Below are 115,343 nucleotides of genomic sequence, written 5' to 3' on the forward strand. Positions count from 1 at the left end.
ACTTTGTCTACAAACTACCGCGAGTGAGCATATTGTTGAAATCCCTTTTGTCGGAAAATATCATGTACAAAATACGATAGCAGCCTTAATGGCAGTATGGCGTATAGGGGGCCCTATGGAAGATATTGTAGAGCATATGTGGTCTTTAAAGCTACCAGAAGGAAGGCTTGAGAAAATTGATAATCCGTTAGGTATTGAGGTATATGTAGATTATGCCCATACTGCTGAAGCCTTACAAGCTGTATTACAAACCTTTGATCGTTCCAAAACCATTTACCTAGTCTTTAGTTGTGGAGGAAATCGCGATAAGGCGAAACGATTTGCTATGGGTGCAGTGGCGAGTAAATATGCTGATGTAATCTATTTAACAACAGATAACCCACGTGATGAAGATCCAATTGTTATTAATGAAAGTATAATTGCTGGTTTTACAGAGCAACAATACTACGAAATTTATCTAGATCGAAAACTTGCTATTCATCAAGCTTTAGCAAAGGCGAAAAAGGGCGATATTGTCCTTGTTGCCGGAAAAGGGCATGAACAAACACAGCAAATTAAAAATCAAAAATTCCCTTTTTCCGACCAACAATGTATCAAAGACTATTTTTCAAATCTAATTACAGACGACGCTGAATAACAAAGAAAGAGCCCGTAGCTATGGCAAGCTTGCGCCCCGTCTCATCCTCTATATCACATTCCATGACAAGCGTTTGACGTCCTTTATGGACAAAACGACCACGTGCAATCAATTCTTTGTTCTTCGTTGTGGCGATATAGGAGACATTCATATTTGTAGTGACTACATTATATCCCTCTGGTACAGAGCGTGAAGCAAGTCCACCCATAGCTGCATCTGCAATCGTTGCAATAATGCCGCCGTGTGGTACCTTAATCGTATTATGGATGACAGGAGTAATAGGGATACGGACCTCGCTCACTTCAGGCTCAAATTTTCCTACCATATGTAGAGCAGCATTAATATAACGACGATGAATGCCTTGTTGTTTATCACGTAATCCATTTAAAAGATGAAATAAAACTTCCTCATCTTCCTCAGTACTTTCTTGTAAAATTGCGCCAAGTAATTGTTCAATTTGTCCTTTAGCTGTTGACATCAATTGGAAAACCTCTTTCATTAAAAATATCATTAATGTAAAATTACCATAAAATCTGTTATGATGGGAAAGAGATTGGGGGAATTAAAAATGATGATGACCTCTGACTGGGTAATCATTTTAGATGAGGCCGAAGAGCTTTGTAAGATGATTCTTTCCTCAGAACCAGCGATCGCGCTACAACAAGCGTATGATGCAGTATATAGTGATACGCAAATTGTAGAGGCTATTTATGCATTTAATCGCATGAAAGAGCAGTACGAAGATGTACAACGTTTCGGAAAATATCATCCGGACTACCATACAATCATGAAGTCAATTCGCCAACAAAAGAGGGCACTTGACTTAAATGAGAAAGTTTCAGCCTTAAAAATTGCTGAAAACGATTTTCAGGATTTACTGGATGAGATTAGCCTTTTAATAGGAAAAACAGTCTCTGAAGCGGTAAAAGTTCCTGTAAGTAATCCATTCTTTGCCTCTGGTTCATCTTGCGGAGGAGGATGTGGCTCGGGTGGTTCTTGCTCTTGCTCAGCGTAATGTAAGATGTGTATAAAACACATCTCTTCTAGACTGTAAACAACTCGAAGGTACTTGCAGAGTTGTTTACAGTTTTTTTTCATTATGTAGTGAAAGTAATTTCGGGAGCTTTCAAAAATAAAGGGAAGGACTTGCTAATGTCCTTCCCTTTCTATTGTTTATATCAAGCTTGCTTTTGTAATAACTCTACAGCAATATCAGGGCGATCAGTAATAATGCCTTGTGCTCCATTATTGATCAATTTGTTCATTGTGTCTATGTCATTGATCGTCCAATAGTGAACAGGTATATTCAGGTTATTTAAAAACTGAATAAATTTAGGCGAATCTAAGGCAATAACCCCTGATTTAGGTGGGATTTGAAATACATCTACTTTTGGATGATATAAATGTCCAAATTGACTTGAGAAGGAAGCGAATGCTTTTCTTACATCCGATTCACCTGCACCAAGTGCTACCTGATTTTGAGCATATAAATTGAAGCGATCTATTTGTTCACCGTAAAAACTTGTTACCACGACACGATGTTCAGCGCCAAGTTCTTCAATTAAACGCCAAAGTTTTGAAGGCATTAGACTTCCTTCATACGTATCAGGAGCATCTTTTATATCGATATTGATTAGCATGTTTGGATAACTTTCTAATAGCTCTCGTAACGTTACTACATTTAATTTATCCTCTCTATATGGAAAAGCTCCATCTAGATCTTCAAACTGGTAGCCATGGTTTAAGGCGTTAAGTTCTGCCAATGTCATATCAGCAACGAGACCATAACCATCTGTAGTACGTTCAACTGTTTCATCGTGGAAAACAATAATTTCCTCATCTTTCGTTAGGCGGATATCGATTTCAAAGCCATCAACACCTAGCTGCGCAGCTTTTTCAAAAGCCATCATTGTATGTTCGGGTGCTAAATGAGCTCCGCCACGATGTGCAAGTATTACAGGGCGATCAAATTGTAATGCTTGTTTGCTTTCTCGTTGCTGCGGTTTAGAAATCGCTTTACTACCTGCCCACGCCGCTGCACTTGCTGCTGCAATGGCAAGCGCAATTTTTGTTTTCTTACCCATATTCGTCCTCCTTAACAATTATCGTCATATAAAAAGTATAGTGATTTCATTTTTCATTGATTGTAAGTGCTCAACGTTGGAGAGCTACCAAAACTAGAAACTAGTATAAGTGAATAAGGTGATTTTTTCATGCTGATTTTTGCCGTCATCATATAAAATAATTGTTATGGAGATTAAATGTTAAAACGTTCCATTATCGAGGCGTTAGCAGCATTTATTATTCCTTTTAATGTAGCAACCATTGATTCATCAAAAACACCTGATTCATAATTCTGCCAAGTTCAATGTTTATGCTTTTCCATTATAACGGAAAATTGAGCGTTCTGTCAGCTAAACTCTGTTGCTATCATTTTCTGGTCTATGGTATTCTTTTAGGTAAGAAATGAGGGAATCCAATATGAACGAACGACAAGGGCTAATCGTTTACGTCCATCAATTAAAACATGCGAAGTCTCTTCGGAAATATGGTCATGTTCTTTATATTTCTAGAAGGCAAAAGTACGTAGTGCTTTACTGTGATCGTGAGGATATTGACATGATGACAACAAAACTACAACGCCTCCCATTTGTGAAAGACGTTGTAGAGTCTTATCGTCCATTTGTGAAAACTGAATATGAAAATGCAAAACCAGATAAAGCAAAGGAATACGACTATAAAGTAGGCCTATAATATTAAGTTAATGCAGGTATATAGTTATTTAGTCTTAATATGCCAATTAAGTATTGATAAAATAGTTTTGATTCCGAAAATATAGATGAGTGCTTTATTTCTACAACAACTGCTTTTCGATCGAGTTGTTCTATTTGTGCTTCAAACATTTTTTGTCGCTTTGTTGGTTGTTCCTCATTATATGGGATGCCTTCTCGACAAATATATATAGGCATGAATTTACTTTCACCGACTGGTTTGAGGGCGACAGCTAAAGAAATTACCTTCTTATCTTCTTTTGTAGAAGTTAGTATAAAGGCTTGATGAAAACGTTCCTGATTGGTTTTAATAATTTCGAGTAGCTCGTAAACATCACCATAGCCTTCACCTAATTCTATAAATTGTTGTGGCATAATAATTGCACATCCTTTCCATTATCATAGTATCATGCTGCGGGAGGTCAAGCACATGAAATTTGCATTAAGCTTTTTTTCTATTTTAGCACTAATTATTACAGGAACGTTATTTTTCCAATATCATGCTTATTCTTCTGATCTAGAAACTGGCATAGGTGATTTTCATTACTCACAGGAAATAGAAATTGTTTATCGTGAAAATAGCTTGGATATTCGTCACCATTTTAAAAATCTGCCGAATCAAAAGGTGAAGATTAAATGGCCAGAAAAAGCAACGAATGCTAGTTGCTTTATCGAAAATGAAAAAAGCTGTGAACGTTTATCAGATGAAGTTTCTTATTTTGCAAAAGGAGAAACAAAATCACAATCTGTGTCATACATAATTCCCATTGAGGGTGGCTTAAAAAATAAGATGCTCCTTCAAAATGTTTTTGCTACACTAATGAATGGTGAAGCATCTTATTCAATTGTATCTATTTCGACGGACAGTAAAGTGAATGGACAATGGATTACAGGTCTACCATTAGTTGGTCAACAACAATTAGTTCATGTCAATTATACAATGTTTAGAGGAGATGGAACGGTTCAAGATCTTTATTGGCAAGCAGGTAAGCTTAAAGTACAAGAGCAATCCCCTGTATTATCGATCTATGCCCAGCAGGCCATTCCGAATGATTTCCTAAAATCATTCGAAAATTTACAGTTTTTAAATGATGAACATATTGCCATTATTCAAGAAAAAAGTCCAGTAGTAGCTCATGATGAGAGATTGTTATTTTTACCAACGCTTACTGCACAAGCTGTTGAACAGGAAGTGATTTTGTCACAAATTAAATCTCAATTTAAATTTGTGGATTCTCCAGAATGGTTACCTGAAGTTGTGGCATCCTACTTATTAAACGACCAAATTGGCGGAGAAAGAACGAAGAAAATTATCACGAACTTAAATGAATATATGACGGATAATCAACAACAAGCTTGGCAGGAAACGCTGAAAAAACTAGGGGATGAATCGATTTCACCGGATACATTGGACAAGTATTTATCGCAAGTATTAGATGCTAAGACATCCTATTTTACATTAAACGCGCAGCAAAAAAATGGAATATATCCACTTTTATTTGAGGATGCACGAGATGTGTATGTCAATGATGTGTTGAAGGAAGACGTACGTGTTATTCGCTATGAAGGGCAAACGTTGTATACTGCAGATACATTATTACCTGAGCTTGGTTACTCAGCTGAGGAAGGGCAGAATGGTTATTATGTAAATAGTGAGCATCGTACATTCCGCTTCCCTAAAGAGCCAGGATTCTATGTCTTCAATCAACGAAGATATTCGACTATTTCTGAACCAATTATTAAGATTGCTGATCATTATTATGTAGAAGAGGCTTGGTTACAACGTTTATTCTTGGTAGAATTACAAAAGAAAGATGAGCGAATTCAAGTATTAGCACAAGAACAATAATAACTTTTGCAGCGGAGGGCCACTCTTTCGCTGCAAAAATACTTTATATGGATGAAAGTACGGTGATATGCTGTTATGAGAGTTGTAGCAGGAGAACGCAAAGGAATGCCGTTAAAAGCAATAGCTGGAAATACGACAAGACCTACAACAGACAAAGTAAAGGAATCGATTTTTAATATTATCGGTCCGTTTTTTGACGGAGGGATTGCACTTGATTTGTTTGCCGGAAGTGGAGGCTTGGGTATTGAATCATTAAGCCGAGGGGCGGAGCGTGCTATTTTTATTGAAAAAGACGCCAAAGCATTCCAGGTGCTACAAGAAAATATAAAAAAATGTCGCTATGAAGAGGATACAGAGCTCTTTCGAATTGATGCAAAGCGTGCTGTGAAAGCGCTATTAAAACGTGATATTACCTTTAAATTAGTCTTTTTAGATCCTCCTTATCATCAACAGGAATATTATGATTTAGTACAGGTTCTTGTTGACAACGATAAAGTTCAACGAAATGGTATTATTTTATGTGAACATGCAAAAGAGGTACCATTACCTCAGCATTTTGGGGAGTTTGTTTTAACAAGACAAGAAACATATGGCGGAACTATCATTTCGGTTTATCGCTGTAAAGAGGAAGAGGGAGAATAAGTTGTCTGAGAAAATTGCTGTAGTTCCTGGGAGTTTTGACCCTGTCACATTCGGCCATCTAGATATTATCAAGCGTGCGGCAGATGTGTTTGACATTGTATATGTAGCAGTATTAAACAATTCAGCGAAGAATCCGTTGTTTTCCGTAGAGGAACGTATGGCTTTAATGGCTGAAGTTACAAAAACATTACCAAATGTTCGTATAGAAAGTTCTTCGGGCCTTCTTATTGACTATGCCAAGGAAAAAAAGGCGAAAGCAATTGTTCGTGGTTTACGAGCAGTTTCAGATTTTGAATATGAAATGCAAATTACTTCTATGAACCGTTTCCTAGATGAAACCATTGAAACATTTTTTATTATGACGAAGAATCAATATTCCTTCCTAAGTTCTAGTATAGTAAAAGAAGTTGCGAAATACGGTAGTGATGTTAGTGAACTAGTTCCAACATGTGTCGTACAAGCTTTAAAAGAAAAGTATAATTTTGATAAGTAATATTGAGAGGATGTCAAAAAAATGACATCCTCTTTTTTCTTTAGTGAAAGCTATCGTTATTTCAGAAAAAATAGAGCATAAATAGTTGGCACAATGATTATGCTAAGGAGGCGGAATTTTATATAAGGTCTTACAGATAGTTTTGCTGATTTTGCGATAACAAAGATTTGTAAGTGAATACTGATACTTTGCATGGTTAATAAAATCACCACTAATAAAGTGATATACGGAAAGTCTGGAAAGGCAGTAACCGTCATTTTAAGGCCATTTGTCACCTCGAGGATAGCTGCAATAGAAAGTTCGACCGTATAAGGTAGTTTTGGTATTAGCTGATCTAAGCCCTCCTGTACGATGGTCTGAATCGTTGTAAAAAAGATGATGGTTGTACCAACTAACAGTATTGTTGGAGCGGTTTCTTTAATACTTTCTGAAAAAGGAGCACTATAGAGTGGTGTGTTGTGTACGGATATACTAGGTGGATCCGTTTTGCGAAATAAGTAATAGCCTGTTACTAAGCAACAAATATTAAAAGTATGTAGTAAACATAAAAACAACCATCCAAACGTATTACTGTTTAGTAAATCAAGGCTTACAAAACCTAGAACGAACAATGGACTTGGTGCATGACAAACAGCAAGTAAAAAATTTGCTTCTTTTGTGTGTAATTGACCACTATTTTTTAAATATACAATGGTTGTCGCGCCTGTTGGATAGCCACCAAGTGCACTAATAATGTAGGCTTGTACGTATAAAGAGGCTCTTTTTGTTTTTGTTCGCATAGGAGCCGTTAAACGCAGAAGCCATTGTGTTAACACGAGATATGGCAGTAAATATGGAAAAAGTGCTTCCATGAAAAGATTTAAGCCTAAATCAGTACCACTATGAGCGGTTTGTGGGAATAACAAGAGTAAGAGAATGAGAATTACGCAGAGCGCTATTTGAATTGTAGCAAACATGTTATCAACTCGTTTCAACTTTTTGTCATTCACATAGGCAAATGCTAAAATCAATATATGTGAGAATGGCAAAAACATGAACGTATGGTTTTGCAAGCGTCCTAGGAGGTGTTTAGTAGTGAAGAAAAAAATTGGAATTTATGCAGTGTTGTTAGTCGTGATTTGTTTTTTGATGTTATACCGACTAGACGCGTATATTATGAAACCCGGAAGTGCCTATGATGTCAGTAAATTTGTAACTGTCGATAGCAAAGAGGCAGATAGTTTGGGATCATTAAGTTTAATGACTGTCGCGATGCAGCAAGCCACACCGTTTTCGTATTTATGGGCAAAAGTTCAAAAATATCAAAAACTAATGGATATGGAGCAAGTACGAAACCCTTTAGAAGATGATGAGGAATATAATATTCGACAGTTAAAATTAATGTCTGATTCTCAGTTTAATGCGAAATATGTAGCTTTCCAAAGGGCTGGGTTAGAGACAAAGGTGCATTTTAATGGCGTATTTATATTAAATGTGTTAGATGGCGGAGCATCGGACGGTATTTTAAAAGCTGGGGATGAAATTATCGAGGTTGACGGTCAAAAAATAACGAGCCAGCAAATGCTTGTTGACCTTTTAAAGCCTAAGCAGCTTGGAGATAAGGTAACAATTCAATTTAAACGTAATGAAGAACGCAAACAGGAGACCATTACGTTGCAGGAAATCCCTAATACGCAAGAACATAGAGCAGGTTTAGGGATATCTTATACAGAAAGCAAATCTATCGAAACAATTCCGAAAGTAACGATGAAAACGGAGGATATCGGAGGGCCTTCAGCTGGTTTGATGTTTACGCTTGAAATATTGGATCAGCTTCTTGATGAAGATTTAACGAAAGGCTACGCAATTGCTGGTACTGGTGAAATGCTAATAGACGGTTCTGTAGGTAGAATTGGCGGAATTGATTATAAGGTTATTGCAGCTGATCGAGATGGCATGGAAATCTTCTTTGCGCCAGATGATGAAATTTCTAAAGAAATGAAGGCGAAATATCCAGAGCTAGAATCTAATTATGCAACTGCTGTAAAAACGGCAAAAGAAATCAAAACCAAAATGAAAATCGTTCCTGTGAAAACGGTAGATGATGCCATCGACTATTTAAAGCAGCTACAGCCAAAATAAAATCTAAACCCGAACTATTTCGAAACGAAAGCTTCACAGAATAGTTCGGGTGTTTTTTTGATGTAAAAATCTTTTGGAATAGTTAACAACGGATAGGCGGGGTTTGATAGTCCTTAGGTAGGGGGCGATCCTTTGTTCCTTGTTCGATACTTAAATTGTATAGCTCTGCAGCATGAATATCGATAGCTAACATCGCATCATTGGTAGCTGCTACTCGGCTAATTAAAGGTAACTCAATATCCTTTTTGTGCTTACCTATATAAGCTTGTCCTTTAGAACTCATGCCTAGTAATCGAATAAAGGTTGGCTGTTCAAAACTTTGAAGCTGTTCTTTTGTAAAGCCAGTATAAATATGTGTGATCATACGTTGAAGACGAGTCCATGTATAACGTTTGGATTTTACTTTTTCCATAAAGCTATTGAAAGAATTGCTGGTCTTGGCTGCCTTCACTATGGCATTTTCAATACCTTCTGTTACTTCTGCATAACGAGTGAGTTCTGAAGGTGTATGTCTTATTATAGTGAACTGCAATAATGGCCAAAATCTTTCCCAGCTTGCAAAATGGTTATATTTATTATACCAATCAGCTAAAAAGTCAAAAGTGGACTCTGGGACAACATTTTGTACACTCTGTAAAGAACTTGTGGACGCAAGAGCTTTACGTATACCCGTTGCACTGGCGATCGATGAATCTTCCTTTAAAACATCATGATAGCCTGCTGCGATGCGAGGAATTGTTAGTGGTTTAATATGGCTCCCAAGTGACTTGGCTGCTTCAAGATAATGAAAGCCCAGAATATTATTTGGTTGAGCAAGATCGATGTATGGAGCAGGGAACTTCTGAGAAAGCTGTTCATAGGCATAATGTAGACTTTTAGGATAGCTTGCACCTGTTTTAAGGCTTTCTTTAATAAGTATGTCATATTCTGAACGGTTGTGGTCAATCAGCTCAAAAGTGTTCAAAAACGGTTGAATAGAACCATTCTCACTACCAAAGGCAAACGACTCACAGCCAACAGCGCTTAATAAAGAAATAGCGCCTTTTGCAAAATCGGAGGCAGGTGCTGTACTATAGACATAAGGAAGCTCGATCACTATATCCACACCGCCAGCAAGGGCCATTTTAGTACGTGTCCATTTATCAACCATGGCAGGTTCTCCACGTTGTAAAAATGTTCCGCTCATCACTGCAATGACGATATCCGCCTGTGCTACTTTTTTAGCCTGTTTTAAATGATAAGCATGTCCATTGTGAAAAGGATTATATTCAACAACAATTCCAACCGCTTGCATGCTTTTCCCCCTTATAATTTGTGTCTTTATTTAAAACTGTAGGAGCAAATACACTTCTCATAGTATATAATTATAGGTGGGTTTTAAAGTGGTGACAAGAAATTATCTTGACATCTATTTTTACACATTATATAATCAACAGTGTTGTCTCGAGGTGATTAAACGAATGAAATGGTCAATTCATCAATTATCTAAATACCGCCAAAACGGGATGCCAATCGATGCCTTTGTCCAGCTGGATGAAGTGATGGAGCGAAACCAGGATATTCGAGCAATTTCGCCCGTTCATGTAAAAGGGCTATGTACTTTTGGTGCATCGCAAATGACATGTCAGTTAACAGTGACAGCGACGTTAACACTTCCATGTGCTCGCACGTGGGAGGATGTTGAGTTTCCTATCGAAGTTGAGACAGTTGAAATTTTTAGCTGGATTGACGAAGATAAGCGAGGAGACGATGACGGAGACATTCACTATATTGACGGTGAAGTCATCGACATGAAACCAGTTCTTGAGGAATTAATTTTACTTGAGGTACCAATGCAAGTGTTCAAAGAAAATTCTGAAGGACAAATGCATGGTGGTAAAAATTGGTCTTATGCAACAGATGAAGACGTAGAGCTACACAAAAAAGCTGATGAACAAAAAGTGGATCCAAGACTAGCTGCTTTAGCTAAGTATTTTGATCAAACAGACGAATAGACGATCTGTAAGGAGGTGCCATCAATGGCTGTACCATTTAGAAGAACTTCTAAAACTGCAAAAAGAAAGCGTCGTACGCATTTCAAATTATCTGTACCTGGTATGGTAACTTGCCCTAACTGTGGTGAGGCTAAATTATCACACCGTGTTTGCAAAGCTTGCGGACAATACAAAGGTAAAGAAGTAGTTAGCAAATAATACAGTGTTTGCTCACTTAAAAGGCTAGTAGAGAGACCATGGCTCTTTACTAGCCTTTTTGTTGGCTTAAAAAGACGGAATATTTTGTTGATTATGAAGTTCTTTACAATAGTAAAATAATTGTATGATACAATTTATTCATTGAAACAGAGGGGGTAACAATATGTCTTATAAAATTGATAATGCTGAGGGCATTATGACGTTTACAATTAATCGTGAAGAGAAGCGGAATGCGGTTAATGATGAGGTTATGGATGGTCTTCAAGAAGTCATTACATATATTCGTCAGCATGAAGATGTCCGATTTTTAGTAGTGACAGGTGCTGGTGATAAATCATTTTGTTCTGGTGGGGATTTATCAGAGTTTCATTCGTTAGAAACAGAAGATGAGGCATTTGGTATGTTAAGTAAGATGGGGAAAATATTATATGAACTTGCAACACTGCCGGTGCCGACTATTGCTCTTATAAATGGTACTGCTGTTGGAGGTGGTTGTGAGATTGCTACAGCCTGTGATTTTCGTCTAGTGGCAAGTCATGCGAAGTGTGGCTTTATTCAAGGGACCTTAGCGATTACAAGTGGTTGGGGTGGTGGTACATACTTATTTGAGCGGGGATTACGCCATGATCGTGCGATGAAGATGCTTGTAGATGCAAAGCCATATCCCGCACAGCTATTATATGAGATAGGGTGGGCTATGCGTGTTTTTGAAGGCTCGAAAGAAGAAGCGTTGGATGATTTTATTGAACATATGCGTAAAATCCATCCTTCTGTTCATAAGGCGTATAAAGAAATTGAACTTCGGAAGTGGCGTGAACGCAATATGTATGAGCGTGTAATGGAGGAAGTTCGGACATGTGCAAAGTTGTGGGAAAGTGACGCGCACCACCAAGCAGTTAATAATTTCTTGACAAAGAATAATAATAAGTAATGTATAGAGGCAGTGATAAGAGGAAATCAAGATCACTGTCTTTTTTCATGCAATGATTCTATTTTGCTCGTTACTGCATATAGTAGTAAAAAATGCGAGGGTGATAGATTATGGAATTGAAAAAAAGAAAAGATCAATGGACAAAGGAAGACGATGAAAGACTAGCAGAGATTGTCTTGCATAATGTGCAAAATGGTAAAACGCAGCTAGAAGCCTTTGAAATGGCGGCTGCAGAACTAGGTCGTACAAAACAAGCATGTGGTTTCCGCTGGAATAAAACATTACGTGGTCAATATAGTCAGTCGCTATTAGCTGTGCGAAATCAGCCGCAACAATCTATGCGAAGTCACTTGAAATTGGCATTGACAAGTTTTGACGAATTAACTGAGGCTTATCAAACGCTTGAAATGAAGCATCGTGAATTGCAAAATGAGCATGAGAAATTGGTGAAATGGCTACAGCAAGGCTATTCATTGATGAAAGATTAAAGTGACAGGTGTGAGGCATTTTTAAACAATGAAATTCATTGCTTTTCTGGAGGTAAAACCCTTTCTGTATATCGTCAACAATCAAACAATCCTGTATAATAAAAGAACCAATGTTTAAGGTGCCTTAGATCTAATCTAGGGCACCTTATTCTTATCGTTTTATTTTGGCTTTGGAAATTTCTTTTGTCCGAAAGAGGAGCACTTGTAGCGTTCAATCACCATGTCCTGAGTGGATGACGATGCCTGATTTAATGGTTCTGAAATCTCAGGGTAGTGAAAGACATAGTTTAGTTAACCGTTATCATAAGAAGTGACTCAGAGGACAGTACACATTGAGATAGAAAGGGTGAAAAAAATGAAAGTGGCCATAATAGGTGCCGGAGCAGTTGGTCAATTAACAGCAAGTTTTTTAGCTGAGTCGGGTACATCGGTATCATTGGTTGTGAGAAGACAGGAGCAGGTTAATGAGCTAAATACTAAAAAGTTGACACGTATCAACGTGGACGGAACTAAAACTGTGCAAAATATTGTTTCTACAACAAATTTGACTTCTCTTCCAATGCAAGATTTACTAGTGATTGCTGTTAAATATAGTCATTTGCAACAGCTCTATAAACAATTAGCTTTATTACCAAGTGATATACCGTTATTATTTATGCAAAATGGATTAGCGCATTTTGAGGAAGTGTTAAACTTACCACAAAAAAACATTGCCTTTTGCTCTGTGTCCTTTGGTGCTCAAAGGGTAGATCAAACCACGGTTCGTCATAGAGGAGTAGGACTGTGTAAAATTGCTGTAGAACGAGGGAAACAACACACCTTTGAGAAGTTACTTCAATTACATTGTTCTTTGTTTCCTGTTGAAATGGTTAGTAATGCGGAGCAAATGCTTTTTGACAAAGCCATACTTAATAGTTTGATTAATCCTTTAACTGCTGTACTACAATTAAACAACGGGGAGTTAGTAACAAATAAACAAGCGTTTTTACTGATGGAAAATATTTATCAAGAGCTTACTGAAGCGTTTGAAAACATGGAACACTCCATATCTTTTGGTGATGTGGTAGACTTATGTAGGAAAACAGCCGAAAATACATCATCTATGCTGGCGGATCGCCTGCAGGGTAGAAAAAGTGAAATTGAAACAATAGTTGGCGTCATTTTAAACAAAGCATTGGCAAAGGGTCATCATTTGCCAACTTTGCGTACTTTATATCACCAAGTACTTGCACTAGAGGAGAGCGGTGAAAGAAGTTGAAAGACCTTTTACATATCGTGATTAGTATCATTATTTTTTGTCCAATAGTTCTTTTTGTTATTGTTTATCTCGTAGGTAGAAAAATTAAAATTCGTGGCACACATGCTTTTGGAGCAGCCTCTGATGTTACGACATTGTGTTTGTTTTTTTCGGTCCCCTTAGCTATTGGGGTGTTGTGGCGTGTGAATGTAGGAGCACTTTTAGTGATTCTTGCACTAATGATGGCTATGATTTTTACATATATTGATTGGCGAACGAAAAAGGAACTAGAAGTGAGGCCGTTATTAAAGAAGATTTGGCGTTTTTTGTTTTTAATACTTAGTACAGCATACGTAGTCATTTGTATCGTAGGCGTTATTCAATCCATTATAGAATATTTACATGTAGTCTAAGCATTTTCTTTTCATGTTGAAGCTATAAGCGTTAAAATAGTAGCATTGAAAATAGTTATTAAAAAATCATTTTGTATGAATGGGAATATTCATTGCATTTATACACCTTAGTGCTAGAAGCATAGTATTGGGTGAAAACATTAAATTTAATTTTTTTGTATGTTTTTGTACCGAATGAACAGGAATGGGTACCCTTCTTAGAGGGAGCTTTTAAGATACTCGTTCTCTGGCATAAGGTGTATCCACATTATGTTGCCTAAAGTATTTTTCGAGCAAGTTCGGAAAAACCGAATTGGGATTATGTGCATAGTATGAATGGAATAATTTCTCGTTCCAAGTAAGAATGATTTAGTGAGTAGAGGAGTTTATGATAAATGAAACTGGAGTCTATCCAAGTACCTATAAAAAATCATGTGCTAGCAGATTACTGGTCGCCAAATACTGCTATTCATCAGTTTTTTGAATATGATTATAATGATCAAGCTTTTGAGGATCGAGCGAAGCATTTAGCCCAACATGCCCGTGATCAAAAAGAATTAACAGCTATCATCCGACAATTTATGGAGCCGTTTGGGCTATCCCAAAAAGCGAACGAACACTTAGAACAACTAGAGCAAGGAGCTATGGTAGTAGTTGGTGGACAACAAGCAGGTATCTTAACTGGCCCTCTTTACTCCGTTCATAAAGCTATTTCAGTGATAGCATTAGCCAAAGAGCAAAGTGTAAAGCTGCAACAGCCTGTTATCCCTGTTTTTTGGATAGCCGGAGAAGATCATGATTTAGAAGAAATTAATCACACGTATACAGTTCATGGAGAACTTCTGAAAAAGCGTGCATACAGTGAGCGATCTAGACGTAAGACGATGGCGTCTGCAACAACGTTAAACAAAGAAGCGATGACACAATTGATTAACACAATTGTTCGAGATATTGGTGAAACGGAGTTTACGGAAGCGCTAATTAAACAATTGGTGGACGCATTAAATGATAGTGAAACATTTACGGATTTCTTTGTTTGTTTAATGAATCAACTGTTCAAAGAAGAAGGCTTGTTGTTAATTGATGCTGCTGACTTCCATTTCCGCCAATTTGAAAGTAAATATTTTGCACAAATTATTCAAAACAATGAAGAAATTGCTAGAGTAGTAACCGAAAAGGAAGAAGAGCTTGAGCAAGCAGGTTACGGGAAGCCTATTTTGGCAACAGTTGAAGCAGCCAATTTATTCTATGTGGAAGATGGAGAACGTCATCTTTTAGAACGGAAAAATGAGCTGTTTGTTAATTTAGCAGCGAACATCAAGTTTTCACAAAAAGAGCTACTAGATATTGCAGAAAAGCACCCTGAACGTTTAAGTAATAACGTAGTGACTCGTCCTTTGATGCAGGAGATGGCACTGCCTGTCCTAGCGTTTGTTGGAGGACCTGGTGAATTGGCCTATTGGGCTACACTGAAAAATGCATTCAAGGTATTAGATCTACAAATGCCAATTTTTGCACCACGTCTTCATATCACAATTGTTACAAGACATGTAGAACAGTTGTTACGTGAGCATCAACTAACGGTTTCAGACGTTTGGGAAGGAAAGGCATTGCAATTGAAAGAACGCTTTATTGCAGATGTTCAGGATAGTGAAGCGAAGCGTCAAATTCATGACATGCAGCAATTATTAACTGAAAAGTATGAGGAGTTAGCATCCTACTTAGAGAAACAACAATTGCATTTAGATAAAATCCTTGAGAAAAATCAAGAAAATCATGCGAAGCAATTTGATTACCTACAGCAAAAAATTGAACAAACTGTACTAAGTAAGCATGAAACGACTATTCGTAAATTCACGACATTGCAAAATGAGTTGTACCCAAATGATGGTTTCCAAGAGAGAACCTATAATCCATACCAATATTTCAATGAGTTTGGACCTATGTTAATAACTGAAATGCTAAAGCAAAATTATAGCATCGGTAAACACCACTATTTACTTTATTTATAAACGTAATATCAGGTGCTTTTTACCTAAGTGATTATTTGATATCATGTGGATATGATGAATGATGTCTGAAAAAGTAGTATTTAAAGAGCTATCCTACTATGGGTAGCTCTTTTTTTATGTCCTTTAGCATATGTCGTATATTTCCCTAAAGGTCTAATTGCATATTAAGCGATAAAATGTCAAGTTTTTTTTAAAAAAAGTGGAGGAAAGTGGGGGGATGTGGTACATTATTTAATAAAGTGGGGTGAGTAGTATGTTCATGGGAGAATATCAACACTCCGTTGATGCGAAAGGGCGATTAATCGTACCGGCAAAATTTCGTGACGCTTTAGGCGAAACGTTTGTTGTTACAAGAGGTCTCGATAACTGTCTATTTGGCTATCCTATGAATGAATGGCGAAAACTCGAAGAAAAATTAAAAGGTTTACCAATGACCAAAAAAGATACACGTGCATTTGCAAGGTTTTTCTTTTCTGGAGCAACAGAGGTAGAAATAGACAAGCAGGGGCGCATCAATATCCCAACAACACTTATGCAACATGCACATCTTGTCAAGGAGTGTGTGGTGTTAGGCGTTTCAAATCGAATTGAGATTTGGGCTAAAGATGCTTGGGAAGTTTACTTTAGTGAGTCTGAACAATCTTTTAATGAAATTGCAGAAAATATGATTGGCTTTGATTTTTAACTTTGATAGGTATTACAACGCAAATGTTGTATGAGGTTAAGGCCTGAAAGGAGCGTGTGGTATGTTCGATCATACAACCGTGTTATTAAAAGAAACTGTTGATGGGTTGAACATCGATCCTGATGGTGTATATGTGGACTGTACGCTAGGCGGTGCAGGACACAGTGAATATTTAGTACAACAATTATCAGATAATGGCCGTTTAATTTGCTTTGACCAGGATATGACGGCTATTGAAAATGCGAAGGTTCGATTAGCGCCCTATATTGAGCGTGTGACATTTATTCATTCGAATTTCCGTTATTTAAAAGAGGAGCTATTGGCTCATGGTATCGATCAAGTTGACGGTATTTTATATGACTTAGGCGTATCTTCTCCACAATTAGATACACCTGAGCGAGGCTTTAGCTATCACCATGATGCACCACTCGATATGCGTATGGACCAAACGGCAACACTTACAGCATTTGATGTTGTCAATCAATGGGCATACGAAGATCTCGTACGGATATTTTTCCGATATGGGGAAGAAAAATTTTCGAAGCAAGTGGCTCGTAAAATTGAGGAGGCCCGTAAACTAGCACCGATTGAAACTACTGGTCAACTAGTCGAGCTGATTAAAGAGGGTATTCCAGCAGCGGCACGCCGAAAAGGTGGACATCCAGCAAAGCGCATTTTCCAAGCAATACGAATTGCTGTAAATGATGAGCTAGGCGCAGCAGAGGATTCATTAGTCGATGCGATTGATATGATTAACGTAGGGGGGCGCATTAGTGTCATTACGTTCCATTCATTGGAGGACCGCCTATGTAAGACAATCTTTAAGGAAGCGTCATCATTACCGGAATTACCACCAAATTTACCTGTAATTCCTGATGACATGAAACCTACTTTAAAGCTTATTACACGAAAGCCAATCATTCCTTCAGAAGAGGAATTGGCAGTAAATAATCGTGCGCGTTCAGCGAAGCTTAGAGTGGTGGAAAAAATTAACGACAAAGGGCGTGAGTAAATGGCAGCAGTTCGTGTAAGGCAACAGCACCAACATCAACAAGTGCAACAACCGATAACACCACCTAGTCCACAACCCACTATCATACGTCGTAAAAAAACGAACCAGAAGTTTGAAAAAACAATGCTACTAGTTTTAGTTGGCATTATCGCTGTATTAGGAGTGCTAGTATTAAATAACCAAGCAGCTATTCAAACAACAAGTATGGACATTCAAAAGATCGAATCAGAAGCAGAAGAGATTGCGAAACAGAATGTTGACTTAACGGTTCGTGTAAGTGAACTTTCTACATACGAAAATATCTGGAAAAAAGCAAAAGAACTCGGTTTAACTCAAAATGAGAAAAATGTAAAGGTAGTGCCGGGAGAATGAAAAAAAAGAGATTTCGATTCCAATGGGGAGCCTTTCTATTATTAATTTTTTATGGAGGGCTCTTTTTTGTATTATTCACAAGAATGGTAACAATTCAAGCGACAGGAGAAGTAGAAGGACAAGAGCTTGCAGCGAGAGCGGCAGCAAAGTATGGTAAGGAAAGTGTTATTACAGCAAATCGTGGGAAGATTTATGATCAAAGTGGTCAAGTAATTGCGGAAGATACGTTAAGCTATCGCTTGGTTGCTATCGTAAATGAAGCGGCAACCACAGACCCAAAGAAACCAAGACATGTTGTTGATGCTGAAAAAACAGCAAAGGTTTTAGCTAAATATATTCCAGCAATGAAAGAGGAAGAGGTTGTTAAGAAACTAAACAATCGCTATCGAAGTGATGGAAAACCTTTATATCAAGTGGAGTTTGGAAGCGCAGGCCGCGGCATTAGTCACGAGGTTATGAGTAAAATAAAGAAAGAAAAACTACCGGGAATTCTATTTGTTAGTGACCTAAAACGTTATTATCCAAATGGAGTGTTTGCCTCACATTTAATAGGCTATGCACTGAAAAAGGATAATAAAGATGGCACGGTGACAACAAAGGGAGAAATGGGACTAGAATATACGTACGATAAAGAACTAACTGGCGTTAATGGCAAGGTTGAATATGAGACGGATGCTTTCCGTTACTTACTACCAAATAGCGAGAAAATGATTACGCCAGCTAAAAATGGGGACGACATCTATTTAACACTCGATAAAACGATCCAAAGCTTTTTAGAGGAGGCGATGACGAAGGTTGAACAGGAGTATAATCCTGAGTCCATGACCGCGGTAGTAGCAGATCCTAAAACTGGGAAAATTTTAGCGATGTCACAGCGTCCCACATTTAACCCAGAAACACGTGAAAGTCAAAATATGAAGTGGCTAAATGAGGTAATTGAAGAAACGATTGAGCCAGGTTCCACGATGAAAACATTCACGCTCGCCTCAGCTATTGATACAAATACATGGGCACCGAATGCTCCCTACCAATCAGGTTCATATACTATACTCGACCGTACTATTCGTGACCATAATCAAGTTGGGTGGGGGACAATTTCTTATTTAGAGGGATTCCAGCGTTCATCGAATACGGCCATGGCCAATTTATTAAAATTAATTGGCGATGAAGTTTTCATTGAATATTTAGATCGCTTTGGCTTCGGTCATAAAACAGGCATTGATTTGCCAAACGAAGCAACGGGGACAATTTTATCTAAATATCCAATTCAACGCGTAACAACAACGTACGGACAAGGTTCAACAGTCACGCCAATTCAGCTTATTCAAGCAATGACGGCTATTGCGAATGATGGTAAGATGATGCAGCCGTATGTTATCGACCGTATCGTAGATTCTTCAACAGGAAAGGTTATTCAAAATCATGAACCTGTTGAAAAAGGACAACCAATTAAAGCTGATACGGCAAAACAAGTACGAGAAATTCTTGCCTCCACATTAACATCAAAATATGGGACAGCAAAGGATTTTATACTAGAGGATTACGAAGTTGCTGGGAAGACAGGGACAGCGCAAATTCCTCGAGCAGATGGCTCTTATTCATGGGGTGCTAACCAATTCCTATATTCATTTTTAGGAATGGCTCCTGTTGATGATCCACAGTTAATCATGTATGTTTCAGTGAAAAAACCTAAGTTAAACAATGAGCTTGGCTCAGTACCAGTGTCTAAAGTCTTTAATCCAGTTATGTTAAATAGCTTAAAGCACCTTAACATCAATCCAGATGATATTCAGCATGTGGATAAAGTTGGTATCCAAGATTATACTGGCCAAAGTGCTGAAGCACTTGAAGTAGAGTTAGCGAATGATGGATTACAACCAATCGTTGTGGGTGATGGTGGTAAAGTTATAGATCAATATCCAAAAGATACAAAGAAACTTGTAAAAGGTAGTTTTGTATTTTTAAAGACGGATGGTGATATAACATTGCCAGACTTCACGAATTGGTCCTTACGAAATTTACTTGTTTTTAAATCCATGACAGGGCTAGAGATGGAGATTTTCGGTGAAGGTTTTGTAGCAAGTCAAAGCGTATCAGCTGGAACTGTCATCACAGATAGTTCGCCGATCGTTGTGAAGCTTAAAACACCTGCAGAAAGCTTCGTTCAAGACGTTGAAGCTGCCTCCGAGGGTGAAGTTGAAGAAGTAGATGATGAATAACATTGAATAGAAGTCCACTTTATTTCATACGTTGTAAAAAACAAGGTGTGATGTCGAATGAAGTGGATTTCTATCCATTCTAAAAAGCGTTTACGTGTTTTATATGTGTTGTTTATGTGTGTAGCAGTGGCGATTGTGATTAGGTTGTTCTTTTTGCAAGTTTTAGATCAAAAAGAACTGACAACCAAGGCAGAGGAGAATTGGGATCGAGAAATTCCATTTGCAAATGAACGAGGACACATTACAGACCGAGATGGCGAAAGTATTGTAACGAATAAGTTAGCGCCAACATTATATTTCATGCCTTCACAAAGTAAAGATATTGAAGGAGCTGCCGAAAAAATTGCGCAAGTTTTAGAAGTAGATAAAGAGAAGTTATTAGAAAAAATGCAGAAAAAAGCGTACTTAGTGAAGTTAGCGCCTGAAGGTAAAAATATACCATATGAAAAAGCGGTAGAATTACAGGGGATGCAGATAGAAGGATTGTATAGTGGTGTTGACTATTCTAGGGATTATCCTTATGGTACACTATTATCTCGATTTTTAGGCTTTACTGGCTATGATGCACAAGGCTTAGCAGGAATTGAATATGAATATGATAAGTTTTTGCAGGCAAATTCTTCTGCTATCCGTCTATTTACAGATGCAAAAGGGAATAATTTACCGAATGTTTCAAGTGCCTGGAAAGCAGGCGAGGATGGCGCAACAATTGAGTTAACAATTGATGTCGATGTCCAACAGGTCGTTGAGCGTGAATTGTCACAAGCTATGAAGCGCTATGAAGCTGACCAAGCATTAGCTATTGCTATGAATCCAAATAATGGTGAAATTTTGGCATTAGCCTCCTATCCAACTTTTCATCCAGCCGAATATCAATTAGTAGAGCCAGCCATTTATAATCGGAATTTACCTGTATGGATGACATACGAACCAGGTTCAACGTTTAAAATTATTACCCTTAGTGCTGCATTGGAAGAAAATCTAGTTGATTTAGAGAATGAAACTTTTTATGATCCAGGTTATACGATGGTGGCTGGAGCAAGGCTTCGATGCTGGAAACGTGAAGGGCATGGGCATGAAACGTTTTTAGAGGTCGTTGAAAACTCCTGTAACCCCGGCTTTATAGAATTAGGACAGCGCCTAGGTAATGAGCGGTTGTTGCAGTATATTAAAGATTTTGGCTTTGGTCAAAAGACAGGTTCTAATATTGCAGGTGAAGCATCAGGTATTTTATTTTCGAAGGAAGCCTTTGGACCTGTTGAGCAAGCCACAACCTCATTTGGCCAAGGGGTAGCCGTAACACCTATCCAACAGGTTCAAGCGGTAGCCGCGGCGATAAATGGAGGCAAGCTCTTTACGCCATATGTTGTAAAGAAGGTATTTAATCCGAATTCAGGGGAAGTTATTCAAGAGACGGAACCAGTTGTAAAAAAACAAGTAATCCGTGAGGAAACCTCTGCCAAAGTTCGAGGTGCTTTAGAATCGGTAGTCGCGAACGGCTCAGGTCGACAAGCCTTTCGAGATGGATTACGAATTGGCGGTAAAACAGGAACGGCACAAAAGGTTGAAAACGGCCGTTATAAAAGTGGAGAATATATCGTATCTTTTATTGGTTTTGCACCAGCGGACAATCCGCAAATTGTTGTCTATGTGGCTGTTGATAATCCGAAAAAGACGACACAGTTTGGTGGGGTTGTAGCAGCACCTATTGTTGGGCAAATTATTGAGGATGTTGCACCATTTGTAGGTATTGAAAAATCGAAGGAACAGCTTGAAAAAGATTATCGTTATGGTGATCCAATTACTGTGAAGGTACCGAATTTTATCGGTCAAACAAAGGATGATATTGCCAAGCAATTTTATCCATTCCGTATAGAATGGCATGGCGAAGGGACTAAAATTGGTAACCAATTACCTGAGGTGGATAGTGTTATCAAACAAGACGGTACCATCCATTTATATTTGGAGAACTAATATAACTTTACCTTTAAAAAATGGGAAAGAACCACTATTATTATGAAGGGTAGTAATAAATAAATGAAAGTTTATGCTTTTTTCTTAAAGAAGAAAGTGAAACAAGATTTAAAGGAGATTTTTCAATGAAACTCGCAACAACACTTACCATTTTAGCTCTTGCTTTTATAGTAACAGTTATCCTGGCACCAATTAGTATTCCACTTCTTCGTCGTCTCAAGTTTGGGCAAAGTATTCGTGAAGAGGGACCAAAATCACATATGAAAAAAGCTGGTACACCAACAATGGGTGGAATTATTTTCTTACTTTCTATCCTCCTAACAACTGTTGGTGTAGGTAGCTTTTTAGATTTATTAACAACACAAACCGTAGTACTATTATTAGTCTTAGCAGGGTTTGGCTTAATAGGTTTATTGGATGATGGTTTAAAGGTTGTCTTTAAAAGAAATTTAGGGTTAACCTCTCTACAAAAGTTAATTGGTCAAATTATCATTGCTATTCTAGCTTATTTCCTACTCCATGTAGGATCGTTTGATACTACGCTTGCCATTCCATTTACAGAGTGGACAATTGATCTTGGTGTATTCTATGTGGCCTTTTTAATATTCTGGTTAGTAGGCTTCTCCAATGCGGTGAATTTAACAGATGGATTAGACGGATTAGTGGCAGGTACTGCTTCAATTGCCTTTGCGGCGTTTGGTGTAATTGCACTATTCCAAAGCCAAGCAGATATCGCTCTCTTTACATTTGCTGTAACAGGTGCTTTATTAGGGTTTTTACTATTTAACGCGAATCCAGCAAAGGTATTTATGGGGGATACAGGGTCATTAGCATTAGGTGGGGCCTTAGCTATGGTATCTGTATTAGTAAAAGAAGAGTTCTTACTTTTGCTTGTCGGCTTAGTGTTTGTAATCGAAACATTATCCGTTATTTTACAGGTAGGTAGCTTTAAACTTCGTAAAAAGCGTATTTTTAAAATGAGCCCTATCCATCATCATTTTGAATTATCAGGTTGGTCAGAATGGAAAGTAGTGCTTGTTTTCTGGTCAACTGCCCTAGCAGTAGCATTGATTGCAGTCTTATCGGAGGCGTTCTAATGAAAAACTATACAGATTTACAACATAAAAAAGTACTTGTGTTAGGTCTAGCAAAAAGTGGTGTGGCCGCTGCTGAAATTTTACATGAGCTTGGCGCCTTTGTAACAGTCAATGATTCCAAACCCTTTGATGAAAGTCCAGATGCACAAGGATTACTACAAAAGGGAATAACAGTGATTTGTGGTCGCCATCCTGAAGATTTACTTGATGAAGGCTTTGAATTAGTAGTCAAAAATCCAGGGATTCCTTATAGCAATCGCATTGTGGCAGATGCTATAAGTCGTGACATTCCTGTTTGGACTGAGATTGAGCTTGCCTATTTAATTAGTGAGGCACCATTCATTGGTATTACAGGCTCAAATGGCAAAACAACGACGACAACTTTAATATTCGACATGTTAAATAACGGCAACAAAAACCCATTGATTGCTGGAAATATCGGGACAGTTGCTTGTGGTGTTGCTAAAGAGGCTAATGAAGATGACATTATTGTAACGGAATTGTCTTCTTTCCAATTGATGGGGACAAAAACATTTAAGCCTAAAGTTGCTATTTTAACGAATCTTTATGATGCACATTTAGATTATCATGGAACATTTGACAAATATGCAGAAGCGAAGTTTGGTGTTACACGAAATCAAGATGATAGTGATTATTTTATTTATAATGCGGATCAACCGGTTGTCGTTGGATATGCTGCTCAATCAAATGCACAAAAAGTTCCATTCAGCTCAAAAGGACGTACGGCAGACGGCATCAGTGCAGATGAGACAACAATTTATTGGCAAGGTGAACCCTATATGGAGCGAGCAAACATCGCCTTGCCTGGTAAGCATAATTTAGAAAATATACTTGCCGCCGTTGCAGCTTGTATTCTGGTAGGCTGTGATAAAGAGAAGATGGAAGAAGTCTTAGCTACTTTTGGTGGGGTTAGACACCGGACACAATTCGTGCGTGAATGGAATGGTCGAAAGATTTACAATGACTCGAAGGCAACCAATTGTCTAGCAACAAAGAGTGCATTAGATGCTTTCCAAGCACCTATCATTTTACTTGCAGGTGGTTTAGATCGTGGACATTCCTTTGAAGAACTTCGACCTAGTATGAATCATGTAAAAGGTGTTGTTGCATTTGGAGAAACAGGCTTACGATTTGTAGAATTTGCAAAATCGTGTGGTGTTGAACATACAGTCATTGCTCAAAATGTAGAAGACGCTGTACATTATGCAGCTCCGATGTCAGCAGAAGGGGATATTATTTTATTATCTCCAGCTTGTGCAAGTTGGGATCAATATGACAGCTTTGAAATACGCGGAGATGTTTTTATTGATGCTGTAATGAAGCTGTAATGAGCCTGTAACTATTTTAGAATATACTTGACTTGGAAGGATGGCATTACTGAGAGGGAAAGAAAGCTACTTATTGCTCGTCACAACTTTGATGCTATCAATAATCGGCATTATTTTCGTCTATTCTGCAGGTACCTATTGGAGTGCTGTTCATTATAGTGGAAAAATGCCGTTTTATATGAAGCAAAGCGTATACTTTGTGGTAGCCATTGCAGTATTTTTAATCACGATTCGATTAAATATTTTGAGAGAGCAGTCCTTTTGGAAAATGGCCTATATATTTTCGTTAATTTTACTTGTTCTCGTGCTAATCCCAGGAATTGGACTAGTACGAAATGGATCACAGAGCTGGATTGGGATAGGTCCTTTAACTATCCAACCAGCGGAACTAGCGAAAATAACTGTCATTGTGTACTTAAGTCATATACTAGCGCAACATAAAACAGGTACAATGATTGTGAATTGGCGCCACGGGTTCATCTTGCTATTACCTGTCATTCTTATCATGTTACAACCAGATTTTGGGTCTGTTTTTATTCTTGTTGTATCGGTGTTTTTATTATTTTTTGTCGCTGGGTATCCGTTAAAGCTGTACGCTATGATTATGTTAGCTGGAGTTGCTGGATTAGTAGGGCTAATCGCAACAGCACCATATCGTCTAAAGCGAATAGAAGCATTTCTTGATCCATGGGCTGATCCTTTAGTGAGTGGATTCCAAGTAGTGCAATCCTTAATGGCAATAGGGCCAGCGGGGATTTTTGGCCATGGTTTTGGACAAAGCCGTCAAAAGTTTCTGTACTTACCAGAACCTCAAAATGATTTTATTTACGCTATTATTTTAGAAGAAGTCGGATTGATTGGTGGCCTTGTTATTTTAATGCTTTTTGTACTGACAATCTATGCAGGTTATAAATTTGCTGTCCAGGCTAAAAATCGAACATCCTATTACGCCATTATTGGGCTTGTTACGATGCTAATGGTGCAAGCGTTTTTGAATATAGCTGTTGTGATTGGTTTAGTACCAGTAACGGGTGTTACTTTGCCTTTTATTAGCTACGGAGGAACATCTTTAGTAACAATGTGGTTAATAATAGGTATTATTTATCAATTAGCGAAATAAATATAAAGGAGGAGTACTTTTTGGAGAAAGTAATCGATATAGAAGATCGCATACCTACGCTAAAAAAGCGACGAAAAAAGCGTACAAATCGGAAATTTATAGTGCTAATATTACTTTTCTTTATTGTGTTAGCAGTACTCCTTTATTTTCAATCTCCATACAGTAACATCAAAAAGATAACCGTCAATGGTGCTAAGCTTGCGAATGAGGAATATTATGTGAAGGCGAGTACACTTACGCCTGGTAAATCAATGTGGGGTTTCAAAGTGGAAGATATTGAGAGGATTTTATTAAAGGATAAGTGGGTAAAAGAAGTACATGTTAAACGTAACTGGCTTCAAGGCGTAACGATTGACCTGAAGGAATGGAAAAAAGTTGCGTATTTAGCTGGGGACGGTACTTATTATCCTTTGCTAGAAAACGGCAAACGCTTTGAACAAACGGGAAATGATACGCCCATTGATGCACCAGTTTTTATCGGTATAACCGGTGAAAAAACAATTAATAAACTTGTTGAGCAACTAGCGCAATTAAAGCCAGAAGTTTTAGCTTTAATTTCCCAAGTTAACACGAATAGTAATGATGCAAATCCGAATGCAGTCAAACTTTATATGAATGATGGCTATGAAGTACGTGCTGTTATTCAAACGCTAGCGGAGAAGCTAAATTATTACCCTTCTATAGTAGCGCAAATTGCCAACTTAGAAAAAGGCGTGATTGATTTAGAGGTCGGTTCCTACTATCGTCCTTTTAACGAAGAGTACAACAAGATAGACATTGATATGGAAGCGAATGCAGATGGGGAATTGGTTAACCAGGAAGTGACGGAAGATGAACAACAAGAAGAATAGCAAAGGGAATTTTTTTACTAGAAAACAATTTGAATTACTAATTGTTTGTGTGACAACAGGATTTATTATCGGCTATTCCTACAACCAGGCAAAAGATAACCGGGAAGCAGGAGCGATTGATTCAGAGCTTTTTGAGCAAGAAGATTCCTATCGCGAGGAGTTAATAACACAACAAGAACGCAATAAAGAACTCACTGAAGAATTAAATACTTTACAAGAACAAATTAGAAAGTATGAAAAATCATTTGCTTCAAACGAAAAGGACTATAAAAAGCTTGTTGAGCAAGCAGAAGATTTACGGTTATTACTTGGCGAGTTAAAAAGTGAAGGGAAGGGAATCCGAATAACCCTTCAAGATGGTGACTATGATCCGAAATCTTTTAATCCAAATGACTATATTGTCCATGAAAGCCATGTTTTTAAGTTGATGAATGAACTGAAAATTTCAGGAGCCCAAGCTATTGCTATCAATGGACAACGTGTTATGGCCAATTCCTATATTCGCTGTAATGGTCCAGTTATAACAATTGATGGTACACAACATCCAGCTCCCTTTGTGATAGAAGCAGTAGGTGATTCAGAAACATTAATGGCCTCTTTAAATTTAAGTGGAGGGGTAGTGGATCAGTTATTAAATGACAATATTGTGGTGTCATTAGAGGAAAATCAAAAGCTTACAATGCCTAAAGTAAAAGTTGAAAGTTAGGGACAAGTCCTATATTCATGTTTAAAGTCTAATTTAGCCTCCAGGTATTTGTCGATTGTAGGTTGTATTGACAATTTAACATTCGTATTCTGAGAGGCATAATACGATACGTCTAGGAGGGGCTATTTTGCAAAGAAATATGTACACCCGAATAACGTTCGTGCTATTTATTATCGGTTTGATGATAGCGGTACAATACAATACCATACAAAAACCAGCAGAGCGAGATACACGAGATATTTGGGCAATAAGAGAGGAATTAGCACTAGAAAAGCAAAGACATTCCGCATTACTGGCAGAAATTCGCTCACTTCATGAAGTAGTGGATCGCTATGAGCAATCTGAAAAAGTAAATCAGCAGGCAGCCTTAAATGAAACATTAAATCGTTTAAAGCTACAAGCTGGATTAACAGAAATTATGGGGCCCGGAGTCAGATTACGTGTAGAGCCGGCACCTGAATTAATTGAAATGGGTTATGAAATTAAAGAAATATCACCTGATTTGTTAACTCAATTATTAAATGCACTTTTTAAAAACGATGCTACTAGTGTCTCAATTGATGGCAATCGTGTTGTACAGACAACAGCCATTCGGGATATAAATGGTAAAACAACAGTGAACAGTATACCCCTGTCTTCACCGTCCTTTAAAATAGAAGTTGGGACAAGCGATTTTAAAGCAGCGCAAAAATTGTATAATTCACTACAAGCCTCAACGTTTATAGACTCGTTTTATTTAGATAATTTTAACTTAGTAATTGAAGATCCAACTGAACAGTTACAAATTCCAGCATTTGATCAGCCGTTGACAAATGATTATTTAACAGAGGTAAAAAAAGGAGATTAATATATGTGGCTACCGTTTTTAGGTTTGATATTTGGACTTGCCCTTGGCTTGTTAACAAATATACAAATCCCCTCTATGTATGAAAATTATCTGTCAATAGCTGTTTTAGCAGCTTTAGATACATTATTTGGTGGTATCCGTGCTCAATTACAGCAAGTTTACGACGATAAAGTCTTTGTATCAGGATTCTTTTTTAATATAGTTCTAGCAGCAGGTTTAGCCTTCATTGGTGTGAATTTGGGGATAGATTTGTATTTAGCAGCCATTTTCGCTTTTGGAGTACGATTATTCCAAAATATTGCAATAATTAGGCGTATTCTACTAACTCGTATAGATGAGAAACGTCACAAACGAAAAAAAACTTCCATAGAATGAGAGAAAAATTGATCAAAATACTCGATTTGCTTAGACATTATGGGAAATTTACAATAGAATGAAAATAAGAGCATTTTTCAAGGAGGTGCAGCGAATTGAATCAGCAAGATTTATACATTTCACTTGATATTGGGTCCTCCTCTATCAAGGTATTAATAGGTGAAATGAGTGACGGACAATTACATGTAATTGGCGTCGGAAATGTAAAATCGAATGGAGTTCGAAAAGGTGCAATTGTTGACATTGACGCAACAGTACAATCTATTCGAAAAGCAGTAGAACAAGCCGAACGAATGACAGGTTATCAAATTCATGAAGTCGTTTTAGGCGTTCCAGCTAACCAGACGATGTTACAGCTAGTTAAAGGTGTTGTCGCTGTAAATAGTGAAAACAGAGAAATTACAGATGATGATTTAGACAGAGTGGTAGAATCTGCACAAGTCATGTCAATACCTCCTGAACGTGAATTAGTTAACATCATTCCAAGACAGTTTATTGTGGACAACCTTGATGAAATTAAAGATCCTCGTGGTATGATTGGCATCCGTCTAGAAATGGATGCAACAATGATAACGACATCCAAAACGCTTCTACACAATGTTCTTCGCTGTGTTGAGCGCGCTGGGTTAAGTATACGAGAAATATATTTACAACCATTAGCATCAGGCTATTTTGCATTAACTGAAGATGAAAAAAACCAAGGAACTGCCTTTATAGACTTAGGAGGCGGATCTACAACAATTGCAGTATTTGAAGAAGGTTTGTTAACCCATACAGGTGTCCTACCTGTCGGTGGTGATCATATAACGAAAGATATTTCAATCGTTTTAAAAACACCAACAGAACAAGCCGAACAAATCAAACACCAGTATGGACATGCCTTTTATGATGATGCATCTGATGACGAACTCTTTGAAGTGCCTATTGTTGGCACAGATTCTACAGATCAGTACAGTCAGCGCTATATATCGGAAATTATTGGCGCTCGTTTAGAAGAATTATTGGAGTTAGTTATTGATGAATTAGCGCGTTTAGGTGTACGAGATTTACCGGGTGGCGTTGTTATAACAGGTGGTGTTGCAAAGCTTGAGGGGATAGCCCAATTGGCACGTCAAATTCTACAAACGCGTGTAAGAATCTATACACCCGATTATATTGGCGTTAGAGAGCCTTCATTTGCGACGGCAGTTGGACTTATACGTTACGCCTATTTAGAAGATGATTTTTACGGTAAAAGTTCGAATACGCAACCTATTGAATATGCAGTTGTAGGGGCTCAGCCAACTATAAGTAAAAAGCAAGAGTATTCTGCACCTTCAGAACCAAAAGAAAGCGTAATCGGGAGAGCAAAAAAATTATTTGATAAGTTTTTTGATTAACTAGAATGCGTAATGAATGATACAGAGTCGAGTTACCGTGGGAGGAAAAAAGAGATGTTAGAATTTGATACAAGTGTTGATGAACTTGCAGTAATAAAGGTCATAGGTGTTGGTGGTGGCGGTAACAACGCTGTCAATCGAATGATAGAACATGGTGTGCAAGGTGTTGACTTTATCGCTGTTAACACGGATGCTCAAGCATTAAATTTATCTAAAGCGGAAGTAAAGCTACAAATTGGTGCTAAGTTAACACGTGGATTAGGCGCAGGTGCAAATCCAGAAGTAGGAAAAAAAGCTGCTGAAGAGAGTAGAGAACAACTAGAAGAGGTTCTACGTGGTGCAGATATGGTATTCGTTACTGCTGGTATGGGTGGTGGAACGGGTACTGGTGCAGCACCAGTCATTGCACAGATCGCACGTGAATTGGGAGCCCTTACAGTCGGGGTTGTAACACGTCCATTTACATTTGAGGGTCGTAAACGCCAAACACAGGCAATCGGTGGTATTGGTGGTATGAAAGAATCTGTGGATACACTGATTGTCATCCCGAACGATAAGCTATTACAAATTGTCGATAAATCAACGCCGATGTTAGAAGCCTTCAGAGAAGCTGATAATGTTCTACGTCAAGGTGTACAAGGTATTTCAGATTTGATTGCCACACCTGGTCTTATTAACTTAGACTTTGCAGACGTGAAAACAATTATGTCTAACAAAGGTTCAGCATTGATGGGGATTGGTATTGCTACAGGCGAAAACAGAGCTTCTGAAGCAGCAAAGAAAGCTATTTCAAGTCCATTGCTTGAATCATCAATCGATGGTGCTAAAGGCGTCCTAATGAACATCACTGGTGGTTCAAATCTTAGCTTATTTGAAGTGCAAGAGGCAGCAGATATCGTAGCCTCTGCGTCAGATGAAGAAGTAAACATGATTTTCGGTTCAGTTATTAATGAAAACCTTAAAGATGAAATTATTGTTACAGTCATTGCTACTGGCTTCTCAGAGGAAGCTTTACAGCAACAACGTAATACAACGAAGCCGTCACTTAACATAAACAGACAATCTGCTCCACAGCAACAAGCACCAATTCGTGAACAACGACAAGAAATGCATGTTCAACAAGAGCAGCCACGTCAAAATCAGCAACATTATGCACAGGATGACATGCTTGAAGTCCCAGCATTTTTACGTAACCGCAAAAATCGAGGCTAAATCTATGACGTCTCGGCATCATTGGTTCCAGACTTTCGAGTTGGGGAATAGAACTTTTCTTTGTCCTTTGAAAAAGTCTACCTGATGCTTCTCTTTCGGTACAATTGCTGAAAATAAGATAAAACAAATAACTTCTAAAAAGCTCGTATTTTACATATGTAGAATACGAGCTTTTTATTTTGGCTGGCATGATGTTCAAATGTGTAAGGAAACCATGTTTTTTGTCAAAACATTTTTAGGAAATGATGCGATTGTTTGACAATATTTGTGGGAGTAACATGCTAACTTTGTATATAGGAGGCGGCTGTTATGTATGGAGAATGGCTGGTGCTCATTAATACGCTTTTTAATCTAGCGATACTCACGTTTACAGCAAGAGTCACAGGAGTCTTAGTGAAAAATTCAAGATTATTAATGAGTTCAATTTGTAGTAGTTTTGTAGCTGTCATTGGCGGTCAAATGCTGTGGACGACGATTCTTAGTTTTATATTGTTAATTGGTATAGCATTTCGCTTCAAGATTCGTAGCTTTCAAAAGCAAGGACCTATTGTGTTAACAGCAACGATCGTGATTGGTGGATTGTTAACAGCACTACAACCTTTTTTGAAAAATCTTTCTGTTACTCATTTTATTATGATTTGCTTTTTATTGGCAGTTTTAAATCTTATTGCATTTTATAAGCAATGGGGATTTGTCAAGTTAGAGCGCTTAAGTGGTCAGTTTGTATTTGATACAACTTTAAAAATTTTTGGAGCAACAATCCCGCTTTCCGCTTTTGTTGATACAGGCAATCAAGCGATTGAGCCATTATCAGGAAAGCCAGTTCATTTTGTCTCTTATACAGCATTGCGACCACACTTACCTTCAGCGTTTCGAAAATCATTAATAGAATGGCAAGAAACAGACCCATACGATGTATCTATGTTTTCTGAAGATTATCAGCGTTATATACGATTTATTCATGTCAATACGGTACAACAGCAATCAGTTGTCCTTGGTTTTCGCTTTGATGAATGGCATATAAAGGGGGAGCCTTCCCAAGTGAAAACGAATGAATACATCGTTTTAACCAAAAAAGCAAAAAATTTTCCACATAGCACAGCAGCAATTTTACATTTTTCAGCGCTTTCAAATAACTCATAGAGGGGGAGAACTATTGCTTCTTAGGCTACTTGCTAGCTTGAAAAAATTATGGAGTAAGTTTCGGAGTCGTGAAACGTACTATATAGGGGGAAATGATTCATTGCCAGTGCCATTAAGTCGAGAAGAAGAAGTTACAGTCATTGCATCCTTTATGAACGGTGATTTACGAGCTAGAGACACACTAATTGAACGTAATTTACGTCTTGTTGTTTATATAGCTAGACGTTTTGATAATACGGGAACGCCAATTGAAGATTTAATTAGCATTGGTTCCATTGGTTTAATAAAGGCGATCGAGACGTTCAATACAGATAAGAATATCAAACTTGCAACATACGCATCACGCTGCATTGAAAATGAAATTTTAATGCACTTACGAAAAACGAGTCGTATGAAGGGTGAAGTTTCACTAGATGAACCACTAAACTCTGATGCTGATGGAAATGAATTATTACTGTCCGATATTTTAGGAACAGAAGAGCATATTATTCTTGATAATGTAGAGAAGAAAATAGAGCGACAGCATATGTTCCATGCCATTAATTTATTGGGTGCGCGAGAGCGTTATATTATGGAGTGTCGTTTTGGTCTCAATGGAAAAGTTGAAATGACACAAAAAGAAGTTGCCGATCATTTAGGCATATCGCAATCATATATTTCCCGTTTAGAAAAGAAAATTATTCAAGATTTACGTGAAAATTTAAATCAACCAATTTCGTAGAGAGGGAAATTTAACCTACCTAAAATTGGTCGCAGCTTTTGTGCATATTCTTGTTTCTCTCGGACAAACTGATGTCACGGTTTAGTCAGAGAATAACATCCGGAGGAATCGAATATGCGAACAAAAGTAGATCTTTGCGGCTTAGATACATCGACTTTGCCAATTTTAAAGCACGAGGAAATGAAGGAACTCTTCATCCGCTTACAAGCTGGAGAAACTGAGATTAGGGAAGAGCTTGTAATGTGCAATTTAAGGTTAGTGCTAAGTATTGTCGGTAGATTTGCCTATCGGGGTGAACAGGCAGATGATTTATTTCAAGTAGGCTGTATTGGCCTCATGAAAGCCATTGATCATTTTGATTTAAAGCATAATGTACGATTTTCGACATATGCTGTACCGATGATCATTGGAGAAATTCGTCGCCATCTGCGTGATCATCATGCATTACGTGTATCTCGCTCTCTAAGAGATATAGCTTATAAGGCAATGCAGGCAAAAGAGCAGTGGATAACCGATAATTTGCGAGAACCAACGATTGAAGAAATTGCTGAGATGATTGACATGAAAAAAGAAGATGTGTTATTTGCTTTAGATGCTATTCAAGATCCTGTTTCCTTGCAAGAGCCTATTTACTCAGACGGTGGAGACGCTGTTTATATGATGGATCAATTACGTGATGATGATGTATCAGAGGATCAATGGGTTGCCTACGTGTCGGTAAAGGAAAGCTTGCAAAAGCTAGATGAACGTCAGCAAATGATCGTTGCAAAACGTTTTTATTATGGGGAGACTCAAACAGAAATTGCTAAGGAACTAGGGATTTCTCAAGCACAAATTTCGCGTCTTGAAAAAAATGCGATTGAAACAATGCAAAAGGATTACAAATAAAAAAATGCGCATCGAATTATTCGGTGCGCATTTTATCTTCATTCAATGAACAAATGATACATAAAATAAGTGACAGCAAAGTTTGATGAAGGACATGAATGGAACGTTCAAAAGTAATTGATAGAGGAGGTATGTCATTGCGTTTTTCGATGTTACAGCAAAAAGAAGTCATTGAAGCAGGAAATGGACGATTTATAGGCTTTGTAATAGATGCCGAAGTATCAAAAGAAACGGGCTATGTGACAGCATTTTTAATTGCAGAGCCTCGTAAATATCTTGGTTTTTTTAAAGGGGAAGAGTCTGTTAGAAAAGTGTATATGAAAGATGTGCTTGTTGTTGGCAAGGACGTTATTTTAGTAAAAGCACTTTCCTAAGACATCTGTTTATAAAATTGAGATCATGTACGCTGACATAGGTCAGGCTATTCATTGATAAATCAAGCATTGCTTGTTACAATAAAAGAAACTATTGTTGTAAAGTTGGGAAAAACAGTGACAAAAATCTTAACAAATTTAAACAAACTACAGGATTTAATAGCAGCAGCAGAAAAAAAAGGCAATCGTCAGAGCAATCATGTTCAAATAATTGCGGTGACAAAAGAAGTTTCTGTTGAAAGAACGCAAGAAGCAATTGATGCCGGTCTCACTCATTTAGGAGAAAATAGACCCGAAGGCTTACATCGTAAAATTACCGAGATTCAAGCTGATGTGTACTGGCATTATATCGGGTCACTTCAAACACGTAAAGTAAAACAAGTAATTAACAGCATTGATTTTTTACATTCATTAGATCGTTTGAGCTTGGCGGAAGAAATTGAAAAAAGAGCAGAAAAACCTGTTAAATGCTTTGTACAAGTAAATGTTTCAGGAGAAGAATCTAAACATGGTTTAACCATCGAAGAAGTTTTACCTTTTGTAGAATCATTGAAAGAATTTACAAAGATTCAAGTTGTAGGTTTAATGACAATGGCACCAAATACGGAAGACGAAGAGCTAATTCGCTCCGTTTTTAAGCAATTAAAACAATGTCAACAGCAAATAGCCGAGCAAGGATTCGCACACGCACCTTGTACCGAGTTATCAATGGGCATGTCTAATGACTTTGAAATTGCGGTAGAGGAAGGGGCTACTTTTGTTCGAGTCGGAACGGCTCTTGTTGGAAATGAAAGAGGGGAACAGGATGAGCATGAAAAATAAAATTAAAAACTTCTTTTACCTTGAGGAAGAATTAGAAGAAGAAATCACGCAAGCTCCTATTCAGCAGCAACAACCCATACAACAACAGCAACCGATTCATTCAATAAAGCCTAAAAAAACAATTAAAGAACGGAAGGCATCTATTCATGAAATTGTGCCACAAAGTTCAGCAGCAACTCCTAACAACATTGTCAGTTTACAAGCAGCTATGAGCTCTAAGGGCGCAAAAGTAGTGTTAATAGAGCCTAGAGTTTATGCAGAAGCACAAGATATTGCAGAACATTTAAAAAATAAACGTGCAACAATCGTCAATTTACAACGTATTGAGCGGGAGCAAGGAAAACGCATTATTGATTTTTTAAGTGGAACAGTCTACGCCCTTGCTGGAGATATCCAGCGTATTGGTAAAGATATTTTCCTATGCACGCCAGATAATGTAGAAGTGACTGGTGAAATTACAAACTTTATTTTAGACGATAATTAATAGCGAGGATTGTAGTTTATATGACTTTTTTTATAATACTTGGTTATGTATCGTTAGCATTTAGGATTTATTCATTTATGCTAATTGCCTATATTTTAATGTCTTGGGTGCCTGCCGCTCAAAATTCAGCCATTGGTCGCATGCTTGAAAGAGTGTGTGAACCATATTTAGGGATATTCAGAAAGTTTATTCCGCCACTTGGAATGATAGATATTTCACCAATTGTGGCTATCTTTATGCTGAATTTTATTGAAAGAGGGCTTGTTATAGTCATTCAGAAAATATTTCTTATGTTCGTTTAGAAGTAAATCCTCACGTTTAGGTGGGGATTTTTTATTTATGGGGAATACTAGTTTTACTACGTTCATCCAACAAAGCAAATAGGAACTAGTGAAAGAGGAGACAACAAGATGGAACACTTAATCCAGCATTTTCGAAAAGATGAGCAGCCTTTTATTGAACAAGTGCTAAGCTGGCAGCGTGAGGTAGAGGATCGCTATGCACCCAAGTTGACCGATTTTCTTGACCCAAGGCAACGTTTTATTGTGTCATCGGTTATTGGACAGGACGACACTCTAAAGACAGCTTGTTCAGGGCTATTTGATGGAGCAGAGAGGCAGCGTATGCTCATTTTTCCTGCGTACTATGAAGCTACAGATGAAGACTTTCAACTGACAGCCTTTACCATCCAGTATCCGACTAAATTTATTCAACTGCGTCATCCAGATGTTTTAGGGGCATTGTTATCATTAGGCTTAAACCGTAGTAAATTCGGTGATATTCGTGTCAATGAGCAGCAGGTGCAATTCGTTGTCGCACAGGAGGTAGCGGATTATGTCCGTTTACATTTAACGGGTATTGGTAAAGTAAAGGTACATGTAGAATCACTAAAGGAAGACGCCCCACTGCTTATCAATGAGGAAGAGTGGTTTGAGGAAGCACATACAGTTTCTTCGATGCGTTTAGATGTGATCATTGCGACGATTTTAAATGTGTCACGCCAAAAGGCACAAGCATTAATTACTGGAAAAAAAGTGCGTGTCAATTGGACGGAGCGGGATACTGTCGCTTTTGAATTACAAGAGGGTGATGTTTTATCGATACGTGGAAGCGGTCGTGTCAAAATTATTATGACAGAAGGCCGTACAAAAAAGGATAAAATCCGTCTACAAATCGGTCGATTGGCCCAAAAAAGCTGAAAGTGAAGTAAATTTCATTAATTTTTACTGCTAAGTTGTCGGAACAATTGTATAATAGAAACTACGAATGTACTTGTAAAGGAGAGAAGGATTGTATGCCATTATCACCTATTGATATACATAATAAGGAGTTTACAAAAGCCTTCAGAGGTTATGCTGAAGATGAAGTAAATGAATTTTTAGATCAGATTATTAAAGACTACGAAATTTTGCTTAGGGAAAAAAAGGAAGTCGATAAGCAATTAGAAATGGCATTAGAACAAGCGAGGCATTTTAACTCCTTAGAAGAAACTTTGCAGAAATCTATTGTAGTAGCGCAAGAAGCTGCAGATGAAGTGCGAAGAAATTCACAAAAAGAGGCTAAACTCATTTTGAAAGAAGCAGAGAAAAATGCTGATCGAATTGTCAATGAAGCTTTAACGAAGGCTCGTAAGGTAACGATTGAAATTGATGAGCTAAAAAAACAATCTAAGGTTTTCCGTAATCGTTTTAAGATGCTTGTAGAGGCACAGCTTGACTTACTGAATGCAGATGACTGGGATCATTTGCTACAATACGATATTGATTTAACTGAAATTCAGGCGTCTGTTGAGGAAGCACAGGAGTCCGAAGATATGTAACTTTTCTTTTACAATTGAAACTTGACGCGATTGTATGAATTTCATATACTTTGTAATAGTAATTATTTTGAACAGATACGCATAGAGGCAGAGACGAAGACAGTATTTGTTAGGCGTAGTGAAGCGATTTGGGGACAGTGCGAGCCCAAACATGCAACTAACATTGAACATCACTTCTGAGCTAAATAGCTGAAAAAAGTAAGTTATTTCGTGTTGCACGACGTTAACGTGCTTGAAAGAGGTAGTACAATAATTTTTGTGCTACAAGTAGGGTGGTACCGCGAGTAGAAGCTTCTCGTCCCTTAGTGGGATTGAGGGCTTTTTTTATTTGTTTGCGAATCGTTTTAGCTGAATTTGCCAATAACTGTCCTATGTGAAAAATGTCTATTATGCTTGTGGAAAATAAAGGAGGAATTTTAAATGGTTGAATACAAAGATACATTATTAATGCCAAAAACAGATTTTCCAATGCGCGGAAATCTTCCAGCAAATGAGCCAAAAATGCAAGATAAATGGAATGACATGGATATTAACAAATTACAAATGGAACGTACTGAAGGTCGTCCAGAGTTTGTCCTACATGATGGTCCTCCATATGCAAATGGTGATATCCACATCGGCCATGCATTAAATAAAGTATTGAAAGATATGATTACACGTCACCGCTCCATGACTGGCTACCATGTTAATTATATTCCTGGTTGGGATACGCATGGTTTACCAATTGAGCAAGCATTGACAAACAAAGGTGTAAAGCGTAAAGAAATGTCAGTAGCAGCATTCCGCCAACTTTGTGAAGAATATGCGTATGAACAAATTGACAATCAACGTACGCAATTCCGACGTCTAGGCATTCGCGGTGATTGGGAAAATCCATATATTACATTGAAACCTGAATTTGAAGCACGTCAAATTGAAGTGTTTGGTAAAATGGCGGAAAAAGGTTACATCTATAAAGGGTTAAAACCAGTTTATTGGTCTCCATCTTCTGAATCTGCTTTGGCAGAAGCTGAAATTGAATACAAGGATATTAAATCACCATCGATTTATGTAAGCTTTGCTATTAAGGATGCGAAAGGTGTTGTTCCAGCAGATGCTAAATTTATCATTTGGACAACAACTCCTTGGACATTACCAGCAAACTTAGGGATTTCTTTGAACCCTGAATTTATCTATGTAGTAGTTGCTGTGGCAACTAAAAAATTCATTATCGCTAAAGAATTATTAGAGTCAGTGGCAACTGCTCTTGAATGGGAAAACTATGAGGTTGTTCAAGAAGTAAAAGGGGATGCACTAGATCGTATTGTAGCCCAACATCCATTCTATGATCGAGAATCTCTAGTGATGGTTGGAGATCATGTTACTGCAGATGCGGGTACAGGTTGTGTTCATACAGCGCCAGGACACGGGGAAGATGATTATCATATTAGTAAACAATATGGCTTAGGCATTCTTAGTCCTCTTGATAATAGTGGCTGCTATACAGAAGAAGCACCTGGTTTTGAAGGCGTATTTTATAATGATGCCAATAAACTAGTAACAGAAAAACTTAAAGAAGTGGATGCATTAGAAAGTCTTAGTTTCATTACACACTCTTATCCACATGACTGGCGTACAAAAAAACCAGTTATTTATCGTGCGACACCACAATGGTTTGCATCTGTTGAAGCATTCCGTGGTGAGTTACTTGAGGCTGTTAAAGCAACAACATTCACACCAGCTTGGGGAGAAACACGCCTTTATAATATGATTCGTGACCGTGGAGACTGGGTAATTTCACGTCAACGTGCTTGGGGCGTGCCAATTCCAATTTTCTACGCTGAAAATGGTGAACCAATTATTACACCTGAAACAATTAGCCATATTTCTGCTTTATTCCGTGAGCATGGATCAAATATTTGGTTCCAAAAAACAGCGAAAGAATTATTGCCAGAAGGCTTTACACATCCAGGTAGTCCGAACGGCGAATTTACAAAAGAAAATGATATTATGGACGTTTGGTTCGATTCAGGTTCATCTCACCAAGGTGTACTTGTTGAACGAGGCATGAAATATCCAGCTGATTTATATTTAGAAGGCTCTGACCAACACCGTGGTTGGTTTAACTCATCACTAATTACATCTGTAGCTATCAATGGTTACGCACCATACAAAGGACTTTTAACGCATGGTTTCGTTCTTGATGGTGAAGGACGTAAAATGAGTAAATCATTAGGAAATGTCATTATTCCACAAAAAGTAATGGATCAATATGGTGCAGATATTCTACGACTTTGGGTTGCTTCTGTGGACTATACAGCTGATGTGCGTATTTCTATGGATATGTTAAAGCAAGTGTCAGAAGTGTACCGTAAAATTCGTAACACGTTCCGTTTCTTACACGGCAATATTGCTGATTTCGATCCAAAGAAAGATCGTGTAGCTTATGCAGAGCTTCGTGAAATGGATCAATACGTGTATATGCGCTTGCAAGATGTTTTAAAAGCTGTGCGTGCAGCCTACGATCGTTATGATTTCGCTGCTGTTTATCATGTAGTCAATAATTTTGTAGCTGTGGAGTTATCTTCATTCTATTTAGATATTGCGAAAGACGTAGTTTATATTGAAGGTCATGACAACAAAGACCGTCGAGCAATGCAAACAGTAATTTACGATACATTAATGACATTAGTTAAAATTATGACACCAATTATTCCTCATACAACAGACGAGATGTGGTCTTACCTCCACGCTCAAGGGGTTGTAGAGGAAGTGTCGGTTCAATTAACAGACTTCCCAGAGGTAGATGTTCAAGCGAACTTTGACAGTCTTCGTGAGAAATGGGAAAAAATTATTGATGTGCGTGACGATATTTTAAAAGCATTAGAGGAAGCGCGTAACGCTAAAACAATTGGTAAATCACTTGAAGCAAAAGTGACTGTCTATGCAAAAGAAGATGTTGTCGTATTATTGAATGATGCGAACATTGATTTTGCACAACTTTCTATCGTTTCAGCATTTGAGGTAGCTGCAATTGAAGAAGCGCCTGCAGAAGCTTTAGCACTTGAGCATGTTTCCATTGTTGTTGAGAAGGCTACAGGTGAGAAATGTGAGCGCTGCTGGTCAATTTCAGAAACAGTTGGAACAAATGAGGCACAACCAACAGTTTGCGCTCGCTGTGCAGAAGTTGTAGAAAAATATTACGCTTAAGTTTTCTTTTAATAACAAGAATCTGCATACAATGTAGATATAGGCAAGTCTCCTTTTAAGGGGGCTTGCTTTTTTTCATGAAGATTTAGCAGATTCTTTTAGCTGGAACTATTTAAATAAAATTTCTTTCGTATTGCGGTAGTCTGTTGGTGAGATCCCTACATATTTTTTAAAGGTTAGACTGTAATAATTAGGCGTGTTAAAGCCACAAGTGGAGGCGATTTTTTCTATGGTGTAGTCGTATTTACGTAAAAAGGGTAATGTTTTGATGATGCGAGTAAAGGCAACGTAGTCAACGAAATTTCGACCAGTCTCCTTTTTAAATAGTCTGCTAAAATGTGTGGAGCTAAAGTTTATATAGTTTGCCACATCACGAATGGTTAGTTGCTCGTCATAATGCTCTTCAATATAATGGATGGCTTTTTGAAGCTGCTCATGCTTTGTTAAATCCTCGTAATATCTTATATGAATGTTATCGATAGGTGGTTTTCTTCGTGCTTTTCGTGCTTGGCTATAGGACTCTTTCACTTGCATAGCGTCCTGAAATACACTACCAACCCCCATAAACAAATGAATGCAATAGTCCCTTTTCAGTGTTTCAATAACTTCTAAAAGACAGGCTTCTCCCTCTGACCAATGTTTGAATGAGTTGTACTCACGCGGAATTCGCATGAGAAGTAGTAAATAGCGTTCAAAATGTAAAAAGGACAAAGGTGCTTGATTTACGAAATTTTGACGGAAAATATTGGTGATGATACTGCTTGCATCTGCTTTCTTATCATCTCCATCGATATAGCCTTGAATTAAAAACACAATATTAGGTATACAGTTTGATGATAGAAAGGATGAAGATTGGATAATTTCTTGTTCATTGTCGACTTCACCCCGTATTAAACGCTTTAAAAATGCTTCTCGGAACGGTGAGGTATGATGTTGGGACACTTGTTGTGATAGCTCAAGCAGTGTGAGTGAACTAGCCTTTTTTTCCTGATAGGCTGTATACAGCTTCTTTACAATTCGTAAAAATTTTGATTTTTGTAATGGTTTTATGAGAAGTGCAGGTAAAACTAATTCAATGGCTATACCAGTTGAGTAGGTAAGGTGTTCTGTAACAACCGGGACAATTATACTGTTAGGATAATTTCTTTTTAATCGATTAATCTTTACCCAATCAAATAACCGATTGACTTCATAGACAATAATGGCCTCATCTTCTGGCTTTGATACTTTACTTTCCTCAAAAGCGTTTGGTAAAACCTCTTGTAACCATTCACTCATTTGTTGCTTGTCAAATGAGCTTTCCATATACCATACCACCTTTAAAATGCTACCATCCCCCTGTGAATTGAAAAGATAGAAATATTTTAACTTAAAATAGCAATTTTTTGTACTAATACAGCAATATTTTATATCTATATTGTAGTTGAAATAGAATAAAATAATTGTAGTAAATAATAATTTGAAATTTCAGATAATTATTTGCTGATAAGAAAAAGGGGGAGTTGGCTTATGGCGGAAGTTGGAAGTCATGATTATGACTACGTGGAGGCAGGAACTATTGATGTGAAAGATTTGCCTCCTCTTGATGCTACAACAAACAAAATTATGAAAGATGAATTTACAACAGGTTTAGGTTTATCGGTATTTTACTTTATTTTGATTTTTAGTATCCCTGTTATGAATTGGTTTGCTCCAGAGTTTGCATTTAAGAAAATTTGGGGTGGAATGACAGTTACATGGTTTGTAACAACGATTGTGATGATGGCGATGGCATTTATTATTGCCTATGTGCATACAGCCTTGTACGAAAAGCGCCTAAAAAAATATGATTTAGCAAATAAGTAGTTGGAACAAAGGGGGAAATGTTGAATGATAGAAGCGCTATTAGAACCAAAGATGTTAATGACCATTGCTTTAATGGGAACGATTGTATACATTACGTATTTAACTAAGAGAAATGCAACAGCATCGGATTTCTTTGTAGGAGGACGAAGCTTTGGATGGTTTACGAATGGTTCTGCGATTGGTGGGGATTATTTAAGTGCAGCAACATTCCTTGGGATCGCTGGTTTAACATTTCAACTAGGCTATGATGGGGCTTATTATGCTTTTTGTTTCTCTATTGGGTTAACATTATTAGCTATTTTTGTAGCCGGTCCGTTAAGACGTTTTGGTGCATTTACAGTTGCAGATTTTTTAGGTTATCGTTTTCATAGTAGACGAGCTCGCCTAGTAGCAGTTGCGGTCGTTTTAGCTATCTCGGGCTTTTATGCAGCTCCCCAATTATTAGGTGCGGCTCAAATTTTAAGTATGTTTTTTGGTACTTCCTATGAATTCGGCATTATCTTTACTTGTATTGTGATGGTTTTTTATGTAGGGATTGGAGGAATGAAAGGAACAACCATCAATCAAGCTTTAGAGCTTTGGATTCGTCTTGGAGCCTTTATTGTCATGTTAATAGCTGCGGTTTATAGTGGCTTACATTATGATAAAATTCTCGCAGCTATTAATTCCTTTAGTGGACCTATCACTGGTACTTCACCGTATGCTTTGGATGGTAGTGATGTCAATTTTGATGGGGGTGCTTGGACAGGCACAGGCTTCTATTTCCCAACGTTTTGGCAAACTATTAGTATGACGATTGGTTTAGCGTTAGGAACGATTGGACTGCCTCATATATTATTGCGTTTTTATACAAATCCTAGTGCGAAAGCAGCACGTAAATCTGCACTGATGGCTATCGGTATTGCCAGCGTATTCTTCTTATTAGCTGTTTATCTAGGTGTTGTAGGTCGCTCCATTTTCATTTCTGGGACAGCTAGTGAGGAGGTAATGCGTGATTTAGTATTAGGTGGAAATAATATGGTGATTCCTACTACGGCACTTGCATTAGGAGGAAAATGGTTACTTGGTTTAGTTATTGCAGGTGCGTTTGCAGCCATATTCTCCAACCTTTCAGGGCTGTTTATCACGAGCTCAGGTGCGCTAGCTCATGATTTATATGCCAATATTATGAAAAAGGACATTACACAAAAGCAACGTGTTGTTGCTGGAAAAGTAGCTATATTATTATTAGGTATTTTATATGGAGCACTGGGATTACTTGTGAAAGATGCATCTATTGGACATTTAGTTGCACTTGCCTTTACTGTCGCAGCAAGTACATTCACACCCATATTTATTTTAGGTATTTGGTGGAGAGGCATGACCGAGAAGGGAGCCATTGCGGGTTTACTAATTGGTCTTGCCGTGTCCATGTGGATGATCTTTTTACCAGGAACATTACCAAGCTTCTTACAGTTTAAAATTCCAGGTATCGTGACAGTGCCTGTTGGTTTCTTATCAGTTATCATTGTGTCATTATTAGATCGTAAAGTCCCTGCTGATGTGAATGATTTCATGAAGCGGGTACATGCAAAAGAATCGGAAACGGTATAACATACAAAATCATAGCTATTTCTATTGCTTGAAAAAGTGATAGGAATAGCTTTTTATATTCTTGAAGCACATTGGGAATCCGCCATATTTTGATGTGATATTAGTTATTGTCATTGGTTCTGTTATGGTAGAATAGGTAAGATGTTGAGTGAACGGAGGAATGTCTGTGTATAAATATTATGGATTGGCCGCCTTTGTCGTTTTATTGGATCAATGGACAAAATGGCTAATTGTAAAAAATATGGAGTATGGTGAACGTATTGCTGTGTTGGACCCATGGTTTGGCATTTTATCTCATCGTAATAAAGGGGCAGCATGGGGGATGTTAGAAGGGCAAATGTGGTTGTTTAGCATTGTCACAGTTGCTGTTATCTGTGCCATTCTCTATTTTTATCATAAAGAAGCAAAAGGTAAGCCTGTTTTTCAAGTAGGCTTAATGCTCTTACTCGGTGGAGCGGTAGGGAATTTTATTGATCGACTATTTAGGGGTGAAGTGGTCGATTTTGTAGATGTTTTAATACCAATTATAAATTATGATTTCCCTATATTTAATGTAGCGGATGCTGCCTTAACCATAGCAGTTGTCGTACTGATGATTGGTTTGATTATGGAAGATAAAAAAGAGAAGAGACAGGTGAAACAATGACGCAAGTAACTTATACAATCGAAGAACAACAGCAGGGAGAGCGTATTGATAAGGCACTTTCAAGCTTACAAACCGAGTGGTCACGTACACAAATCGGAAACTGGATTAGTGAAGGGATCATTCAAGTGAATGGCGAAGCTGTAAAAGCAAAATATAAGGTTAAAGCTGGTGACATCATTGCTATTGATGTTCCGGAAGTTGAAGAATTGGATGTTGTCGCAGAAAACTTAGATTTGGATATTGTTTATGAGGATGCAGATGTCCTTGTAGTAAATAAACCAAAGGGTATGGTGGTACATCCAGCGCCAGGTCATATGACAGGTACTTTAGTGAATGGGTTAATGTATCATTGTAAGGATTTATCGGGTATTAATGGTGTGCTTCGACCTGGTATTGTCCATCGTATTGATAAAGATACATCAGGCTTATTAATGGTTGCTAAAAATGATACGGCACATGAATCATTAGTCAATCAGTTGGTCAATAAAACGGTTACCCGTAAATATATTGCACTTGTACATGGACATATTGCACATGATAAGGGAACAATTGACGCGCCAATTGGTCGTGATCAAAAGGACCGTCAAAAACAGGCAGTAGTCGATAATGGTAAACACGCTGTTACACACTTCCAAGTTGTGGAGCGTTTTGGTGACTATACACTGGTGGAATGTCGTTTAGAAACAGGACGTACACACCAAATCCGTGTGCATATGAATTATATCGGCTTCCCACTTGTTGGAGATCCGAAATATGGACCAAAAAAGACAATCGACTTTGGTGGACAAGTTTTACATGCAGCCACATTAGGATTCGATCATCCTTCATCAGGTGAATATTTGGAGTTTGAAGTACCACTTCCAACTGATTATGAGCAATTATTAAAGGATTTACGAAATAGGCATTGACGGATACGAAAAGAAAGTCTATACTAACGACAGTGAATGAACAACTTAACTAAATATTCACCTTTAATAGCAGTCCAGAGAGGCTGAGAAGGTACATGTGATTAAATAGTGTTGTAGAAATTTGTGCTGCAAATTTTTCAACGCGCTTTTTCAACACGTATACAACCCTCTCAGGCTATTCGCCTCGAGAGGTTTTTTTATGGACACATGGCAACACTAAATTGGAGAGAGGAGGAAACGAATATGGCACAAAATGAATTATTAGATAGCCCATCAATGGCTCGAGCATTAACACGTATTGCCCATGAAATTATTGAACGTAACAAAGGAATCGACGAATGTATTTTAGTTGGCATTAAAACACGAGGTGCCTTTCTAGCCAGACGTTTGGCACAACGAATTGAAAAAATTGAAGGGAAACCAATTCGTACAGGGGAACTGGATATTACCCTTTACCGAGATGATTTAACAACAAAACATGAAAATGAACAAGCACATGTAGAACAAGTTGATATCGAGTATGTAGTGAAAAATCAAAAAATCATTTTAGTAGATGATGTACTTTATACAGGACGAACTGTACGTGCTGCACTGGATGCCGTTATGGATTTAGGGAGACCTGCTCAAATTCAACTAGCCGTTCTAGTGGATAGAGGACATCGTGAGTTACCAATAAGAGCAGATTATGTAGGAAAAAATGTTCCAACTTCTGGCTCTGAGCGCATCATCGTCAATTTACAAGAAGTAGATGGAGATGATTGCGTCATTATTTACAAAGAAGACGAACAATAAAGTGAGGAAACATTATGTCAAACGCAGTTTTAGATATAAAGGATAAACCGACCCCACTCCAACTAGTGACATTAAGTTTCCAACATATGTTTGCCATGTTTGGATCAACCATCTTAGTGCCACAGCTAGTAGGTCTTAGTCCAGCAATTGCGCTATTAACGAGCGGGATTGCGACATTATTCTTCTTATTAATTACGAAATTTCAGGTACCAGCCTATTTAGGATCGTCCTTCGCCTTTATTGCGCCTATTTTACTTGCAGCAGGTGGTTTAAATGAGGATGGCTCCAGTGTCAATCTAGGACATGCCATGATTGGTGCAATGGCAGTCGGGATTACTTACGGGATTGTGTCCTTGATCATATGGAAAAGTGGCTATAAGTGGATTATGAAAATTTTGCCGCCAATCGTTGTTGGACCTGTGATTATGGTTATTGGTTTAGGTCTATCGGGTACGGCCGTGAATATGGCTATGAACGTTGACGGTGAGTATAGCTTTTTACACTTCTCAGCAGCTTTAGTCACAGTATTTACAGCCATTATTTTTACGATTTTCTTTAAAGGGATTTTAAGTACAATGCCCATTTTAATGGGTTTAATCGTAGGATACATTTATTCTATGATTGTTGACATAGTAGATTATACACCGATTGCCAATGCAAAATTTTTCGCCATGCCTGATTTTTTAATCCCAGGTGTGCATTATGAATTTGAAATTACATCAAAGATTTTACTTATCATGGTACCAATTGTCATTGTAACAATCTCTGAACATATTGGTCACCAACTAGTGTTAGGAAAAGTAGTAGAGCGAGATTATATTAAAGAGCCAGGGTTACACCGTTCTTTATTAGGCGACGGACTTGGAACATTTGTCAGTGCTTTAATCGGCGGTCCTCCAAAAACAACATACGGCGAAAATATTGGTGTACTAGCCATTACTCGTGTGTACAGTATCTATGTTATTGCAGGTGCAGCTGTGGTTGCCATTTTACTATCATTCTTCGGGAAAGCAATGGCAGTAATTGCAACTATACCAACTGCAGTTCTTGGTGGAGTTTCAATTTTACTCTTCGGTATTATCGCAGCAAGTGGCTTACGCATGCTAGTAGATAATCATATTGATTTTGGTAATAGCCGTAACTTAGTAATTGCTTCAGTAATTTTAGTTATAGGTATTGGCGGTGCAAAATTCGTCATTACAGAATCTTTAAGTATAGAGGGTATGGCACTTGCAGCGATTATCGGTGTGCTGCTGAATGCTATTCTACCAGGAAAGAAAGAAGCAGAAATACCCGTACCTTACAATCAAAATAAAAATTCATAGTAGTACCTTTTAATGAATTGTCCAGAGAGGCAAAGAAAGGGAAGTTGTGGACAGGCTGAAGTAGGATAAATCTCCTGCTGTAGTTTGTCACGCCTCCTTATGCCTCGTTGATGACATCAACGGGGCTTTTTTATCTTCATTCATCCCACATTGAAAGCAGCATGAATGAAAATAAAGCCTTAGGCAGTTGTCACGGAGTTTGTAAGGAATGAATTGTGCAACCCTCATTCAAAATCCGGACGCAATGACGCCAAGGCGAAATTGACTTTAGGAACGTCATACATAGACGTTCATGACACACACCTTATGGAGGTCACATGATGAAGAACTTATTATCGATGGAACATTTAACAACAGAAGAGATTAATCAAATCCTAGATCTTGCACAAGCGTTTGAAAATGGTGAAACATCATCGTTATCTCGCCGGTACAACGTTGCCAACTTATTTTTTGAACCTAGTACACGAACAAAAACAAGCTTCGAAATGGCAGAGTACAAAATTGGCTGCAATATCATCCCTTTCGATGCAGGTTTCTCTAGTGTTACCAAAGGGGAAACAATGTACGATACAGTCAAAACATTAGAAATGATAGGTATAGATGCAGTTGTCATTCGAGCGTCAGAGGATGAATATTACAATGACCTACTAGAAGGCCTGCATGTAGCAGTGATTAATGCAGGGGACGGTGCTGGGCAGCATCCCTCACAATCATTATTAGACCTTTATACAATCAAAAAAGAGTTTGGATATTTTGAGGGATTGACTGTCACGATTGTTGGAGATATCTCACATAGCCGGGTAGCGAAATCAAATGCAACAGCATTACAAAACTTAGGGGCAAATGTTCACTTCCTATGTCCAGAAGAATGGTCTGGTGGTTTTGAAGCACACCATTCATGGGATAATTTAATCGAAATAAGTGATGTCATTATGTTATTACGGGTACAACATGAACGTCATAAGGAGAATTGTAGCTTCTCCAAAGAAAGTTACCATCAAGAGTTTGGTTTAACGATCGAGCGTGAAAGACAAATGAAAGATTCAGCAATTATTATGCATCCAGCACCAGTTAATCGGGATGTTGAAATCGCTACTGAATTAGTAGAGTGTGAACGATCACGGATATTTGAACAAGTTCGAAACGGCGTTTACACACGAATGGCCATTATGGAAACTATTTTAAAGGGGAGAGAATAATATGACAAAGGTACTTCGAAATGTACAAATGTTAAATGAGCAAGGTGAACTGCATACAGTCAATATTGCGATGGCAGATGGGAAAATTACAGCTGTTGGACAAGATGTAACTGTAGCAGGTGCCGAAATCATTGAAGGGCATGGTTTGATTGTGGCACCGGGCTTTATCGATGTCCATACGCATTTGCGTGAACCTGGATTTGAGCATAAAGAAACGATTGCAACAGGTTCAGCTTCTGCAGCAAAGGGTGGCTTTACAACAATTTGTGCGATGCCTAATACAAAACCAGTACCAGATTCGGTTGAAAATATGCAGCTCATTAATGGACTAATTGAAGACAGTGCTGTTATTCGAGTACTCCCTTATGGATCCCTAACAAAGGATATTTCAGGTGAGGTTCGAACAAATATCGAAGAATTAAAAGCTCAGGGAGCTGTAGCGTTCTCTGATGATGGAGTAGGGATTCAACTTGCCTCTACTATGTATGAGCAAATGAAAGATGCAGCAAAGCACGATATGGTTGTTGTGGCACATTGTGAGGATAACTCCTTAATTTATGATGGAGTCATGCATGATGGAAAACGTAACAAAGAACTTGGTTTACCTGGTATTCCATCCATTTGTGAATCTGTACAAATTGCACGCGATGTTCTACTAGCAGAAGCGGCAGGTGCCCGTTACCATGTTTGTCACGTATCAACGAAGGAATCTGTTCGTGCGGTAAGAGATGCAAAGGCAGCTGGAATTCGTGTAACCGCAGAGGTTTGTCCACATCACTTGTTACTAGAGGAAATGGATATTCCATCCGATGATGCGAACTGGAAAATGAATCCTCCATTACGTGGAGCAGATGATAAGGATTCACTGCATGCAGCACTATTAGATGGCACAATCGATTGCATCGCAACAGATCATGCACCACATACAGTAGAAGAAAAATGCTGCGGTATGGTAGGAGCACCATTCGGCATTGTAGGCTTTGAAACAGCTTTCCCACTTCTTTATACACAATTTGTGGAAACAGGAAAGTGGACGCTAAAACAATTAATTGATTGGATGACAGTGAAAGCAGCTGAAATTTTTGATTTACCATACGGCACATTAGATGTAGGTTCTTCAGCTGATATGATTCTAATTGATATTCATAAAGAACAAACAATTGATGCAGAAGGCTTTGTATCAAAAGGACGCAACACACCATTTAATGGTTGGGTGGCAAAGGGTTGGCCAGTGCTAACTATTTTTGAAGGCAATATCGTATATCAGGAGGCAGAGTAATGAAAAAACGTTTACTAGTTTTAGAAGATGGCACAGTATTTACAGGTACAGCATTTGGTAGTGAGCGCGCTTCACAAGGTGAAGTTGTATTTACAACAGGAATGACAGGTTATCAGGAAACCATTTCAGATCCTTCGTTCTATGGACAAATTGTAACATTGACTTATCCGTTAGTTGGAAATTACGGCATTAACCGTGATGACTTTGAATCGATTACACCAGCAATTCGCGGATTTGTTGTTCGTGAGCTTGCTAAAACACCTTCAAACTTCCGCTGTGATTTAACATTAGATGACTATTTAACATCAAAAGATATCCCAGGAATTGAAGGGATTGATACACGAAAATTAACACGTATTATTCGCAGTAAAGGATCAGTAAAAGCGGTATTGACAGCTGCTGATGAAGAAGTGAATGTGGAAGAAATTGTAGCACAATTACAAGCGACGCCAGCCATTACTCACCATGTTCGTGAAGTATCACCAAAAGCTGCCTATCCATCTCCTGGACGTGGTAAACGAGTTGTCTTAATTGATTATGGAATGAAGCATGGTATTTTAAGAGAATTAAACAAACGTGATTGTGATGTGCTAGTAGTTCCTTACAATACGTCAGCCGAGGACATTTTAGCTTGGCATCCTGATGGCATCATGCTATCAAATGGACCGGGGAATCCGGAAGACGTCCAAGAAGGTATTGAAACGGTACGCAACTTAATCGGAAAAGTGCCAATGTTCGGTATTTGTTTAGGCCATCAAATCTTTTCTTTAGCTAGTGGCGCAAAAGCTTTCAAATTGCCGTTTGGACACCGTGGGGGGAACCATCCAGTAAAAGATTTACGAACAGGCCGTACAGACTTAACATCGCAGAACCATGGATATGCAATCGATATCGAATCATTAAAAGATACTGATTTGGAATTAACACATATCGCATTAAATGATGGTACATGTGAAGGGGTACGACATAAGAAATATCCAATTTTCACAGTGCAATATCACCCAGAAGCATCACCGGGACCAGAGGATTCAAACCACTTATTTGATGAATTCATTGACATGATGGAAGTAGAAGCAGGGAAGGGGAAACAACATGCCTAAACGTACAGATATCGAAACTATTTTAGTAATCGGCTCAGGCCCAATTGTCATCGGCCAAGCAGCAGAATTTGACTATGCAGGAACACAAGCTTGTCTTTCATTAAAAGAAGAAGGCTACCGAGTTATTTTAATCAACTCTAACCCCGCGACAATCATGACTGATACAGAAATTGCGGACAAGGTTTATATCGAGCCAATTTCTCTTGAATTTGTATCTCGTATTTTACGCAAAGAACGCCCAGATGCTATTTTACCAACGCTTGGTGGTCAAACAGGACTGAACATGGCGATTGAACTAGACCAATCAGGCATTTTAGACGAGCTTGGTATTGAAATTCTAGGAACAAAACTAGACGCTATTCATAAGGCAGAAGACCGTGATTTATTCCGTAACTTAATGTATGAATTAGGTGCTCCAGTACCAGAATCTGATATTATCCATTCATTAGATGAAGCGAAAAACTTTGTAGCGAAAATCGGTTACCCTGTAATCGTTCGTCCAGCCTTTACGCTTGGTGGTACAGGGGGCGGTATTTGCTATAATGATCAAGATTTAGAGGAAATCGTGACATCCGGCCTAAAATATTCTCCAGTTACACAATGCTTATTAGAAAAATCAATTGCTGGCTATAAAGAGATTGAATACGAAGTAATGCGTGATGCGGCCGATAATGCCATTGTCGTATGTAATATGGAAAACGTTGACCCAGTTGGTATTCACACAGGTGACTCGATCGTAGTAGCACCAACGCAAACACTATCAGATCGTGAAAATCAAATGCTACGTAATATTTCTCTAAATATTATTCGTGCACTAAAAATCGAAGGTGGCTGTAACGTACAGCTAGCACTTGACCCATATAGCTTTAATTACTATGTAATTGAAGTAAATCCACGTGTATCTCGTTCATCTGCATTAGCATCAAAAGCAACGGGCTATCCAATTGCCAAGCTAGCAGCAAAAATCGCAGTTGGCTTAACATTAGATGAAATTAAAAATCCTGTAACAGGATCAACATATGCTTGCTTTGAGCCTGCACTTGACTATATCGTAGCTAAAATTCCACGCTGGCCGTTTGATAAATTCGAATCGGCGAAACGTAATCTTGGTACGCAAATGAAAGCCACTGGTGAGGTAATGGCACTAGGTCGCACATTTGAGGAAGCGATGCTTAAAGCGGTTCGTTCACTTGAGACTGGTCAAGTACACTTAGAGTTAAAGCATGCCGAGGACAATTCTGATTCATGGATCGAAAAACGAATCCGCAAGGCGGGAGATGAGCGCCTATTCTTCATCGGAGAAGCCTTACGCCGTGGTGTGACAATTCAACAAATTCATGAATGGTCAGCTATTGATTTATTCTTCTTGAATAAATTTAAAAATATCGTGGATATGGAACAAACACTTGCTGACAATAAAAATGACAAAGAGGTATTGCGAACAGCAAAACGTTTAGGCTTTGCAGATAAGAAAATTGCTGAGCTTTGGGAAACGTCACCAGAAGCCATTTATGCTTATCGTAAAGAGCATGGCATTATTCCAGTTTATAAAATGGTTGATACATGTGCGGCAGAATTCGAATCAGAAACACCATATTTCTATGGCACATATGAAGAAGAAAATGAATCGATTAAGTCAGAAAAACCTTCAGTTGTAGTACTAGGTTCAGGCCCAATCCGTATCGGTCAAGGGGTTGAATTCGACTATGCTACTGTGCATTCAGTATGGGCGATCCAAGAAGCTGGCTATGAAGCTATAATTATCAATTCAAACCCAGAAACAGTGTCAACAGACTTCTCAGTGTCAGATAAATTATACTTCGAGCCATTAACAATTGAGGATGTAATGCATATTATCGACTTAGAGCAACCAATTGGTGTCGTTGTTCAATTCGGTGGTCAAACTGCCATTAACCTTGCTGATAAGCTAGCTGCAAATGGCGTGAAAATCCTAGGTACTTCTTTAGAGGATATCGACCGTGCAGAAAACCGTGATAAATTCGAGCAAGCATTACGTGAATTAAACATTCCACAGCCGCAGGGTGAAACAGCTGTTTCTACAGAGGAAGCTCTTGCAATAAGTGAACGTCTAGGCTTCCCTGTCCTTGTTCGTCCTTCTTATGTACTTGGTGGACGCGCTATGGAAATTGTCTACAACAAGGAAGAATTACAACACTATATGGAGAACGCGGTGGAAGCCTCTCCTGATCATCCTGTTTTAGTAGACCGCTATCTAACAGGTCAGGAAATTGAAGTAGATGCTATCTGTGACGGCGAGAACGTTTTAATTCCAGGTATCATGGAGCATATTGAGCGTGCGGGGGTGCACTCTGGTGACTCAATCTCTGTTTATCCACCACAAAAATTAACAGAAGCTCAAAAAGAGACGTTAGTAGACTATACAACTCGCCTTGCAAAAGGTCTAGGCATCATCGGATTAATGAACATCCAATATGTTATTTCACAAGGAGAAGTATTTGTGATCGAGGTAAATCCACGTTCATCACGTACTGTCCCATTCCTAAGTAAAATTACAAATATTCCAATGGCAAATATTGCAACAAAAGCAATTCTAGGCAAATCCATTGTAGAACAAGGCTATCCAACAGGCTTAGCGGCTGAGCAAAAAGGGGTATTTGTAAAAGTGCCAGTATTCTCATTCGCAAAATTACGTCGAGTAGATATTACATTAGGACCTGAAATGAAATCCACTGGGGAAGTAATGGGTAAAGATGCAACATTAGAAAAAGCACTTTATAAAGGTCTAGTTGCAGCTGGTATGGAAATTCGCACAGAAGGTACAGTATTGTTTACTGTGTCAGATAAAGATAAAGAAGAAGCCATCGCATTAGCAAAACGCTTCTCAACTGTAGGCTATCGCATTGTAGCTACTGAAGGTACAGCAAAAGCCTTTGAAGAAGCTGGGGTACGCACTGATGTTGTTGGTAAGATTGGCGCGAAAGGTCAAACATTAATAGATTTAATTCAAAATGGTGAAGCACAGCTAGTTGTCAACACATTAACAAAAGGGAAACAACCGGCTCGTGATGGCTTCCGAATCCGTCGTGAGTCTGTAGAAAATGGTGTACCTTGCCTAACATCTTTAGATACAGCAGAAGCAATGGTCCGTGTTATTGAATCTATGACATTTACAGCAGAACAAATGCCTAAAGCGGAGGTAGTACACTAATATGATACGTCAAGAGAAAATGACGGTCGTCTCTCAAAAGCAAATTGCGACAAACATTTTCGAACTGACACTTCATGGTGAACTGGTTCAGGAGATGACTCCTGGCCAGTTTGTCCATGTAAAGGTGTCAGATTCATTGGAGCCGCTTTTACGTCGACCAATTAGTATTGCAAATATTGATCAAGACAACAATGAATTTACGATGATATATCGTGCCGAGGGTCGTGGTACGAAAGTGTTAGCGACGAATCGTGAGGGTCAACAGGTCAATGTACTTGGACCAATAGGAAATGGTTTTCCAGTAGATGTGGTTCAAGAGGGAGGCACTGCGCTATTAGTTGGCGGTGGAATTGGTGTACCTCCACTACATGAACTTTCCAAACAATTAAATGCTCGTGGTGTGAAAACAATCCATGTTTTAGGCTTCCAAACAGAGGATGTCTGCTTTTATGAGGATGAATTCAGTGCTCTTGGTGAAACACATTATGTAACAGTGGATGGCACAAAAGGAACAAAGGGCTTTGTGACAACTGTATTAGAGTCACGTGTCCCAGAATTCGATGTCTTTTATTCTTGTGGTCCATTACCAATGTTAAAAGCATTAGAAGCTTTTTATCCTGAAAAAGAGGGTTATTTATCATTTGAAGAGCGTATGGGCTGTGGTATTGGAGCTTGCTTTGCGTGTGTATGTAAAACAACGGACCAAGTAGATAAAGACTATGTCAAAGTATGCTCTGATGGTCCAGTTTTCCCGAAAGGAACGGTGGCACTATGAGTCGGTTAACAATACAAATTCCAGGCTTAGATTTGAAAAATCCAATTATGCCAGCCTCGGGTTGCTTTGGTTTTGGTCGTGAATATGCACAGCTTTATGATTTATCGAAACTGGGTGCAATAATGATAAAGGCAACGACTGTCGAAACTCGTGCAGGCAACCCAACGCCACGAGTAGCTGAAACAGCGGCGGGAATGTTAAATGCTATTGGTTTACAAAATCCAGGCATTGAAAAAGTGATGAATGAGGAATTAAAATTTTTAGAGGGCTATGATGTACCGATTATTGCCAACGTCGCAGGTACAGAGACAGCGGACTATGTAGAGGTGGCACAACGCATTTCAACTGCACCAAATGTTAAAGCGTTGGAATTGAATATTTCTTGCCCTAACGTGAAATGTGGGGGTATTCAATTTGGCACAGATCCAGATACAGCACGAGAGCTAGTAGAGGCTGTTAAAGCCGTGTCTGAGGTGCCAGTCTATGTGAAACTATCACCAAATGTAACGAACATCGTTGATATTGCATTAGCGGTTGAAGCGGGTGGAGCTGATGGCATTACGATGATTAATACATTGGTCGGTATGCGTTTAGATGAGCGTACAGGTAAACCAGTCATAGCGAATGGTACAGGTGGACTTTCTGGACCTGCTGTAAAACCTGTAGCAATACGAATGGTGTATGAGGTGTATAAGGCTGTCAATATCCCCATCATTGGTATGGGCGGTGTAACAGAAGCACAGGATGTTATTGATTTTATGTCTGCAGGTGCTTCAGCTGTAGCAGTAGGGACTGCTAATTTTGTTGACCACTTTGTCTGTCCAACTATAATAGATGAATTACCAGCAAAGCTAGACTCATTAGGTATTGAACATATAACAGAAATTATCGGAAGGAGCCATCGTTGATGAATACGAAACCTATACTAGCACTAGATTTTCCAGGAGAAGATGAAGTATTTAATTTTCTAACAAAGTTCAATGAGCCTCTTTTCGTGAAAATTGGGATGGAATTATATATGCAAGAAGGGCCTGACATCGTCCGTAAAGTGAAAGATTTAGGCCATGATATTTTCCTAGATTTAAAATTACATGATATTCCGAATACAGTTGGATCTGCTATGAAGGGTCTGGCAAAATTAGGAGTGGATTTAGTCAATGTTCATGCTGCAGGCGGACGTCCAATGATGGAGGCGGCACTGGAAGGACTAGAAGCAGGGACAGCTGCTGGTAACGTAACGCCAGCATTAATAGCCGTTACCCAATTAACATCAACGACTGAACAACAAATGCAAGCAGAGCAAAGAATTGCTTTATCTTTACAAGAGTCTGTCTTGCATTATGCAAATCTTACAAAACAAGCTGGTTTACAAGGGGTCGTTTGCTCTGTTCATGAGGCTCAAGCAATAGCAGAGGTATGTGGAGATGATTTTCTACGTGTGACACCAGGTATTCGTCTAGCAGGTGGCGATGCACACGATCAAAAACGTATTGCAACGCCTGATGGTGCTAAGCGTGACGGTTCATCACTCATCGTTATTGGTCGTGCTGTAACAGGCGCACAGGATCCAGTAGCGGCATATAAAATCGTAAGTGAATTATGGGAGGCATAAATTATGACATTACAAAATGAAATTGCACACGCTATGTTAAAAGTAGGCGCTGTAGAATTAAATCCGACAGAATTATTTACATGGGCATCTGGTATTAAATCCCCTATTTACTGTGATACACGTCTAACAATTTCTGACCCAATTATTCGTAAACAATTAGCGAACGGCTTAGCAGCTGTTATTAAAGAAAACTTTGGTGCAACAGAAATCGTAGCAGGAACAGCAACAGCAGGCATCCCACATGCAGCATGGGTAAGCGATATATTAGAACTACCGATGGTGTATGTACGCTCTAAAGCGAAAGAACATGGCCGTGGTAATCAAATTGAAGGTAAATACGCAGCAGGTCAAAAAGTAGTAGTTGTGGAAGATATCGTTTCTACAGGTGGTTCTTCGATTACTGCAGTAGAAGCATTACGTGCAGCTGGCTGTGAAGTACTTGGGGTTGTTTGTGTCTACACATATAATCTGCCACGCGCTGAACAAGCATTTGACGAAGCTGGCATCCAATATGTATCGTTAACGAACTTCGATTATTTAATTGAAGCAGCAAACGAATCAGGTGCTATTAAAGAGGAAGATATTCCGTTCTTAAAAGAGTGGCATAGTAAATTAAAGGCTGGAGAGCTGTAATAAATCAGTTATCTTGTAGCGATAAAATATAGAGTTACTGGAATATAAAAGAGTGAAAATGCATAAAAAACAACTATTGATATTTTTATTGATAGTTGTTTTTTTGTGTTTTTTCGACTTAGATAAAAGAAAATTTAGTAGATGAATTGTTAAGAAGTATGGGGCTAAAAATAAAGAAATTGTAAAAATAAATTGTTTTTGTAATGTAATTTAATATGCATCATTTATCTAACACTTCGACGGGCGAAATTATTTGTTAATAATAATTTAAAATATTTTAAATTATTTTATTAATGAAATAAATTGATAAAACCCTTTTATAATCATGTTTTCCAAATAAAAGTAAAATATATGGTAGTTGGAATAGATATATAATGCACGCTTTTATTATATTAATAAAATAAAAAAATGATACTTTAGGCAAATGAAGCTAAAAATGAACAAATGTTCAGTGTGAAAAAATGAAAAAGGGATAATTTTATTTGGAATAGTTGTATGGATTATTTTGTATATAAGAGTGTAAGAATTGTAAAATTTCACTTGATTAAATGTATTATTTCCAGATAAAATAGCATTACGCCTAATTGTCAGAATATTATATACCAATCCAGTTACTTTTATATTTGGAAAATAGGGACTGTGTTATGGTTTAGGAAATCACTAGATTAAAATTTAATGTTTTTTTAGCCGGATATGTTTTTGATATAGGTTTAACATGCTTTGTCTCTATTTTTCAGAAAATTGGATTTTGCGGGAATCTTGTAAGCAAATTTCTTTTTACATCTTTTACTTAAAGAATACATTTTGGACATATGATTCTATTACTTACATAAAGGATGTAGCGATTTTAGTAAAAAAAATAAAGGTGTGATATTAAATGAGCTTAATGTTAGAAGTGAAAAACCTTAAAACTGGTTTTGATATAGATGGAGAGATCTATCATGCAGTTGATGATGTTTCTTTTAACGTCAAACCAGGTCAAATTTTAGGAGTAGTTGGTGAATCTGGATGTGGAAAAAGTGTTATGTCACTTTCAGTCATGCAACTTCTTCCTAAAGGAATTGGTAAAATTACTGGCGGAGAAATAAAGTTTCAAGGTAAAAACATAGAAAATTATTCTAGTGATGAAATGAATAAAATTAGAGGAAAAGATATCAGTATGATTTTCCAAGAGCCTATGACCTCTTTAAACCCTGTATTTACAATAGGTTCACAAATAGAAGAGATTATTTTAAATCACTCTACTATGTCAAAGGCTGAGGCTAAAAGGAAGTCTATTGAATTATTAAAACAAGTTGGTATACCAAGAGCTGATCAAATTATCGATGAATATCCACACCAATTATCTGGTGGTATGAGACAAAGGGTAATGATTGCGATTGCCATCGCTTGTCAACCTAAGCTATTAATTGCTGATGAGCCAACGACGGCACTTGATGTAACAGTACAGGCGCAAATATTAGAATTATTGAAAAGTATTCAAGCAAAAAATGATATGTCCATTGTTCTAATCACGCATGATTTAGGTGTCGTTGCAGAAATGTGTGATGACGTGATTATTATGTATGCGGGGAAAATAGTTGAACGAACAAATGTTGATAATTTGTTCCACAATCCACAGCACCCCTATACAAAGCTATTAATGGCTTCTATTCCAAGAATCGATGAAGAAGTTGAAAAACTCACTACAATTCAAGGAATCGTTCCGTCTTTAAAAAATATGCCCCAGCTAGGTTGCCGTTTTGTAGACCGATGTCCTTCGGCTATGTCTGAATGCAGCAAGGTAACACCGAAGCTTACCTTTATTGATGAGGGTCATGAAGTTTCATGTTTACTTTACAAAGATTGCAATACTAGAGAGGGTGTGAGCTAACGTCATGAGCGAAACAATAGTGAAACAGGAAAAAGAGAACTTATTGGAAATCATTGATTTAAAAACATATTACCCAATTAAAGGTGGATTTTTTCGACATACCGTTGGTTATGTAAAAGCAGTAGATAATATTTCATTTGCTATTAAAAATGGAGAAACATTAGGTTTAGTAGGAGAATCAGGTTGTGGTAAATCTACAACTGGACGTACCATTTTAAGATTACTAGACGCAACTGAAGGGAAAATTATCTTTGATGGGCAAGATATTACAAAAATGCGTGGCAAATCTTTAAGAGAAATAAGAAAAGATATTCAAATGGTATTTCAGGATCCGTACGCATCCTTAAACCCAATGCAAATGGTTGGTAGTATCGTTGCAGAACCAATTATGAATTTCAGTAACAAGTCATTGAAATCATTACAAGGCGAAGTTATGGAGCTATTAAGAAAAGTTGGTTTACCAGAAGATGCTTTTTATAAATATGCGCACGAGTTTTCAGGAGGTCAGCGACAGCGTATTGGTATCGCTAGAGCACTCGCACTAAGACCGAAACTGATTATAGCAGATGAGCCAGTTTCAGCTTTAGATGTATCTGTACAATCACAAGTACTTAATCTCTTAAAAGAACTTCAAGATGAATTTGATTTAACATTCTTGTTTATTGCGCATGATTTAAGTGTTGTTAAACATATGAGTGATCGAATCGGCGTCATGTACTTAGGAAATATTGTTGAGATTGCAGATAAGGAACATATTTATGATGAGCCATTACATCCTTATACACAGGCCTTAATCTCAGCTATTCCGGTACCAGATCCGAGGAAAAAGAATCAACGAATTGTTTTAGAAGGGGATATACCTAGTCCAGCTAATCCGCCAAAAGGCTGTCCATTCCATCCTAGATGTCCAAAGGCAATGGTAGAGTGTTCATTAACGAAACCAGCTTTAAAGGAGGTGAAGCAAGGGCATAGAGTAGCATGCCACCTCTATTAAAAACTCATAAAAACGGAAAAAAGTTATTGACAAAATAAAATTTACGGGGGGAAAAAAATGAATAAATCAAGATTTTGGTCATTTATGCTTTTGCTAGTTATGGCGATATTTTTAGCAGCATGTAATAGTGACTCATCAACGACAGAGAAGGAAAGTGAAAAGGATACGAGCGGGGATACATCGACAACAACAGATGGACCTTCTACAGAGGGTGGCATTGTAACATTTGGTACAGATACTGCACCTGAGGGCGTATATGACCCAGCTTATTCAGGTAGTATTGTAGATAGCTATATTCAAAATTTCACAACAGAAGGTATTTATGATGTAAATGATAACTTAGAATATGTTCCTAACTTAGCAACATGGGAAATTAGTGAAGATAAGTTAACTTATACGTTTACATTCCAAAAGGGTGTAAAATGGCATAATGGCGAAGAATTAACAGTTGATGACTGGGTATTTGCATTAGAGACGCTTGCTGATCCAGATTATGATGGACCTCGTTTCAATTATGCAGAAGGCATCAAAGGTGCAAAAGCTAAAAAAGAAGGTAAAGCAGATAAAATTGAAGGTATCGAAGTAGTTGATCCTTATACTGTAAAAATTACTTTCGAACAAGTAAAAATCAATAACTTAGAAAATCTTTGGTCAAACCCTATGCCGAAGAAACACTATGAGGGTATTGCGGTTAAAGATTTAGGTGAATCGAAACAGGTTCGTGAAAATCCTGTTGGCTTAGGGCCATTTAAAGTGAAAAAGGTTGTAGATGGTGAGTATTCTGAATTAGAGCGTTTTGATGATTACTGGAAGGGCAAGCCACAGCTTGATGGTGTTATTGTAAAAGTAATCGACCCATCATTAGCAGCAGGTGCGTTCCAAAACGGAGAAATTGACATTATGGCTATTAAACCACAGTCAGTAAAAGAATTAGAAGCATTAGATAACGTGCGTATTGAAGAAACTAATGGTGTTAGTTATTCATACATTGGTCTTCGTTTTGGTCACCGCGATAAAGCTACACTAAAAAATGTGGCAGACTTTGATAAATTTAAATCAAAAGAATTACGTCAAGCATTATTATATGCAATTAACCGTCCAGCAATGATCGATGCTTTCTTAGAAGGAAAAGCAACAGTTGCCAACACAGTAATTCCAAGTACATTCTGGACTGCTGCAAAAGAATCTGACTTAAATAAATATGAATACGATCCTGAAAAAGCTAAAGAACTATTAGCGTCAGCAGGCTATGTAGACAAAGATGGTGATGGTTTTGTAGAGGATCCAAATGGTCAACCATTTAAAATCTCATTTGGTCACTATGCAGGAAATGCAGCATTCGAAGGTCGTTCACAAGCAATTGTTCAATCTTGGAATGATATTGGTGTAAAAACAGAATTAGCTACAGGTAGTTTAATTGAATTTAACTTATATAATGATATGAAAGATAACGATGATGCAGCATTAGAGGCATTCTTCGGTTCATGGAGCACAGGTGCAGATCCAGATCCATCGGGATTATGGGGCAATGACGCAGAGTGGAATTATGGTCGTTGGGTAGACGCGAAGAACCAAGAATTATTAGATAAAGGCTTAAGTGAAGAAGCGTTTGACAAAGACAAACGTATGGCAACATATGTTGAATGGCAAAAACACTTCAATGAAGAATTACCAGGTCTTCCATTATGGGAAAATTTAGATTTATATGGTATTAATAATCGATTACAAGGCGTTCATATCAACGCTGTTGGTTTCCAAACAGACGTTTATAAGTGGAATATTAAAGAATAATATTAAGCTTTACAATGAAGAGGCTATATCCTACTACTAAGTCCTCTAAAGAGGACTTAGTAGTAAATTTTTAGATAAGGAGACGTTACATGCTTCAATATACACTTCGACGAATACTTAGCATGATCCCATTGTTACTCCTTATTTCGTTGGTGGTATTCTTTTTAGCAAAAATGATGCCAGGGGATGCATTTGCTGGTGAAATAGATCCTTCTAATACGAATCCACAATACATCGAAGAAATGAGAGAAAAATTAGGCTATAACGATCCAATTATCCAGCAATATGGAAGATGGATAGTTAATTTTGTACAAGGGGATTTTGGCAAATCAACTGTTTATAAAAAACCTGCTGCAGAGATTATTGCACAGCGTATTCCTAATACCATATTTTTAGCATTAACATCATTAGTTATTACCTACATATTTGCATTTTTTATGGGCATGTATGCTGGTAGAAAACCTTATACACTTGGGGACAATTTGATTGGAACGTACAATTATCTAGCGTTAGCTATTCCATCATTTGTTGCGGGGATTGTCGCTATTTACTTCTTCTCATTTAAATTGGGATGGTTCCCTTTCAATGGCTCTGTAGGCGTAGGTTTGGAGCCAGGAACTTTAGATTATTATGTGAGTAAAATCCATCATGTTTTATTACCTGCACTAATATTGGGGTTAATGGGAACAGCTTCTTATACGCAATTTTTACGAAATGACATAATCGAAAATAGTAGAAAAGATTTTGTAAGAACTGCAAGAGCAAAAGGAACAAAAGAATCGAAAATTTACAACAAGCATATTCTACGTAATTCCATTATTCCATTAATTACGTTCCTTGGTTTTGATATTGCAACTTTAATCAGCGGAGCAGTAATAACAGAAACAATCTTTACGTATCCTGGAATAGGTGCTCTCTTCCTAGAATCTGTAGGTAGAAGAGATTATGCAGTTATGATGTCGATCACAATGTTGCTTTCGTTTTTAACACTTTTTGGAAATTTAATAGCGGATTTATTATACGGTGTAGTAGATCCACGTATTAGATTGGATTAAGGAGGGGGAATTATGACATTGGTAACTGATCAAGAAGTTTTAACGCCAAAATCACCAAAGAAAAGCCCCTCGCCATGGGTAATTGCGAGACGAAAGTTCTTTAAAAATAAATTAGCGATGATTAGTCTTATATTTCTACTACTAGTTATCATTTTATCGTTCCTTGCACCATATATCACAACAAAAGATATTGTTCGGGTAGATTTTACAAAAATAAGTCAACCACCATCTAGTGAAAATTGGTTAGGAACTGATACGAATGGGCGAGATGTCTTTACAAGAATGCTCTATGCTGGTAGATCATCCTTAACAGTAGGATTAAGCTGTATGTTCTTTATTGTGTTGATTGGAACAACAGTTGGTGCCATTTCAGGGTACTTTGGCGGAAAAATCGATCAAATTTTAATGAGATTTACTGATTTTGTCTTAATGTTTCCGTTTATGGTTTTTGTTATTGTTTTAAACACAATTCTTATTGGAAAAATATCCGGTCTTTGGACTTTAATTATTGTTATTTCACTGTTAATGTGGGGATCTGTTGCAAGGATTGTACGAAGTAGGGTGCTTGCTGAGAAAGAAAATGAGTATATTTTAGCATCACAATCAATCGGCTGTAAATCCTCGAAAATTATTATCAAGCATTTATTACCGAATGTTGCCTCCACAATTATTGTACAAGCAACCCTATTAATGGCTGTAACAATCGTTGCTGAATCTGGTTTAAGTTTTCTTGGGTTTGGGGTACCAGCAGATACACCAAGCTGGGGGAATATGTTGTTTGAAGCTCGAAACTCAGATGTATTAAAGGATAAGGTTTGGATGTGGGTACCACCAGCCACAGCTATTACATTAGTAATTTTATCTATTAACTTTATTGGAGAAGGCTTGAAAGATGCTTTAAATCCAAAGTCAAGAAGATAATAGGGTAAAAAATAGGCACCTTTAAATGTAATCATACTACATTTAAAGGTGCCGAATTTTATAAGGACATTCTATTTACTACATATAAATCAGCAAGCTCTAATAAAGTATCTTGATTTTAATTGTAATTAAAGAGAGGAGTTAAATTTACTGGATTTGGACGTTGACAGGGTTAGAGGGAGGAGATAGTTACTTCATCAAACGAGTACAACCTAACACAATTGAAAACACCCAGTAGCAAATGAATAGAGTCTATTTTTATGTGATCTATCTTCTAGTAGGGAGATAGATAGAATTAAGTATTCATAGGTTTAGAAGACTTTAAAGAGGGTATAAAATAAAAAAACTCCTATCACAGTTGTTAAACTGCGATAGGAGTGTCAATTTTATCGATTAGCAACCCATGTTTTCACAAGATCGTTTGTACCGTAAACATAATGCTGGTCGCCTACTTCATGGTAGGTTGCACTTTCGTCAACCTCTGTATGCTTGTATGGAATACGTTGGCGACGTTTCTCTGACATTGGATCAGGAAGAGGGATAGCTGATAATAAAGACTTTGTATACGGATGCACAGGATGATTGTAAATATCATCTGCTTTACCGATTTCCATGATTTTACCACGGTACATTACTGCAATACGATCACTGATGTACTTTACCATAGAAAGGTCATGGGCAATGAAAAGATATGTTAAGCCACGTTCTTTTTGCAGTTGCTTTAGTAAGTTAACAACTTGTGCTTGGATCGATACGTCAAGCGCAGAAATTGGCTCATCGGCAATGATGAACTTAGGATCTAAGCTTAGTGCACGGGCAATCCCGATACGCTGACGTTGACCGCCTGAGAATTCGTGTGCGTAACGATTCGCGTGTTCTTTGTTTAGACCAACAGCTTCAAGTAACTCTTGAATTTTCGCACGGCGTTCTTTTTTATCCTTGTAAAGACCATGAATATCAAAGGCTTCACCAATGATTTCACCAGCTGTCATACGAGGATTTAATGAAGCATAAGGGTCTTGGAAAATCATTTGCATTTGGCGGTTAAATTTCTTTAACTCACTTTTTGATTTTTTCCCATGGACATTTTCACCATCGAAAACTATCTCGCCACCTGTAATGTCATATAATCGAATGATTGAACGACCAGTTGTTGACTTACCACAACCTGATTCACCCACAAGCCCAAGTGTTTCACCTTCGTAAACATCAAAGCTGATACCATCTACGGCTTTGATAGGATTACTTGGTGAACCAAAATGCTGCTTTAAATTTTTGATTTCAAGAATTTTTTTCGCACCAGTTTTAGTCATTTTCTTGTGCCTCCTTTGCTAAATACCCTTCAATACGTTTAGCAACCGCATCTGGAAGAGGAATCTTCGGTGCATCAGGATGCAATAACCAAGTTTTTGCAAAATGCGTTTCGCTAACTTGGAACATTGGTGGTTCTTGTTCATAATCAATCGCCATCGCAAATTCATTACGAGCTGCAAATGCATCACCTTTAGGTGGATTCGTTAGATCTGGTGGTGAGCCAGGAATTGTACGTAAAAGCTCATCAGTATCATTATCTAAATCAGGCATCGAACCAAGTAGACCCCATGTATATGGGTGCTTTGGATTATAGAAAATATCATTCACAGTACCATATTCGACGATTTGCCCAGCATACATTACTGCTACACGGTCAGCAATATTAGCTACAACACCTAAATCGTGTGTAATGAAAATGATAGATGTTTTCGAACTTTTTTGAATTTCCTTCATAAGCTCTAAAATTTGTGCTTGAATGGTTACGTCTAGGGCTGTTGTTGGCTCATCGGCAATTAGAAGCTTAGGATCAGCTGCAAGAGCAATGGCGATGACAACACGTTGACGCATACCACCTGAAAACTCATGTGGATATTGATTATAGCGTTTTTCAGGGAAGGGGATACCTACCTGTGTTAAAAGCTCAATCGCACGTTTTTTCGCATCCTCTTTAGAAACTTTTTTGTGTTGCAAAATTACTTCAGTTATTTGACGTCCGACCTTCATAGTGGGATTCAAACTTGTCATTGGATCTTGGAAAATCATTGCAATTTCATTTCCGCGTACTTTAGACATTTCTTTATCAGATAATGGAACTAAATCACGGCCATTAAATAAAATTTGTCCTGACTCATAAATACCAGGTGGCTGTGGAATTAATTTCATTAACGCATTACTTGTAACACTTTTACCAGAACCAGATTCACCTACTATAGCGAGTGTTTCACCTTCCTTTAAATCAAAGTTAACACCACGTACAGCATGGACAAGCCCTGCATAAGTTTTAAAGTTAATTCTTAAATCTTTTACTTCTAAAATTGTTTTATTCATTTCGGCCACCTCCTTATTTACGTAGTTTTGGATCTAGAGCGTCACGTAAGCCGTCACCAACTGCGTTAAACGCAAAGATTGTTAGTGAGATAAATACTGCTGGGAAAATCAAGCGCCATGGAGCGTTGGCAATGGCTTTATTACCATCTGACGCCATTGTACCCCAAGAAGCTGTTGGAGCAGGAACCCCAAGACCAAGGTAACTTAAGAATGATTCAGTGAAAATAGCAGATGGAATTGTTAACGTCATCGTTACTAAAATTGCACCAAGAGCATTCGGAACTAAATGTTTAATAATTAAATGGCCTGTACTAGCACCTAATGTACGAGCAGCAAGAACATACTCTTGATTTTTAATAGATAAAACTTCACCACGAACGATACGTGCCATGTTAATCCATCCAGTGATAGACAAGGCAACAATCATCGGGATTAAACCAGGTTGCATTACAACTAAAAGTACGATTACTACTAAAAGGTAAGGTACAGCTGTTAAAACGTCGGCAATACGCATCATAATGTTATCAACGCGACCGCCTGCTAAGCCTGAAATACTTCCCCAAATAACACCGATAATTAAGTCAATAATCGCGGCTGCAATTCCGATAAATAGGGAAATACGTGCTCCTTCCCAAATACGAACGAAAATATCACGACCAAGGTCATCTGTTCCAAACCAAAATTGTGCAGATGGGGGTGAGTTGTAAACACCTAGCTGATCACTTGCTTTGTATTGAGAGAACATTGGTACGAAAGTAGCCATTAAAATAACAATGACTAAAATGATTATCCCAATGATGGCCATTTTGTTATGAGAGAAACGGAGAAATACTTCTTTCCAAAAGGAGACTGATTTATCAGCTAATTTTTCCGTTGCTTCATGATTACCACCAACAATTTTAAATTTATCTTTTTCAATTTGTTGCTGTGTCATTATTTTTTCGCTCCTTTCAGTTTAATACGCGGATCAATCACACTATATAGAATATCAACGATTAATACCGCAAATAAAAGGATGATGGAATAGAACACTGTCGTACCCATGATTACTGTATAGTCACGGTTTGTAATACTTTGAACGAAGTGCTTACCAAGTCCAGGAATAGCGAAAATTTGTTCAACAATGAAACTACCAGTTACAACACCAGCTGTTAATGGGCCGAGATATGTTACGACTGGTAGAAGGGCATTTCGTAAAGTATGGCGGAATACGATTGTCCATTTACCGATACCTTTAGCACGAGCCATTTTTACATAATCACTATTGTTTTGTTCAAGCATACTTGAACGTGTTAATTTTGCGATAAAGCCCATATGTGAGAAAGCGATTGCAAGAGCTGGTAATATACTATAAACAAAGCCCTTCCACCCACTAATTGGGAACCAACCTAGCTTAAACGCTAAGAAATACTGCATTAAACCTGCTAAGATAAATGAAGGTACTGATATACCGAGCACCGCAAAGGACGTTGCCAAATAATCTGGGAACCTATTATGATATAGCGCGGAAACTACGCCAATTAATACACCGAATCCAACTGCTAATAGCATAGCTTCAATCCCTAATGTTAAAGAAACAGGGAAACTTTCAGAAATCATATCATTTGTAGAACGCGCTTTATATTTCATTGACTCACCGAAATTGAAAGTGGCCGTATCGATTAAATAATCTTTATATTGTATATACCAAGGGTTATTTAATCCATACGTTTCGTTTAACTTCTCCTCAATTTGAGGTGGGAAATTACGTTCACTCGCGAAAGGACTACCAGGAGCGAGACGCATTAAGAAAAACGTAACCGTTACGATGACGAAAAGCGCGAGAAGTATATACATCAGCCTTTTCAAAATATATTTAATCACATAAAACTCCTCCTTCTATTTGTCAATTTTCTGACAAATATATGCCTTCGTATTTTAAAAAGAGCTGACTCGCGCCGAAGTGGCTACGAGGCAGCTCTTCGCTGTAGAGCTAAATAAGCGAAATATTGTTGATTATTTCTCTACTTTAACCTCTTTAAGAGAGATGTTACCAAGAATGTCTGCCTTCATGTCTTGTACATAATCTTGTACTACAGAAAGGTTCGTGTAGTAGTAGATTGGAATAACTGGGAAATCATTAACAGCAATTTTCTCAGCTTGTTGTAAAAGCTCAAGACGTTTAGCTGGATCCGCTTCCACGTTAGACTGATCTAATAATTTTTTGTATTCTGCACTTTCCCAACCAGTATCGTTGTTACCGTTTGCAGCAGTGTCATACATTTCTAGGAAAGTATAAGCATCGTTGTAGTCACCAACCCAGCCCATACGGCCAACTTGGTAATCTAATTGGTTAAGTTTTTCTAAATATACTTGCCATTCAGAGTTATCTAAACCTACTGTGATTCCAAGGTTTTTAGTCCAACCCTCTTGAACGTATTGAGCGATAGCAGCATGTGCTTCACTTGTGTTGTAAGAAAGGTTAATTTTGATATCTGCTGGGTTTGTAATACCAAGTTCTTTCATACCAGCTTCAAGTGCAGCTTTAGCACCTTCGATATCGTTATCTGTAAAGTAACCACGGTCTTCTTCAAAGCCATGAACAGCGTTAGGAACCATACCTAATGCAGGTTTTTGCTCGCCTTTAGTAATGTTGTCAATTAAACCTTGACGATCAACTGCTAATGCTAACGCTTTACGGATGTTAGCGTTTCCAGTGATTTTATCTTTTGTATTAAGTTTATACCAGTATACTGAAGCTTGGTCATTGATTTTTAATGATCCATCAGCTTTAAAGCCATCGATAGCGTCAAGGGCTACAGTTTGGAATGGTGCACCAAGGTAGTCAATTTCGCCACCTTTGAACATTGTTACTGCAGTTGCTTCAGATTCAACCATACCAATATTTACAGTTTCTAAAGAAACTTTATCAGCATCCCAGTATTCTGGGTTTTTCTTTAATACGATTGTATCGTTGTGTCTCCATTCAGCTAAAGTGAATGGCCCGTTTGTTACATAATTTTCACCAGCATCTGTATACCACTCATCATTACCTTCAACTACTTTTTGGTTTAATGGTGCGTATGTTTTGAATGCTGTTAATTCTAAGAAGTAAGGAGTTGGGTTTTCTAACGTTACTACTAATGTTTTTTCATCTTCAGCTTTAACGCCTACGTCATCAGCAGAACCTTCACCGCTGTTATATGCTGCAGCACCTTTAATTGGGTAAAGGATTGAAGCATATTCAGAAAGATTGTCTGGGTTTAATGCCCATTTCCAAGCATACTCGAAGTCACCAGCTACTACTGGATCCCCGTTTGACCATTTTGCATCACGTAATTTGAACGTGTATGTTTTTAAATCTTCGCTAACTTCCCAGCTTTCAGCAGCAGCTGCAACTGGACGAGCGTCTGCATCAAGAGTTGTTAAACCTTCAAAAGTATTTGTAAGAATAACACCAGAAGTCGTATCTGTTGCTAATGCAGGATGAAGTGATGGTGGTTCAGAAGCTACTACCACATTTAATTCGCCGCCTGAAGTTGTTTCAGAAGAACCTGAATCTTTTCCATCGTCTTTTGATTTTTCAGACGAATCTCCACCGAAGCCACATGCAGCAAGTACTAAAGAAAATACTGCAAGAACTGTTAGTAATAAAAACTTTTTGTTTTTATTCATGTGAATCCCCCTTATACAATTTTTAAGCCTTTTGTGAAGCTCCTATTTAATATACCAAAAAAATCATTGTGCACAAAATAAAAAAGATTCAAATTTATATAGTATTATCTGACATTTAAGAGTTTAATAAATTTTTCCGATTTATCACACTAAAGAAACAAAGTGTTTATATAATAAAAATTTGATAATTACCTATTCTGAATATCAAAAATAAAATAAAAATAAAAAAATGATTTACTATACCGAAAATTCCTATTTTTTTGATAATATTATCAATATTAAAAAAATGAATCGAAAGTCATAGATGTATAACCTTGAGGGAATTGTATAGATTTGTAGAAAATCTAAGTAAAACTAAGTGAATTAGTTTCATTTGCAGGTAATTTCTTGCAAAATATGATCTCGAAACATGAATATTTTTATCTATTAATGATATATAAGAAACTTGTTTTGTATTTTTCTAGTATTATCCAATTGTGGATAAGGGCAAGAAAAAATAGAGCAATTGTATGAAAAATGGTACCCAAACTAAGAAAAAAATGGATTTAGTGAGAAGAGAAATTAAGGAATTATGTTTTTTTGAAATAATTTCAGTGCTAGTTGGATATACATGCATATATGCAAATGAATATTGTTTTATTCCGCAATTTATCATAAAGGGAAGTCACGGTTTTTGCCTGACGTTTACCAAAGTAATCCACTTTACTAGTTTTGTTTTTTTGAGGATGTCAATTGTCTTACTGAAGAGGATTCGACATGCAGATAATTACTAAAAATCTGACTTTTAATCTACTGAAAACGTTATCAATAACCTTTAGGAATGATTTTCTTTCAAAAGCTAAGAGCTATCATGTAAAAAAAGTACAAAAAACAGTGCATCCATGTATATGAAATGCACTGTTTTTAGTTATAGTTTAAAATTATTGATTTGATTCTGTAAATCTAAGGACTTTTCGCTTAAATCAGAGGCGACTTGATTTACTTGCTGCATCGTTATGGATTGCTCCTTGCTTGCTGTAGCTATGATTTGTGTACTTTCTGAGCTAGTTGATGCACCGTGGGCAATTTCTGCGACAGAGGCAGCTACCTGTTCTGCGCTGGCTGAAATTTCTTCTGAAGTAGCTGATATATCTTCTATTTGATTTGTCATGTTATTTATTGCTTTTACGATAGCTTCAAATGCTTGTCCTGAATGTCCAATGATTTTTACACCCTCTGTGACAGAGTGCAAACCATCAAAAACAGCTTTTTCTACATTGCTTGTATCTTCTTGAATATCCTGGGTTAATGCAACAATTTGATTAGCTGATTGCTTAGATTCCTCAGCTAATTTGCGTACCTCATCTGCAACAACGGCAAATCCTTTGCCATGCTCTCCAGCACGTGCAGCTTCTATTGCTGCATTGAGCGCTAATAAGTTTGTTTGATCAGTAATGGCTGTAATGACAGCTGTAATTTGACCTATTTCTTCCGATTGTTTGCTCAATTTTTGGACAAGAGTATTAATTACTTGCGTAGACTCATGAATTACATTCATTTGTTGCTGGGCCTCATCTACTGTACCGTTACCGTTTGTTGCTAATTCAGATGCTGAAACAGCATTATGAAGCAGCTGTTGAGTTGCCTCAGCTATACGTTGGACACCTATAGCTGTTTCATCCATTGCATGTGCACTTTCGTTAGCTGCAACTGTAGCAGCTACAGCGGCATTCGCTGTTTCAGTTATACGTATTGTGATTTCATCTGCTGAGGCAGTAACTTCTTCAGTTGATGCAGAAAGCTCTTCTACTGAAGCCGTTAAATGCTCTGCATTGTCTTGAATATGAGTTAAAAGATTTTTCAAGTTCCCCTTCATGGCATTAAAAGCTGACGAAAGCTGGCCAATCTCATCCTTTGATTGGTAGGTAATGTCTTGATGATACAATTCACCATTAGCAACATGATTAGCTGCTTGAACAACAGCTTTTAAAGGACGAGAAATCGTTCGTTGTATATAGATCATGAGGAAAATGCCTAGAATAACACCGATAATAATGGCGATAACTGAAATAATTTGAGAATTGAATACTGCTTGCTTAGATTCTTTTGTGACTACTTCCAGTTGATCTTTTTGGTAACTAACGATTTTATTAGAAACATCTTGTATTCCTTTATTAGCTTGTTGCACATCACCATTCACTTTTTGCAAAGCGCCTTCAAGATTGCCTGCTTCAAAAAGGGCTAGTGCTTCTGTCGCTGACTCATTAAAACGATCATTATATGTATTTAAGTCTTTTGCATAAGCTTCCATTTCAGCTGAAGTAGATTTTCCGGTCATTTCCTCCACATGCTTGTCTAGCATATTTGCGTATTGTGTAAAGCTTTCTTTATTTGCAGGTTTGTCTTCGATGATAATGGCACGAATGAAGAGCCCTTGCATAGCCATTTCAAATTGAATATTATCTGCTAGTTCTACTAGGGCAACGTGACCTTCCAATGCATTTTCAATCTTCTTTTCTATGTTTGAAAATAACAGAAACATTATCACCAATGAAATAATTAGTGTCAAAATAATTGTAAAGAAACCAAAGCTTAATTTTTTTCCTACAGACATATAGATACGCCCTTTCCGAAATGCTATACAAGTTTTTATACTTTAATTTAGCTTTTAAGAAAGATAGAAGTCAATAAGCATTGAAGGAAACAGTTCAGATTATTCATATGTTTATTTTAAGTCATTATAATAAGGAAGATTGTCTGTGAAAATTTATCAAAAACTGTTCATGTTTCTCGTTTTATAGTACGGATTACGTGTGTGTATTTTAAAAAAGAAACCGATACAAATTGTATCGGTTTCTATCTCTTTATGACTGTTTTTTTAATTGTAAAATGACAGCTTCGTCTGGGTCAATATACAGTGTTTTTTGTTCAAAGTAAATCACAAAACCGGGTTTGGCACCATTTGGTTTTTTAACTTGTCGGATTTCTGTGTAATCTACTGGCACTGAGGAGGATTCTCTAGCCTTAGAAAAATAGGCTGCTAGCGTAGCTGCTTCACGCAATGTTGTTTCATCAGGTTCACTGGAATGGATAACAACATGGGATCCAGGAATATCCTTTGTGTGTAGCCAAATATCTGTACGTTTTGCTATTTTAAATGTTAGCATGTCATTTTGTTTATTGTTTTTTCCAACAGAAATCGTTACACCTGTCGATGATACATAACGTTCTGGCTCAGGTTTCACTTGTTTTTTCTTTTTTTTCGCATGACGTAGTTTTAAGTAACCTTGCTCTGCCAACTCTTCACGAATTTCCTCAATATCTCCAGGAGAAGCTTGCTGTACTTGCTGAGCAAGCATTTCAAAATAGGCAATTTCTTCTGTTGTTTTTTCAAGCTGCTCTTGAACCATAATCAAAGCATTTTTTGCCTTTGTATATTTCGTATAATAACTTTGAGCATTTTCAATCGGTGTTTTACGTTCACTTACTGGAATCGTAACCTCTTCGCCCGTTTCACTATAGTAATTTGTAACTGTTACTTCTTTAACACCTTTTTCAAAGGCATAAATATTGGCCATTAATAGCTCACCATATAGTTGGAATTGATCAAGCTTTGATGCACGCTCATAGTCCTTTGTAAGCTTTTTCGTTTTTAAGGATAGTTTATCAATTTCATTTTGTAGCCAGCGCTCTAAGTCGCCTGCTTGTTGTTTGACTCGATCTCGATCTGCACGTGCAAAGAAAACACGGTCAAGAAGTTCATGAACATTAGGATAAACTGTTACTTCACCTTGCAAATGAGTTAGCTCGATAGGTGAGAAATATGTTTTATTATTGTAGATGACATACATTGGCTTCGTGCCACCATTCGCAAAGGAGGCCATAAAATCTTTGAAGCATGTTAGTGTATCCGATGCTGTAGTCATACGGAACAATAATTCTTCAGCGTGAAGAGGTGAAAAACCAGCAAACTGTGTTACAACCTCTTGCGTTGTCCTTGCTTCAGCGAAAAACGATGTTAGCTCATCATCCGTAACCGTAAGAGGATTCCATTTATTTTGTGTAGGTGGTGCAATATAAGGTTGACCAGGTAACACAGTACGGAAACTATTTACGGATGGAGGTAAATGTTTTAAGCTATCTATAATTTTTCCTTGCTCTTGATCGATTAACAGTAGATTACTATGTCTACCCATAATTTCAGCATGTATTTCCCTTACAATCGGGTCACCAATTTCATTTTTGCTTTCAATCTCTACTATTATAATACGATCAAAATCACGCTGTTTAATGGAAGAAATAAAACCGCCCTCTAAATGTTTACGCAAAAGCATACAAAACATAGGGGGCTCTGCTGGGTTATCAATCGTATGCTCAGTCAGATGGACACGTGCATAAGAAGAATGGATTGAAAACAATAATTTATGATTCTTTCCATTTGCACGCACATGTAATACAACCTCTTGCGCATTAGGTTGATGTATTTTCGTAATTCGACCAGTGACAAGTTGTTGTAGGTCGGCGGTCATTGAATAAGTAAATAAACCATCAAATGCCATATGAATTCCTCTTTCCAATGATATCAAGCATCTTGGTACTTTCGTATTTTTTCATCATGCATTTGTTTTTGCAGTCTTTAAGCTCCCACAAATACACTGTTTGTATGTTTATCATAGCATTTTTTAGGTGAATATTAAAATATAGCTTCAATTGTGGTAGAATTAGCTTTTACTCTATCCAATTTTTTTTGGAGAGTCGTCATAATCGACAGAGCTTATGTTATAATAATCCCAGTATGCAAAGAAAGGTGTGACGAACCTTGGTGCGTAGTATGACTGGTTTTGGCAGAGGTGTCACAACAACTAGAGACTTTCAATTAACCGTGGAAATGCGCTCGGTCAACCATCGCTTTTTAGAAATCAATGCGAAATTTCCGAAAGAATGGCTTGAAGCAGAAATTTTTGCTAAAAAACTTATTTCTCAAGCTTTGTCACGCGGCAAAATTGATGTGATGGTATATGTGAAGGACTTAGATAACGTAGAGCAATCTATTGAGATTAATTGGTCATTAATTGAAGCGTATCGTAAGGCAAAGGAGCAATTAGCTAGTAAAGTACCACTTGAAGAAAAATGGACGATGCAAGAGCTTTTATCATTGGAACAGGCACTTGTACAACAAAAGCCACAACTTACACCTGAGGATTTACTTAGTGCTGTTGAACAAGCGATTTTACAAGCGATTGAACAGCTCGTACAAATGCGTGAGCGTGAAGGGCAAGAACTGCAAGAAGTTGTTGTACAATATAAAGAACAGTTAATGGAACAGGTGAATCAGATTCGTTTATGTTCTTCACTTGCTGTTGAAAAATATCGTACACGATTAGTAGAACGAATTTCTGAAATTGCAGATGGCACATTGTTAGAAGATCGTTTACTAGCAGAAGTAGCAATTTTTGCAGAACGTGTAGATATCTCCGAAGAATTAGACAGATTAGATAGTCACTTCAACCAGCTTGAAGAAACATTACTCGAAACGATTTCAGTTGGACGAAAATTAGACTTTTTAATGCAAGAAATACATCGTGAGATCAATACGATCGGTTCAAAGAATCAATCGACAGAAGCAGCTGTTGCTGTTGTTCAGGCGAAAACAATTTTAGAAAAGATGCGTGAGCAGGTTCAAAATATCGAATAACTTGCACGTGTCTGTTATAAATTAAGGGAGATATAGAGAATAAATGATAAAAGAACGTGGATTATTAATTGTTCTGTCTGGCCCATCTGGTGTAGGTAAAGGGACAGTGCGAAAAGAATTATTTTCTCAGCCGAATACGAATTATGAGTATTCCATCTCGATGACAACACGAAATCCTCGCGAAGGTGAAGTAGATGGTGTAGACTATTTTTTCAAGACGCGTGTAGAATTTGAAGCGCTAATTGAACAAGGTGGCTTATTAGAGCACGCTGAATTTGTCGGTAACTATTATGGTACACCACTAGCGTATGTGAATGAAACGCTGGATGCAGGTCGTGATGTATTTTTAGAAATCGAAGTGCAGGGTGCAGCACAAATTCGTAAAAAAGCACCAGATGCCTTGTTTATTTTCTTAGCCCCTCCAAGTTTAACGGAATTAAAAGATCGTTTAGTTGGACGTGGGACAGAAACAGAGGATATCATTGCAAAACGCATTGCTACTGCAAGTGAAGAACTTGAAATGATGAGCTTGTATGACTATGTTGTGGAGAATGATGAAGTGACGAATGCCTGTGATCGTATTAATGCGATTATCAAAGCTGAGCATTGTCGTAGAGAACGTGTTGAAAAAAGATATTTGTCAATGTTGAGAGGAGAATAAACCAATGCTATACCCATCAGTAGATGCTTTAAAAAAAGAAATCGATTCAAAATATTCTTTAGTGAGCCTTGCTTCTAAACGCGCTCGCCAAATGCAAGAAGAACAAGACACAGAACGCTTACACAAGTACGTTTCTCATAAATACGTGGGTAAAGCACTTGAAGAAGTAGCGGCAGGTGTACTTACGAAAGTATCACAGGATGAGTCAGCTGTGTACGAAGACGAAATCTAACATCCATGTAAAACACTATGTTTACGTGCATGCTAGTTTGCAGTAGATTTTGATTATACAGAATGCCGTGAGCTCCCAGGGAATCCTTCTTTGGGAGCTTATCATTTGAAAGGAAGACACTTAGCATGAATAAAAATATTTTACTATGTGTTTCAGGCGGGATCGCGGTTTATAAGGCTGTGGCGCTCGTTAGTAAGCTGTCACAGGCGGGGGCAAATGTAAAGGTCGTCATGACTGCCTCTGCTAGACAGTTTGTGAATCCGTTAAGTTTTCAAGTGATGTCCAAAAATGATGTTTATTTTGACACCTTTGATGAAAAAGATTCAAGGGTGATTGCGCATATTGATTTAGCGGATTGGGCTGATTTGATTTTAGTAGCACCAGCGACAGCCAATATAATTGGAAAATTAGCCAATGGTATCGCAGATGATATGATCACAACAACTCTTCTTGCTACTACTGCACCTGTCTGGATTGCGCCAGCAATGAATGTGCACATGTACGACCATCCAGCTGTAAAACGTAATTTGGATAGACTATCTGCTGATGGTTATCAATTTATTGAGCCTTCGGAGGGGTTTTTAGCATGTGGTTATGTCGGAAAAGGACGTCTAGAGGAACCAGAAAAAATTACTGCACTTGTGCAAGATTTCTTTTCAGGGAAAACTAAACCATTAGCAGGTCAAACAGTCCTAGTAATAGCAGGTGCCTTACAAGTGCCAGTGGATGAACAGCATATGATTAGCCCACAGGCAAACGGTCAAATCGGACATGCTTTAGCAGATGAGGCAAAAAGGCTAGGCGCCCATGTAATTGAAATAGAAAATAGCAATTTATATGATGTGATTCAACAACTGGAAGCCTATAAAATTCAATATCCACAAGCATTTTTTATTTATGCAGCGAATGTACCAACCATCGAGAAAACGCCTATAGTTTCTGTAGAAGGAATGAAAGCAGTCACTTTTGGACAGCAAGTTCAAGGCAAACCGATGTTTAACATACTTTCTGATAGCTGGATTGATTTTAGTGACCAAGCGCAGCTTAATGGCCAGTTCTTAGCTACTTCGAATCCTCAGTTTTTTGCACAGACACTTTGGTCTCATATTATAAAGGACGAGGCACAATGAGTATTTTAATCGCGGAGGTCATTGTAGATGTCTCTACCTATCATGTAGACCGTCCATTTGATTATCAAGTACCTCCAGAATGGGAAAGTGTCATTGAATTAGGATGCCGTGTTAAAGTGCCATTTGGTCCAAGGAATGTATTAGGATTTATCGTAGGTTTGAAACATGAAACCGATGTTCCATTGAATAAATTAAAGGGAATCACTCAAATTTTAGATATGGAGCCAGCGCTGACAGAAGAAATGCTTCAAATGGCGAAGTGGTTAAAAAATAACACCATTTGTTATGAAATTGATGCATTACAAGTGATGTTACCATCTGCACTGCGAGCTAAATATGAAAAAATAATTAAGTTACAAAAAAATCAAACTTTGCCAGAAGAAGTGCAGCCTATATTCGGTAAGCGGCAACAAGTTAATTTTAAAGAATTTGAGCGAGAAGGTTTACTTCCTCTATTGAAGCAACTGGTTGCAGAGAACATTGTTACAATCGAAAATGTTGTGAAGCAACAGGGGAATGTGAAAGAGATACGTATGGTTCAAATTACAGCAGACCAACAACTTGTTGAACGTGCTTTGGGACAATCCTCTAGAGCAGTTAAACAACGGTTATTACTGCAATGGATGTGTCAACACCTAGGCGAAATATTGTCGCCCCAGCAGATTTGTGACGAAGCAGGGGTTTCTTTATCAGTATTAGAGGCTGTAATTGATAAAGGAGCTGCTCAATTTATTCAAGAGGAAGTATTTCGTGATCCATTTACGAAAGAAGTTTCACGTACGCAAGCCTTACAATTAACAGATGAGCAGCAGGTTGCTCTACAAGCTATTAATACAGCTATGGAGCAGCAAACAGCTGAAACATTTTTATTACATGGTATAACAGGGAGCGGCAAAACAGAGGTTTATTTACAAGCTATACAGAAGGTATTAAATGATGGAAAAGAAGCTATTATGCTTGTACCTGAAATTTCTTTAACTCCACAAATGACTGAACGATTCCGTAGTCGCTTTGGTGAGATGGTTGCTGTTATGCATAGTGGGTTATCTGTTGGTGAGAAGTATGATGAATGGCGTAAAATTCAACAAGGTAAAGTGAAAGTTGTGGTTGGTGCTCGTTCAGCTATTTTTGCACCCTTTACCAATATAGGTCTTATTATTTTGGATGAGGAACATGAATCAACTTATAAGCAAGAAGATTCGCCTCGTTATCATGCAAGAGATGTAGCCATCTGGCGAAGCGAATTTTATAAATGTCCTATTATTTTAGGTAGTGCGACACCAGCGTTAGAGTCATTCGCCAGAGCTAAAAAGGGTGTTTATACGCTGCTTTCATTAAAACAACGAGCCTTACATCAAGCCCTGCCCACTGTTTATATTGCAGATATGCGTGAAGAGCTTCGACAAGGGAATCGTTCTATGTTTTCACAATCACTTATTGAAGCAATCCGCGTAAGACTTGAGAAAAAAGAGCAGATGGTGCTCTTTTTAAATCGTCGTGGCTATTCGTCATTTGTACTTTGTCGGGATTGTGGCACGGTTGTACAATGTCCAAATTGCGATATCTCTTTAACCTATCATCGGACAACTGAAAAATTAAAATGTCATTATTGTGGTTATGAGGAGCATGTTCCTCAAATATGTCCGCAATGTCAAAGTGATCATATTCGTTATTTTGGTACAGGTACACAAAAAGTAGAGGAAGAAATTTATAAGTTGTTCCCTGAAGCAAGAGTATTACGAATGGATGTTGATACAACAAAGCATAAAGGGGCACATGAAGAAATATTGGAGACATTTGGAGCAGGACAAGCAGATATTTTATTAGGTACTCAAATGATTGCAAAGGGCTTGGACTTTCCGAATATTACACTAGTAGGTGTACTTAGTGCCGATACATCTCTACATTTACCTGATTACCGGGCAGCAGAACGCACATTTCAGCTACTAACACAGGTAAGCGGTAGGGCTGGACGACATGATAAGCCAGGGGAGGTTATTATTCAGACGTATACACCTGAGCATTATGCCATTGAATTATCTAAAACTCAGGATTATGAACCTTTTTATGAACGGGAGATGTTTTTAAGAAGACGTTCAAGCTATCCACCCTATTATTTTGTAGCTCTTATACAACTATCTCATGAAGATGTCATGATGGCCGCCGAATATGCAGGACGAGTGGCAGATTGGCTACGTGAAAATTTATCGAATCAAGTAGCAATTATTGGACCAACAACGGCGAGTATTGCTCGCCTCCAAAATAGATATCGTTATCAATGTTTGATAAAATATAAAATTGAACCAAATCTAATTCCAGTGTTACAGCGCCTGCTTGCCATGTATCGAGCAGAATGGATTAAACAGGGAATATTAATGACGGTAGATTTAGATCCGTCTACTATATAGTGAAAACAGCGGCAATATCCGTTTACAAAAAATACCTTTCAAGGTTTTTGTAAAGGAAGGCTTTAAAGCAGAAATGAGGAAATAAAGATGGCTATTAAAAAAGTAATTGAAAACCCAGCAAAAGTACTATCAACACCATGTGCTGAAGTGACAGAAATTAATGATGAAATTATTACATTACTGGATGATTTATATGACACAATGGTGGAATATGATGGTGTAGGTATCGCAGCACCACAAATAAATGTTGGCTTGCGAGTTGCCATTGTGGAGCTAGGTGAGGAACGTGATATTTTAGAAATGATTAATCCAACTGTCATTGAAACAGATGGAGCAGAAGTAGATATCGAAGGTTGTTTGAGTTTTCCGGGATTATATGGTGAGGTTGAACGACCTACTTATGTAAAAATTGAAGCATGTGACCGTGAAGGGCGTGTTTATGAATTAGAGGCGGGAGACTTTGATGCCCGCGCGATCTTACATGAAATCGATCATTTAGATGGGGTACTTTTCGATTCAAAAATTAAACGTATTGTAACAGCAGAAGAACTTGAAGAAATGTACGCAGAAGAGGAGGAATAAAATGACGTCTATTATTTTTATGGGGACACCTGACTTCTCTGCGCCTATTTTGCGTATGCTACATGATGAAGGGTACGATATTAAAGCAGTTGTGACACAACCAGATCGTCCAGTTGGACGTAAGCGTGTATTAACACCACCACCTGTGAAAGCTGCAGCTTTGGAGCTTGGCTTACCAGTTATTCAACCAGAAAAATTACGCGGCTCTGAGGAGTTACAGCAAATTCTTGCCTTACAGCCTGATTTAGTCATAACAGCAGCATTTGGACAAATACTACCAAAGGAATTATTAGATGCTCCAGCTCTTGGCTGTATTAATGTCCATGCTTCTCTACTACCAAAGTATCGTGGAGGTGCTCCTATTCACCAAGCCATTATAGATGGTGAAAAGGAGACAGGAGTCACAATCATGTATATGGCAGAAAAACTGGATGCTGGAGATATTATTTCCCAAAAAGCTATTCCGATTGAAGAAGATGATCATACCGGTAGACTTTTTGAAAAGTTAAGTATGGTTGGCCGTGAATTATTAAAGGATACACTTCCTTCTATTATTAATGGTACAAATAGTCGTACAGTTCAAGATGAAGCACAGGTTACTTTTGCAAGCAATATTTCCAGAGAGCAGGAGCGCATTGATTGGACAAAGGATGCTGCTACTTTATACAATCAAGTACGTGGTCTTCATCCATGGCCAGTAGCGTATACAACTTTTGAGGATGGTAACTTTAAAATTTGGTGGGCGACTATTGGTAATAGTAAGCATGAGGTGAACCCAGGTTCGGTAGTTGCGATTGCAAAAGATCATTTTGAAGTTGCAGCTGGCAATGGAACAACGTTAGCCTTATATGATATCCAACCTGCTGGTAAAAAGCGCATGACGGCAGAGGAATATTTACGTGGCACAGGTTCTAAATTACAGATTGGGGACCAATTTAAATGAGTAAAAAAAGTGTAGTTATTTGGGATGGAAATGTGCGAGATGCTGCATTATCTATTCTGTTAGCAGTTGATAAAAATCAAGCCTATAGCAATTTATTGCTAAATGAAACCATTAAAAGACATAAAATAGAAGCAAAAGATCGCGCATTATTAACTGAAATTACGTATGGAACATTACAGCATAAAATGACGCTCGATTTTTATTTAGAGCCTTTTATTCGCGGTTCAGTCGATCATTGGGTTCGTTGGTTATTAAGAATATCCTTATATCAAATTCATTATTTAACGCGCATACCACCGCATGCCGCTGTAAACGAGGCAGTAGAAATTGCCAAGCGTCGAGGACATCGTGGAATTGCTTCGATGGTCAATGGTATTTTAAGATCAATATTACGAAGTGGTGTTCCTTCTACAGATAGTATTGAGGATCCGATCGAGCGTCTTGCTATTGAAACTAGTCATCCAGAATGGTTAGTGCAACGATTTGTAGCAAACTACGGTCTAGAAGTAGCAACAGCCATGTTACAGGAAAATAATGTTCCACCTGTGCAAACAGTGCGTGTAAATACTACAAAAGCATCAGTTGAACAAGCTATTGAGGAACTAGAGAATGAAGGATTAACAGCACAGCAAAGTGATATAATGCCTGAATGTTTACATGTAACAAATGGACAACCAGCACGCACAAAAGCATTCAAAGAAGGTCTTATTACTATACAGGATGAAAGTTCAATGATCCCTGCTAAAGTGTTAAATCCATCTCCAGGTATGCGTGTCTTGGATATGTGTGCAGCTCCGGGTGGAAAGACAACACATTTAGCTGAAATAATGAACAATGAAGGCTCCATTTTAGCAACAGATCTTCATCCACATAAATTAGATTTAATTGACCATAATACAGAACGTCTTGGGTTGGATATTGTAGAAACAGCTCCAATAGATGGACGTAAAGCAGCAGAATTTTTAAAAGCAGCGTCTTTTGATGCCATTTTAGTTGATGCACCGTGTAGCGGACTAGGAGTTATGCGACGTAAGCCAGATATTAAATATACAAAACGAGAAGAAGATTTAGAAAATCTTCAAAAGATCCAATTGGCCTTACTTGATGCAGCAACAAAAGTATTGAAAATAGATGGGAAGCTTGTGTACAGTACTTGTACAGTAGATACTCAAGAAAATGAAGGCACAGTTAAAGCCTTTTTAACAGCACATCCAGAAATGGAAGCTATACAACTAGAATCTTTACCAACAAAATTAGCGGAAAAGCAAGCTAATGGCATGCTTCAAGTCTTTCCACAAGACTTTGGTAGTGACGGTTTCTTCGTTGCTGCCTTTCGTAAAAAAGGAGAATCCAACTAATGGTGGATCAAGAAAAATTTAATGAACGTATTAACGATTTAGTTGATGAAGCGGAAGACAAGCCCGTACGTCGAGTGAAAAAGGAAAAACCAAATTTAAAAGAGTCTATTTACTCTTTACAGCCACACCAGTTAGAAGAGTGGTTAAAGGAAAATGGCGAAAAGCCTTTCCGTGCTGCTCAAATTTTTGACTGGCTATATAATAAACGAGTGAAAACTTTTGAAGAGATGTCTAATCTTTCAAAGGGATTGCGTGAAAAGTTAACTGCCAATTTTGCTTTATCCACATTATCAACCATTATTAAGCAAGAGTCTAAAGATGGTACAATTAAATTTTTATTTCAATTGCAGGATGGCTATTCAATAGAAACGGTGTTAATGCGCCATGATTATGGAAACTCTGTTTGTGTAACAACACAGGTGGGTTGTCGAATTGGCTGTACGTTTTGTGCTTCTACTTTAGGCGGCTTGAAGCGCCATTTATTAGCAGGGGAAATCGTGGAGCAAGTTGTCAAAGTCCAGCAGACTTTAGACGAAGTAGGTGAGCGAGTATCACACATTGTTATTATGGGTATCGGCGAACCTTTCGATAACTATGATGCAATGATGAACTTCTTAAAAGTAATTAACCATGAAAAAGGATTAAATATTGGCGCACGTCATATAACCGTTTCAACTTCAGGTATAGTTCCTAAAATTTATCAATTTGCGGATGAACAATTACAAATTAATTTTGCCGTATCTCTACACGCACCAAACCAAGAAGCACGTCAAAAGTTAATGCCTATTGCACGTGCATATAAATTAGATGAATTAATGGAAGCAGTTCGTTATTATACTAAAAAAACAGGTCGACGTGTGAGCTTTGAATACGGATTGATGTCTGGTGAAAATGATTCAGTAGAAATTGCAGAAGAGTTATCTGCATTAATTAAAGGAATTAAATGTCACGTTAACTTAATTCCTGTTAACTACGTGCCAGAACGTGATTATGTACGTACGTCTCGTAGTCAAATTTTTGCTTTTGAAAAAACTTTAAAGAAAAATGGTATTAACGTAACAATCCGCCGAGAGCAAGGTTCAGATATAGCAGCTGCGTGTGGGCAATTACGTGCACAAGAGAGATCTGAAGAAACGAGGTGACCAGTGTTGGAATACACAGTCGAAAGTGATATTGGTTTAAAACGATCAATTAATGAAGACCGTGCTGCATTCTTTAAACGTCCTGACGGGCTTGCATTAGCACTTGTAGCGGACGGCATGGGTGGTCATAATGCTGGTGATGTGGCAAGTGATATGGCAATTAAACAGATGGAATCCTTTTTTTTACAGGCAGACGCGCATCATTTTGTATCAACAACATCAAAAAAAGAATGGTTATTACAAACAGTTAAGCAAATAAATAAAACAATATATGACTATTCTTTATCACATGAAGACTGTAAAGGAATGGGCACGACGTTTATTGCGGTGTTAATAGAAGAGCATCATTGCTTCATTGCACATGTTGGAGATAGTCGTGTGTATTATTTCTTTGAAGATGGTGCACAACAAATAACAAGAGATCATTCATATGTAAATGTACTGGTTGAAAATGGCGAAATAAGTGAAGAAGAGGCTTTGACACATCCGAAGAAAAATTTCATTTTAAAGGCTGTTGGAACAGAAGAAACAATAGAACCAGACTTTTATGAAGTTGATTTAGCATCAGAATCGTATTTACTCATTTGTTCAGATGGATTAAGTAATAAACTTACTGTATATGAAATGGCATCTATTATTACGTATCCAGATTCCATTGGGGAGAAAGGGCGTAAGCTTGTAGAATTAGCAAATGCCAGCGGGGGAGAAGATAATATCTCCCTCGTGCTACTAACAAAAAAGGATGAGGAGGTGTAAGAATGCTTGTAGGTAAAAGAATTAGTGACCGTTATAAAATTTTAGAACTCATTGGCGGCGGTGGTATGTCGAATGTTTATTTAGCACATGACATGATATTAAACCGTGATGTAGCCATTAAAATATTACGTTACGATTTTTCCAATGAGGATGAATTACATCGACGTTTTCAACGTGAGGCACTGTCTGCTACAAGTCTTACACATCCGAATATTGTTAATATTTATGATGTAGGTGATGATGGAGATCTACATTATATTGTGATGGAATATGTTCAAGGAAAAACGTTAAAGCAGTACATACAAGAATTTGCACCTATTTCACCTGCCAGAAGCGTGCACATTATGAAGCAATTAACATCTGCAATTGCCAATGCACATGAAAATCATATCATTCACCGTGATATTAAACCGCAAAATATTTTAATGGATGCAGAGGGCAATGTTAAAATAACTGATTTTGGTATCGCCATGACGTTAAGTGCTACATCGTTTACACAAACAAATTCAGTGTTGGGTACGGTGCATTATTTATCACCAGAGCAAGCCCGTGGTGGTACGGCAACAAACAAATCCGACATTTATGCACTCGGTATTGTTTTATATGAATTATTAACAGGTGAATTACCGTTTTCTGGTGAATCAGCGGTTTCAATTGCACTCAAACATTTGCAGAAAGAAACGCCTTCTGTCCGTGCTTTCGATGCAACTATTCCACAAAGTTTGGAAAATGTGGTGCTTAAGGCAACAGCGAAAGAGGCTTCTCATCGTTATAATACAGTCGAAGAAATGTATGATGATTTAGAAACGGTATTATCACCAAATCGTATAAATGAGCCAAAATTTGTCGTGCCAGTTGATAATGATGTGACAAAAGCCATTCCAATTATTAAAGAGCAGGTTCTGAAAAAGGACGAAGATTTAACCAAAACAAGAGTTATTGAACCGATTGTGGAAGTTAAAGCTCCATCTCAACCAAAACCTAAAAAAAATAGTGAAAAACCAACTCCAGTGAAGGCAAAAAAGAAAAATTGGCCAAAGTATATTGCTGGATTACTTTTAGTAGCTATTGTCATCTTCTTATTCTTTTTATTTGCAACAGATGCATTTAGCCCGAAAAAAGTGGCAGTACCTGATGTAACAAATTTAACCGTAGAGGACGCTACAAAGAAATTAGAAGCTGAGGGATTTGTCGTTGGTGATGAGCCTCAGGAGCGGAATCACGAGGAAATTGAAAAGGGTAAGGTTATCGAAACAGATCCAGCTAAAAATTCAATGCGAGCAAAAGGCTCAGAGATTGACTTAATTGTTAGCTTAGGTGTAGAGATGACGACCGTTGATAATTATGTAGGACAAAATTATAGTCAAGTCGAAGCTTTAATAAAAGGAAAATATAAAGAGGTTATAAAAGAGGATGTTCCTTCTCGTGAACCTGAAGGCCGGATTATTGAGCAAAGTATTCCCGCGGATACAGAAGTTTTAGCAAAAGAGGAGACAATCACGTTTAAAGTAAGCCAAGGAGTTAGGATGGTAAGGGTTGAAAACGTTGTAAATTATACGAAAGCTGATATGGATGATTATGTGAATAGAGTGGGTCTTAATTGGCGTATATCTCGTGAAGAATATCATGAGTCGATCCCAGCTGGCAGTGTGATTTCACAATTAACAAATCCAGGTACTATGGTGGAAGAAGGTTCTGTTATATCGGTTGTAATGAGTAAAGGACCAGCTAAAAAGCCAGAGAAACCACTGATTATCCCTGTAAAAATTGAGTATAAACCTACAGAAGAGGGAATAGAGCAAAAAATTCGCATTGAAATTCAGGATAAAAATCATACATTCTCAGAACCCGTTGAAGAATTTTCGATTGTAGAGGATACGACTTACAATATACAGCTTGTTATTGAAGAGGGCAAAGATGCAAGTTATAGAATTATTCGTGACTCAGAAATAATTTTTGAAGACAAAGTTAATTATGATGATGTCAATTAAGGAGGAATTGGATGGCGCAAGGCCAAATAAGAAAAGCATTAAGCGGTTACTACTATGTTTATGATGGTCAGCAACTTATACAATGTCGAGGGCGCGGGGTTTTTCGAAATCGTGGAGAATCTCCGCTTGTCGGCGATATGGTAGAATATACAATGGAAACAGAAGGTTCGGATGGCACGATTCAAAAGATATTAGCGCGTCAAAATGAATTGGTTCGTCCGCCAATTGCCAATATTGATCAAGGTATTTTAGTATTTTCCGTAAAAGAGCCAAATTTCAATACCATTTTACTAGATCGCTTTTTAGTGGTGTTAGAATCATTCCATGTACATCCTATTATTTGTTTAACAAAAATGGATTTACTAAATCCTGAAGAGCGTAAGGAATTACAGCAGTATATTGAAGATTATCAAAGCATGGGCTATACGGTTTTACAAACTTATAAAGATGAAGAAGAGTTAATTGGACGTTTACAGCCTATTTTAAAGGGTAAAACGACTGTATTAGCAGGCCAATCTGGCGTTGGTAAATCAACATTGCTTAATACATTAATTCCTGATCTCAATTTAAAAACAGGCATAATCTCGCAAAGTTTAGGACGAGGAAAACATACCACTCGTCATGTTGAGCTTATTGAGGTATGTGATGGTTTACTGGCAGATACTCCTGGATTTAGTTCTTTTGATTTTGATGAAATTGAAAAAGAAGAACTAGGTGCATGTTTTCCGGAAATGGCTAAAATTGCGGATGATTGTAAATTCAGAGGTTGTTTACACTTGAAAGAGCCAAAATGTGCAGTAAAGGCGGCAGTAGAAACCGGGGATATTCGTGACTACCGCTACAAGCATTACGAACAGTTTATGCAAGAAATTATGGACCGAAAGCCGAGGTATTAATCATGATACAAATAGCACCATCAATTTTAGCAGCGAATTTTGCAAAATTAGGAGAAGAAGTAAAGGAAGTAGAGCAAGCGGGTGCAACACTAATTCATATTGACGTAATGGATGGTCACTTTGTGCCAAATATTTCATTTGGTTCTATCGTATTAGATGCAATCCGTCCTTTAACTGAACTACCTTTAGATGTGCATTTAATGATCGAAAATCCAGATCAATATATTGAACAGTTTGCTAAAGCTGGAGCAGACTATATTACAGTACATGTGGAGGCATGCCGTCATTTACATCGTACTATACAATTAATTCGTTCGTACGGCGTAAAGGCTGGTGTTGTATTAAATCCACATACACCAATAGAATCCATTCAACACATTTTGGAAGATATTGATATGGTATTATTGATGACTGTCAATCCAGGCTTTGGTGGACAAAAATTTATTCATTCTGTTGTGCCTAAAATTGAAGCATTATCGACAATGATTAAAGAGCGAGGTCTTGATATCGCCATTGAAATTGATGGAGGTATTACTGCTGAAACGATTGTTCCATGTGCACAGGCTGGAGCGACTATTTTTGTGGCAGGATCAGCAATTTATAGTAAAGAAGATCGAACAGCTGCACTTCAAGAGATTTTAGCGGCTGGTGAGGCTGCGATTAAAGGATGACGACAGTCGTTGTTTGTGCAGGTGGACCAAAACAAGAACTTTGTTCATTCTCTTCATTTCAACAACAACAGGATGTCGTGTTTATTGGAGCGGATCGTGGAGCTTTATATTTAATTGAGCATGGGATTACCCCTCATGCCATTGTTGGTGACTTTGATTCCTTAACCGACGAGGAGTATCAATTGGTAATGGCACAAACAGATGATCAGCAGCGTTTTCAGGAAGAAAAAAATGAAACAGATACGGATCTAGCTTTGCTGAAAGCCTATACGTATGCGCCTCAAGAAATTATTTTGACGGGTGTTACGGGTGGACGTTTAGATCATTATGAGGCAGCTGTTCGTTCCATTTATAGATTACAAAAAGAGCACCCTCATGTTGAGCTGAAGATTATCAATCATTCAAATATGTTGCAATTTTTACTACCAGGTAACCATACGATTTATGCAGATAGTCGATACCGATACTTGTCCTTTTTTGCTCATGAAGAGCCTATTCAGGAAGTGACATTGCGACAAGTAAAATATGAAACAACGAATGAGGAAATTTCTTTAGGAACAACTCGATTCACAAGTAATGAAATAATAGGAACTTCAGGGTCTATATCTTTCTCACGAGGCATATGTTTAATGATAAGAAGCATAGATTAGCGTAAGGGGGAGAGAGTCCTGAAAGTATATACGTTCCAGCTGCCGAAATTTGTGAGTAGTATCACGCGTACTTGTATTAACCTATTTAAAAAAGATAAGAAAGTAAAAAAATCCGACTGATGTTAGTCGGATTTTTTACTTTACTTCTATTTATATACTAATGAAAGAAAAAAATCGATTTACGCTCAATGCGAAATCGATTTTTTAGAAGCTGCGATTAAACGCGCTCAATTTTACCTGATTTTAATGCACGAGCAGAAACCCATACACGTTTTGGTTTACCGTCAACTAAGATACGAACTTTTTGAAGGTTAGCACCCCAAGTACGTTTGTTAGCGTTCATAGCGTGGGAACGGTTGTTACCAGTACGAGTTTTACGTCCAGTGATTACACATTGTTTTGGCATGTTGTATTCCCTCCTTACTGTTGATGCTGAAAGATTATTATTTCAGTTCGGTATTTCACATACCATAATAATTTAACATACGATGGCGTTCAGTGCAACAGTTTTCACATAACCTTTCAAGAAAAAAACCTTTACAGGCAAAAAAACGTAAAAAAAGTGGTCCTCTATCATTTCCCTCGATAACCAAGTTTCATTGACACACGTTTGCCAGTATCAACCAAACGCTCAATTAATGTATTAATATGGTCTTGAGAGACATTAAAATTCACAAAGCCGATGCTTACTGCCCCAATCACTTCCCCAAAACCATCTATAACAGAAACTGCAATGGAGGACGTACCTGCAGATCGTTCCCCATGACTAATCGCATATCCTTGTTGCCGAATTTGGCGAAGCTGTTCCTCTATTTCAGCTATTTCATCTTGCATTACAAGCTGCTCTAAAATTTCTTTGGATTGTGTGTCGGGCAGAGAGGCAAGAATGGCTTTATTTGCCGCACCGATATGCATAGGTATCCGTATACCTAGCTGGTCATAAATTCGAATAGGATTTGCTGCACTGTCTATTCTTTCAATAATAATCGTATCTAAACCGGCAGGCTTACTTAAATAGACGCTTTCTTCAACCTCTCTTGCCAAGCGCTCTAACTCAGGTCTAATTTTACTAATATAGTCCATTGTGTCATACACTTGTAGTCCAAGCTCCATCCATATTGTCCCAAGACGATAGTGCTTCGATTGTTCATCTTGCTCAATCATACCTTGTTTAATCATGGCCTTTAAAATTCTATGTAAAGTACTTAAGGGTAAATCGCATTTTGTAGAAAGCTCTGAAATGGACAAGCTACTGTCATTTGCTTCAGAAGCTAAAACCTTCGCAATCGTCATAGCTCGCTCTAATAATTGCATTTGTCCCACCTCCCTTCATCCTATTTTATTTTTATTCTTCATCTACGTCTAGTTCCAAAATTTCTAAGTGGTTAATGTTTCTCAGGTCAGGTTCAAATTGATATCTTTCATGATCAGTATAGTTTTTCTACGAGAATGTAACTACATAACAATAAAAGAAAAATAAAAAGTTTTCTAAATATATTGACAGTATAGCATAAAACGAATATATTCTTCATATAAACTTTCCTCTTAACGGAAACGTTTTCCACTACACGGAAATGAGGTGAAAGGAATGCATTATTGTTCATCAATGTATGCACCTTTGAAACGCGTTATAGTAAAACATCCTAAAGACGCTTTCCGAAGCCAAGCACATCTTGCGGATGAATGGAAAACATTTAACTACTTATCAGAGCCTAACTATGAGGAAGCTCTAAGTGAATATGCTGAATTTGTTGGAATTCTTGAAAAGTATGTTGATACGATTGATTATTTGCCGGAAGCAGATGAAGTAGGATTGGATTCCATTTATGCGCATGACCCGGTCAAATTCACGCCTAGCGGGGCCATTATACTAAAATCAGGTAAAACATTAAGACAGCCAGAAGCAGCGGTGTATAAAAATTTTTTACAAGATAGAGGTATCCCGATCATTGGAGAACTCTCTGGGGAGGCCGTTTCTGACGGAGGAGATATTGTTTGGCTTGATGATCGAACGCTTGTGGTAGGTAGAGGGTATCGAACAAATGATGAAGCTATTCGTCAGCTAAAAGAAATGACAGCTGACAATGTAGATGAGTTTATTGTGGTACAGCTACCACATGATTTAGGTGAAACTGAATGTCTACACTTAATGTCTTTCATTAGTATGGTAGATCATGATCTAGCAGTAGTGCATTCACGTTTAATGCCAGTCTTTTTCCGTCAGCTGCTCATTGAACGTGGTATTCAATTAATAGAAGTACCGAAAGAAGAGTATGACGCACTGGGCTGTAATGTCTTAGCGCTTGCACCTAGAGTTTGTGTTATTCCAGAAGGAAATCCGGCAACAAAGCAACAGCTAATTGATGCCGGTGCGACAGTTTATGAATATAAAGGCAATGAAATTACAGTTAAAGGAACAGGTGGACCAACATGTCTAACTTGTCCAGTTATAAGAGGATAAAGGAGAAGAAGAATATGTTTAAAAATGTTATTGTTAAAAATCCAGGAAATAGCTTTATCAACGGTTTAACGACTAGTGATTTAGGAAAACCCATTTTAGAAAAATTGTTTGAGCAGCATGAAAAATATGTAGAAGCTTTAAAAAAATGTGGTGTTGAGGTAACACAATTACCAGCAAATGAAGCTTTTCCAGATTCTACATTTGTAGAAGATACTGCTGTTTTAACACCTGAATTTGCTATTATTTCAAACCCAGGAGCAGAGGCTCGAAACCGTGAAATTGAAGAAATTGAGCCTGCTGTTAAGCAATTCTATGAAAAAATTTACTATATTAAAGGCTCTGGAACACTCGATGGTGGAGATGTATTGCAAGCAGAGAAGAAGTTTTATGTAGGAATCTCCGACCGCACAAATGAAGAAGGTGCACAGCAATTTAAAGAAATAGTTGAGCAAGAGGGTTACGAAGCAACTATCATCCCATTAAAGGAATTCTTCCATTTAAAAACAGGTATTGCCTATGTAGGGGAAAATCGTATGGTGGTAGCTGGAGAGTTTGTGGACCATCCTGCATTTGAATCTTACGAAAAAGTTGTCATTCCTAAAGAAGATGAATATTCAGCAAACTGTATTCAAGTAAATGATTATATCATTATCCCAGCTGGTTACCCGGAAACAAATCGAAAATTACTAGACCTAGGTTATCAAACTATTGAACTTGAGATGTCTGAATTCAGGAAACATGATGGTGGCTTGAGCTGTTTATCATTACGTTTTTAAGTAATTATCATATGGCCCAATCAATTTAAAAGGGATAAATTGATTGGGTACTTTCATTCTTTAAATATCAGAATATTTAATATTTTTACATTATATGGGAAGTAGGGATGGATGTTGAATAAAGGGGATCAGCTTCATACTAATCAATTAAATCGTTCGATGAAAAGTCGTCACTTGTTGATGCTTTCACTTGGGGGAGTTATTGGAACGGGTTTATTTTTAAATGTTGGCTATACCATTAATCAAGCTGGGCCGGGTGGCGCTTTAATCGGCTATTTGTTTGGTGGTTTAATTTTGTTTATGGTTATGAATTGTCTTGGGGAATTAGCTGTTTATATGCCTGTTACGGGCTCTTTCCAAACTTATGCAACACGCTTTATTAGTCCCTCAGCAGGTTTTTCATTAGGTTGGATGTATTTTGTCGGTTCTGCTGCCACAGCGGGCGTTGAATTTACAGCAGCAGGCATTTTAATGCAGCATTGGTTTCCGACAGTGCCAATTTGGATATGGTGTGCTGTATTTATGGTTCTTTTATTTGTCTTAAATGCCTTAACAACAAAGGGCTTTGCTGAAGCGGAATTTTGGTTTGCCAGTATAAAAGTAATTGCAGTCATTGCCTTTATTATTATAGGAGGAGCGGCAATATTTGGTGTAATTCCTCTGGCAGATCGTCCAACTCCACATTTGACAAATTTAGCACCGTCTGGCTTATTCCCAGCAGGTATTTCCATTATTTTTGTCACAATGATGAATGTTATTTTCTCTTATCAGGGATCAGAGCTTGTTGGAATTGCGGCAGGTGAAACAGAAAGTCCTGAAAAAAATATCCCAAGAGCAATTCGTACAATCCTGTTTAGAATTATTGTCTTTTATATTGCCTCTATTATTGTATTATCAGCGATATTCCCAGCATCTGAGCTTGGTCTAATGGAAAGTCCATTTGTAACGTTGATGAATTTAGCTGGTGTTCCTTATGCAGCAGGTATTATGAATTTCGTTATATTAACGGCGATTTTATCTGTCGGGAATTCATGTCTGTATGCCTCTACACGTTTATTATTCTCGATGTCACAAGAGGGGATGGCGCCTAAATTATTTGGCAGACTTACTAAAAATAAAGTGCCTTTAAATGCCCTTATTTTTACTATGGTTTTCTCTCTATTATCGTTATTAACAAGTGTAATGGAAGCCGACGCAGTATTTGTTTTACTCATGTCCGTGGCAGGGATATCGGTTACAATTTCTTGGATGGGAATATGTGCTTCACAATTAATGTTCCGTCATCGTTATATAAAGTCTGGTGGAAAGTTGGATGATTTAAAATTTAAAACGCCACTATATCCGTTAATTCCCGTATTTTGCATTGTCTTTTGTTTTTTAATTTTAGTATTTTTAGCGTTTGATCCTACCCAAAGAATTGGTTTGTTGTATGGGATTGGCTTCTTTATTGCCTGTATGATTTTTTATCAATTGAAACTAAAAAAAGCAAAGACTGCAACGACAGAGAGCAAAACGGAAGAGTCAGTAGAAATTCGTTAAAGTATAAATGAACGAATTTGATTTAAAGGAGAAATTTTATGAATACTTTTATGTGGAATACACCTGAAAAACTACGTGCCCTACTTTGTGAAATTGTTGGCTGGGAAAGTCGAACACTAACAAAGGGCGAAAATGAATTTGCCTATAAATTAAAAGATAAATTGTTAACGCTTCCATATTATAAAAATCATCCTGAGTATATTGAATTACATGATGCCGGTTTAGGAAGAAATGCTGTAACAGCCTTATATAAACATCCAACGGCAACAGAAACTGTGGTGTTAATCAGTCATTTTGATACCGTGCATACGGAGGAATATGGAGAGCTAGAGCCATTAGCTTTTTATCCAGAGGAATTAACTAAAAAGTTAATGGAACCGAAATATAAAAAAGATTTGCCAGAGGCAGCTCGAATTGATTTGGAGTCAGGTAATTATTTATTTGGTCGCGGCACAATGGATATGAAAATGGGTCTCGCGTTACACATGCAGTTGATTGAAAAAGCTAGCTTTGAACAATGGCCGATCAATCTACTATTGACAGCTGTGCCGGATGAGGAAGTGAACTCTGCTGGAATGCGAGCAGCGGTAGTTGAGCTTGTGAGACTACGAGAACAACATGGTTTAACGTATAAATTATTTTTAAATAGTGAACCGTCCTTCTCACAAGGACCATCTGATACGAATGAATATATTTATTCAGGGACCATTGGTAAGATCATGCCTGCTGCCCTGTTTTACGGGAAGGAAACTCATGTTGGTGAGCCATTAAAAGGCATGACTGCTAACTTTATTGCTTCCTATATGACACAGCATATGGAGTGGAATCCACTTTTCCGCGAAAGCGATTTAGGTGAAAGTACACCACTACCCGTCTCGTTACAATTAAAAGATTTAAAAATGGAGTATTCTACACAAACGCCATACCGTGCGGCAGCCCTTTACAATGTCTTTTTGTTAAAACGTACAGCTGCAGAAGTGATGGCTATTTTTGAACAGGTTGCATTAGAAGCTATGGCTGCTTGTAATGACCGCTATCATCAAATTTGTACACGAGAAAATGTACAGGGCGTAGGCAAGGTAAAGGTTTTACGTTACGAAGCTCTATTGGAACATGCCATCGAAAAATTAGGTGCTGAAGAAGTACAAGCAATTAAACAGCAAGTTCTACAGCATAGTGAATGGGATGATCGTGAAAAATCCATTCGCATCGTAGACCAGCTCATGATTCGCTGTCAGGAATTAGCACCAGCGACGGTTCTGTTATATGCACCACCATACTACCCTGCCATTAATTCATCCAATCATCCACTAGTAAAACAGTCGATTGAATTGATGAAAAAGACAGCCCAAACATTTGGTGTTGAAGTAGAACAAATTCATTATTTTAACGGGATTTGTGATTTAAGCTATGTAAACTATTCAGATGCATCCAATGAGTGGCTAGCCTTTGAACGAAATACACCTGTCTGGGGCGAAACATATAGCATTCCATTTAAAGAAATGACAGCCCTCCAAGGCCCTGTCTTAAATGTCGGTCCATTTGGCAAAGATGCACACCAAAAAACAGAACGATTACATGTAGATAGTGCTTTTAAAGAAATGCCCGTTATGATCGACACACTTATAAAAAGCCTTTTTAGATAGATAAATTTTTTAACATGAATATGAATACAATGGTAAAAGTTGATGCTGTAACAGTATCAACTTTTTTATTGTATAAAAGCTTCTGTAATTGAATGATGCATATTAATCTCGCATTTACTAAGATTCATTCCTTTTGATTAGCTCGTAGGCTCACAACAATATTAGTGTTTAGGGGTGCAAGTAAAGTACTATTCTTTAAATAAACAAAATAATTTCATTTTACTTGTATTTTTCATTATTTAGACGATACATATAGGAAAATATAAATATCTGGACACTAGGAGCGAGCATTATGGGAAATCAAGAAAAGATAGCTTTTTCTATTCGCAAAGAAATGGTTCAGTCAAATTTAAAAGGGATGAGGGCGGTAGCGTGGACTCTTATGTATGTATCATTCATTATCACCCTTATTCATTACGGAGAAATCTTTTTTGATAAAACTGAAAGAGCTATGGTCCCTATTTATATTGCCATTCATACCCTCATGTTTTATATAGATGTAGCAGTATTGCTGTTTGTCAGGGAGAAACGAATGACTATAAATTCTTTCAACATTCAAAAGTATGAACATCTAGTTGTTGTTTATATTTACACGATTATCCTATTGATTACTGTTATTTCAGTGATGGATGTTTACTTTTTCCATCACGCAGCTTTATATGAGGTGATTTTAATCATTGTTTGTACTGTTTTTGCATTACCATTACGAAAAATTATCTGGATTATCTTGCTGACAGCACCAGCAATTATAGCCAGTACGTATATGAGCGTTGGGGTATCCAGTGAAAATATTAAAATCATATTACCTATGTCACTTTTAATACCTGTTGGTATCATGATTCAATATCAGACTTATAAGGTTCGAAAGCAATTTAATACACAGCATATTTTATTGGATGAAGAAATGACTAAAACAAAACAATTATCAGAGTTGCTAGCTGCCAAAAATAATGAGTTAAAGGAGCAAGCCTTAAGAGATACCTTAACGAATCTACCAAATCGACGTGCATTTAATATTAAATTGACTAAAATAGGCCATCAGCTGCATAAAACTCAATCCTTAACAGTTATGATGATAGATATTGATTGCTTTAAAAAATTTAACGATTATTATGGGCATTTGAAGGGTGACGAAGCCATCGCCAAAGTAGCATCTATTTTAGAAGAAGTTGCAGAGAAGTATAATGCCTTTGTTGCGCGCTGGGGAGGCGAAGAGTTTGTCATGATTAGTCAGCATACGGAAAAGTTTGCTGAGCCTTTATGTGAAGAAATTTTAGAGGAAGTACGTTACTTAAAAATTCCCCACGAACAATCGGATGTTGATGAATATGTAACGGTTAGTATCGGGATGTGTCATGCTAAAATTACAACAAATGAGCATCTACAGACATGTTGTGAATTAGCTGACCAAGCTTTATATAGAGCGAAGAAAAACGGAAGAAATAACTTTTATCGGAAAAAGGCAATTTTTGATGAAAAAGCAAATGCGTCTATTTGAAGTCAGAAAACGTTGCTACCAAGCCATTCAATACCCCCTTAGGTTGCTTAAATTATAACGAAAGTGTTACAATATAGTTTAGTCAAAAAGAGCCAAGGGGGCATTTCTATGTCAATTGAATTAAACAATGAATTCGGCCAAATTGATATTTCAACAGATGTACTTGCACAAATTGCTGGTGGCGCTGCTGTAGAATGCTACGGTATTGTTGGCATGGCATCTAAACATCAAATTCGTGATGGTCTAACTGATATTTTACGTAAAGAAAACTTCGCAAAAGGTGTTGTTATTCGACAACAGGACGACGATTTACATATAGATATGTACATTATTGTTAGTTACGGGACAAAAATTTCGGAAGTGGCTTACCAAGTACAATCGAAAGTGAAATATACAGTAGATAAAACATTAGGTATGAGCGTAAAATCTGTCAATATCTTTGTACAGGGCGTTCGTGTAGCGAATTAAGAGGAGGAACTAAATCGAATGCAGTCTTTAGACGGTATAAAGTTTGCTGAAATGGTACAAATGGGTGCGCATCACCTTTACCAAAATGCAAATTATGTAGATTCATTAAATGTTTTCCCAGTACCAGATGGTGACACAGGGACAAATATGAACTTATCGATGACATCTGGCGCAAAAGAAACAGAACATGCAGCTTCAGAGCATATTGGTAAAACAGCACAGGCGCTATCAAAAGGGTTATTAATGGGTGCCCGTGGAAATTCAGGTGTTATTCTATCTCAATTATTCCGTGGATTTGGGAAATTTATTGAAAAAGAAGCAACTATAGACGCAAAGGGTTTTGCTGGAGCTTTTCAAGCAGGGGTAGACACAGCATATAAAGCTGTTATGAAACCTGTAGAAGGAACTATTTTAACTGTTGCACGTGAAGCGGCAAAAAAAGGTGTTGAAGTGGCAGAAACTGAAACCGATATCATTGCCGTAATGGAAGCTTTTACAGCAGAAGCAAAGGCATCATTAGATCGCACACCTGAATTACTACCTGTTTTAAAAGAGGTCGGTGTAGTGGATAGCGGTGGCCAAGGCTTGCTATTTGTCTATGAAGGGTTTTTAGCTTCCTTGAAGGGTGAGCCTCTTCCGGAGAAGAACGATGCAACGCTAGATGATTTAATCAACGCCGAGCATCATAGAGCTCAAGATTTCATGAACACCGAAGATATTGAATTTGGCTATTGTACAGAAATCATGGTGCGTTTAGAAGATGGGAAAGAACCTTTTAATGAAGAGCAATTCCGTAATGAATTAAATCCTTTAGGTGACTCATTACTCGTTATTTCTGATGAAGAAATTGCGAAGGTCCATATCCATTCTGAGCAACCGGGTTCAGTTCTATCAATTGGACAAAAATACGGTAGTCTTATAAAAATAAAAGTTGATAATATGCGCGAGCAGCATTCAGCTATTGTTGGTGAGGAGCATAAAGCACCAACGACTGCAAAAAAAGTAGATAAACATCCATATGCCATTGTAACGATTGCTATGGGTGAGGGTGTTGCGGATTTATTGCGCTCTATCGGTGCTTCCTATGTCATCGAAGGTGGTCAAACAATGAATCCTTCAACTGAAGATATCGTCAAAGCTGTACAAGAAATCGGTGCAGAAAAAGTATTAATCTTACCTAATAATAAAAATATAGTGATGGCAGCAGAGCAAGCAGTTGAGCTATTAGATTTAGATGCTGCAGTTGTTCCTACGAAGACAATTCCTCAAGGGATGGCGGCTATTTTAGCATTTAACCCAGAAGCGGCTGTTGATGCAAATAAAAAGACAATGACGGAAGCTTTTGCGAACGTTAAGACTGGCCAAGTAACTTATGCAGTTCGTGATACGTCTATCGATGGTGTTGAAATCCACAAAGATGATTTCATGGCTTTAGCAGAAGGGAAAATTGTCCTTTCTACACCAGCATTAAAGGATGCGGCTGAAAAAGTAATCACTGATTTAGTTGATGAGGATGCTGAAATTGTCACAGTAATCTATGGTGAGGATACAACCGAAGAAGCTGCTTCTGAGCTAGTATCTTTCATCGAAGAGAACTATCCAGATGTAGAAGTTGAATTATTTGATGGAAAACAAGGATTATATCCATATATTATTTCAGTAGAATAATTACACGCTACTTTGCTAAATCGTAAAGAAAGCAGTGCACAAAACGTGTACTGCTTTTGTTTATGCTACAAAGAGAATGGAGTATAAAATTAATTAAAAACGTACTAACTATGGATAGTTCACTGTACGCATCCACAGGATATAAAATATGGAAATGTTGGGATACCAACTGTTTGATTGATGTGTATCTATGGTACGGACAAAAAAGTGGCCTAATAATTGGCTATAAATTATAGTAGTGGTAATTTTCTGATAGTTGATAAATTAAATGCTTTACTTTTATAGTAATTATCAAGCATGATATAAGTAAAAATAAATATTATTATATAAATAGAATAGAGGGGTGTTTGTATGAAGTTTACTTCAGTATTTGATATTATTGGACCAGTAATGATTGGGCCTTCCTCCTCTCATACGGCAGGTGCAGCTCGCATCGGGCGTGTTGCAAGAGATTTATTTGGTAGACAACCGAAATGGGCGAAAATTCATTTATATGGATCATTTGCTGAAACGTATAGAGGGCACGGTACAGATGTTGCAATAGTGGGAGGCTTGTTAAATTACGATACATTTGATGATCGTATTAAAACGGCGTTTGAAGATGCGAAAAAAGCAGGTTTAGAATATGAATTTATTCCAGAAACGGCTAATACAGAACATCCGAATACGGCACGACTTGTCATTGGAGACGATGATGGAGAAATGTCTGTTGTCGGAATTTCTATTGGTGGCGGTAAAATAGAAGTTAGTGAAGTTAATGGCTTTAAGCTTCGTTTGACAGGTGGTATGCCTGCTATTCTTGTTGTACATGATGACCGTGCTGGCTGTATCGCCAATGTAGCAAATTGTTTAGCTATGCATGAAGTCAATATTGGGCATATGGAGGTTTCACGAATAGAGCGTGGTTTAACGGCTCTAATGGTGATAGAAGTTGACCAAAACATTGAGGATAAAGTGCTACAGCAAATATCCCTAATTCCATATATTACAAAAGTATCTAAGATTAATAACTAAGGAGGTGTCCCATAATGGACGTTTTATTTCATAATGTTCGTGAGCTTGTGGAACGAGCAGAGCAAGAAGGAAAATTAATATCAGAAATTATGATTGAACAGGAAATTTTAATAACTGGTAGAACTCGAGAAGAAATCATCCAACAGATGGATCGAAATCTAACAGTTATGGAAGAAGCAATTGAACGCGGATTACAAGGTGTGCAATCAGTAACAGGTTTAACTGGTGGGGACGCCGTATTGCTGCAAAATTATATTGCAGAAGGGAAATCACTATCAGGTGATTTATTATTAGACGCAGTAAGTAAAGCGGTTGCAACAAATGAAGTTAATGCCGCAATGGGAACAATATGTGCTACACCGACTGCAGGATCTGCTGGTGTGGTGCCAGGGACACTTTTTGCAGTAAAAAATAAACTCAATCCTACACGTGAGCAAATGATTCGTTATTTATTTACGTCTGGAGCTTTTGGTTTTGTTGTGGCGAACAATGCTTCCATTTCAGGTGCTGCTGGAGGCTGCCAAGCTGAGGTGGGTTCAGCTGCTGGTATGGCTGCTGCTGCCATTGTTGAAATGGCTGGAGGTACACCGCAACAATGTGCGGAAGCGTTTGCTATTACGTTAAAAAATATGTTGGGACTTGTTTGTGATCCAGTAGCAGGTCTAGTTGAAGTACCGTGTGTAAAACGAAATGCTATGGGTGCCTCTAATTCACTTGTAGCAGCAGATATGGCACTTGCAGGAGTAACAAGCCGCATCCCATGTGATGAAGTAATTGGTGCTATGTATCGTATTGGACAATCGATGAGTCCAAATCTTAAAGAGACTGCACGAGGTGGTCTTGCAGCAACACCAACAGGTAAGGCGATTAGTAAAGCAATTCTTGAAAATGGTGGTTTACAAAGTATTAAAGCTCTTCAATAAAACTAGAGAAACATGCTATCTAAAAAGGTAGCATGTTTTTATGTTGCCTTTATTGTGAATGATTTTAGTATAATTAAATATACGTAATAGGATATGTTATAAGGTACACATGATGTTAAATATTTTCCTACCAGCTGAATTCCTTAGTAGGGACTCTTAAGGTAATTTAAAGGAGTTTTTTTAGTGGAAATAACTAATTTACAATCTTTAACAGAGCAAGCAATTGAAGATCGACGTTATCTTCATCAAAATCCAGAGCTGTCTGGTCAGGAATTTGAAACAAGTCAATTTATACGCAAAAGATTAGAGCATCTTCAAATAGAAATAGTAGAATTTGCTCCTCCTAGTGTAGTGGCTATGATTAAAGGGACAAAAGGTACGAAGACAATTGCTTTACGAGCAGATATCGATGCATTGCCAATAGTTGAAGAGGGTGAAAAGCCATATATCTCTCAAAAGCCGGGTGTGGCACATATGTGTGGACATGATGGCCATACCGCTATTTTATTAGCAGTTGCAGAATGGATCGCCATGAATAAGGAAAAATGTGAGCCGAACATTATGCTTATTTTTCAATCGGCAGAGGAAATTACACCAAGTGGAGCAGATCAGTTAATTCAAAATGGTGTTCTTGATGGTGTCGATGCTATTTATGGTCTACATTTATGGCAAGGCCTAGAGAAGGGGAAAATAGGACTAACACATGGACCTATGATGGCCTCCGTCGATGATTTTGAAATTGAAATTCAAGGTCGTGGTGGACATGGATCAATGCCACATGAAACGATTGATCCGATATACATTGCAAGCCATTTAATGCAATCCTTTCAAAGTATTATTAGTCGAAATTTAAATCCTGTTGAGGCAGGCGTTATTACTGTAGGTAGTATTCAAGCGGGAACAACGTATAATATTATTCCAGATACTGCGAAATTAATAGGGACGATTAGGGCATTAACACCGGAAACAGTAAATACTATTCAATTGAAGATGGCAAGTGTAACAAAAGGTATTTGCCAGACATTTGGAGCGGAAGGACACATTAATTTTATTATAGGTACCCCACCACTTATTAATGATCAACACCATTCTCAAATTGTAGAATCTGTCGTTCGTGAACAATTTGGTGAGGATGTATTTGAGCTAGTAGAACCTGTAATGGGTGGAGAAGATTTTTCTTATTATTTAAAACATAAGCCTGGTGCATTCGTTTTTGTAGGGATGGGTGGTGAAAAAAGCCAATATCCACATCATCATCCAAGATTCGACTTAGATGAAGATGTATTCCCTGACGCCATTAAACTTTTTATTGGTATCATTATGCAATACAAATGTTTATGAACATATCCATGCATAACCCTATCATCCTTTGGTAGGGTTTTTGCTTCTCATGTTTACGATAAGGAGTAAACAATGAAATTATGGTAAATTAGATATAGACATGTTTGGTTACATACACAAAAGGATGAAGAATCAAAGAAGGGAGTTGTGGGATAGGATGACTGAATTATCTAGTTCCGTCACAGAATTAAAAGGCATCGGGAAAGAAACGGCAGCACATCTTGAATCATTAGGCATTGATACAATTGCCGATTTATTATGGACGTTCCCACATCGACATGAGGATTTTCGTCTAAAAGATTTAGCGCAAACACCACATAACGAACGTGTTACAGTGGAATGTAAGGTAGAACGAGAGCCTACGATTCTATTTTTAGGTCGCAATAAATCAAGACTTCAGGTCACGGTTTTAGCAGGCCGTCACTTAGTGAAAGTCGTATTTTTTAATCAGGGCTATTTAAAGCAAAAACTAGTACCGGGCTCCATTATTACAGTGACTGGCAAATGGGATCGTGGTAGACAAGTAATCAATGGGACATCTGTCACATTTGGCCCTAAAACAGATCAAATTGACTTTGAACCTGTCTATAGTCTTAAAGGTTTAATACCACAAAAAAGATTTAGAAAATATATGAGACAAGTGTTAGATGACTTTGGTGCAGAGCTACCAGATGCAATTCCGCATTATTTACAAGAATCCTATAAGCTTGTTCCAATACGCGAGGGCTTAGAAGGTATTCATTTTCCACTTGATGCTGATCATGCCAAGCAAGCAAGAAGACGCTTTGCTTATGAAGAACTATTAAACTTCCAATTGCGTATTCAAGCATTACGTAAAATACGGAAAGAAAGCGAACATGGTACAGTCATTCAATTCGATGTACACAGGCTACGCGAATTTATTGCCTCTTTACCATATGAATTAACAAATGCTCAAAAACGTGTTGTTAATGAAATTTGTAAAGATTTGAAAGAACCGCATCGAATGAATCGCTTGCTGCAAGGGGACGTAGGTTCAGGAAAAACAGTTGTTGCAGCAATAGGATTGTATGCAGCCGTAACAGCAGGCTTTCAAGGAGCATTAATGGCACCGACAGAAATTTTAGCAGAACAACACTTGGAGAACCTGAAAGTATGGTTTGAACATTTTGGGGTTCGTGTTGCCTTATTATCTGGATCGACTAAAGCAAAGGAGCGACGTAGCATTTTAGAGGATTTGGCAAATGGCAATCTTGACATTGTCATTGGTACACATGCATTGATCCAACCGGATGTTGTTTTTCAAAAGTTAGGCTTTGTTATCACGGATGAACAGCATCGCTTTGGTGTAGAGCAACGTCGTATTTTACGTGATAAGGGGGAAAATCCAGATGTCCTTTTTATGACAGCGACACCGATACCAAGAACGCTTGCCATTACCGCATTTGGGGAAATGGATGTATCGATGATCGATGAAATGCCAGCAGGACGAAAGCAAATTGAAACCCATTGGATGAAGAAAGAGCAATTTGGCTCTGTTATGTCAAAGCTAGAACTGGAGCTAGCGGCTGGAAGACAAGCCTATGCTATTTGTCCACTTATTGAAGAATCCGATAAACTCGATGTGCAAAATGCTGTGGAAATTTACGAGCAGCTGGCGACATATTTTAAAGATCGTTTCCAGGTTGGTTTAATGCACGGACGCTTATCAGCAGATGAGAAAGATGCTGTTATGCGTGCTTTTAGTGAAGGGTCTATTCAGGTTTTAGTTTCGACGACAGTTGTTGAAGTAGGGGTTAATGTACCAAATGCTACCTTTATGATTGTCTATGATGCTGAACGCTTTGGATTGGCACAGCTGCATCAGCTCCGCGGCCGTGTCGGACGAGGAGAGCATCAATCATACTGTATTTTACTGGCTGATCCAAAGTCTGATGAGGGGAAAGAGAGAATGCAATCAATGACGGAAACGAATGATGGTTTCCGATTAGCAGAAAAAGATTTAGAATTGAGGGGACCAGGAGATTTCTTTGGACGTAAGCAAAGTGGTTTACCAGATTTTAAAGTAGCGGATTTAGTACATGATTATCGTATTCTTGAGACGGCTAGAAAGGATGCAACAGAGATGCTTGACACAGAAGCGTTTTGGCATGATGACATTTATCAAAATTTACGTAAAATGTTAGAAGAATCTGGTGTTCTACAAGGTGAGCGCTTCGATTAAGTTAAAAGCTTGTTTGAGCGGGGAGAATGCAAGACTTGAATGCAAAACAAGTCTTGCATTCTTTTTTTATACTCTATATACTGATATTAGTACCAAGTGCTAATAACAACTCAAAAGGTGGCGAATGATGTTGAGACGAACGAAAAAAGAGCGACAGCGACTACTATCTGAAACGATAGCTGAAAATCCATTCGTCACAGATGAACAGCTAGCAACACAGTTTCAGGTAAGTGTCCAAACAATTCGTTTAGATCGTATGGAATTATCCATACCAGAATTACGAGAACGAATTAAAGACGTTGCTGCAAAAAACTATGAAAACGAAGTAAAATCTCTACCGATTGATGAGGTCATCGGAGAAATTGTAGATATTGAATTGGATAATCGAGCACTATCGATTTTTGATGTGCAAGAAGAGCATGTTTTTCAGCGTAATGGCATCGCGCGTGGCCATCATTTGTTTGCACAAGCAAACTCATTAGCGGTTGCAGTAATTGATGACGAACTAGCATTAACCGTACATTCCAATATTACGTTTGTGAAACCTGTACGAGCTGGAAATCGTGTTATTACAAAGGCGATTGTTATCGGTCGAGATAATCAAAATAATCGGACAAAAGTCGAGGTAACATCTACCGTTAATGGTGAAACCGTTTTTGTTGGTGAATTTGATATGTACCGCACGAAAGGTAAAGGTGAGTAACAATGAAATTAGCGCTTGATGGAATGGGTGGAGACAACGCACCAAAATCAGTTGTGGAAGGTGCACTCTTAGCTTTAGAACAAATTCCGAACTTAGAAATTCAATTGTATGGTCAACAAGATAAGCTGGAACCATTTTTAAAGCAACATGATCGCTTGACGATTGTGCATTGTGAGGAAGTAGTGGAAGGAACTGACGATCCTGCACGCGCTGTTCGTAGAAAAAAGGATTCTTCAATGGCTCGTATGATGGACGCAGTAGAAGAAGGTAGGGCAGATGCTTGCCTTTCTGCAGGGAATACAGGTGCCCTTATGGCAGGAGGCCTATTTAAAGTAGGTCGTATTGAAGGGATTGCCCGACCAGCCTTAGCTACAACACTACCAACATTGGATGGCAAAGGCTTTTTAATGCTTGACTTAGGGGCAAATGCCGATGCGCGCCCAGAGCATTTAGTGCAATATGCTATTATGGGTGATATTTATGCTAAAAAGGTTGGAGGCTTACAAAAACCACGAATTGGCTTATTAAATATCGGTACCGAGGATAAAAAAGGAAATGAGCTAACAAAAGCAGCCTTCGAATTATTGAAGGAAGCTGATTTGAATTTTATTGGTAATGTTGAAGCACGTGATTTACTTGAAGGAGTAGCAGATGTTGTTGTAACAGATGGCTTTACAGGCAATATGGTGCTGAAGTCGATTGAAGGGACAGCAGGCGCTTTATTTTCTATGTTAAAAGAAGCTTTTATGTCTTCAACAAAAACGAAAATTTCAGCAGCACTCATGAAAAATAATTTACGTGACTTGAAAAATAAAATGGACTATACAGAATATGGTGGTGCAGGATTGTTTGGTTTACAAGCGCCTGTTATCAAAGCACATGGTTCATCTAACGCAAAAGCGATTTTCAGTGCAATCCGTCAAGCTAATACGATGGTAGAGCATACTGTTATTTCGACGATTACTGAGACAGTACGTCACTTAGAAATTGATTAAATAAAGGGGATCATTCAAATGACGAAAATAGCATTTATTTTTCCAGGACAAGGTTCACAAGTAGTAGGAATGGGTCAAGAGTTTGTTGAAAACGCAGCAGAGAGTAAAGCGTTTTACGATCGTGCCGATCAAGCTCTTCAATTTGAATTATCTAAGTTAATGTTAGAAGGTCCAGCAGAAGAATTAACACTAACATATCATGCGCAGCCAGCTCTTCTTACTACAGGTGTAATGGTAGCTGAAAAATTGCGTACAGCAGGCATTCATCCTCACTACGCTGCGGGTCATTCATTAGGTGAATATGGTGCATTGGTTTTAGCAGGCGTTATGTCATTTGATGATGCCGTGTCAATCGTGCACAAACGAGGTCTGTATATGAATGAAGCGGTCCCTGCTGGGCAGGGTGCAATGGCGGCGATTCTAGGGATGGAACTAGAGGCATTAAACGCAGTAACAGAACAGGTTTCAGCTTCAGGTGATGCTGTTCAGGTTGCCAATGTGAATTGTCCAGGACAAATTGTTATTTCGGGTACAAAAGAGGGTGTCGATAAAGCGATTATTGCTGCGAAAGAAGCAGGGGCAAAAAGAGCGATACCATTAGTTGTAAGTGGTCCTTTCCATTCAGAATTAATGCGACCATCCTCAGAGAAACTAAAAGCTGCATTGGCTGAGATTACTTTATCAGCGCCTGAAATTCCTGTCATTGGCAACGTAATGGCGAAGGAATTAAAGGATGTATCAGCTATCCAACAAGAGTTGGTTGAGCAGGTCTATAGTGCTGTTCAATGGGAAGCATCTATGCGTGAGATGATTGCACAAGGAGTGGATGTCTTTATCGAATGCGGACCTGGTAAGGTGTTAAGCGGTCTCTTGAAAAAAATCGACCGCTCTGTTGCAGCATATTGTGTTTATGATGAGGCATCATTAGAAGCAGTTATTGAAGCGTCGAAGGAGTGGTCAATCAATGCGTAAATTAGAAGGAAAAGTAGCTGTTGTAACAGGAGCTTCAAGAGGAATTGGGCGTGCTATTGCTTTAAAGCTTGCTGACGAAGGAGCTAAGGTTGTTGTAAACTATAGTGGCTCACAGGCAAAAGCGGAAGAAGTCGTTGGGATAATCCAAGAAAACGGTGGAGAAGCAATTGCTGTACAAGCAAGCGTTTCAAAGACAGAAGAAGTAACAGCTTTAATGGATGCAGCAGTGAAAACTTTCGGTTCTCTCGATATCTTAGTGAATAATGCTGGTATTACAAGAGATAATTTATTAATGCGTATGAAAGAAGACGAATGGGACGATGTATTAGATACAAACCTTAAAGGTGTTTTCCTTTGTACGAAAGCTGTAACACGCCAAATGATGAAGCAACGTGCAGGTCGCATTATTAATATTTCTTCGATCGTTGGTGTAGCGGGTAATGCTGGTCAAGCGAACTATGTTGCGGCTAAAGCGGGTGTTATTGGATTAACAAAAACGACTGCTAAGGAATTAGCTTCTCGTAATATTTTAGTGAATGCCATTGCACCAGGCTTTATCGAAACAGAAATGACGGAACAACTACCAGAGGATATTAAACAAGGTATGCTGACACAGATTCCACTTGCAAAACTTGGTCAGCCAGAGGATATTGCTAAGGCAGTAGCTTTCCTTGCTTCAGAGGATGCAAACTATATGACAGGCCAAACACTTCACATCGATGGTGGAATGGTCATGTAATTTCAATTAGGCATAAACGCTGATTTTTTGTATAATCATTTGAGGGGAGGTGAATCATTTGTCTACAGTATTAGAACGCGTAACAAAAGTAATCGTGGACCGTTTAGGTGTTGAAGAAAGCGAAGTAACACTTGAAGCTTCTTTCCGTGATGATTTAGGTGCTGACTCATTAGACGTAGTTGAGCTTGTAATGGAGCTTGAAGACGAATTCGATATGGAAATTTCTGATGAAGATGCTGAAAAAATCTCAACAGTAGGTTCTGCAATTTCATACATCGAAAGTAAAATTGGCTAATTTCGTTAGTACTTTATTTAGCGGTGATGTATCCCCTCCAATGGTGTGATGATTATCGAATGATATAAAGTAGAAATTGTTTTTCTGCTATTACTTGATAAGAAGCAGATTCAATTAACGAAGATGTATTTAAAGGGGACAAGATAGATCATTTTTCGATCTATTGATGTCCCTTTTTGCATTTAGAAAATGAATTACGCCAAAGGTTTGTATCAATTTTCGGAAAAATTTCCAAAACATTGTGTTTCAGCCGAAATACTTTTGCATAAATGCCTTGAAAAAGGTACACTAAAACGGTAGAAACTATTAGGAAGGCAGATTTGTTCAATGGCTATGAAAAGAAAAGGAACTATGCAGAAATCTGGCGTACTTCCTGAAAAAGTACGCAACCAATTCGAGCTGTTACAGCATGAATTAAATATCACATTTATTAATAAAAATTTATTGTATCAAGCATTCACGCATTCATCTTATGTGAATGAGCATCGCCGTAAACTATTTACGGATAATGAGCGTCTTGAATTTTTAGGAGACGCAGTACTTGAACTGTCTGTTTCTAAATATCTTTTTGAGAAATACCCAAATATGAGCGAGGGTGAGTTAACAAAGTTAAGAGCATCCATTGTTTGTGAGCCATCACTAGTTATTTTTGCTAATGAGTTAGGCTTTGGACGCTTTGTTTTACTAGGAAAAGGTGAGGAATTAACAGGTGGTCGGGAACGCCCAGCGCTACTTGCAGATGTGTTTGAGTCATTTGTAGGTGCCTTATATTTAGATCAAGATTTACAAACGGTCGTATCATTTTTAGAACGTATCGTGTTCCCAAAAGTAGAAGTCGGTGCTTTTTCGCATGTGATGGATTTTAAAAGTCAATTGCAAGAAATGGTACAGCAAACCAATAATGGACTTCTTCATTATGAGATTATAGATGAAAAAGGGCCGGCACATAATCGTACCTTTGTATCAAGCGTATTATTGAACGGACAAGAGCTTGGTATTGGTCGTGGAAAATCAAAAAAAGAAGCCGAGCAGCAAGCTGCACAATGTGCAATGCGAGTGATGCGTGAAGAAGCTGCAAATGAGGAGGCTTAATAGATGTTCCTTAAACGACTAGAAGTGATTGGCTTTAAATCTTTTGCGGAACGCATTGGAATTGATTTTGTTCCCGGTGTTACAGCGGTTGTTGGACCAAATGGCAGCGGAAAAAGTAATGTCACGGATGCGATTCGTTGGGTTCTTGGGGAGCAATCTGCAAAGTCGTTACGTGGGGCAAAGATGGAAGATGTTATTTTTGCGGGAAGTGACTCTCGTAAGCCACTCAATTTTGCAGAGGTAACTCTTATATTAGATAATACTGACGAGCAACTTGCTTTTTCCTATACAGAAGTCAGTGTAACAAGACGCGTATACCGTTCAGGTGATAGTGAATATTTATTAAATAACCAACAGTGTCGCCTGAAGGATATTACGGACTTGTTTATGGATTCAGGTCTTGGAAAAGAAGCATTTTCAATCATTTCTCAAGGCCGTGTTGATGAAATTTTAAATAGCCGACCCGATGACCGACGTTCCATTTTTGAAGAGGCAGCTGGCGTATTAAAGTATAAAATAAGAAAGAAAAAAGCGGAGCATAAGCTTGTTGAGACAGATGAAAATTTGTATCGGGTATTAGATATTCTCCATGAATTAGACAACCGATTAGAGCCGTTAGAAATGCAGGCATCTAGTGCAAGAGACTATGTACAAATGTCTACTGAGCTAAAAGATTTTGATATTGCCATTCTTGTGCATGATTTTAAAAATTGTGCACAATCTTTGCATGCGCTAAAAGCTGAATTTACCGATTTGACTGCAACAGAGCAAAAACAAGCTCAAGATATTGCTACTATTGATAAACAGACAACCAATATTCGTAAGTTATTAAAAGAACTCGATGATTATTTGGATGCTTCACAGGCTGATCTTGTCAATGCCACAATGGAAGTAGAACGTTGGGATGGTCGTAAAGCACTGATGGCTGAAAAGCGACAAAATGCTTCTAATCAACTGCAGCAGCTGAATACGACATTACAAGAGGCTAAAGAAGAAGTAGAGATATTGCTTGTTCAAGAACAGGAGAAAAAAGAAGTTTTCTCCGACAAACAGCGAGCAGTCACAGTGCTGAAACAAAGCATCAAGCAGTTAGAACAATCTTTAAATCGATCAGTTACGGAAATAGAGCAAGAAATTGAAGAGCAAAAAAATAGATATATTGATTCATTGAATGAAGAAGCAACGATTAAGAACGAATTAAAAAATATCGATCAACAATTAGCTCAGCAAAAGGCAATGGCAGCAAGAATGTCCGATCAAACGGATGAATTTGGACAGGAACTTATGCAAATTGTTGCTGAAAAAAATAAGCTAGTAGCGGAACATACTGCTACAACGAATGACTTGCAAGATAAGCTTGAACAATACGAAACATTACAAATACAGTTAAAAAACGTAAACACAACCTTTACTGAAAAGCAGGACATGCTATATAAAGCTTACCAGCACCAACAGCAATTAAAGGCTAGAAAAGATACTTTAGCAGAGCTTGAAGCGGATTTTTCTGGATTCTTCCAAGGTGTTAAAGAAGTTTTACTTGCTCGAGATAAAGGTGAATTACAAGGTATTGAGGGAGCTGTAGCTGAGTTAATTCAAGTTGATGGTAAATATTCACAAGCTATAGAAACAGCTTTAGGTGCTGCTTCCCAACATATTGTTACGGTCAATGAACGCAATGCACAACAAGCTATCCACTGGCTAAAGCAAAAGAGAGCTGGACGTGCTACCTTCTTACCGAAAACTGTCATGAAATCACGCAAAATTAATCTAGCAACGATCCAACTTGCTATAGAGCACCCAGCATTTATTCAAATGGCGGATGCGCTCGTTACTTTTAGTGATGATAATCGAACAATTGTTGAAAACCTTTTAGGGAATGTTATTGTAGCGGCCAATCTTGAAGGTGCGAGTCAAATAGCTCGATTATGTGGTTTCCGCTATCGCGTTGTTACACTTGATGGAGATATTGTCAATGCAGGGGGATCATTAACGGGTGGTGCTCTAAAACAACAATCTTCATTGTTTTCAAGAAAAGCCGAGTTAGAGGACTTAATCCTCAAGTTAGAGTCTTTGCAAGCTTCTATTTACAGTGCCGAACAGGCAGTTTCAGAAGAAAAAGAGAAGCTTGCCACTCTTCGCGAGCAAGTGGAACAGTTAAAGCTTGACGGAGAGCAGCTACGAAACGATGAAATGCAATTGGCTAGCCGTATTCGTGAGCTAGAGGTTGTTGAAAAAAGCTTATCGGCTAGAGTATCTTTTGCATCAACCGAGACACAGGATGTAAAAACACGAGAAGAAGCTTTATTAACTCAAAAACAAGTAGCTGTGGAGAGGTTAAATGCATTAGCTTTAGAGCTTGTTGAAATCAATGAAACTGTAGAACAATTGAGTAAAGTTAAATTACAAAGTGAGACAGAGAAAGATGTATTACGAGAGCAACTAGCAGAAAAACGCTCCGAATTAGCGGTAATTCAGGAACAAATGTCTCAAGTGCAAATTACAACTGCTGAACTCGCCCTACAATTAAACAAAGCTCAACAAAAAGTCATAAATATTTCTCAGGAAATAATGTGGCTTCAATCTGATGAATCGACAAATCATTTAAGTGATGAAGAGGTTGAAGAACAGGTTGCTACATGGAAAGCAAGAAGAGATGCCTTACAAGAGACTATTTCTCAAAAGAAAGAAGAGAAAGTAGGGCAACAACAAGAACTCTCTGCTTTAGAAGAACAACTGAAGGAAATGCAACGTATACATAAAGGATACCTTGAGGCGATACGTGCAAACGAGTTGAAACGAAATCGTTTAGAATATGAAATGGACAATTTTACAGAACAACTTGAAGAAAACTATCAGTTGACATTCGAAGAGGCAGAAGATGAAGCTCTTGCAATTGAAGATGAAGAGTTTGTGCGACGACGTGTGAAACTGTTAAAAAAATCAATAGAAGAGCTTGGACCTGTTAATATAGGTGCGATTGAGGAATATGAGCGAGTGCTTGAGCGTCATACTTTCTTAACTGAACAAAGAGAAGATTTGCTTGCTGCACAGGAAACATTGCATGAAGCTATCAAAGAAATGGATGAAGAAATGACATTGCGTTTTAGCGAAACGTTCTATGCAATCCGAGAGCAATTCAAACGTGTTTTCCGTGAATTATTTGGTGGCGGGCAAGCAGATTTAGTATTAATTGACCCACAAAATTTATTGGAAACAGGTATTGATATTGTGGCACAGCCTCCAGGTAAAAAACTTCAAAATCTAAGCTTGCTATCTGGTGGTGAACGAGCACTAACAGCAATCGCTCTATTATTCTCTATCTTGAATATACGACCTGTACCGTTTTGTATTCTCGATGAAGTAGAGGCTGCTTTAGACGAGGCAAATGTTGTGCGCTATAGCCAATATTTGAAGAAATTTAGTAACGATACGCAATTCATTGTCATTACCCATCGTAAAGGTACGATGGAGGGAGCCGATGTCCTGTATGGTATTACGATGCAAGAATCGGGTGTGTCGAAACTTGTTTCAGTAAAATTAGAAGATGAACCCGTACTTGCGGAGCAAAGGAGCGAACAAGCATGAGTTTTTTTAAACGATTAAAAGATAAATTAATGGGCAATCCAGCAGAGGAAGAAAAATTAGAAGCAGTTGACAAAGAGCAAGAATCTGTTGAATCAGAGCTAGAGGAGTCAAATGAACCTGCTGTCATTGAGACTGTTGATGTAGAAGTGCCTGAACAAGTAGAAGAGTCTCCAGCAATGGAAATGGTGAAAGAAGCAGAAGTAGAGCCCTCATTCGATATAGAGGAAGAACAGGCAGAAATACGGGAGCTAGCGGTAATTGAGGACACACCGGTAGAGGAAAAAAAGCCATCTGCTTGGTCTATTACACAAAAATTCAAGGCTGGTCTTGAAAAAACGCGTAATTCCTTTACTTCCAAAGTGAATGACCTTGTTGCTCGTTACCGTAAAGTAGATGAGGATTTCTTTGAAGAATTAGAGGATTTACTTTTACAAGCTGATGTCGGTTTTGAAACGGTTATGGAACTCATGGATAAACTACGTTTCGAAGTTCAACGTAAAAATATTAAAGATACGAATGGCATCCAGGCAGTTATTTCAGAGAAGCTTGTAGAAATTTATGAGCAAGGCGAACAAGATTTAATTGAGCTTAATTTGCAGCCAGAGGGTGAATTGACAGTTATCCTATTTGTTGGGGTAAATGGTGTGGGGAAAACGACTACGATTGGTAAACTAGCGCACCGTTTAAAATCTCAAGGGAAAACGGTTGTTTTAGCTGCAGGTGATACGTTCCGTGCTGGTGCTATTGATCAATTACAAGTGTGGGGCGATCGTGTTGGTTGTGAAGTTATTAAACAATCTGAGGGCTCTGACCCAGCGGCAGTGATGTATGACGCCATTCGTGCAGCAAAAAATAGAAAAGCCGATGTGTTAATTTGTGATACGGCAGGACGTTTGCAAAATAAAGTGAACTTAATGAATGAGCTAGAAAAGGTACATCGTGTTATTTCACGTGAAATTCCAAACGCTCCACATGAAGTATTATTAGCATTAGATGCTACAACAGGTCAAAACGCGCTTGTTCAAGCACAAACTTTTAAAGAAGCAACAAATGTAACCGGTATTGTCTTAACAAAGCTTGATGGAACTGCAAAGGGCGGTATTGTCCTTGCTATTCGTAACAAGTTACACATTCCTGTGAAATTTGTTGGCCTTGGTGAGAAAATGGATGATCTACAGCCATTCGATGCAGAACGCTATGTTTATGGTTTATTTGCAGATGGTTTAGATAAAGAATTACAAAATAGTGATGATGAATAGCGATATGGCTGAGTAATTTTTATAAAACGCTCGACTGTGTATAGGTAAGTTAACTTGTTTAAAAGAGAAATACTAGCTAAAGGCGAAGAAGCCTGAACGCGGCAATTTAGGCTTTTAGACAAGGAGATTACCTTGACACAGACGGGCGCTTTTCGTTATGATACAAATGACTAATAGCGGGAGGAGAAACATTCGATGCTACTTGAAAAAACAACACGCATGAACTTTCTCTTCGACTTTTATCAAGCATTATTAACAGATAAGCAAAGAAGTTATATGGAACTATACTATTTGGATGATAACTCTTTAGGAGAAATCGCTGAATCGTATGGTGTTTCACGCCAAGCTGTTTACGATAATATTCGTCGAACAGAAGCGATGCTTGAGGAATATGAAGAAAAATTATGTTTACTTGAAAAATTTCAACAACGTACCCAAATGCTGTCGCAATTAACAGCAGGAATAACAGAAAAAACCATGCCAGTTGAAGAACAGTTAGCGCTTATAGAACAGCTGAAAGAATGGGATTAGGAGGCGAAAGCAATGGCTTTTGAAGGATTAGCGGAACGACTCCAAGGAACGATCCAAAAGATTAAAGGCAAAGGGAAAGTATCAGAGCAAGATGTCAAAGAAATGATGCGAGAAGTCCGATTTGCTTTAATTGAGGCGGATGTTAACTTAAAAGTAGTCAAAGAATTCGTAAAAAAGGTAAGTGAACGTGCTGTTGGTGTTGATGTTATGCAAAGCTTAACACCAGGTCAGCAAGTTATTAAAATTGTACAAGATGAATTAACAGAATTAATGGGTGGCGAACAAAGCCCCATTAAGTTTAATACAAAGCCACCAACTGTCATTATGATGGTCGGTTTACAAGGAGCAGGGAAAACGACAACTACAGGTAAATTGGCAAATGTATTACGTAAAAAATATAATCGTAAGCCATTGCTAGTTGCCGCTGACGTTTATCGTCCGGCAGCCGTTCAACAATTAGAGACATTAGGTAAACAGTTATCGATACCTGTTTTTGCATTAGGTACTGACATTTCTCCAGTAGAAATTGCACGTCAGGCTATTGAAAAGGCGAAAGAAGAGCATCATGATGTCGTGATCATCGATACGGCAG

The 115,343-nt window shown here is 37.9% G+C and carries 108 protein-coding genes and 1 other annotated feature (2 of these 109 cut by a window edge); of the genes, 93 read left to right on the plus strand and 15 right to left on the minus strand.

What is annotated here, in order from left to right; all coding sequences use genetic code 11:
* Positions 1-637: the 3' end of a UDP-N-acetylmuramoyl-L-alanyl-D-glutamate--2,6-diaminopimelate ligase gene (locus MKY49_RS04205; protein ID WP_341385672.1), read on the plus strand. The gene continues 836 nt to the left of window position 1, outside the view; the window shows 637 of its 1,473 coding nt (coding positions 837-1,473); the start codon falls outside the window, past its left edge; the stop codon is at positions 635-637.
* Here the strand turns inward: MKY49_RS04205 and MKY49_RS04210 are convergent.
* Entirely contained in the window at positions 618-1,115 is a 498-nt protein-coding gene (locus MKY49_RS04210; protein ID WP_274795838.1) for a PaaI family thioesterase, read from the minus strand. The genes MKY49_RS04205 and MKY49_RS04210 overlap by 20 nt on opposite strands.
* A 90-nt stretch (positions 1,116-1,205) precedes the next feature.
* On the opposite strand from MKY49_RS04210, the gene MKY49_RS04215 reads away from it, so the two are divergent.
* The gene (locus MKY49_RS04215; RefSeq protein ID WP_274795840.1) at positions 1,206-1,652 is read left to right on the plus strand and encodes a YlbF family regulator; all 447 of its coding nucleotides are present in this window, start codon (positions 1,206-1,208) and stop codon (positions 1,650-1,652) included.
* Positions 1,653-1,815: 163 nt separating this feature from the next.
* On the opposite strand, the gene MKY49_RS04220 is transcribed toward MKY49_RS04215, so the two are convergent.
* Positions 1,816-2,721: a glycerophosphodiester phosphodiesterase gene (locus tag MKY49_RS04220; RefSeq protein ID WP_274795841.1), complete on the minus strand. Its 906-nt coding sequence runs from the start codon at positions 2,719-2,721 to the stop codon at positions 1,816-1,818.
* A gap of 397 nt (positions 2,722-3,118) precedes the next feature.
* On the opposite strand from MKY49_RS04220, the gene MKY49_RS04225 reads away from it, so the two are divergent.
* Positions 3,119-3,391 carry a YlbG family protein gene (locus MKY49_RS04225; RefSeq protein WP_054611705.1) on the plus strand — a complete coding sequence of 91 codons (273 nt, stop codon included), beginning with the start codon at positions 3,119-3,121 and terminating at the stop codon, positions 3,389-3,391.
* A gap of 2 nt (positions 3,392-3,393) precedes the next feature.
* Here the strand turns inward: MKY49_RS04225 and MKY49_RS04230 are convergent, their stop codons facing one another.
* Positions 3,394-3,783 carry a DUF7147 family protein gene (locus MKY49_RS04230; RefSeq protein ID WP_274795843.1) on the minus strand — a complete coding sequence of 130 codons (390 nt, stop codon included), beginning with the start codon at positions 3,781-3,783 and terminating at the stop codon, positions 3,394-3,396.
* A gap of 55 nt (positions 3,784-3,838) precedes the next feature.
* On the opposite strand from MKY49_RS04230, the gene MKY49_RS04235 reads away from it, so the two are divergent.
* From MKY49_RS04235 to coaD, 3 genes are all read left to right on the plus strand, one after another.
* On the plus strand, positions 3,839-5,257 hold the full coding sequence (locus MKY49_RS04235; protein ID WP_322611382.1) for an RNA polymerase II: 1,419 nt from the start codon (positions 3,839-3,841) through the stop codon (positions 5,255-5,257).
* 75 nt (positions 5,258-5,332) lie between these two features.
* A complete protein-coding gene (gene rsmD / locus MKY49_RS04240; RefSeq protein WP_312506813.1) occupies positions 5,333-5,899 on the plus strand; it encodes a 16S rRNA (guanine(966)-N(2))-methyltransferase RsmD in 567 nt (188 codons plus the stop codon).
* A 1-nt stretch (position 5,900) separates the two neighbouring features.
* Positions 5,901-6,392, plus strand: coding sequence for a pantetheine-phosphate adenylyltransferase (coaD, locus tag MKY49_RS04245; RefSeq protein ID WP_274795847.1), 492 nt, complete (start codon positions 5,901-5,903; stop codon positions 6,390-6,392).
* 56 nt (positions 6,393-6,448) lie between these two features.
* Here coaD and MKY49_RS04250 read toward each other — a convergent pair whose 3' ends face one another.
* Complete coding sequence (locus MKY49_RS04250; protein ID WP_312506812.1) at positions 6,449-7,348, minus strand: hypothetical protein; 900 nt, start codon at positions 7,346-7,348, stop codon at positions 6,449-6,451.
* Positions 7,349-7,466: 118 nt separating this feature from the next.
* Here MKY49_RS04250 and MKY49_RS04255 point away from each other — a divergent pair, with 118 nt between their 5' ends.
* The gene (locus tag MKY49_RS04255; protein WP_274795849.1) at positions 7,467-8,513 is read left to right on the plus strand and encodes a SepM family pheromone-processing serine protease; all 1,047 of its coding nucleotides are present in this window, start codon (positions 7,467-7,469) and stop codon (positions 8,511-8,513) included.
* Positions 8,514-8,595: 82 nt separating this feature from the next.
* Here MKY49_RS04255 and MKY49_RS04260 read toward each other — a convergent pair whose 3' ends face one another.
* On the minus strand, positions 8,596-9,807 hold the full coding sequence (locus MKY49_RS04260) for a nucleotidyltransferase (RefSeq protein ID WP_274795850.1): 1,212 nt from the start codon (positions 9,805-9,807) through the stop codon (positions 8,596-8,598).
* A 166-nt stretch (positions 9,808-9,973) separates the two neighbouring features.
* Here MKY49_RS04260 and MKY49_RS04265 point away from each other — a divergent pair, with 166 nt between their 5' ends.
* The 31 genes from MKY49_RS04265 (at position 9,974) to ileS (ending at position 40,403) form a co-directional block, all read left to right on the plus strand.
* Positions 9,974-10,507, plus strand: coding sequence for a YceD family protein (locus MKY49_RS04265; RefSeq protein WP_274795851.1), 534 nt, complete (start codon positions 9,974-9,976; stop codon positions 10,505-10,507).
* 24 nt (positions 10,508-10,531) lie between these two features.
* Positions 10,532-10,705 (plus strand): 50S ribosomal protein L32, encoded by a 174-nt coding sequence (gene rpmF, locus MKY49_RS04270; RefSeq protein ID WP_004224819.1) that lies wholly within the window; start codon positions 10,532-10,534, stop codon positions 10,703-10,705.
* 163 nt (positions 10,706-10,868) lie between these two features.
* Entirely contained in the window at positions 10,869-11,636 is a 768-nt protein-coding gene (locus MKY49_RS04275; RefSeq protein WP_312506810.1) for an enoyl-CoA hydratase/isomerase family protein, read from the plus strand.
* A 110-nt stretch (positions 11,637-11,746) separates the two neighbouring features.
* Positions 11,747-12,124, plus strand: coding sequence for a transcriptional regulator (locus tag MKY49_RS04280; RefSeq protein WP_274795853.1), 378 nt, complete (start codon positions 11,747-11,749; stop codon positions 12,122-12,124).
* Positions 12,125-12,479: 355 nt separating this feature from the next.
* On the plus strand, positions 12,480-13,382 hold the full coding sequence (locus MKY49_RS04285) for a ketopantoate reductase family protein (RefSeq protein WP_312506809.1): 903 nt from the start codon (positions 12,480-12,482) through the stop codon (positions 13,380-13,382).
* Entirely contained in the window at positions 13,379-13,774 is a 396-nt protein-coding gene (locus MKY49_RS04290) for a DUF3397 domain-containing protein (RefSeq protein ID WP_312506808.1), read from the plus strand. The genes MKY49_RS04285 and MKY49_RS04290 overlap by 4 nt, the downstream gene beginning before the upstream one ends.
* Before the next feature lie 374 nt (positions 13,775-14,148).
* The gene (gene bshC, locus MKY49_RS04295; protein ID WP_341385673.1) at positions 14,149-15,765 is read left to right on the plus strand and encodes a bacillithiol biosynthesis cysteine-adding enzyme BshC; all 1,617 of its coding nucleotides are present in this window, start codon (positions 14,149-14,151) and stop codon (positions 15,763-15,765) included.
* 253 nt (positions 15,766-16,018) lie between these two features.
* Positions 16,019-16,450, plus strand: coding sequence for a division/cell wall cluster transcriptional repressor MraZ (mraZ, locus tag MKY49_RS04300; protein WP_312506807.1), 432 nt, complete (start codon positions 16,019-16,021; stop codon positions 16,448-16,450).
* A 61-nt stretch (positions 16,451-16,511) separates the two neighbouring features.
* Entirely contained in the window at positions 16,512-17,462 is a 951-nt protein-coding gene (rsmH, locus tag MKY49_RS04305; protein WP_341385674.1) for a 16S rRNA (cytosine(1402)-N(4))-methyltransferase RsmH, read from the plus strand.
* Positions 17,463-17,834, plus strand: a complete 372-nt coding sequence (gene ftsL / locus MKY49_RS04310; protein WP_274795860.1) for a cell division protein FtsL — start codon at positions 17,463-17,465, stop codon at positions 17,832-17,834.
* The gene (locus MKY49_RS04315; protein ID WP_341385675.1) at positions 17,831-20,053 is read left to right on the plus strand and encodes a penicillin-binding protein; all 2,223 of its coding nucleotides are present in this window, start codon (positions 17,831-17,833) and stop codon (positions 20,051-20,053) included. The genes ftsL and MKY49_RS04315 overlap by 4 nt, the downstream gene beginning before the upstream one ends.
* Before the next feature lie 57 nt (positions 20,054-20,110).
* Entirely contained in the window at positions 20,111-22,027 is a 1,917-nt protein-coding gene (locus tag MKY49_RS04320) for a stage V sporulation protein D (protein ID WP_274795862.1), read from the plus strand.
* A 125-nt stretch (positions 22,028-22,152) separates the two neighbouring features.
* Positions 22,153-23,124, plus strand: a complete 972-nt coding sequence (gene mraY, locus MKY49_RS04325; protein WP_341385677.1) for a phospho-N-acetylmuramoyl-pentapeptide-transferase — start codon at positions 22,153-22,155, stop codon at positions 23,122-23,124.
* Positions 23,124-24,473 (plus strand): UDP-N-acetylmuramoyl-L-alanine--D-glutamate ligase, encoded by a 1,350-nt coding sequence (murD, locus tag MKY49_RS04330; RefSeq protein WP_312506805.1) that lies wholly within the window; start codon positions 23,124-23,126, stop codon positions 24,471-24,473. The genes mraY and murD overlap by 1 nt, the downstream gene beginning before the upstream one ends.
* A 40-nt stretch (positions 24,474-24,513) precedes the next feature.
* Complete coding sequence (ftsW, locus tag MKY49_RS04335) at positions 24,514-25,593, plus strand: putative lipid II flippase FtsW (RefSeq protein ID WP_341385678.1); 1,080 nt, start codon at positions 24,514-24,516, stop codon at positions 25,591-25,593.
* Between the two features lie 20 nt (positions 25,594-25,613).
* The gene (locus MKY49_RS04340) at positions 25,614-26,444 is read left to right on the plus strand and encodes a cell division protein FtsQ/DivIB (protein ID WP_274795866.1); all 831 of its coding nucleotides are present in this window, start codon (positions 25,614-25,616) and stop codon (positions 26,442-26,444) included.
* Positions 26,425-27,150 (plus strand): DUF881 domain-containing protein, encoded by a 726-nt coding sequence (locus tag MKY49_RS04345; RefSeq protein WP_341385681.1) that lies wholly within the window; start codon positions 26,425-26,427, stop codon positions 27,148-27,150. The genes MKY49_RS04340 and MKY49_RS04345 overlap by 20 nt, the downstream gene beginning before the upstream one ends.
* Positions 27,151-27,277: 127 nt before the next feature.
* Positions 27,278-27,997: a DUF881 domain-containing protein gene (locus tag MKY49_RS04350; RefSeq protein WP_274795868.1), complete on the plus strand. Its 720-nt coding sequence runs from the start codon at positions 27,278-27,280 to the stop codon at positions 27,995-27,997.
* Positions 27,998-28,000: 3 nt separating this feature from the next.
* Entirely contained in the window at positions 28,001-28,372 is a 372-nt protein-coding gene (locus MKY49_RS04355) for a small basic family protein (RefSeq protein WP_274795869.1), read from the plus strand.
* Between the two features lie 95 nt (positions 28,373-28,467).
* The gene (gene ftsA / locus MKY49_RS04360) at positions 28,468-29,751 is read left to right on the plus strand and encodes a cell division protein FtsA (RefSeq protein WP_274795870.1); all 1,284 of its coding nucleotides are present in this window, start codon (positions 28,468-28,470) and stop codon (positions 29,749-29,751) included.
* Between the two features lie 54 nt (positions 29,752-29,805).
* Positions 29,806-30,963, plus strand: a complete 1,158-nt coding sequence (gene ftsZ / locus MKY49_RS04365) for a cell division protein FtsZ (RefSeq protein ID WP_274795871.1) — start codon at positions 29,806-29,808, stop codon at positions 30,961-30,963.
* 309 nt (positions 30,964-31,272) lie between these two features.
* Entirely contained in the window at positions 31,273-32,106 is an 834-nt protein-coding gene (locus MKY49_RS04370; RefSeq protein ID WP_274795872.1) for a sigma-E processing peptidase SpoIIGA, read from the plus strand.
* Positions 32,107-32,119: 13 nt separating this feature from the next.
* The gene (gene sigE, locus MKY49_RS04375) at positions 32,120-32,827 is read left to right on the plus strand and encodes an RNA polymerase sporulation sigma factor SigE (protein ID WP_009373518.1); all 708 of its coding nucleotides are present in this window, start codon (positions 32,120-32,122) and stop codon (positions 32,825-32,827) included.
* A 114-nt stretch (positions 32,828-32,941) separates the two neighbouring features.
* Positions 32,942-33,715, plus strand: coding sequence for an RNA polymerase sporulation sigma factor SigG (sigG, locus tag MKY49_RS04380; RefSeq protein ID WP_004227313.1), 774 nt, complete (start codon positions 32,942-32,944; stop codon positions 33,713-33,715).
* A gap of 131 nt (positions 33,716-33,846) precedes the next feature.
* Positions 33,847-34,089 (plus strand): PRC-barrel domain-containing protein, encoded by a 243-nt coding sequence (locus tag MKY49_RS04385; protein WP_225340754.1) that lies wholly within the window; start codon positions 33,847-33,849, stop codon positions 34,087-34,089.
* A gap of 117 nt (positions 34,090-34,206) precedes the next feature.
* Positions 34,207-34,911, plus strand: coding sequence for a YggS family pyridoxal phosphate-dependent enzyme (locus tag MKY49_RS04390; RefSeq protein ID WP_284702025.1), 705 nt, complete (start codon positions 34,207-34,209; stop codon positions 34,909-34,911).
* The gene (locus MKY49_RS04395; RefSeq protein WP_274795875.1) at positions 34,895-35,395 is read left to right on the plus strand and encodes a cell division protein SepF; all 501 of its coding nucleotides are present in this window, start codon (positions 34,895-34,897) and stop codon (positions 35,393-35,395) included. The genes MKY49_RS04390 and MKY49_RS04395 overlap by 17 nt, the downstream gene beginning before the upstream one ends.
* A gap of 20 nt (positions 35,396-35,415) precedes the next feature.
* Positions 35,416-35,697 carry a YggT family protein gene (locus MKY49_RS04400; protein ID WP_274795876.1) on the plus strand — a complete coding sequence of 94 codons (282 nt, stop codon included), beginning with the start codon at positions 35,416-35,418 and terminating at the stop codon, positions 35,695-35,697.
* 108 nt (positions 35,698-35,805) lie between these two features.
* Positions 35,806-36,594 carry a YlmH family RNA-binding protein gene (locus tag MKY49_RS04405; RefSeq protein WP_322604664.1) on the plus strand — a complete coding sequence of 263 codons (789 nt, stop codon included), beginning with the start codon at positions 35,806-35,808 and terminating at the stop codon, positions 36,592-36,594.
* Between the two features lie 95 nt (positions 36,595-36,689).
* Positions 36,690-37,214, plus strand: coding sequence for a DivIVA domain-containing protein (locus tag MKY49_RS04410; protein ID WP_322604663.1), 525 nt, complete (start codon positions 36,690-36,692; stop codon positions 37,212-37,214).
* Positions 37,215-37,295: 81 nt separating this feature from the next.
* Positions 37,296-37,520, plus strand: a binding site (T-box leader).
* 114 nt (positions 37,521-37,634) lie between these two features.
* On the plus strand, positions 37,635-40,403 hold the full coding sequence (gene ileS, locus MKY49_RS04415; protein WP_341385682.1) for an isoleucine--tRNA ligase: 2,769 nt from the start codon (positions 37,635-37,637) through the stop codon (positions 40,401-40,403).
* A gap of 108 nt (positions 40,404-40,511) precedes the next feature.
* Here the strand turns inward: ileS and MKY49_RS04420 are convergent, their stop codons facing one another.
* On the minus strand, positions 40,512-41,708 hold the full coding sequence (locus MKY49_RS04420; RefSeq protein ID WP_322611388.1) for an AraC family transcriptional regulator: 1,197 nt from the start codon (positions 41,706-41,708) through the stop codon (positions 40,512-40,514).
* A 204-nt stretch (positions 41,709-41,912) separates the two neighbouring features.
* Between MKY49_RS04420 and MKY49_RS04425 the strand changes: the two genes are divergently transcribed.
* The 19 genes from MKY49_RS04425 to opp4C all read left to right on the plus strand — a co-directional run bounded on the left by MKY49_RS04425 (position 41,913) and on the right by opp4C (position 63,934).
* Positions 41,913-42,248 carry a hypothetical protein gene (locus MKY49_RS04425; protein WP_274795881.1) on the plus strand — a complete coding sequence of 112 codons (336 nt, stop codon included), beginning with the start codon at positions 41,913-41,915 and terminating at the stop codon, positions 42,246-42,248.
* Positions 42,249-42,272: 24 nt separating this feature from the next.
* Positions 42,273-43,841: a sodium/solute symporter gene (locus tag MKY49_RS04430; protein ID WP_274795882.1), complete on the plus strand. Its 1,569-nt coding sequence runs from the start codon at positions 42,273-42,275 to the stop codon at positions 43,839-43,841.
* 166 nt (positions 43,842-44,007) lie between these two features.
* Positions 44,008-44,487, plus strand: a complete 480-nt coding sequence (lspA, locus tag MKY49_RS04435) for a signal peptidase II (protein WP_274795883.1) — start codon at positions 44,008-44,010, stop codon at positions 44,485-44,487.
* On the plus strand, positions 44,484-45,395 hold the full coding sequence (locus MKY49_RS04440; protein ID WP_341385683.1) for an RluA family pseudouridine synthase: 912 nt from the start codon (positions 44,484-44,486) through the stop codon (positions 45,393-45,395). The genes lspA and MKY49_RS04440 overlap by 4 nt, the downstream gene beginning before the upstream one ends.
* A 207-nt stretch (positions 45,396-45,602) precedes the next feature.
* Positions 45,603-46,187, plus strand: a complete 585-nt coding sequence (pyrR, locus tag MKY49_RS04445) for a bifunctional pyr operon transcriptional regulator/uracil phosphoribosyltransferase PyrR (RefSeq protein ID WP_274795885.1) — start codon at positions 45,603-45,605, stop codon at positions 46,185-46,187.
* Positions 46,188-46,201: 14 nt separating this feature from the next.
* Complete coding sequence (locus MKY49_RS04450) at positions 46,202-47,512, plus strand: uracil-xanthine permease family protein (RefSeq protein WP_341385684.1); 1,311 nt, start codon at positions 46,202-46,204, stop codon at positions 47,510-47,512.
* Positions 47,513-47,832: 320 nt separating this feature from the next.
* Positions 47,833-48,711, plus strand: coding sequence for an aspartate carbamoyltransferase catalytic subunit (locus tag MKY49_RS04455; protein WP_341385685.1), 879 nt, complete (start codon positions 47,833-47,835; stop codon positions 48,709-48,711).
* A gap of 1 nt (position 48,712) precedes the next feature.
* Complete coding sequence (locus MKY49_RS04460) at positions 48,713-49,990, plus strand: dihydroorotase (protein WP_274795887.1); 1,278 nt, start codon at positions 48,713-48,715, stop codon at positions 49,988-49,990.
* Positions 49,990-51,090, plus strand: a complete 1,101-nt coding sequence (gene carA, locus MKY49_RS04465) for a glutamine-hydrolyzing carbamoyl-phosphate synthase small subunit (protein ID WP_341385686.1) — start codon at positions 49,990-49,992, stop codon at positions 51,088-51,090. The genes MKY49_RS04460 and carA overlap by 1 nt, the downstream gene beginning before the upstream one ends.
* Complete coding sequence (gene carB, locus MKY49_RS04470; protein ID WP_322604657.1) at positions 51,083-54,280, plus strand: carbamoyl-phosphate synthase large subunit; 3,198 nt, start codon at positions 51,083-51,085, stop codon at positions 54,278-54,280. Before carA ends, carB begins: the two co-directional genes overlap by 8 nt.
* Position 54,281: 1 nt before the next feature.
* Entirely contained in the window at positions 54,282-55,055 is a 774-nt protein-coding gene (locus MKY49_RS04475; RefSeq protein ID WP_322604656.1) for a dihydroorotate dehydrogenase electron transfer subunit, read from the plus strand.
* On the plus strand, positions 55,052-55,963 hold the full coding sequence (locus tag MKY49_RS04480; protein WP_341385687.1) for a dihydroorotate dehydrogenase: 912 nt from the start codon (positions 55,052-55,054) through the stop codon (positions 55,961-55,963). Before MKY49_RS04475 ends, MKY49_RS04480 begins: the two co-directional genes overlap by 4 nt.
* A complete protein-coding gene (gene pyrF / locus MKY49_RS04485; RefSeq protein WP_341385688.1) occupies positions 55,963-56,667 on the plus strand; it encodes an orotidine-5'-phosphate decarboxylase in 705 nt (234 codons plus the stop codon). The genes MKY49_RS04480 and pyrF overlap by 1 nt, the downstream gene beginning before the upstream one ends.
* Positions 56,668-56,670: 3 nt before the next feature.
* Positions 56,671-57,300 carry an orotate phosphoribosyltransferase gene (pyrE, locus tag MKY49_RS04490; protein WP_341385689.1) on the plus strand — a complete coding sequence of 210 codons (630 nt, stop codon included), beginning with the start codon at positions 56,671-56,673 and terminating at the stop codon, positions 57,298-57,300.
* Between the two features lie 877 nt (positions 57,301-58,177).
* Entirely contained in the window at positions 58,178-59,173 is a 996-nt protein-coding gene (locus tag MKY49_RS04495; RefSeq protein ID WP_341385690.1) for an ABC transporter ATP-binding protein, read from the plus strand.
* Positions 59,174-59,177: 4 nt separating this feature from the next.
* Positions 59,178-60,167: an ABC transporter ATP-binding protein gene (locus MKY49_RS04500; RefSeq protein ID WP_341385691.1), complete on the plus strand. Its 990-nt coding sequence runs from the start codon at positions 59,178-59,180 to the stop codon at positions 60,165-60,167.
* A 57-nt stretch (positions 60,168-60,224) separates the two neighbouring features.
* Complete coding sequence (gene opp4A / locus MKY49_RS04505; RefSeq protein WP_341385692.1) at positions 60,225-61,958, plus strand: oligopeptide ABC transporter substrate-binding protein; 1,734 nt, start codon at positions 60,225-60,227, stop codon at positions 61,956-61,958.
* An 89-nt stretch (positions 61,959-62,047) separates the two neighbouring features.
* Positions 62,048-63,013 carry an oligopeptide ABC transporter permease gene (opp4B, locus tag MKY49_RS04510; RefSeq protein ID WP_341385693.1) on the plus strand — a complete coding sequence of 322 codons (966 nt, stop codon included), beginning with the start codon at positions 62,048-62,050 and terminating at the stop codon, positions 63,011-63,013.
* A 12-nt stretch (positions 63,014-63,025) separates the two neighbouring features.
* Positions 63,026-63,934, plus strand: coding sequence for an oligopeptide ABC transporter permease (gene opp4C, locus MKY49_RS04515; RefSeq protein ID WP_341385694.1), 909 nt, complete (start codon positions 63,026-63,028; stop codon positions 63,932-63,934).
* Between the two features lie 386 nt (positions 63,935-64,320).
* Here opp4C and MKY49_RS04520 read toward each other — a convergent pair whose 3' ends face one another.
* The 7 genes from MKY49_RS04520 to MKY49_RS04550 form a co-directional block, all read right to left on the minus strand.
* Positions 64,321-65,247: an ABC transporter ATP-binding protein gene (locus MKY49_RS04520; RefSeq protein ID WP_274795901.1), complete on the minus strand. Its 927-nt coding sequence runs from the start codon at positions 65,245-65,247 to the stop codon at positions 64,321-64,323.
* Positions 65,240-66,295: an ABC transporter ATP-binding protein gene (locus tag MKY49_RS04525; protein ID WP_341385695.1), complete on the minus strand. Its 1,056-nt coding sequence runs from the start codon at positions 66,293-66,295 to the stop codon at positions 65,240-65,242. The genes MKY49_RS04520 and MKY49_RS04525 overlap by 8 nt, the downstream gene beginning before the upstream one ends.
* Before the next feature lie 13 nt (positions 66,296-66,308).
* Positions 66,309-67,229, minus strand: a complete 921-nt coding sequence (locus MKY49_RS04530) for an ABC transporter permease (protein ID WP_341385696.1) — start codon at positions 67,227-67,229, stop codon at positions 66,309-66,311.
* Positions 67,229-68,158, minus strand: a complete 930-nt coding sequence (locus MKY49_RS04535; RefSeq protein ID WP_131521603.1) for an ABC transporter permease — start codon at positions 68,156-68,158, stop codon at positions 67,229-67,231. Before MKY49_RS04535 ends, MKY49_RS04530 begins: the two co-directional genes overlap by 1 nt.
* A gap of 132 nt (positions 68,159-68,290) precedes the next feature.
* Positions 68,291-69,949 (minus strand): peptide ABC transporter substrate-binding protein, encoded by a 1,659-nt coding sequence (locus tag MKY49_RS04540; RefSeq protein WP_341385697.1) that lies wholly within the window; start codon positions 69,947-69,949, stop codon positions 68,291-68,293.
* Between the two features lie 907 nt (positions 69,950-70,856).
* Positions 70,857-72,542 carry a methyl-accepting chemotaxis protein gene (locus MKY49_RS04545; protein WP_341385698.1) on the minus strand — a complete coding sequence of 562 codons (1,686 nt, stop codon included), beginning with the start codon at positions 72,540-72,542 and terminating at the stop codon, positions 70,857-70,859.
* 250 nt (positions 72,543-72,792) lie between these two features.
* Positions 72,793-74,487: an Rqc2 family fibronectin-binding protein gene (locus MKY49_RS04550; protein WP_341385699.1), complete on the minus strand. Its 1,695-nt coding sequence runs from the start codon at positions 74,485-74,487 to the stop codon at positions 72,793-72,795.
* 260 nt (positions 74,488-74,747) lie between these two features.
* Between MKY49_RS04550 and MKY49_RS04555 the strand changes: the two genes are divergently transcribed.
* The 15 genes from MKY49_RS04555 (at position 74,748) to spoVM (ending at position 89,163) form a co-directional block, all read left to right on the plus strand.
* Positions 74,748-75,623 (plus strand): YicC/YloC family endoribonuclease, encoded by an 876-nt coding sequence (locus tag MKY49_RS04555; RefSeq protein ID WP_274795907.1) that lies wholly within the window; start codon positions 74,748-74,750, stop codon positions 75,621-75,623.
* Between the two features lie 43 nt (positions 75,624-75,666).
* Positions 75,667-76,284, plus strand: coding sequence for a guanylate kinase (gmk, locus tag MKY49_RS04560; protein ID WP_274795908.1), 618 nt, complete (start codon positions 75,667-75,669; stop codon positions 76,282-76,284).
* A 4-nt stretch (positions 76,285-76,288) separates the two neighbouring features.
* Entirely contained in the window at positions 76,289-76,516 is a 228-nt protein-coding gene (gene rpoZ / locus MKY49_RS04565) for a DNA-directed RNA polymerase subunit omega (protein WP_274795909.1), read from the plus strand.
* 125 nt (positions 76,517-76,641) lie between these two features.
* A complete protein-coding gene (gene coaBC, locus MKY49_RS04570) occupies positions 76,642-77,646 on the plus strand; it encodes a bifunctional phosphopantothenoylcysteine decarboxylase/phosphopantothenate--cysteine ligase CoaBC (protein ID WP_274795911.1) in 1,005 nt (334 codons plus the stop codon).
* Positions 77,643-80,054: a primosomal protein N' gene (gene priA, locus MKY49_RS04575; RefSeq protein WP_341385700.1), complete on the plus strand. Its 2,412-nt coding sequence runs from the start codon at positions 77,643-77,645 to the stop codon at positions 80,052-80,054. Before coaBC ends, priA begins: the two co-directional genes overlap by 4 nt.
* An 87-nt stretch (positions 80,055-80,141) precedes the next feature.
* Entirely contained in the window at positions 80,142-80,636 is a 495-nt protein-coding gene (def, locus tag MKY49_RS04580) for a peptide deformylase (protein WP_274795913.1), read from the plus strand.
* Position 80,637: 1 nt separating this feature from the next.
* Entirely contained in the window at positions 80,638-81,579 is a 942-nt protein-coding gene (gene fmt, locus MKY49_RS04585) for a methionyl-tRNA formyltransferase (protein WP_341385701.1), read from the plus strand.
* Positions 81,576-82,937, plus strand: a complete 1,362-nt coding sequence (gene rsmB, locus MKY49_RS04590) for a 16S rRNA (cytosine(967)-C(5))-methyltransferase RsmB (RefSeq protein WP_341385702.1) — start codon at positions 81,576-81,578, stop codon at positions 82,935-82,937. The genes fmt and rsmB overlap by 4 nt, the downstream gene beginning before the upstream one ends.
* A complete protein-coding gene (rlmN, locus tag MKY49_RS04595; RefSeq protein ID WP_274795916.1) occupies positions 82,937-84,079 on the plus strand; it encodes a 23S rRNA (adenine(2503)-C(2))-methyltransferase RlmN in 1,143 nt (380 codons plus the stop codon). Before rsmB ends, rlmN begins: the two co-directional genes overlap by 1 nt.
* A gap of 6 nt (positions 84,080-84,085) precedes the next feature.
* Complete coding sequence (locus MKY49_RS04600; RefSeq protein ID WP_274797276.1) at positions 84,086-84,835, plus strand: Stp1/IreP family PP2C-type Ser/Thr phosphatase; 750 nt, start codon at positions 84,086-84,088, stop codon at positions 84,833-84,835.
* A 2-nt stretch (positions 84,836-84,837) separates the two neighbouring features.
* Positions 84,838-86,826, plus strand: coding sequence for a Stk1 family PASTA domain-containing Ser/Thr kinase (gene pknB, locus MKY49_RS04605; protein ID WP_341385703.1), 1,989 nt, complete (start codon positions 84,838-84,840; stop codon positions 86,824-86,826).
* A gap of 11 nt (positions 86,827-86,837) precedes the next feature.
* The gene (gene rsgA / locus MKY49_RS04610; RefSeq protein WP_341385704.1) at positions 86,838-87,722 is read left to right on the plus strand and encodes a ribosome small subunit-dependent GTPase A; all 885 of its coding nucleotides are present in this window, start codon (positions 86,838-86,840) and stop codon (positions 87,720-87,722) included.
* A gap of 2 nt (positions 87,723-87,724) precedes the next feature.
* Positions 87,725-88,393: a ribulose-phosphate 3-epimerase gene (gene rpe / locus MKY49_RS04615; protein WP_274795920.1), complete on the plus strand. Its 669-nt coding sequence runs from the start codon at positions 87,725-87,727 to the stop codon at positions 88,391-88,393.
* Positions 88,390-89,043: a thiamine diphosphokinase gene (locus MKY49_RS04620; RefSeq protein WP_312506788.1), complete on the plus strand. Its 654-nt coding sequence runs from the start codon at positions 88,390-88,392 to the stop codon at positions 89,041-89,043. The genes rpe and MKY49_RS04620 overlap by 4 nt, the downstream gene beginning before the upstream one ends.
* Positions 89,044-89,061: 18 nt before the next feature.
* Positions 89,062-89,163, plus strand: a complete 102-nt coding sequence (gene spoVM, locus MKY49_RS04625) for a stage V sporulation protein SpoVM (RefSeq protein WP_099805045.1) — start codon at positions 89,062-89,064, stop codon at positions 89,161-89,163.
* A gap of 97 nt (positions 89,164-89,260) precedes the next feature.
* Here spoVM and rpmB read toward each other — a convergent pair whose 3' ends face one another.
* Together rpmB and MKY49_RS04635 are read right to left on the minus strand one after the other, a co-directional pair.
* Positions 89,261-89,449 (minus strand): 50S ribosomal protein L28, encoded by a 189-nt coding sequence (gene rpmB, locus MKY49_RS04630; RefSeq protein ID WP_274795922.1) that lies wholly within the window; start codon positions 89,447-89,449, stop codon positions 89,261-89,263.
* Between the two features lie 167 nt (positions 89,450-89,616).
* Complete coding sequence (locus MKY49_RS04635; protein WP_274795923.1) at positions 89,617-90,357, minus strand: IclR family transcriptional regulator; 741 nt, start codon at positions 90,355-90,357, stop codon at positions 89,617-89,619.
* A 274-nt stretch (positions 90,358-90,631) separates the two neighbouring features.
* Between MKY49_RS04635 and MKY49_RS04640 the strand changes: the two genes are divergently transcribed.
* The 21 genes from MKY49_RS04640 to ffh form a co-directional block, all read left to right on the plus strand.
* Entirely contained in the window at positions 90,632-91,504 is an 873-nt protein-coding gene (locus tag MKY49_RS04640; protein ID WP_312506787.1) for a dimethylarginine dimethylaminohydrolase family protein, read from the plus strand.
* Between the two features lie 14 nt (positions 91,505-91,518).
* Positions 91,519-92,280 carry a dimethylarginine dimethylaminohydrolase family protein gene (locus MKY49_RS04645; RefSeq protein ID WP_274795925.1) on the plus strand — a complete coding sequence of 254 codons (762 nt, stop codon included), beginning with the start codon at positions 91,519-91,521 and terminating at the stop codon, positions 92,278-92,280.
* A gap of 111 nt (positions 92,281-92,391) precedes the next feature.
* On the plus strand, positions 92,392-93,819 hold the full coding sequence (locus tag MKY49_RS04650; RefSeq protein WP_274795926.1) for an amino acid permease: 1,428 nt from the start codon (positions 92,392-92,394) through the stop codon (positions 93,817-93,819).
* 38 nt (positions 93,820-93,857) lie between these two features.
* Positions 93,858-95,465: a M20/M25/M40 family metallo-hydrolase gene (locus tag MKY49_RS04655; RefSeq protein ID WP_341385705.1), complete on the plus strand. Its 1,608-nt coding sequence runs from the start codon at positions 93,858-93,860 to the stop codon at positions 95,463-95,465.
* A gap of 292 nt (positions 95,466-95,757) precedes the next feature.
* Positions 95,758-96,963, plus strand: a complete 1,206-nt coding sequence (locus MKY49_RS04660) for a GGDEF domain-containing protein (protein ID WP_322605981.1) — start codon at positions 95,758-95,760, stop codon at positions 96,961-96,963.
* Between the two features lie 108 nt (positions 96,964-97,071).
* Positions 97,072-97,431, plus strand: coding sequence for an Asp23/Gls24 family envelope stress response protein (locus MKY49_RS04665; RefSeq protein ID WP_004269431.1), 360 nt, complete (start codon positions 97,072-97,074; stop codon positions 97,429-97,431).
* A gap of 18 nt (positions 97,432-97,449) precedes the next feature.
* Positions 97,450-99,099: a DAK2 domain-containing protein gene (locus tag MKY49_RS04670; RefSeq protein ID WP_341385706.1), complete on the plus strand. Its 1,650-nt coding sequence runs from the start codon at positions 97,450-97,452 to the stop codon at positions 99,097-99,099.
* Positions 99,100-99,450: 351 nt separating this feature from the next.
* On the plus strand, positions 99,451-100,113 hold the full coding sequence (sdaAB, locus tag MKY49_RS04675) for an L-serine ammonia-lyase, iron-sulfur-dependent subunit beta (protein WP_312505149.1): 663 nt from the start codon (positions 99,451-99,453) through the stop codon (positions 100,111-100,113).
* A gap of 14 nt (positions 100,114-100,127) precedes the next feature.
* On the plus strand, positions 100,128-101,036 hold the full coding sequence (gene sdaAA / locus MKY49_RS04680; RefSeq protein WP_274795931.1) for an L-serine ammonia-lyase, iron-sulfur-dependent, subunit alpha: 909 nt from the start codon (positions 100,128-100,130) through the stop codon (positions 101,034-101,036).
* 183 nt (positions 101,037-101,219) lie between these two features.
* Positions 101,220-102,377, plus strand: coding sequence for a M20 metallopeptidase family protein (locus MKY49_RS04685; RefSeq protein WP_341385707.1), 1,158 nt, complete (start codon positions 101,220-101,222; stop codon positions 102,375-102,377).
* A gap of 124 nt (positions 102,378-102,501) precedes the next feature.
* Positions 102,502-104,580: an ATP-dependent DNA helicase RecG gene (gene recG, locus MKY49_RS04690; protein ID WP_341385708.1), complete on the plus strand. Its 2,079-nt coding sequence runs from the start codon at positions 102,502-102,504 to the stop codon at positions 104,578-104,580.
* Between the two features lie 130 nt (positions 104,581-104,710).
* Positions 104,711-105,283, plus strand: coding sequence for a transcription factor FapR (fapR, locus tag MKY49_RS04695; RefSeq protein WP_274797277.1), 573 nt, complete (start codon positions 104,711-104,713; stop codon positions 105,281-105,283).
* A gap of 2 nt (positions 105,284-105,285) precedes the next feature.
* Complete coding sequence (gene plsX / locus MKY49_RS04700) at positions 105,286-106,278, plus strand: phosphate acyltransferase PlsX (RefSeq protein WP_274795934.1); 993 nt, start codon at positions 105,286-105,288, stop codon at positions 106,276-106,278.
* An 18-nt stretch (positions 106,279-106,296) separates the two neighbouring features.
* On the plus strand, positions 106,297-107,250 hold the full coding sequence (gene fabD, locus MKY49_RS04705) for an ACP S-malonyltransferase (protein ID WP_274795935.1): 954 nt from the start codon (positions 106,297-106,299) through the stop codon (positions 107,248-107,250).
* On the plus strand, positions 107,243-107,989 hold the full coding sequence (gene fabG / locus MKY49_RS04710) for a 3-oxoacyl-[acyl-carrier-protein] reductase (RefSeq protein WP_312505156.1): 747 nt from the start codon (positions 107,243-107,245) through the stop codon (positions 107,987-107,989). Before fabD ends, fabG begins: the two co-directional genes overlap by 8 nt.
* Positions 107,990-108,047: 58 nt before the next feature.
* Positions 108,048-108,284: an acyl carrier protein gene (acpP, locus tag MKY49_RS04715; RefSeq protein WP_274795937.1), complete on the plus strand. Its 237-nt coding sequence runs from the start codon at positions 108,048-108,050 to the stop codon at positions 108,282-108,284.
* Between the two features lie 327 nt (positions 108,285-108,611).
* Positions 108,612-109,376 (plus strand): ribonuclease III, encoded by a 765-nt coding sequence (gene rnc, locus MKY49_RS04720; protein ID WP_274795938.1) that lies wholly within the window; start codon positions 108,612-108,614, stop codon positions 109,374-109,376.
* 3 nt (positions 109,377-109,379) lie between these two features.
* Positions 109,380-112,961: a chromosome segregation protein SMC gene (gene smc, locus MKY49_RS04725; RefSeq protein ID WP_341385709.1), complete on the plus strand. Its 3,582-nt coding sequence runs from the start codon at positions 109,380-109,382 to the stop codon at positions 112,959-112,961.
* Positions 112,958-114,220, plus strand: coding sequence for a signal recognition particle-docking protein FtsY (ftsY, locus tag MKY49_RS04730; RefSeq protein ID WP_274795940.1), 1,263 nt, complete (start codon positions 112,958-112,960; stop codon positions 114,218-114,220). Before smc ends, ftsY begins: the two co-directional genes overlap by 4 nt.
* Before the next feature lie 195 nt (positions 114,221-114,415).
* Positions 114,416-114,751 (plus strand): putative DNA-binding protein, encoded by a 336-nt coding sequence (locus MKY49_RS04735; protein WP_341385710.1) that lies wholly within the window; start codon positions 114,416-114,418, stop codon positions 114,749-114,751.
* Positions 114,752-114,763: 12 nt separating this feature from the next.
* Positions 114,764-115,343: the start of a signal recognition particle protein gene (gene ffh, locus MKY49_RS04740; protein WP_274795942.1), read on the plus strand. The gene runs 779 nt beyond the window's last position; 580 of the gene's 1,359 nt are visible here — the first part of the coding sequence; it begins with the start codon at positions 114,764-114,766; its stop codon lies beyond the right edge, outside the window.

The sequence above is a fragment of the Lysinibacillus sp. FSL M8-0134 genome, assembly GCF_038069745.1.
Classification (GTDB): domain Bacteria; phylum Bacillota; class Bacilli; order Bacillales_A; family Planococcaceae; genus Lysinibacillus; species Lysinibacillus irui.

Coding starts and splice junctions, on each gene's coding strand:
- MKY49_RS04655 (WP_341385705.1), top strand. CDS start 93,858: ATGAATACTTTTATGTGGAATACACCTGAAAAACTACGTGCCCTACTT.
- pyrR (WP_274795885.1), top strand. CDS start 45,603: ATGGCAACACTAAATTGGAGAGAGGAGGAAACGAATATGGCACAAAAT.
- rsmH (WP_341385674.1), top strand. CDS start 16,512: ATGTTCGATCATACAACCGTGTTATTAAAAGAAACTGTTGATGGGTTG.
- rnc (WP_274795938.1), top strand. CDS start 108,612: ATGGCTATGAAAAGAAAAGGAACTATGCAGAAATCTGGCGTACTTCCT.
- pyrE (WP_341385689.1), top strand. CDS start 56,671: ATGACATTACAAAATGAAATTGCACACGCTATGTTAAAAGTAGGCGCT.
- ftsZ (WP_274795871.1), top strand. CDS start 29,806: ATGTTAGAATTTGATACAAGTGTTGATGAACTTGCAGTAATAAAGGTC.
- MKY49_RS04395 (WP_274795875.1), top strand. CDS start 34,895: ATGAGCATGAAAAATAAAATTAAAAACTTCTTTTACCTTGAGGAAGAA.
- sigG (WP_004227313.1), top strand. CDS start 32,942: ATGCGAACAAAAGTAGATCTTTGCGGCTTAGATACATCGACTTTGCCA.
- MKY49_RS04410 (WP_322604663.1), top strand. CDS start 36,690: ATGCCATTATCACCTATTGATATACATAATAAGGAGTTTACAAAAGCC.
- MKY49_RS04420 (WP_322611388.1), bottom strand. CDS start 41,708: ATGGAAAGCTCATTTGACAAGCAACAAATGAGTGAATGGTTACAAGAG.
- ftsY (WP_274795940.1), top strand. CDS start 112,958: ATGAGTTTTTTTAAACGATTAAAAGATAAATTAATGGGCAATCCAGCA.
- ftsL (WP_274795860.1), top strand. CDS start 17,463: ATGGCAGCAGTTCGTGTAAGGCAACAGCACCAACATCAACAAGTGCAA.
- MKY49_RS04645 (WP_274795925.1), top strand. CDS start 91,519: ATGTTTAAAAATGTTATTGTTAAAAATCCAGGAAATAGCTTTATCAAC.
- rlmN (WP_274795916.1), top strand. CDS start 82,937: ATGGTGGATCAAGAAAAATTTAATGAACGTATTAACGATTTAGTTGAT.
- rsmB (WP_341385702.1), top strand. CDS start 81,576: ATGAGTAAAAAAAGTGTAGTTATTTGGGATGGAAATGTGCGAGATGCT.
- sdaAA (WP_274795931.1), top strand. CDS start 100,128: ATGGACGTTTTATTTCATAATGTTCGTGAGCTTGTGGAACGAGCAGAG.
- MKY49_RS04735 (WP_341385710.1), top strand. CDS start 114,416: ATGCTACTTGAAAAAACAACACGCATGAACTTTCTCTTCGACTTTTAT.
- rpmF (WP_004224819.1), top strand. CDS start 10,532: ATGGCTGTACCATTTAGAAGAACTTCTAAAACTGCAAAAAGAAAGCGT.
- MKY49_RS04235 (WP_322611382.1), top strand. CDS start 3,839: ATGAAATTTGCATTAAGCTTTTTTTCTATTTTAGCACTAATTATTACA.
- MKY49_RS04500 (WP_341385691.1), top strand. CDS start 59,178: ATGAGCGAAACAATAGTGAAACAGGAAAAAGAGAACTTATTGGAAATC.
- opp4C (WP_341385694.1), top strand. CDS start 63,026: ATGACATTGGTAACTGATCAAGAAGTTTTAACGCCAAAATCACCAAAG.
- bshC (WP_341385673.1), top strand. CDS start 14,149: ATGAAACTGGAGTCTATCCAAGTACCTATAAAAAATCATGTGCTAGCA.
- MKY49_RS04540 (WP_341385697.1), bottom strand. CDS start 69,949: ATGAATAAAAACAAAAAGTTTTTATTACTAACAGTTCTTGCAGTATTT.
- rpoZ (WP_274795909.1), top strand. CDS start 76,289: ATGCTATACCCATCAGTAGATGCTTTAAAAAAAGAAATCGATTCAAAA.
- MKY49_RS04495 (WP_341385690.1), top strand. CDS start 58,178: ATGAGCTTAATGTTAGAAGTGAAAAACCTTAAAACTGGTTTTGATATA.
- MKY49_RS04280 (WP_274795853.1), top strand. CDS start 11,747: ATGGAATTGAAAAAAAGAAAAGATCAATGGACAAAGGAAGACGATGAA.
- gmk (WP_274795908.1), top strand. CDS start 75,667: ATGATAAAAGAACGTGGATTATTAATTGTTCTGTCTGGCCCATCTGGT.
- MKY49_RS04275 (WP_312506810.1), top strand. CDS start 10,869: ATGTCTTATAAAATTGATAATGCTGAGGGCATTATGACGTTTACAATT.
- MKY49_RS04475 (WP_322604656.1), top strand. CDS start 54,282: ATGATACGTCAAGAGAAAATGACGGTCGTCTCTCAAAAGCAAATTGCG.
- MKY49_RS04260 (WP_274795850.1), bottom strand. CDS start 9,807: ATGCAAGCGGTTGGAATTGTTGTTGAATATAATCCTTTTCACAATGGA.
- opp4A (WP_341385692.1), top strand. CDS start 60,225: ATGAATAAATCAAGATTTTGGTCATTTATGCTTTTGCTAGTTATGGCG.
- MKY49_RS04210 (WP_274795838.1), bottom strand. CDS start 1,115: ATGTCAACAGCTAAAGGACAAATTGAACAATTACTTGGCGCAATTTTA.
- MKY49_RS04225 (WP_054611705.1), top strand. CDS start 3,119: ATGAACGAACGACAAGGGCTAATCGTTTACGTCCATCAATTAAAACAT.
- pyrF (WP_341385688.1), top strand. CDS start 55,963: ATGAATACGAAACCTATACTAGCACTAGATTTTCCAGGAGAAGATGAA.
- mraY (WP_341385677.1), top strand. CDS start 22,153: ATGAAACTCGCAACAACACTTACCATTTTAGCTCTTGCTTTTATAGTA.
- sdaAB (WP_312505149.1), top strand. CDS start 99,451: ATGAAGTTTACTTCAGTATTTGATATTATTGGACCAGTAATGATTGGG.
- mraZ (WP_312506807.1), top strand. CDS start 16,019: ATGTTCATGGGAGAATATCAACACTCCGTTGATGCGAAAGGGCGATTA.
- MKY49_RS04635 (WP_274795923.1), bottom strand. CDS start 90,357: ATGCAATTATTAGAGCGAGCTATGACGATTGCGAAGGTTTTAGCTTCT.
- MKY49_RS04530 (WP_341385696.1), bottom strand. CDS start 67,229: ATGACACAGCAACAAATTGAAAAAGATAAATTTAAAATTGTTGGTGGT.
- rpmB (WP_274795922.1), bottom strand. CDS start 89,449: ATGCCAAAACAATGTGTAATCACTGGACGTAAAACTCGTACTGGTAAC.
- MKY49_RS04370 (WP_274795872.1), top strand. CDS start 31,273: ATGTATGGAGAATGGCTGGTGCTCATTAATACGCTTTTTAATCTAGCG.
- def (WP_274795913.1), top strand. CDS start 80,142: ATGGCTATTAAAAAAGTAATTGAAAACCCAGCAAAAGTACTATCAACA.
- MKY49_RS04265 (WP_274795851.1), top strand. CDS start 9,974: ATGAAATGGTCAATTCATCAATTATCTAAATACCGCCAAAACGGGATG.
- MKY49_RS04345 (WP_341385681.1), top strand. CDS start 26,425: ATGAACAACAAGAAGAATAGCAAAGGGAATTTTTTTACTAGAAAACAA.
- MKY49_RS04400 (WP_274795876.1), top strand. CDS start 35,416: ATGACTTTTTTTATAATACTTGGTTATGTATCGTTAGCATTTAGGATT.
- murD (WP_312506805.1), top strand. CDS start 23,124: ATGAAAAACTATACAGATTTACAACATAAAAAAGTACTTGTGTTAGGT.
- pknB (WP_341385703.1), top strand. CDS start 84,838: ATGCTTGTAGGTAAAAGAATTAGTGACCGTTATAAAATTTTAGAACTC.
- MKY49_RS04440 (WP_341385683.1), top strand. CDS start 44,484: ATGACGCAAGTAACTTATACAATCGAAGAACAACAGCAGGGAGAGCGT.
- opp4B (WP_341385693.1), top strand. CDS start 62,048: ATGCTTCAATATACACTTCGACGAATACTTAGCATGATCCCATTGTTA.
- MKY49_RS04620 (WP_312506788.1), top strand. CDS start 88,390: ATGACGACAGTCGTTGTTTGTGCAGGTGGACCAAAACAAGAACTTTGT.
- MKY49_RS04545 (WP_341385698.1), bottom strand. CDS start 72,542: ATGTCTGTAGGAAAAAAATTAAGCTTTGGTTTCTTTACAATTATTTTG.
- recG (WP_341385708.1), top strand. CDS start 102,502: ATGAAGAATCAAAGAAGGGAGTTGTGGGATAGGATGACTGAATTATCT.
- rsgA (WP_341385704.1), top strand. CDS start 86,838: ATGGCGCAAGGCCAAATAAGAAAAGCATTAAGCGGTTACTACTATGTT.
- coaBC (WP_274795911.1), top strand. CDS start 76,642: ATGAATAAAAATATTTTACTATGTGTTTCAGGCGGGATCGCGGTTTAT.
- priA (WP_341385700.1), top strand. CDS start 77,643: ATGAGTATTTTAATCGCGGAGGTCATTGTAGATGTCTCTACCTATCAT.
- MKY49_RS04405 (WP_322604664.1), top strand. CDS start 35,806: ATGGAACACTTAATCCAGCATTTTCGAAAAGATGAGCAGCCTTTTATT.
- MKY49_RS04385 (WP_225340754.1), top strand. CDS start 33,847: ATGTCATTGCGTTTTTCGATGTTACAGCAAAAAGAAGTCATTGAAGCA.
- ileS (WP_341385682.1), top strand. CDS start 37,635: ATGGTTGAATACAAAGATACATTATTAATGCCAAAAACAGATTTTCCA.
- MKY49_RS04525 (WP_341385695.1), bottom strand. CDS start 66,295: ATGAATAAAACAATTTTAGAAGTAAAAGATTTAAGAATTAACTTTAAA.
- MKY49_RS04480 (WP_341385687.1), top strand. CDS start 55,052: ATGAGTCGGTTAACAATACAAATTCCAGGCTTAGATTTGAAAAATCCA.
- MKY49_RS04355 (WP_274795869.1), top strand. CDS start 28,001: ATGTGGCTACCGTTTTTAGGTTTGATATTTGGACTTGCCCTTGGCTTG.
- MKY49_RS04250 (WP_312506812.1), bottom strand. CDS start 7,348: ATGTTTGCTACAATTCAAATAGCGCTCTGCGTAATTCTCATTCTCTTA.
- carA (WP_341385686.1), top strand. CDS start 49,990: ATGAAAAAACGTTTACTAGTTTTAGAAGATGGCACAGTATTTACAGGT.
- MKY49_RS04550 (WP_341385699.1), bottom strand. CDS start 74,487: ATGGCATTTGATGGTTTATTTACTTATTCAATGACCGCCGACCTACAA.
- MKY49_RS04285 (WP_312506809.1), top strand. CDS start 12,480: ATGAAAGTGGCCATAATAGGTGCCGGAGCAGTTGGTCAATTAACAGCA.
- smc (WP_341385709.1), top strand. CDS start 109,380: ATGTTCCTTAAACGACTAGAAGTGATTGGCTTTAAATCTTTTGCGGAA.
- rpe (WP_274795920.1), top strand. CDS start 87,725: ATGATACAAATAGCACCATCAATTTTAGCAGCGAATTTTGCAAAATTA.
- MKY49_RS04520 (WP_274795901.1), bottom strand. CDS start 65,247: ATGACTAAAACTGGTGCGAAAAAAATTCTTGAAATCAAAAATTTAAAG.
- MKY49_RS04220 (WP_274795841.1), bottom strand. CDS start 2,721: ATGGGTAAGAAAACAAAAATTGCGCTTGCCATTGCAGCAGCAAGTGCA.
- rsmD (WP_312506813.1), top strand. CDS start 5,333: ATGAGAGTTGTAGCAGGAGAACGCAAAGGAATGCCGTTAAAAGCAATA.
- plsX (WP_274795934.1), top strand. CDS start 105,286: ATGAAATTAGCGCTTGATGGAATGGGTGGAGACAACGCACCAAAATCA.
- MKY49_RS04320 (WP_274795862.1), top strand. CDS start 20,111: ATGAAGTGGATTTCTATCCATTCTAAAAAGCGTTTACGTGTTTTATAT.
- MKY49_RS04660 (WP_322605981.1), top strand. CDS start 95,758: ATGGGAAATCAAGAAAAGATAGCTTTTTCTATTCGCAAAGAAATGGTT.
- MKY49_RS04665 (WP_004269431.1), top strand. CDS start 97,072: ATGTCAATTGAATTAAACAATGAATTCGGCCAAATTGATATTTCAACA.
- MKY49_RS04425 (WP_274795881.1), top strand. CDS start 41,913: ATGGCGGAAGTTGGAAGTCATGATTATGACTACGTGGAGGCAGGAACT.
- ftsW (WP_341385678.1), top strand. CDS start 24,514: ATGGCATTACTGAGAGGGAAAGAAAGCTACTTATTGCTCGTCACAACT.
- MKY49_RS04230 (WP_274795843.1), bottom strand. CDS start 3,783: ATGCCACAACAATTTATAGAATTAGGTGAAGGCTATGGTGATGTTTAC.
- fabG (WP_312505156.1), top strand. CDS start 107,243: ATGCGTAAATTAGAAGGAAAAGTAGCTGTTGTAACAGGAGCTTCAAGA.
- fmt (WP_341385701.1), top strand. CDS start 80,638: ATGACGTCTATTATTTTTATGGGGACACCTGACTTCTCTGCGCCTATT.
- MKY49_RS04315 (WP_341385675.1), top strand. CDS start 17,831: ATGAAAAAAAAGAGATTTCGATTCCAATGGGGAGCCTTTCTATTATTA.
- MKY49_RS04650 (WP_274795926.1), top strand. CDS start 92,392: ATGTTGAATAAAGGGGATCAGCTTCATACTAATCAATTAAATCGTTCG.
- MKY49_RS04460 (WP_274795887.1), top strand. CDS start 48,713: ATGACAAAGGTACTTCGAAATGTACAAATGTTAAATGAGCAAGGTGAA.
- MKY49_RS04640 (WP_312506787.1), top strand. CDS start 90,632: ATGCATTATTGTTCATCAATGTATGCACCTTTGAAACGCGTTATAGTA.
- MKY49_RS04450 (WP_341385684.1), top strand. CDS start 46,202: ATGTCAAACGCAGTTTTAGATATAAAGGATAAACCGACCCCACTCCAA.
- fabD (WP_274795935.1), top strand. CDS start 106,297: ATGACGAAAATAGCATTTATTTTTCCAGGACAAGGTTCACAAGTAGTA.
- MKY49_RS04215 (WP_274795840.1), top strand. CDS start 1,206: ATGATGATGACCTCTGACTGGGTAATCATTTTAGATGAGGCCGAAGAG.
- MKY49_RS04670 (WP_341385706.1), top strand. CDS start 97,450: ATGCAGTCTTTAGACGGTATAAAGTTTGCTGAAATGGTACAAATGGGT.
- MKY49_RS04430 (WP_274795882.1), top strand. CDS start 42,273: ATGATAGAAGCGCTATTAGAACCAAAGATGTTAATGACCATTGCTTTA.
- carB (WP_322604657.1), top strand. CDS start 51,083: ATGCCTAAACGTACAGATATCGAAACTATTTTAGTAATCGGCTCAGGC.
- MKY49_RS04455 (WP_341385685.1), top strand. CDS start 47,833: ATGAAGAACTTATTATCGATGGAACATTTAACAACAGAAGAGATTAAT.